Consider the following 115,343-nt stretch of genomic DNA (forward strand, 5'->3'; position numbering starts at 1 on the left):
CCGGCGGGAGCGGTACGGCGCCTAAGCCCGCAGGCGCCGGCGCTGCCCCGTCAACGGACTCGACGCCCGCGCCTTCGGCGGCTAAGCCAATCGCGCCCGACGGCGGCGGGACAGCGACCAAGCCGGTGGAAGCCGGCGACGCCGCAACAACGCCGGCAGCGACGCCTGCACCGGCAGCAACGGCTGCAGAGCCTATTAAGACGCCATAAAGTACGATACATAACAGCAAAGCAAAGCCCATCCGGACCTGCGCCGGATGGGCTTTCGTTTGTTCGAACCTATAGCTGCGAAGCCCGGGCGGGAGCCGGGAAGCTCGCTCCGGCCTCTTGCGCTTTCCCCACTCAAGGACTTCAGCGCCTCCTGGTTCCGTTAACCGCGAGTCTCCGCTTTGCGACTATAACCGCTTCAAAGCCTCGCGCTGCGCTTCGATCGTCGCTTCAATATCTTCCTCGCTGTGAGCGGTCGAAACGAACATGCCCTCGAACTGCGACGGCGGAAGACTGACGCCTAAATCGAGCATCGCGGCAAAGTAACGGTTGAACCGCTGCAAGTCGGACCGTTTGGCCGTCTCGTAGTCGGTCACCGGTTGGTCCGTGAAGAACGGACATACCATCGAGCCTACCCGGTTGATGGTCAGCGGCACGCCAAGCTCGCGCGCATTCGCGGCGAAGCCTTCCTCCAGCCGTGCGGAACGGCGCTCGAGCTGTTCGTACACGCCCGGCTCGCCCAGCAGCTTCAGCGTCGTATAACCCGCCGCCATCGCCAGCGGATTGCCCGACAGCGTGCCTGCCTGATAAATCGGCCCTGCCGGGGCGATCTGCTCCATAATCTCCCGCTTGCCCCCGTAAGCGCCAACCGGTAGTCCGCCGCCGATCACCTTGCCCAAACAGGTCAAATCCGGCGTTATGCCGAACAGCCCTTGAGCGCTGTTCAAGCCGACGCGGAAGCCCGTCATCACTTCATCGAAAATAAGCAGGCTGCCCTTCGCCTTTGTGACCTCACGCAGCCCTTCCAAGAAGCCCGGTGCAGGCGGCACGACCCCCATATTACCGGCAATCGGCTCAACGATCACCGCGGCGATCTCGTCCCCGAATCGCTCGAACGCCAACCGGACGGCCTCCAGGTTGTTGTACGGCAGCGTAATCGTATTCGCGGCAATGCTCTCCGGTACGCCCGGACTATCGGGTAAACCAAGCGTCGCAACGCCGGAGCCCGCCTTGATCAAGAGCGAATCGGCATGGCCGTGATAACAGCCTTCGAATTTCACGATCTTGCTGCGCCCGGTATAACCGCGCGCAAGCCGCAGCGCGCTCATCGTGGCTTCGGTACCGGAGCTGACCATGCGCACCAGGTCAATGGACGGGATACGCGCCGCCACCAGCTTGGCCATTTCCGTTTCCAGCTCGGTCGGCGCGCCGAAGCTCGTGCCGAGCTCCGCCGCCCGTTTAATCGCTTCGACGACTTCGGGCTTCGCATGACCGAGAATAAGCGGTCCCCAAGAGCCGATATAATCGATAAATTCGTTATCGTCGATATCGGTAACGCGGGAGCCGGCCCCTTTTTTCATGAAGAGGGGGGTCAATCCAACTGATTTAAATGCGCGGACGGGGCTGTTGACTCCGCCGGGGATAACTTGTTTCGCTTCCTCAAAAGCTGTCGCGGAGCGCGCTGCGAAGCGTTGTTGCGGTTCGTTCATTCCATCCACACCTTTACTAGAATATGCTTGAAAACGAAGAAAAACCGAGCCGGGATTTTCAAGAAAAGCAAATTCTCGCGCTCGCAGGGAACGATATCCTATTGGATTTGGCCAAACTTCGCGGATAAGCCCGGTACTCACACCGGGCTTTTTTCTTTAAGCAGCCGGGAAAGCTCCAGCGCCGATTCTTTGCCCTGCTTCACGCAATCGGGAAGACCGACGCCGTGGAACGCGGCTCCCGTAATCAGCACCTCCGGCATCCGCTTCGCTAATCCTTCGCGTATACGGCGAATCCGATCCAGATGGCCGACCGGGTATTGCGGCATCGAGTGCATCAGCGGCGTCAGCTCCGTGAATAACGGCTCGGCCGTAATGCCCATCGTCGCCTTCAGATCCTGGCGCACCGCCCGGACGACTTCGTCCTCGGACATGTGCAGCCAGCGGTCGTCGCCCGAGCGGCCGACATAACAGCGCAGCAGCGCTTTGCCGTCAGGAGCGGTGTGCAGCCATTTCTTCGAGGTCCAGGTGCAGGCCGTGATGAAGCGCCCTTCCCTGCGCGGCACGACGAAGCCGGATCCGTCCAGCTCCCGCTTCATATCCTTCTCATCATAAGCAAGGATGACGTTGCCGACCGATACATAGTCGACCTTCCGCAGCTCCTGCGCTTCCGGTTTCGAAGCCGCCAGCAGATCGGCGGCGGCGTAAGCCGGGAGCGTCAGGATGACGCCGTCGGCCTCCTCGATCTCGCCGTCCTCGCGGGTCAGCCGGTAACCGCGTCCGTCCGCCGCTTTCTCGAGTTTGGCAATGCCGCATTGTTTCACGAAACGCACGTTGTCCAGCGCATCCAACAAACCGTGTACGATCGTCTCCAATCCTTCTCTGAAGGTGAGGAACGTCGTATTCCGCGCCGATTCCGGCAGCGTCCGGCTTTCCTCGCCGCCTTCTTTCCGGTTTTTCATCATCCCGAGAATCAGGCTGCGGTGTTTTTGCTCGATGCTATGAAATTGAGGGAACGTCGCCTTCACGCTCAAATCATACGTGTTCCCGGCATAAATACCGGCCAGCAGCGGCTCGGCGATTTGCGAAAGCACCTCGGAGCCGAGCCTGCGTTCCAGGAAGTGGCCGAGCGATTCGTCTTCGTCCGCCGTCCGTTTGGGCAGCACCAGGTCAAGCGCCGCACGCGCTTTAGCTGCGGGCGAAAGCAGGCCGGTCCGCATAAACGGCATAATTTCAGTCGGAATGCCGAGCATTAAGCCCGGTGGCATCCGGTGCAGCTTGCCCCGCGATAAAATGTATGTCTTTTTCGCATTCGGATTCGTTCCCGTTAATTGATCCTCGAGTCCCAGCTCGCGCGCCAGCTCGACCAGCGCGGGCTTGCGGGCGAGAAAGGAATCCGGCCCCTTCTCGATGACGAAGCCGTCCCGCCGAAGCGTGCTGATCTTGCCGCCGAATCTGTCGCTCTTCTCCATGACGGTAATCCGGCAAGCCTGCCCGGTCTCTTCCATCTGCTTCTTTAAATAATAAGCGGCGCTTAGTCCGGTAATCCCGCCGCCGATGACGACCACATGCGGTTTGGTGTCCATGGTGTCAGTCCTTCCGGGCGAGGGCGTACACGACGTCGCTCAAGGTCTCCATATATAGCGGATCGGTATTGAGCGAACGCGTCCGCTCCAGCTGAATGCCGAGCTCCCGCGCTACTTTTTGCGCTTCGATGTCAAGGTCGTACAAGACCTCCAAATGGTCGGACACGAAGCCGACCGGACATACGAGCACATGCTGCGCGCGTTCTTCCTGCTTGATCGAACGCAAGACATCCAAAATGTCCGGTCCGAGCCACGGTACGCCGGTTTGGCCTGCGCTTTGCCAGCCGAATTGCCACTGCGTAATGCCGGTTCTGTCCGCAATCGCCCTCGACGTCTCGAGCAGCTGCTCCGGGTAAGGGTCCTTCATTTCCAGTATTTTCTCAGGCAAGCTGTGCGCGGTAAACAGCACCTGCACCCGCTCCTTCGGCACCTCAAAACGGGCCAACGCTTCCTCCACCCGCAGCGCCAGCGCTTCAATCAGCTTCGGATGCAGATGATAGCTGCGCACGAACGCGATGTTCAAGCCGAGCTCATCCGCTTTCTCCTGCGCCCGCTTGATGTAACCGCCGACGCTCATCGCGGAATAATGCGGCGCCAGTACGACGCCCACCGCTTCCGTAATGCCGTCTTGCACCATCCGCTCTACGCCGTCTTCGATGAAAGGCGACGCATGCTTGAGCCCTTGGTAACAGACGAACGTGATGTTCGGATATTTTTCGTTCAAACGCGCTTCCAGCGCCTTCACCTGATTGTCGGTGTTCTCGCGCAGAGGGAATACACCGCCGACGATCGCTTCGTAACGATCCTTCAAATCCTGCAGCTGTTCGGGCGTCGGCGCATGGCCCCGGCGAATATGCGTATAATACGCTTCGATCTGATCGATGCTCTCGGGCGTTCCGTAAGACATCACCAGCACGCCGATTCGTTGAATCCGGTTCTCGCTCATCTTATACACCGCTTTCCTGCTTCAATGTGCCGCGTTGTTGAATCGCTTGACTGGAATACGCATGAATAAAGTCGGTCAATTCCTTCAGTTTCTCGAGCGACGCCTCCGGGAACAAGCCGTGTCCCAGATTAAACACGTAGCCCGGCTCTTCAATGCCCGCATCGATAATGGCTTTCGTCTGCTCTTGAATGACGCTCATCGGCGCCGTCAGCACGTATGGATCGAGATTGCCCTGCACCGCATAACGGCTGCCTAACCGCCGCCGCCCTTCAGGAATCGAAACCCGCCAATCGAGTCCGATCACGTCGGCTTGGACACCCTGGAGCGTGGGCAGCAGTTCGCCCGAGCTGACGCCGGGGAAATAAATTTTCGGCTGATCGAGGTGGCTGAGTTCATCGAAAATACGCTTGATCGTCGGCAGCACGTACGTTTGAAAGTCGACCGGCGACAACGCGCCCACCCAGCTGTCGAACAACTGGAACGCTTTAGCCCCGGAGGCGACGTGCGCCTTCAAATACGTGATGACCATGTCCCCAAGCTTATCCATCAGCTGGAACCACACTTTCGGTTCACTGTACATCAGCGTTTTGGTGCGAATATAGCTTTTGGACGGCTTGCCTTCGATCAAATAACTGGCGATCGTAAACGGCGCCCCCGCGAACGTAATGAGCGGCACTTCCAGCTCCGCGACAAGCAGCTCGATCGTCCGCAAAATATGCGGCAGGTGCTCCTCCACTTGAATCGGACGAAGCCGCTCGACATCCGCCGCCGTACGGATCGGGTTATGGATGACCGGTCCGATATTTTTGACAATGTCAAAGTCGATGCCGATGGACGCGACCGGATTCATGATGTCCGAATACAAGATCGCCGCATCGACGCCAAGCTTTTTCACCGGCATCATCGTCACTTCCGCGGCCAATTCCGGCTGCGTGCAAATTTCGAGCAGGCTGTACTTCTCCTTAATTTTCCGGTAATCCGGGTCATAGCGGCCCGCTTGGCGCATGTACCATACCGGCAGCCTATCGACCGGCTGCTTTTTACATGCGCGAATAAACAAGTCGTTGTAACTCATTCCCGTACCTCTTTTCCGTATACTTCCATAGTCTAAGTATCATTATGCCCTATTTGGAACCGGGTAACAACGGAAATCATCCGGTTGTTTCCGACAAATCTTTGACATCAGGCGTAACCTGCCTGCAAAAAAAGTCCTGATTTCCCGGAAGGAATCAGGACGCAATGCCGTCGGAACGGCTCGGGTTTAAGCTTCTTGCCTTTATGCCTGCAGCCAACGGACGATATCTTTCGCAAAATAAGTAATAATCAGATCGGCGCCGGCCCGTTTGAAGCCGAGCATCGTCTCCAAGACGATCGCGCGCTCGTCAATCCAGCCTTGAGCGGCAGCTGCCTTCACCATCGAATACTCGGCGCTCACATTGTAGGCGACAAGCGGCAAATCGTAACGGTCGCGCAGCATCCGCAGCACATCCATGTAAGCCAGAGCCGGCTTGACCATCAGGAAATCAGCGCCTTCCGCCACATCGCTGTCCGCTTCGCGCAGCGCTTCCCGGGCGTTAGCGGGATCCATTTGATACGTTTTGCGGTCGCCGAATTGCGGAGCGGAATGAGCGGCGTCGCGGAACGGGCCGTAGAACGCAGAGGCGTACTTGACGGAGTAAGACATGATCGGCACGTTCTCATAACCGGCCTCGTCCAAGCCTTGGCGAATCGCATAGACGAAGGCGTCCATCATGTTCGACGGGGCAATGATGTCCGCGCCGGCCTCGGCCTGCGATACCGCTGTCTTGACGAGCAGTTCGAGCGACGGATCATTCAGCACGTCGGCCCGCCCTTTGGCCTCGTCGTAATGCACCACGCCGCAATGGCCGTGATCCGTAAATTGACATAAGCACGTATCCGCGACCACGAGCAGATCCGGCGCCCATGCCTTCACTTGGCGCGTCGCCTGCTGGACGATCCCGTTCGGATCGTAAGCCGAACTCCCGTGAGCGTCCTTCTCATGCGGAACGCCGAACAACAGCACGGCCTGGATGCCCAGCGAGACGACCTCGCGGATTTCTTCCTCCAGCCGATCCAGCGACAAGTGATATACGCCCGGCATCGAGGAGATTTCCTCTTTCACATTCGTGCCGTGCGTGACAAAAATCGGATAAATCAAGTCGTTCGCCGTAACGGCATGCTCGCGGACTAAATTCCGCATAGCCGCCGACGTGCGCAGACGACGGTTACGAACGATCGGAAAACCCATGATTGTTACCTCCTTGCGGATTTGGGCGGGCCGGCCTGAACAAGACCGGCCTTATGCCATTTTTTTAGGCGTACAAGCTTTGAACGAGCGCGTCAACGGTCGCTTCCTTAGCCAAATAATCGACCTTCAAGCCGGCTTTCTCGGCCGTTTGTGCGGTCATCGGCCCGATACAGGCGATTTTACAGCCTTGCAGCAGCTCAAGCGGCGACTCTACCCCAAGCCGTTTCAGCGCTTCCAGCAGGTTGGTGACCGTAGACGAGCTCGTAAACGTGACGATATGAAGCTGACCTTTCCGGAGGAAGTCGACGATCTCGTCGCCTCCCTCGGTTTCCAGCACGTTTTCATAGATATCGATTTTGGTAACGTCGAGGCCCATCTCCCGCATTTTATCGGGCAAGTAGGTTCTCGCAATATCCGCGGTCGCGAGCAGCACCCGCTCGCCCGCCTTCAGCTGCGGCGCTAACGACTCCAGCAGCGCATCTCCTTGGAACACCGGCGGAATCGCCTCGACCAGCAAGCCTCGCGCCTCCAGCGCGGCGGCCGTCTTCGGTCCGACGGCAACGAGACGCGCCCCGGCCATGGCCCGAATGTCCACACGCAATTCCTTCAACCGCTCAAAGAACGCATCCACCCCGTTAACGCTTGTGAACACGATCCAATCAAAGCTGCCCAGACGGTTCAACGCGGCGTCTCGCGCTTGCTGCGCCTCCGGGCGGCTGGAAGGCTGGGTGCGGATCACCGGAAACTCGACCGCTTCGCCGCCGAGCTCTTCGATCTGGACAACCAGCTCGCTCGCTTGACTGCGCGCCCGGGTCACAAGAATGCGCCGTCCGAATAGCGGCTTCGTTTCGAACCAGGCGAGCTTCTCGCGCAGCTTGACCACCTGGCCTACAATCGTAACGGCTGGCGATTGAAAGCCTGCGGCGCGCACCTTCTCGACGATGTCGGTTAATGTGCCCGTCAACGTCTCCTGTTCCATCCAGGTTCCCCAGCGAATAAGCGCGACCGGCGTATCCGCCGGCTTTCCGCCCTCAACCAGGCTCTTGCAAATCGTCTCGAGGTTGGCAACGCCCATTAAGAAGATGAGCGTACCCGACGCCTGCGCCAAATTGGGCCAGTTCACGTTGGAATACGTCTTGTTCTTGTACTCGTGCCCGGTTACGATGGAGAACGACGAAGTGAAGTCGCGATGTGTGACAGGAATGCCCGCATAAGCCGGAACCGCAATGGCCGACGTAATGCCCGGTACGATCTCGTACCGGATGCCGTGTTCCGCCAGCAACTCGGCCTCTTCGCCGACGCGGCCGAACACGCTCGGGTCTCCCCCTTTAAGACGCGTAACCGTCTTGCCCTGCAGGGCGAGATCCACGAGCAGCTGGTTAATCTCTTCCTGCTTGAGCATATGTTTATCGGGCAGCTTCCCGACGAAAATTTTCTCCGCACCCGGTTTCATATGCCTCAAGAGCCGCGGATTGGCCAACCGGTCGTACACGACAACGTCCGCGCGCTGGATCGCCTCCAGGCCGCGCAGCGTAATGAGTTTAGGGTCCCCGGGTCCAGCTCCAACCAAATACACGCTCGCCTTACTCATACCGCTTCTCCCCTTACTTCCGAATCCGAATCTCTCTATCCCATGGCATTCTTTGTCCTTGTACGAACGGGTTATTCCTGAACGGCAGCGAGCAGCTCCGCCGCCCCTTTGGCGAGCAACGATTCCGCCAGCCCTAAACCGAGCGCCTCCGGATCGGTTCCACGCTGCGTATCTTTAAGAATTTTCGCGCCGTCCGGCGAACCGACCATCCCGGTCAGCTCGATTTGAGGCCGCCCGTCGCGACCGGTCTCGCCGGTCAGCTTGGCGTACGCGCCGATCGGCACCTGGCAGCCGCCGTTGAGCTTCCCCAGGAAGCTGCGCTCGGCCGCAACGGCGACCGTCGTCGCCTCGTGCCGGTATTTCGCCAGTAAATCCAAAATGAATGGATCGTTGTCCCGGCATTCGATGCAGAGCGCCCCTTGGCCGACCGCCGGCAAGCAAAGCTCCGGATCGAGATAGGCCGATATCCGGTCGCTCCAGCCGATGCGGTGCAGCCCCGCGCCTGCCAGCAAAATAGCATCAAAGCCTTCCGTCTCCAGCTTGCGCAGACGCGAATCGATGTTGCCCCGCACCGGTTCAATTTTCAGATCCGGGCGGTAATGCTGGAGTTGGCTGGCCCGGCGCAAGCTGCTCGTTCCGACCTTCGCTCCCTTCGGCAAGTCGTCGATGCCGTACCCGTCGCGCATGATCAGGCAGTCGCGCGGATCTTCCCGCTCCGGCACTGCGCCGACCGTTAAGCCCGGAGGCAGCTCGAACGGCATGTCCTTCATGCTGTGAACGGCCAAGTCGATATCCCCGTCGAGCAGCGCTTGTTCAATTTCTTTGACGAACAGCCCTTTGCCTCCCACTTTGGAAAGCGTCACGTCGAGAATCCGGTCGCCTTTGGTCACGATTTTCTTCAATTCGAATTCCGCTTCGATGCCGTTATCTTCGCACAGCTTGCGCAAATGCTCAACCACCTGTCCGGTTTGAGTCAAAGCAAGCGCGCTCTGCCGTGTTCCCACTACAATTTTGCGCATATGGTTAACTCCCTAGCTTAGTGAATTCATTCGATTCTGTAACGTCACGTTCCCTCGTCCAGCCGCAGCAGCGACTCGCCGATTCGCCGGATGCCCGAGAGCGTCGGGTGCTGCCTGACCTCGTGCAGCAGCATCTGCCGCAGCCCGGCAGGCACCTCCGTTTCTCCGCGCAGGCGCGGAAGCAGCTCCCACTGCAGCATGGCGCGAAACATCGCCTGCCGCTCGCCGGAGTCCGCCACCAGCTCCTGCAGCGTGTGGCGCAGCTCGTGCAGCAGCTCTACGTACGGAGCATAGCCGTCCTGATCCAGCCGGCGCTCGATGTCCGTGCGCACGAGCCGGGACAAGCCGGGGCTGGCGCCTGCCGTCGAGACCGCGACCGTCAGCCGCCCGCGCCGCGCCGTCGCCGGCAAGATGAAATCGCCGTGATCCGTATCGCCCGCTCCGTTAACCCAAATGCCGAGCGAGCGGCCCTCCTCGCACACAAGGGCGTTGACCGCGGCGTCATTCGTAGCCGCGAACAGCAGCTGCGCGGACCGCACTTCCGCCATGCCGGGCGCGTACGGCCGGCGAATCGCATGAACGTCGCCTGCGGCCGCCAGTCGGTCCAGCTCCGGCGTGAAGGCCGGGCTAATCATCGTCACGGCCGCGCCCGCCTGCAGCAGACCTCTGGCTTTCCGCTCCGCCACCCGACCGCCGCCGACGACACAGCACGGCTTTCCTTCCAGATCAAGCATAATCGGGTAATACGTTTTCACCGCCGCATCCCTCCGTTACGACCATTGATGAAACGTCGAATAATAGTTGGTCAGCACGAAGTTCAACAGCGTAATGGCGAAGGCCGCCAAGTTCCATACCGCCAAACGGTTGCCCGGGGCTTTCAACAACAGCCGCTGAAACATATAAAATACATAGGCGAGCAGAACGAACCAGGAATTCAGCACCTTCGGATCGAAGAACAACCGGTAATCGCCCTGCAGCGCGATCCACACAATGCCCAGCGAGAGGGACAAGAGCAGCAGCGGGGCCCCGATCACTACCGAAACAAGCGCGTAATGATCCATCTTCTCCAGACTGGGAAGCCGCTGCATGCGCTGGGTCCACTTCTTCTCTTTGAGCTTGCGGTGCAGAAACAAGTACATGCCCGAGAACACGGCCGATACGACAAACGCGGCGTACCCGGTAACGGCGAGCGTAATATGTATGAATAGCAGCTCGTCCGTTACATTCCAACGGGACAACGTTGGCGCCAGGCCCGGCTTGCTGAAGATGTTCAGAGCCAGCATGGCGAATCCGAACACATTGACGAAAAACACGAACAGTTCGATTCGAAAAAACCGGCTCATCGCCAGCGACACGGTAACAAGGAGCCACCCGAATATGAACAGCGTCTCAAACATCGAGAACGCCGACAAGCTGAGATGTGAGGTCAGGCTGTACACCAAATAAATCGTCTGCAAAACCCATACAAAAAGAAGCAACCCTGTCCCCATCCGTTTCGCACTTCGGTTCGGATTGCTGAAATCCGCGAAGTAAAACAAGAGGCTCAGGGCATAAATATACAGTATCGCATCGTAAAACCAGGTTTGCGTGACCATGGTCTTCCTTTCCGGTTAAGCCTTGGCCAGAGCATCGCCGCCAGGCACCGCATGCCGCACCTTCGCAAGCAGTTCCTCTTTCGCCCGCTCCTGTGCCGCCTCGGCTTCCCGCTGCCGCAGTTCCTGCTCCGCCCGCTTTTGCCCTTCCAATTGCTCTTCCAAAGCAAAAATTTTCGTGAACATGTCCAGCGCGTCATCCCCGTGACGCTCGGCAGCCATTTCTTTGATGCGGACAATGGGATCGCGCAGCATTTGATTGACAATGCTCTTCGTTAGTTTACGTATAACCTTCAGCTCGTGTTCGTCGAGCTCCGGCAGCTTCTTCATTAAGCTGTCCATCGTTTCCTCATGGATCGCGGACGCTTTCGTTTGCAGCGCTTGGATAACGGGACTGATGCCCAGCGTTTTGGACCATTGCTCGAATGCGGCTATCTCGGCCTTGATCATCTCTTCGATTTTCACCGCCGCTTTATGGCGTTCTTCCATGTGCGAATTGACAAGCGACTGCAAGTTGTCGATATCGTACAGGAACACATTCGGCATATCCCCGAGACGCGGATCCAAATCGCGCGGCACGGCAATATCGATCATGAACAGCGGTCGCGATCTGCGCCGCTGCAAAATACAGGACACCTGCTCCGACTTCAATACGTAACCTGCGGAACCGGTGGAACTGATTACGATGTCGGCATCCTCCAGATGCGTAAGCAGCTTGTCCATCGTACTGGCTACGCCCCGGAACCGTTCCGCAAGCTCTTGAGCACGGGTTAACGTACGGTTGACGACCGTCACCTTATTGGCGCCGTTGCTGACGAGATGCTTGACGGTGAGCTCGCTCATTTTGCCTGCGCCGACGATCAGCACGTTCTTGTTCTCATAGCTGCCGAAAATTCGTTTGCCAAGCTCAACCGCGGCGTAGCTGACCGATACCGGATTCTCGCCGATGCCCGTTTCCGTATGCGCCCGCTTGGCCATCGTGATCGCCTGCTTAAACAGCGTGTTGAACAGAACGCCCGTCGTCTTCTCTTGCTGAGCGAGCAGGAAGGCATCCCGCACTTGCCCCAAGATTTGCGTCTCGCCAATAACCATGGAATCGAGACCGCTCGTCACCCGGAACAAATGCTGGATGGCCATCTCGTTCTCATAAATATATAAATGCTTGTTGAACTGCTCTTTGGGCACGTTGAACCATTTCTCGAGAAAGGCACGCAAATGGTGCCCGCATAAGTGCTGCGTATCCACCGCCACGTACAATTCCGTCCGGTTACAGGTGCCCACAACGACGCATTCCATCACGCTCTTGGTCGCTTTCAGCTCCTGCAGCGCTAACGGTAAATCTCCGTCGACGAATGCAAACTTTTCACGAATCGACACCGGTGCCGTACGATAATTCAAGCCCGCTACGACGATATGCATCTGGTTCACCTGCCTCCCCCTCTATAAATTTCAATTTATTATACCATACGATACTTGATACTTCGATCTTATTTATGAAGATTTTATTACAGCCACAGCCTGAAGGACAGTTCTGCCAATTTAGTTTCAACGGAAAATCGTTCCGTTATACTTCTGACGGTTAATTCTTATGTACCCGACCACCGCATATTACATCTCTAGGGCAGCAGCTTCCGGTCGAGCAGCTCCGCCAGCGCCTTGTCGGCTTCCGTGAGCTTGGTGTTCTGCGAACTGACGACCGCGTCGCCCGGCGACATCAGGCTGCCGTAAGCCGCGAACAACGCCGCGAAGCCGCGCGCCGCTTCGGCAAGTGTCTGCTGCTCATCGGCTTTCAAAGGGCGCGTTCCGGCAATTTGAAGCCGCACCAAATATTGAAGCAGCTTCGAGGGCGCCTCCAGCTTCGCCAGCTTGCCTTCCCCGTAGGCTAACACCAGATGCTCGTGCGCGTAAGCCGCGGAATACGCCGCCTGCCGCAATGAATTGAGCCCGTCGGTATCTTTCGCTTTCGCGCTTTCCGTCAAATGACTGCCGAGCAGCTCCATCTGAAACCGCGCGACTTGATACAGCATTTTATCCGCACGCTCCACTGGCGTCCCGCGGCCGGCCAGCTCGACGATTTGCAGCCCCGACCATAATACAAGGACGCCCACGACGGCGTACATAAACCATTTTTTTCGCTGCCGCTTCATTTACCGGTTCCACCTTTCCCGCACCGGACAACAGGCGCCGATGCCCATACAAGCCTTCTCTGAGATTGTATGGGCCAAGCGAAAAAGAAATAACCTCGGAATTTAACCTCCGAGGTTACCATATATGCATTGCCTTATTATTTAACCAATTGCGCTTGCTTCAGAACCGGTGTTTCAACTTGCAGCTCGCCCATCCCGCGAACCAGCTTCTTCGCATGAACCGTCTCAGGCTTCAAAACGGACAGCATATGCTCGATTGCGAGCTGTGGATCAACCGTTTCACCGCAGGTGTAACAGTCAAGGGCCGCGAATCCTTTCTCAGGATACGTATGAATGGAGAGATGGCTTTCCGAGAGCAATACGAGAACTGTTGCTCCTTGGGGTTCAAATTGTTTGGATTGTACCGACAATACAGTTGCTCCACATACCTCAGCAGCTTCTACCATTTGCGCCTGCAACCATTCTGCATTGTTGAGAAGATCAAAATCGACTCCCCAAGTGTCTACAGCTACGTGTCTTCCGAAAGTTGAGTATTCCATCTTTCGGTTCCCCCTTCCTAGGAATAAAATGTTTTGAAAATTTCATCCGCTAGGACCTACGTCATTCACTTCTCGAGGGAATAATCTCTCGCAACATTCAATGTCCTGAGTGAATCCTGGTTCCTATTTTGTTTTCAACGAGAATAAAAATAACATCTATTGAACAGAAATGCAATACTTTTTTTATGAAGATTATTTCCATGTCCCCGCTTCCTCTGCGCATGACACCCTGTATTCGATGCCCTGAGCGGTGTGATCGCCGCGGAATCCGCCAACTAGCCCGCTTATGCACGGTTGAGCTGAATAAAAAAAAGAACCCTGATCCCCTGCTGTGTGCGCCAGGGAATCGGGCTCTCGGCCAATCCTGTATATTAAGCTTCAAGTACGAACAGTCGGTGTGTGAGTTTGTGCAAACGGCCGTCGATATGTTCGCGGATGCCGTTCTCTGCGATCTCGTTTCTCAAATCGAGCAAGCTGTTGATTTGAGCCCGGATAGCGTCGATCTCGGCTTCCACTTCGTTTTTGTTATACAACCGCTCCAACTGGCCGGCCGTATCGCGGTATTCGTAAACGATTTTTTCGGACGTTTCGGTATTTTCCGTAATCTTTACCACGGCGCCTTGCTTGTACGTATAAACCATCGTGTAGCCCGTGTAAATCCGGTGAACGATAGCATCGCCTTTGAAGACAGACACTGCTTTTCGCATCAAATTGACGATGTTTTTGTTATGAATGCGGCAGGTTCCTTGGCACACGTACAAGTTCATTTTTCGTTCGAACGACAGGACGATTTCTTCGCCCGCGTCATCCTGCAATACCACCTCTTGATTTCCGTTTTCGAGTACTTTGACTTGCATAGAAGCTCCATGATCTTTGAACATCCGAATAAAGCTGTCCATTTCGGCTTCCGTTAACTGTAGGCAGGTTTTGACATATTCAGTCGCTAACCTATTTGCCATAAAAATCCCTCGATTCATTTTTTTCGAACCATTTCGAACCATGCTGCTTGTGATTATTTTCGTTGCTCTATATACATTATACTACATATTTATTTAATATTCCTGCTAGACGAATTGTGTTTTTCGCCAGAATTCAGAAAATAATCCATTCTCCCGTGAGGAAGACGACGGAATGTTCAAAAAACTCGAGTTCCCTATCGATGTTCCGCAGTTCGCTCCCTGATGTAAGGAACGGGCACGGCCAAAACTCTTGGCCCGGGATAGGCCAAAAAGCCCCCGGCCATGTAGCGGCAAGAGGCTTTGTTTATAACGGGTACGAGGATACGCTTCGTTCTACTCGCCGTCGATAGACGGTTCTTTGACTTCGTCCTTGTCAGCGGCGTTCCCGGCCTTATCCGCCTGCTCGCCGGACGCAGCATAACCGATTCGCTGCTCGATCACGCTCCACAGCTCTTCTTTGCCCATGCCGGTTTCCGAAGAAAACAGCACGAGCGGGTCGGACTTGTCCGCCTGCAGCGTTTCCTTGATGATCTTGATATGCTTTTGCCACTTGCCCTTCGGTATTTTGTCTGCCTTCGTCGCGACGATGCAGATCGGTACCCCGTGATGCTTCAGCCAAGCGTACATCGCCTGATCGTCTTTGGAAGGCGGATGGCGCAAGTCAATCATATGCAGCAGCAGCTTCATCGGCTCGCGGTGCATTAAATATTGTTCGATGAACTTGCCCCATTTCTCACGTTCGGTTTTGGACACTTGAGCGTACCCGTAACCCGGCAAATCAACGAAATACAAATCGGAATTAATGCGATAATAGTTCAATTGCTGGGTTTTTCCAGGCTTCGAGCTTGTTCTTGCCAAATTTTTGCGGTTGATCATCCGGTTAATCAGAGAGGACTTCCCTACATTAGAACGCCCTGCCAGAGCAATCTCCGGCAAGGCATCGACAGGGTACTGACTCGGACCAACCGCGCTGATAATAAACTCAGCTTGATTGACCTTCATGTTCGTTCACTCATTTCACAAAGTTATACGCGCGCGGGCTTCACAAGCGCATGCTCGAGCACCTCATCCATATGCGACACCGGAATGAACGTCAGCTCGCGGCGGACGCTTTCCGGTATTTCTTCAATATCCTTCGCGTTATCCTTCGGCAGGATGACCGTGCGAATGCCTGCGCGGTGCGCAGCCAAACATTTTTCCTTCAGACCGCCGATCGGCAGCACACGGCCTCGCAGCGTAATTTCTCCGGTCATCGCCACATTCTTGGAAACCGGTATGTTGGTAAGCGCCGATATTAACGCCGTTCCCATCGTAATCCCCGCGGAAGGACCATCCTTCGGAATCGCGCCTTCCGGAATGTGAATATGGATGTCGAACTTCTCGTGGAAGTCCGGTTGAATGCGAAACTGATCGGCGCGGGAGCGGGTGTAGCTGAACGCGGCTTGCGCGGACTCTTTCATGACGTCCCCGAGTTTCCCCGTCAGCGTCAGCTTGCCGTTGCCCGGCATAACCGTCACTTCGATCACGAGCGTATCGCCGCCCACCTCTGTCCAGGCCAGACCGGTAACGGCGCCGATTTGGTCACGTTCCTCCGCCATGCCGAAGCGGAATTTCGGAGGTCCGAGAAAGTCCTGCAAATTATCCGGCGTCACGTGTACGGAGGCGGTGCCGCCGACCACCTGTTTCGCCGACTTCCTGCAGACGGAAGAAATCTGCTGCTCCAAATTGCGCACGCCCGCTTCACGCGTGTACTCACGCACGATACGCATCAGCGCAGATTCTTCGACGTGCAGTTGGCCGTCCTGCAACCCGTGATCGCGCTGCTGCTTCGGCAGCAAGTAATTTTTCGCGATATGCAGCTTCTCGATTTCCGTGTACCCCGGAATATAAAGCACTTCCATCCGGTCGAGCAGCGGCCGGGGGATATTATGCACAGCGTTGGCTGTCGTCACGAACATGACGTTCGACAAATCAAACGGCACTTCGACGAAGTGGTCGCTGAACGTGCTGTTCTGTTCCGGATCGAGTACTTCGAGCAAAGCCGAAGCCGGATCGCCGCGGAAGTCCATCGCCATCTTATCGATCTCGTCCAATAGAAAGACGGGATTGTTTGTACCCGCCGTCTTCATCCCTTGGATAATCCGGCCCGGCATAGCTCCTACATAGGTGCGGCGGTGACCGCGGATCTCCGCTTCATCGCGCACGCCTCCAAGCGAGATGCGTACAAATTTACGGTTGAGCGAACGGGCGATCGAGCGGGCAATCGACGTTTTGCCGACGCCGGGAGGCCCGACGAGGCACAAAATCGGCCCTTTCAGCTTCTGGACCAGCTTCTGCACGGCCAAATACTCCAGCACCCGTTCCTTTGGCTTCTCCAAGCCGTAGTGGTCCTCGTTGAGGATCTCTTCCGCTTTGCGGATGTCGAGGTCCAGATCGTCATTCCCCGCCGGCGACCAAGGCAGGCCCAGCAGCCAATCGATGTAATTGCGGATGACCGAGCCTTCCGCGGATGTCGCCGGCATTTTCTCCAGCCGGTCAATCTCCTTCTCGATCTTCTCGCGCACCTTCTCAGGCACTTCGCTTTGCGCCAGCTGATTGCGCAGATCGTCAGCTTCTCCGGCCCGGCCTTCCTTGTCGCCAAGCTCCTTCTGGATCGCTTTCATCTGCTCGCGAAGGTAGTACTCCTTCTGCGTCTTCTCCATCTGCTTCTTGACGCGCTGGCTGATCTTCCGCTCCAGCTCAAGCACTTCCCGCTCGTTGTTGAGGATGCCCAGCAGCTTCTCCAAACGCTGCTTGACGTCGACCGTTTCCAATATTTCTTGTTTATCTTTAATTTTTAACGATAAATGACTGCAGATGACATCGGCCAGACGGCCGGGCTCATCAATGTCCGACACCGCGGCAAGCGTCTCGGGCGTTACTTTCTTGGACAGGTTGATATAGTGTTCGAACTGGTTCAATACCGTACGCATCAGCGCATCGATCTCCGGGTCGGACGTTTCCTGCTCCGCCAACTCCCGGATGTTCACTTCATAGTATTCGTCGTTCGTCAAAAACTCAACGATTTCTGCACGGATGACGCCTTCAACCAGCACGCGGATCGTACCATTCGGCAGTTTCAGCATTTGCCGTACTTTCGCAATGGTCCCGATGCGGTAAATATCTTCGGTCTTCGGTTCCTCGATGTTGACTTCGGACTGCGAGCACAGCAGTATCATGCTGTCGTCGACCATCGCCTTCTCGAGCGCACGAACCGACTTCTCTCTGCCGACGTCCAAGTGCAGCACCATACTCGGGTACACCAACAGACCCCGCAGCGGCAGCAGCGGCAAGCGGCGCATCTTATGTTTGCTCGGTCCCATCCGCGAGCACCTCCAGACTATACTAACTTGCGTGTGAATTACATTTTAACAAAATTAAAATCAAAACACCAATGAGGGGCGGTTCGATCACCCCTCATGGAAAGACGCTCTCTATTCGAGCGCATCAGCGTGCAAAATCGTAACGGAAGCCGGCGACATCGCATCCTGCTGCGGCAGCGCTTCAGGTTCGGACGTTACGGCGAACCGAAGCCCGAGCGAATGAAACAACGCTTCCTCCACACTATCGACAGGAACGACCTCAAGCCCGTTCAACCCCGCGAATATTTCCTGCCAATTTTCTTTCGGAATGATCACTTTCGTAGCCCCCGCTTGAAAAGCAGCCTCCACTTTAGCGACGACGCCGCCCACCGGCTTCACTTTACCGTGGATGCTCATTTCGCCTGTCATGGCAATATGGTTATCCACCGGAATTTGCTTAATCGCGGAAGCGATGGCAACGGCCATCGAGATTCCGGCCGACGGACCGTCAATAGGCACCCCGCCGGGAAAGTTGATGTGCAAATCATAATCGTTCGGCTTCAATCCCAGACGCCGCAGGACGGTCAGCACGTTCTCCACCGAGCCGCGGGCCATGCTTTTGCGCCGCAGTGTCCTGCTGCCGCCGCCCATCTCCTCTTCGTCGACAACCCCGGTAATGGTGAAGCGTCCGGCTCCAGGCGCGGCTGCAGGCATCGAGGTGACTTCGATGTCCAGCAGCATGCCAAGATTCGGACCGTATACGGCGAGTCCGTTCACTAAACCGATTTCCGGACGGCTGTGAATTTTTTTCTCGGGACGCGGCGCAATTTGCGAGCTGTTGACAACCCATTCCACATCGGCGGCCGATAACTCCCTCCGTTGGTCCGTTAGCGCCATCCCCGCAGCCAACTGGATGATATTAACCGCTTCGCGGCCGTTGGTCGCATACTTCTTCACGACTTCAACGGCGGCCTCATTGTCGGGGAAGCCGATTTTCTTTAGTGCCTTGGCCGCAATCAAACCAATTTCCTCCGGCAGCAGCGGGCGGAAATAAATTTCCAGGCAGCGCGACCGAATCGCCGGCGGCAGCTCCTGCGGATTGCGCGTCGTCGCCCCGACAAGGCGGAAGTCGGCGGGCAGACCGTTTTGAAATACATCGTGAATATAACTCGGCACATTCGTGTCCTCAGAGTTGTAGTAAGCACTCTCCAAAAACACCTTGCGATCCTCCAGCACCTTTAATAATTTATTCAGCTGATGCGGATGCAATTCACCAATCTCGTCAATAAACAATATGCCGCCGTGCGCCTTCGTCACCGCCCCCGGTTTCGGCTGCGGAATCCCCGCTACGCCCATCGCGCCGGCGCCTTGATAAATCGGATCGTGCACCGAGCCGATCAATGGATCCGCGATGCCTCTTTCGTCAAAGCGGGCCGTCGTCGCATCGATCTCGGTAAATTTGGCGTCCGGCCGAAACGGCGACTCCGGATTTTTCTTCGCTTCCTCCAGCACGACTCGTGCAGCGGCCGTCTTGCCGACACCCGGCGGCCCATAAATGATCACATGTTGGGGATTGGCTCCGCACAGCGCCGCTTTAAGCGCCCTCAGCCCTTCCTTCTGGCCGACAATGTCCTCCATCGCTTGCGGCCTTGTTTTTTCAGCCAGCGGTTTATTTAAGGAGATGTTCCGCAGCCTGCGAAGCTTCTCCAATTCTTTTTTCGACTCTTTATCCACCGCTGAACGGTTGGTTTGTTGGTTGCGCAGCAAATTCCAAAAATACAAGCCGATGACAATGGCAAAAAACAATTGAATCACCATCAAAACTACACTGATACTCATCCCACGGATCGACCTCCCGTTACTTAATATATTTGGTAGTATTGCCCTCCGTTGGTAGCATTAATCCCCCTATGCGCAATCTTTTTCGGGGAAGCTATGGACGATGCGATTTGCAAGCATCGTACACTCGGAAGAGGATGATGACTGATGATGAAACAACCCGTTAGGGCCTTGCTTTACGCCGTAATTTTAGCGATAGCCTCGGTTTGGCCTGCCTCGCCGACCGCAGCCGGTTCCGTTCTTCCGGATTCGTTCTTACTGCCTGAAATCAAAACGGATCACCCGGCTATCTCGGGAGTTGACATTGTCATAGACGTCGGTCACGGCGGTATCGACGGCGGGACGTCCCACGGCTCCATTCTGGAAAAAAACATCAATTTGGCCATCGCCCAAAAAACGTATGAGGCACTGCGCCGCAACGGTTATTTGGTATTGATGAACCGGATGAACGACTATGCGCTCAGCGGCGAGAATCTTTGGCTGCGCAGCCGCTCCCGGCATATTAAAGACTTGGCCCAGCGCAGCCATCTGGCTAATGAAGTAAACCCGAAGCTGCTGATCAGCCTTCACGTCAACTCGGCCCGCAACGCCAATACGCGCGGAGCGCTGCTGCTTCATCAAAAAAACGAGCAAAGCAAATCGCTCGCTGCCGCCTTGCAAAGCCGCTTAAACGAATTGTACGGAATCTCGAACGATGCGGTATACGGACGGACGTATTACCTTCTCAAGCATACGAACGCGCCCGCCGTTATCGTCGAGATGGGCTTTCTGACCAACGCGTCAGATCGCGCGTTCCTGACCAGTGCTGCCGGCCAACAAGCGATTGCCGACAAAATTGCCGAAGGCGTCGTGGCTTACTTGAAATCCGCTGAGCAGCCGAATTGAACGCGCAAAACACGCAAAAAGCGTTCCAAGGATTATCCATGGAACGCTTTGTTCACTTTACGCCAGCATGATGTTTTCTTCCGGGAATTTCCCCGGTTCGTTCGTAATGCTCTACGATGAGGTCGATTTCTTTCTTCAGCTCGGACAACAGCTCCGCTTCCGGCACTTTACGAATCATCTCGCCGTAGCGGAATAACATGCCCTCGCCCCGCGCGCCGGCGATGCCGATGTCGGCTTCGCGCGCTTCGCCGGGACCGTTAACCGCGCAGCCGAGCACCGACACTTTGATCGGCACCTTCAGCTTCGAGATGTAATCCTCCACCTCATTGGCGATCGAGAACAAGTCGATGTCCAGTCGGCCGCATGTCGGGCACGATATGAGGGTAGCGGCGTTGGTTATAAGGCCGAACGACTTTAACAGCTCGCGACAAACCTTCACTTCTTCAACCGGGTCGGCGCTGAGCGAAATGCGGATCGTCGATCCGATGCCCATGCTGAGCAGCGCTCCGAGTCCGGCCGCGCTTTTCACCGTACCCGAGAACAGCGTCCCCGCCTCCGTGATCCCGAGATGCAGCGGATATTTAAAGGTCGACGCCGCTTGCGTATAGGCGGCAATCGCCATAGGCACGTCCGATGCTTTCAGCGAAACGATAATATCCCGGAAATCGAGCTCCTCGAGAATTCGAATGTGGTATAAGGCGCTCTCCACCATCGCTTCAGGTGTCGGGTAACCGTACTTCTCCAGCAAATGGTTCTCGAGCGAACCAGCATTCACGCCAATACGGATAGGAATGCCGCGCTCCTTGCAGGCTTTCACGACCGCTTCGACCTTCTCCCGGCGGCCGATATTGCCCGGATTGATGCGCACTTTGTCGATGCCGTTCTCAATCGCCATCAAAGCCAGACGGTAATCGAAGTGAATATCGGCGACGAGCGGAATCGAAATTTGCTTCTTGATGTCTTTAATCGCTTCTGCCGCTTCCTTATTGTTTACCGTCACGCGCACAATTTGGCAGCCCGCATCTTCCAGACGGTGAATTTCCGCGACGGTCGCTTTTACATCGGCCGTCTTAGTCGTGCACATGCTCTGAATGATAACGTCATTGCTTCCCCCGATGGTCAAATTGCCGACTTTAACCGGTATCGTTTCCCTTCTGTGGAACATGCGTTTTCTTCTCTCCCATGATACCAAACATCCTCCGCTCCGCTGACGGATTTCGCCTGACAAGAAGACGATCCATCAACGGATTGGAGGTGTCCGGTTTTTTTAGTATACGTGCGCTTACGCGCTTTCTTCTTTTTTCTTGACCGGCGGCGCATCGGCAGCCGTTATCGGCGGCGCGATTTTCGCTTGAACGGCATCCTTCGTGACGAGGCATTTGGACGATTCGGTGCGCGAAGGCGCTTCATACATCACTTCCAGCATAATGCCTTCGATGATGGCCCGCAAACCGCGGGCTCCGGTATTCCGCTTGATCGCTTCCTTGGCAATTTCTTCAAGCGCCTCGGAATCGAATTCAAGCGTCACGTTGTCCATCTCCAGCAGTTTCTGGTATTGCTTCACCAGTGCGTTCTTAGGCTCTGTCAAGATACGCACAAGCGCAGCTTCATCAAGCGGCTCCAGGGTGGAGATGACTGGCAGACGACCGACGAACTCGGGAATCAAGCCGAATTTGAGCAAGTCTTCCGGCAGCACGAGCGACAAATATTCACCCGGTTTCAGGTCGGCTTTGTGGCCGTCCGTACCGAAGCCGATCACTTTCTTGCCGATACGGCGTTTGATGATCTGCTCCAGGCCGTCGAACGCCCCGCCGCAGATGAACAAGATGTTCGTCGTATCGATCTGGATAAACTCTTGATGCGGATGCTTACGGCCTCCTTGCGGAGGAACGGAGGCAACTGTGCCTTCCAAAATTTTCAGCAACGCCTGTTGGACGCCCTCGCCGGATACATCGCGCGTAATCGACGGATTCTCGGACTTGCGGGCCACTTTATCGATCTCATCGATATAGATAATGCCGCGTTCCGCTTTTTCCACGTCGTAATCCGCCGCTTGAATCAGCTTCAGCAAAATATTCTCGACGTCTTCGCCTACATAGCCGGCTTCCGTCAAAGACGTCGCATCGGCGATCGCAAACGGTACGTTCAAAATTTTGGCCAGCGTTTGGGCAAGCAGCGTCTTACCGCTGCCCGTAGGGCCGACAAGGACGATGTTGGACTTTTGCAATTCCACGTCCTCGCCTTTGCTTGCTTGAGAGTTAATCCGTTTATAGTGGTTGTATACCGCGACGGACATGGACTTCTTCGCTTGCTCCTGGCCGATGACGTAAGAATCCAGAATGGCGCGGATTTCTTTCGGTTTCGGCACGTCCTTCAAGTCGAGCTCTTCCTCGTGACCCAACTCTTCCTCCACGATTTCGGTACAAAGCTCGATGCATTCGTCGCATATATAAACGCCGGGTCCGGCGACCAGCTTACGCACTTGTTCCTGCGACTTGCCGCAGAAGGAGCATTTCAGCTGACCTTTCTCATCGTTAAATTTAAACATGGGATCACTCCTTTTCTAAGTCAAATCACTCCGAGTGATAACCGCATCAATAAGCCCGTAAGCTTTCGCTTCTTCCGCGCTCATGAAATTGTCGCGGTCCGTGTCGCGTTCGATTTTCTCGTAAGGTTGACCTGTACGGTTCACGTAGATTTGGTTGAGCTTTTGCTTCGTCTTAATGATCCAGTCAGCGTGGATTTTAATGTCCGACGCCTGTCCCCGAACCCCGCCGAGCGGCTGATGAATCATCACTTCGCTGTTCGGCAGCGCAAATCTCTTACCCGGCGCGCCTGCCGTGAGCAGCAAAGAGCCCATGCTGGCAGCCATGCCTACGCAAATCGTCGACACGTCCGGCTTGATAAACTGCATTGTATCATAAATACCCATTCCGGCGGTAACTGAACCGCCCGGCGAGTTAATGTACAAGCTGATATCCTTCTCGGAATCTGTAGCAGCCAAAAACAACAGCTGCGCAATAACCAGGTTGGCGACGTCATCGTCAATCGCGCTTCCCAGAAAAATAATGCGATCCTTCAGCAAACGGGAGTATATATCGTAAGATCGTTCTCCGCGTCCTTCCTGTTCCACTACCATAGGTACTAGAGTCAAATGTCCCAACCCCTTTACGCCAAAGTGCCTAACCTTTTACGCCTCAACCAACATTGTAACACGTTTGAAACCCAAAGTCATATTCCGCTGCCCCATGCTTGTTTTCCCGCGACGTTCCCGGGCTTCCTTGCCCGCCCTGCGGCTATTGTCACCAAGGTCTGCCCTATGTATGTATAGCGTTTGAAGGTAAAACAAAGGCACGCATGAAGGTACACGTGCCTTTGTTAACTATGTGCGCCGTTCGTGACGCTTAAGCCGTTTTGCTGTTGTCTACAAGGAATTTAACCGTTTTGCGGGCTACGATATCTTGCACCAGTGTACCAAGCGTACCGTTGGAAGCGAAAATGCTGCGAATCTCGTCCGCGGAACGGCCGTACATTTTGGACAAGTTTTCAAGCTCGGCTTCGATTTCTTCTTCCGAAGCCTCAATGTTCTCCGCTTTCGCTACCGCTTCAAGCACCAGGTTGTTGCGTACGCGTTTTTCCGCATCGCCTTTCATTTGGGCTTTCAAGTCGTCGGCGCTTTGGCCGGTGAACTGGTAGTACATTTGGATGTTCATGCCTTGCGTGCGCAAACGGTTTTCGAATTCTTTCACCATTTGCTCCGCTTCATCATCCAGCATAACTTGCGGGATTTCCACTTGGGCAGCGGCTGCCACTTTCTCGACAACTTCCGCTTCTTTTTTGCTGTTGAGCTCGTTTTGCTTGCGTTCCTTCAGCTTCTCGGCAAGATCCGCTTTGTACTCGTCAAGCGTTTCGAATTCGCTTACGTCTTTAGCGAATTCATCGTCGAGCGCCGGCAAGTTTTTACGTTTGATGTCGTGCAGCTTGATTTTGAATACAGCTTCTTTGCCTTGCAATTCCTCGGCCTGATAGTTCTCAGGGAACGTGACGGTGATCTCTTTCTCGCCGTCTTTGGCCAGTCCTACAACCTGCTCTTCGAAGCCAGGGATAAAGCTGCCGGATCCAAGTTCGAGCGAATAACGCTCGGCTTTACCGCCTTCGAACGGTTCGCCGTCGACGAAGCCTTCGAAATCGATCACGACCACGTCGCCATTCTCGGCTACGCCTTCTTCAACAGGCACAAGCTCGGCATGACGTTTTTGCAGTCTTTCCAGCTCTTCGTTGATTTCTTCTTCCGATACGGATGCATCGCCGGCTTCAACCTCAATGCCTTTGTACTCGCCAAGCTCCACTTCCGGCTTAACGACGACTTTCGCTTTGAATTTCAAAACCTGGCCTTTACCAAATTGCTCGACGTCCACTTCAGGACGGTCGACCGGAACAATGCCGGTTTCTTGTACAGCCGCCACATAAGCGTCCGGTACAATAATGTCAAGCGCGTCTTGATACAAGCTTTCCACACCGAATTTCGATTCGAAAATCGCGCGCGGCACTTTGCCTTTGCGGAAGCCCGGGACGTTCACTTTTGCTACAACTTTCTTAAATGCCTTGTCCAGAGCGGCGGCCACCTGTTCCGCATCCACTTCGATATCCAGAACGCCGACGTTCTTCTCTATTTTTTCCCAACTTGCTTTCATTTTATGCCTTCCCCTCCAAAAATGTTCCATCGCGTATTTTTTCACGTGCGGCTGCCAGCCTCCGATCATTCGGACAAGCCCGCCCATATAACCATTCTATTATAACCATAATGAATTTCGTTTTCAAGGTATGGATCAAACGGAATCGAGAGAGTTACAACCTCCGCGTAAATACGGCCGATGCGAAATGCTGCATAATCCGATACGACTGCTCCCACTGAAAAGAAAGCTCGGAGGTGATTCCGTAAAGTTCCATCAATTCGGCCTTATCTCCGCCCTCGAAAACATGCTCAAGCAGCGTCAGATGCAGGGCGGCCGCCCACACATCCACACATGCGGCGTCCTGCCTGAGCATTTGCCGGTAAGCGGACGTACCATAAATGTAAGCAAGAAATTCGTTCCACATCTCGCTGGCGAAATACGCCAGCGCCGGGTGGTTCATTTCGCTGATTTCCTGCACGCGGGCGATAATGTCCTGGATTTGCGAAGGAAATCTTTCGAAATTTTCAGGCGTGTCTTCGATGTCGCAAATGACGTCTTCGCCGTTTTTCCGGATCGAAACAGAGCCCGCAGCTCCCCGCTTCTTCAACGTCTGCAGCGTTTTGAACTGGATCAGGGGGTGAAGCTCCTCCTCCTCCAGCCATCCGGTCAACGTTTCGTCGATCCCGGGGTGCTCGAGAAACGCAAGCTGGTCGAGCGCCAGCATCAGCTTATCGGGCGCATGCTGACTGCGAATGCTCTCCAGCAGCCGCTGCGCGTAGGCTTCGCTCTGCTCGCCCTTCGCCAGCATTTGCTGCCGCAGCAAATCGGACTCGCTCTCATCCTCCTCATCCGGTTGGTCCTGATTCTTCAAGGCCATATCCGGAAACATCATCTGCAGCCATCCGAGCAAAGATTGCCATTCCTCCCGCGCGGTGACATCATCCGAACGGCAGCCCAGCAAAAAGCGAAGCATCTTCATCGCTTCGGCGTATCGTTCCGCTTCAAGCAGCCGAGTCAGCTCGTATTGGTAGTACTCGACGGTTTTCGGAAAAAGAATCACGTTTTCATGGGGCAGCGAATTCATCAAGTCACCGCCTTTCCTCGGTACTTTCGTCTTTGAAAGCCAGTGTACCGGAATTTGTTGGCGAAAGCAAAACTTCTATCCGCCATGCAAAAAAGCAGCCGGAGTGCGATCCCCGGCTGCCGTATGTAACAGGCCTATTCCATTTTCATGGCGGCTTGAATCAGCTGCGCTTTAATGTTCGGATTTTGATCGATGAATGCGTACATACGATCGACGGAATCTTTGTTTTTCAAATAGTCGCGCTCATTCTGAATCATTTCGTGCGACCATTCAAGCAGTGCCTTCTCCGCAGCCCCGAGCCGGTTTAAAGCGGTGTGCAGCCCCGTATCCTCGACCAAACGCTCCATCACTTCCTGAGTGACCTTCCCAAGTTTCTTGGTCGTAGCCAGCTTTTTCTCAAATTCGCTGTTTGCTTGTTGGAAAAGCTCCTTGGCTTCTTTATATTCCTTTTGCTGCTCAGACATTGTCCTTTTCAATGTGACGACCACCTTTCATGTTGATCCATTCCACCCTGCCCTCGTCCTAAGGATAGATTGGGACAAAACCAGCCTTTTCTATTCACGGAGAAGTTGGCGGGACCTACCAAGTAATTACTGTTCTATTAGTGTAGCTTGTCCGAAGCCTTTTGTCCAATCTGTACCTGTCAATTTCGGATTGTCGAAACGAAGCGGACAGACATGAACCGCCCCCCGCCCGCATAACCTTTATCATCTTGCTGTCGCCTGCGAAGGCCTAGAAAAGCCGCTCACTTATGAGACCAGAGAGGATGAGACGTATGTGTGGCATAACGGGATGGATTGATTGGAACCGAGATTTAACCCAGCATCCTTCCATTCTTGTCAATATGACGGATACGCTGTCGCTGCGCGGACCGGACGCATCCGGGACGTGGATCACTCCGCGATGCGCACTCGGACACCGGCGCCTTAGCGTTATGGATCCGGCGAACGGCTCCCAACCGATGACGCGCAAATACGGCGACAATACATTCACCGTGGTGTATAACGGAGAGCTTTACAACGCCCCCGAATTGAAGAGGGAGCTGGAAGCGAAAGGCCACCGTTTTACTACGACGTGCGATACGGAGGTGCTGCTCGTTTCGTTTATTGAATGGGGCCGCGCTTGCGTAGACCGTTTTAACGGCATTTTTGCATTCGCAATATGGGAAGACGAGGAACAAACGTTGTTTCTCGCCAGGGACCGGCTCGGCGTCAAGCCGCTGTTCTACTCGCATTCCCCGGGTCGGCTGCTGTTCGGCTCGGAGCCGAAGGCGATTTTGGCGCATCCCGATTTCCCTGCGCAGATCAACGGGGAAGGGCTCGCTGAAATATTCGCCGTCGGACCGGCGCGCACGCCCGGCCACGGGATCTATAAAAATATGCATGAGCTCAAACCCGGCCATCTGATGGTGATGGATGCGAACGGCATTCAAATACGCGCCTATTGGAAGCTGGAAAGCAAGCCGCATGAGGACGACGTGGACACGACGGCGGCCACCGTGCACGATTTGCTGAAAGACACGGTAATCCGCCAGCTGGCGTCCGACGTGCCGATCTGCACCCTGCTGTCGGGAGGTCTCGATTCCAGCGCGTTAACCTCGTTCGCCGCGGCCTATTACAATGAGCAGGACCTCGGTACGCTTCATACGTACTCCATCGATTATGTCGACAACGATAAACACTTCAAGGCGAACGTCTTCCAGCCGAATGCGGACGCCCCGTGGATCAAACGGATGACCGAATACCTGGGCACGGTTCATCATTATAAGGAATTCGATACCCCGGAGCTCGTTGAGTCGCTGAAAACGGTCGTAGCGGCCCGCGATATGCCGGGGATGGCCGACGTCGACGGCTCGCTGTACTTGTTCTGCCGGGAAATCAAGAAGGACGCTACGGTCGCGATATCCGGCGAGGCCGCCGACGAAATCTTCGGCGGGTATCCCTGGTTTCACCGGGAGCAATCGCTTAACGCGGATACGTTCCCTTGGGCGCTGGCCACCCCGGACCGCGTGTCGCTGCTGGCGCCGGACTTCGTGGACTGGGTGAAGCCGGAGCAGTACGTGCATGAGCGCTACCGTCAAGCCTTATCCGAAGTGCCCCGGCTCGCCGGGGAAAACCAGCAACAAAACCGGATGCGCGAGATGTCGTATCTGAACATCACCCGCTTCATGCCGACGCTGCTCGACCGCAAAGACCGGATGAGCATGGCTGTCGGCCTCGAGGTTCGGGTGCCGTTCTGCGACCATCGCCTCGTCGAATACGTCTGGAACATCCCCTGGGAGATCAAAACGTCCGGCGAACGGGAAAAAGGCATTCTGCGCAAGGCGCTTCGCGGCGTGCTGCCGGAAGACGTGCTCGGCCGCAAGAAAAGTCCGTACCCCAAAACGCACAACCCGAACTACTTGGCCGCCGTCCGCAGCTGGGTGCTTGAAATATTGAACGATTCCTCCTCGCCGCTGCTCCAATTCATCGACGTTGCCAAAATCCGCGCGCTCGCGGAGAACGACAACGGCGCCTTCAACCTGCCGTGGTTCGGCCAGTTGATGACGGGTCCGCAGTTGTTCGCCTATTTGGCGCAGGTGGATACGTGGCTGCGTCAGTATAAAGTCGCGATTCGTTGAGGAACACCGACCCGATTGGCGGAAAGCGATGCCGGTCGGCGGGGCGCTCGGGAGGGCCCGGCGCGATGCGCTGGGCGGCAGCCAGCCGCGCCTGTTACGGGCGCGTACTTTTCCAAAAAAGGCGAGTTTCCGCAGCCGCGGGAACTGGCGGAACCGCAACACAAATAGCGGAACCACCGTACCTTATTTCACCCGAAACCGTGCCGGAGCACGGATTTTCGAGAAATAGAGTACCAGAGTTCCGCTATTTGGTATACCCATAAATAAACGGCGAAATAAGGCATCGTAATGCGGCTCTAGCCCTGCTTGTCCATGGCCTGCCACAGCTTGCGCAGCGCTTGCCCCCGGTGGCTGAGCGCGTTCTTCTCTTCCATCGACAGCTCAGCCATCGTGCGGCCGAGCTGCGGGATGTAAAACAGCGGATCGTAGCCGAAGCCGTGTTCGCCTCTCGGCTCCGCCGCAATCGCGCCGTCGCATTCGCCCTCTACCGCCGCAAGGACTGTCCCGTCCGCGTCAACGAACGCCATCGCGCAGACGAACTTCGCGGCGCTGAGCAGCTTCACGCCGCCCGGATTCGCGGCAGCGCCGGCCGTCGCCCCAAGCTGCCCGAGCTCGGCGAGCAGCTTGCGGTTATTCGCCGCGTCGTCGGCCGGTTCACCCGCATAACGCGCCGAGTAGACGCCGGGGGCGCCGTTCAGCCGCTCCACGGCGAGACCCGAATCGTCGGCGACGGCAGGCGCGCCGATAGCCTTCGCTACCGCTCTCGCCTTGATGAGCGCGTTCGCTGCGAACGTTTCGCCGTCCTCCACGATATCCGGAATATCCGGATAATCCCGAAGGCTTCGGACGGCGATTCCTCGTTCACCGAACAGCGCTTGAAATTCCTTCACCTTACCGGCGTTCTTGGTGGCGATGACCACCTCAGGACCGGGAAGCGGCATGCGAATTCCCCCTTATCCGATCTGCGATCGGCCCCAGGGCTTGCTGCTGTTCCGCGATCATCGCCTGGATGCCCGCTTCGGCTAAAGCGAGCAGCTCGTCGAGCTCCTGGCGGGAGAACGGAGCTTCCTCGCCGGTTCCCTGCACTTCGACGAACTTTCCTTGACCGGTCATCACGACATTCATGTCGACCTTGGCTTTCGAATCCTCTTCGTAATTCAGATCGAGGCAGGCGGCGCCTTGAATGATGCCGACGCTGAGCGACCCGAGAAAATCGTTGATCGGAAAGCGACTCAAATTTTTCTCCCGCGATATTTTATCGATCGCGATCGCCATCGCGACGAATGCACCCGTAATCGACGTCGTTCGCGTGCCGCCGTCCGCTTGAATCACGTCGCAGTCAAGCGTAATCGAGCGTTCGCCGAGCGCTTCCAAATTAACGACAGAACGCAAGCTTCGGCCGATCAGACGCTGAATTTCCATCGTGCGGCCTCCCAGCTTGCCTTTGGCCGACTCCCGCTGATTGCGAACCGTCGTAGCCCGGGGCAGCATCGAATATTCCGCCGTCACCCAGCCTCGCCCTTGTCCTTTCATAAAAGGCGGCACCCGTTCCTCAACCGTCGCCGTGCAAATGACCTTGGTGTCTCCGACTTCGATTAATACGGACCCTTCCGCATGTTTATTATAGCCCGTCGTAATCCGGACCGGTCTTGCCTGATCGGCTCTTCTCCCGTCGCTTCTCATGAACTCGTCGAATCCTCCTTTTACTTTAACGTACCCATTGTACCAAACGCTTCCTGGAAAACCAAACGCCTGATGACCGGCCGCGTCAAAGAAAAGCGCCCGATCCCCGAGGCGTCGAAGCTTCCGGAGAGGGCGCGGCTTGCGGCGAAAGCCCTATAATTTATTCGGGTTGACCGTCGAAGGGCGGCTGACCGGCTTGGCATAACTTTGATTGTCGGTTCCGTTGACTTTGGCATCGCCGTTCACGAGAATTTGCACCTTCGTGCCGGTCCCGGCATTTTCGGTAATCGACAGAACGACCGCCTTCAACGCTTCAGCCGGCGCTTTGGCATCCGGTCCGAGCACTTTGTCAGAGAAGTTGACGGTGATCACGTCGGACGACTGACTGACGCCGAGCAGCTCGCTGCCCGCGTTCAAGACGGCTTCAAGCCCTTTGCTTTGATCCGGTCCCGCGATCAGCTGCTGTACGACCGCTTCGGAGATTTGGTCTGTACGTTTAATCAAACGGGTAACCGGCACATAATACGGATACTCTTCTTGGTTTTGGCTCAGGAAGTACAGCGTGACCGGCGTCGTCTGCCCGTACTCAACGCCGTCCGGCTTCTCAATGTTGATGCCCATTGTGCGGGACAGCGGCTCGTCGAGCGGCGTTCCGCCAACCGGCATCTCTTTGATCGCCGTGCCTTCGACCCGGATTTGCACCTTATCGACAGTCGGAAATCCGGTCACGGTCCACGTGACGGCTTCCAATATTTTACGCTCGTCCTGCAGGTTGTAGTCGTTAAAGGCTTTGGAAAAGTCGACAACCGCGAGCTTCTGATCTTTGATAATGTTGATGCCCTTGACCTCGGTGCCTTTGGGCAGCAGCGCGCTGAAGCCCGCAGGCAGACGTCCCTCGGAAGGACCGCCTTCGACCATATACTCGAGCGCTTTCTTCGCTGTGCCTTCGGTTTTCTCCACCTGCAGCGAAATCGGGGCTACGAACCCTCGCTCGTCTTTGGCGTACACGGTCAGCTGCATCGGATTGGCGATCTCCGCGGACGGCTGTACACTCGTCGTTTTCGCTTCTATACCGCTCGGAGGCTGGTCGATGGGCTGCGATTGTTCCTTCGTGTCCAATAACGAGCAGCCTGTCGTCACAACCATGACAAGGCCGGTAACGGCGGCCCACCGGATCCACTTATCCTGTTTCATTTACGTTTCCTCCTTGGTATTGGGGTGTTGTCCGTTTACCTCTATATATACGGGAGGAAGACAAGTTTATGCCTGTACTTTGTCCATTTTGAGCAGAAACTTATTTGCTTCCAAAGTCGCATATTATCTTGATTTAACTAGCCCCCGAAACCTATAATAAAGGAGAGTTTTTCCAAAAAGAGGTGATTCCGATGGAAAACCGTCTCCCCGATTCTTTCACCGACCGTCTATACCGGACAGCCGTTCAGCAATCGCCGGACTGGTTGTGGCTGTTTGATGCAGCCGGAACGCCGATCGGCGTCTCTCCTGCTCACAATGCGGGCGAGCCTTTATATGCCAAGGTATTCGACGGGGATTTACAGGGGCTTCAAAACGCCTGCCAGGTGTTGCTTCAGCAGTCCCAATCCTTTGTCATGATGTTCCGCATCTTCCTGCCCGACGGCAAGCTGCTTTGGCTGGAAGCCAAAGGCTACCCGCTGAACCACGACGGAGCCTGTGGACAAGCCGCTCTATCCGCGAAAGACATCAGCTCCTATAAGCAGCAGGAAGAACGGCTTACTCGTCTTGCCTATCATGATGCGTTAACGGGGCTTCCTAACCGCCGTCTATTTCACGATCGATTCACGCAAGCGCTGCATATTGCGAGGCGCTATCATCATAAACTAGCCCTGTTGTACTTGGATTTGGACGATTTTAAGCGCATCAACGACACCTACGGGCACGCCATCGGCGATGAGCTGCTCGCTACCGCCGCCTCCCGTCTCTCCCATTCCATACGCGAGCCGGATACGATATGCCGGATGGGCGGGGATGAATTCGTTGTGCTGCTGCAGCAGTTCGAACTGCGGGAGGATGTCGCCAAGATCGGAAGGCGCATTGCAGAGGTGCTCAGCCAGCCGTTCGAGCTGAGCGGCCAACAGATCGCGATTACAAGCAGCATCGGAGCTGCTTTCTACCCGGAGGACGCCCCTGACGCCGATTCGCTCCTCCAGTGCGCCGATATCGCCATGTACGCGTCGAAGCAGCAGGGCAAAAACGACTTTCAGTTTTACACGCAGCCCAAAGGAGGATCCGCATGACCTACAGCTTGAACAGTCAACAAGTAGCCGAGGCTTCCAAGCAATGGCTGCAGGAGCGCGGCGTTCGTATCGAAGATATCGCCGAACTTACGTTCTTACTTCAGCAAAATTATTACGACACCTTGACGATCGAAGAATGCCAAACAAGTGTCGAGCAGGTGTTGTCCAAACGCGAGGTGCAGAACGCCATCCTGACCGGCATTCAGCTCGATATTCTCACCGAAGAAGGAAAGCTGCGTTCCCCGTTGCAGGAAATGATCGAGAACGACGAAGGCCTGTACGGCTGCGATGAAATTTTGGCGCTGTCGATCGTCAACGTGTACGGCAGCATCGGATTAACGAACTTCGGGTACATCGACAAGCTGAAGCCCGGCATCGTCCAAACCTTGAACGATAAATCCGGCCCGCACAAGCATACGTTTCTGGACGACATCGTCGGCGCAATCGCCGCCTCGGCCAGCAGCCGCATCGCCCATCGCAAGCAGGAGGAAAAAGAAAAGAAGGGCTTGCTCCCTCCTTCCTGACGAATTGAAAACGGCGCTTTCTCTTTGCGAGAAAGCGCCGTCTTCTTATGCATTCACTTTAAACCCTCCGCCGCTGCCGTTCGAACGAACCCGGTCCACAGTCCCGGCGTTGCGGCATGCGTCCAGCGTAAGATCGTTGCTGTACTGGTACAGGTTGGCTTCATCGAGCGTACGTCCGCGGCTCCATGCATACGTCAACCATATATACGTCACGTCGTCGACCCGGTCCCGGATGTACGTCACCGCGTCGTACGTGCCGTAAATGCCGAGCGGCCAGCTCGCGCCGCCGTTGTCTTGCGCATACTGCCGCATCCGCTGCTGGACGCCTTCGAAATACCGCTCCACATTCGCCAGACGCGAATCTTGCGCCCTCACTTCGAAGTCGACGGCAAAATAAATCGGCGTGCCGGTCGGTTGACCGACGTCCGTTGCCCGTTGAATCGCCCTGCTGCAATCGCTGACCCCGCGCTCATACGTAAAATAGCCGGGGTTATTCGCCGCATCCTGATAAACCGTCACGATCCAAAGGCCGCGCGAAGAAATGAGCTGCGCTTCGCTGCGGGTCAAGTTTTTCCAATCGGAATTGCTGTAATATCTGCCGATAAACGTGATGCCGTTGCTGCGCAAACAGTCGAGCGGCGCCGCCGTCGTAAAAGGGGCCGCGCGGTCGATGCCTTCCGCCATGATGGATCCCTCCCGCAAGTATCGAATCGAACTGCTGCATTCATCCTATGCGCGCAAGGGACAATCGAGCTGAGAAGAACGCCCGTCTTCGCGGTCGGCAGGTACCCGTTACTTCATGGGCGCCAACGTTTCGGCGATGGCTTCAATTTCTTGCGGCGAGACGGATTTTGCCGAGCTTAGCGCCAAATACGTATCGCCGAGCTTCAAGTAGAGCGTAGGCTGCCCGGCGACGGTGACCCATTTGCCCGTGCCGATGTTGAGCTTGACCTCCCGTTCCGATTCGGGCTTGTCCGCCGGTTTGATTTCTTGAGCCGATTCGACAATTTGCATCTTCAAAAAGACAAGCGCGAACGCCTTCTCCATTCCCTGCACCTGGCTCAGTCTATCGTCGGGAGCGCCCTGCTGCGGCAAATAGACGGTTTTGACGCCGAGCTTATTTGCGGTTTCGCGAATAAACTTTTTCTCTTCTTCCAGATAGGAGAGCGGCGTTAATTTAACCGGCTCATTCGGCTGTGCAGCCGTTCCGCCGGGGGCCGTACCGGTCCCGCCCTGGCCGGCTGGAGGCGTTTGACCAGCCGATCCGGGCTGCTGCTCCCCACCGGTCGCCGGAGCCGGTGCGGTTTGAGCGTTATCCTCCGGCTTCTTTTCGCTTTTCTGGCATGCGGCGAGCAGTGTACCCGCAGTGAGCAGCGCCGCCGCGGCGAGCGCCGCTCTCCGCACCATCTTATTTGTTAGTCGATTCGTCATTGTGTGACACCTCCGCGAATGTGTACGTTCACGTCAAGCTGAATGCTTGCTTTAGCGAACGCCGATCTCCACCGATCCGCCGTCCAAAATCCGGGGTACTGCGAACGCATCGCTTCTCCCCAATTCAACGGATCGATCTCCAGCCTCTGCAGCTGCTCAATCAGCGCTTTCGCCTGCATGTACATCGACCGCTCGTAAGCGGATGCCTCGGCAGCAGTAACGGCGTCCGAAGCGTCAATGCCGTTCACATGCAGGGCGATGCGCAGGCGAGGCCGCTGCAAATCGCCGTTAGCGGCTACGCTTGTCCGGCAGGACACCGACGATACGGACAAGCCCCCGTTCCCGGCTTGCGGCTGTAACGCAGCTTGCGCCGCCCCCGCTCCGAGCGGCTCCTGAAGCGAGCTTCCTCCGCGCAAGCAGACCAGCAGCCGGCTTTGCTGCGGCGGGAGAATGGCGACAAGCTGTTGTTTTTTAAACAGCATCGCTTTCACTGAAACAAGGGGATTTCTTCCAATTTCATTTCCGTCCGTGCCAGTCCCCGTACCGGAAGGATCCAACGCAAAGAAGGGAAGCGCGAGATCGGATTCGTATTCCGGCTTCGCTTCGTACAGCGAGCTGCGAACGACCGCTTGCGGCTCCAGAGCCATTCGACCGAGCGAACCTGCGTCCGGGCGGCGGACGAAAGCTTCCGCCGTCCCTCCGACAACGGCGACGGCCGGCCTGCTGCCTTGTCGAATCCCCATGCGGCGGAACTCGGCCAGCCAAGACGCCGGAATCCCGTGACGGCGCACCCAGGCCTCGCCGATGACCACCACCTGCGGCGGATCTTTCTGCTTCCATCGCATCGCCCCCTCGGCCAGCGAAACGAACGACCGCGCCTCGACATTCGTCACTGCGTTCGCCTGCAGGCCGCTCCCCGCTTGCCCGGGAACCGCTTGCCGCGTGGTCATGCGAATACCGGCGGGGTCTTCGTCCACTCCCGCTAACGTTACGGCAGTGCCGGCGGCTTCCTGCAGCCGGTATGCGGCGTCCTCCGTCCCCCCGCAGCCCGCGCACCCCCATATCAGCAGCAGCGCCGCCGGCAGCAGCAGTCGTCCCGGACGACTGCTCATCCTCCCATCCATCCGGCCGTCCTCCTTCGTCTACATAAACCAGGTATTCCCGATCGTATTATCGGTCGAATACCTACTATTTCCTAGTTTCAGCCTTTTTATGCAGCAATCCCCATCCGCCGAAGGAACGCCGGACGTTCATGAGAAGCTTGGGCCCGGGACAAGGACCTCAAAGAAAATAAAAAAAGCTCCTGATCGGAGCCCTTCAAGGAAGATACCTATTCATGTTTGGGTGGCAGCTTTACTCGCGATACAGAACCTGTCAGCTCCGCTGAAAACTTTATACTTACTGAAATAACTTAAAAAAACACGCCGCTGACGGTTCGGTTTCCGTCCCGGCGTGCTTCCAGCGCGTTTACCTGCCTGTTCAATTGTGCCCGAAAAATACGATGCCGCCCTGCTCTTCAACGCCAGCCCGCTCCGTTTCCCGCAAATAAATCAGATGCGCGATCGTTTCCGATAGCGCGAACCGCAGCTGGTGCAAGCTGAGCGCTTCGCCGAACGTCGCCCGGCATACCGCATAAGCCGTTGCTGGCTCCGTCAAGCAAGCCTGCATCGCCTCCAGGCGCTCGGCGTGATGCGCGATCAGCTCGGTTGCCCGCGCAGCCAGCCGTCCGAACGGCTCGCGATGCCCCGGATACGCAAGGCGAACCTCAAAGCGGCTAATCGTGCGCAAGCTTTCCAAATAACTGGCGAGCGGGTTCTCGTCGATGCCGCCCGGCAAGTAGCTGACGTTCGGCGAAATTTGCGGCAGCACATGATCGCCGCAAAACATTTCTTTCGTCTCCGCCTGATAAAAGCAAAGGTGCCCGGCGGCATGCCCCGGCGTGAGTATCGACGTGTAAGTCCGCTCCCCTAGCCGCATCTCCTCGCCCCCGGACAACACGGTCACCTCGGGCTGTGGCGACACAGCCGGCATGAAGCCGTCCATATGCTCGCGCATCGGCGCCTCGAGCTCGGCCGGCAGCCCATGCCGCCGAAACAGCGCAAGCAGCCGCTCCGTCATCGGCGCGCCCTCGCCCCAAAGCAGGCGCACCTGCTCCAAGCCCGGTTGCGACAGGAACACCTGCGCGTTCGTGCGCTCCTGGAACCAGCCGGCAAGCCCGTAATGGTCCGGATGGTGATGCGTCAGCACGATGCGGTCGATGTGCCGAAAAGATACGCCCAGCTCCGCAAGCGCCGAGGTCCAGACCTCTTCGGCGGCCGTCGTTCGAAGGCCCGGATCGATCAAGGTCCAGCCTGAGGGGCCGGGCAGCAAATAAGCGTTCACCCAGCGCAAAGGAAACGGGAGCGGAACTTTCACCTGCACGACGTCGCCATGCTTCGTCAAGACAGCCGGTTGCCCCGGAACCGGAACGCGGCTACTCATCTCCTTCACCCCTCCTGCCTACAAAGATCATCCGTTTTGCCGATTCTGACTCGTAAGGCGAGGCGTCGTAACCGCCGTATACGGCGTCGACTTTCAAGCCCGCACGGCACAACAGATCCAGGAACGTGTCGAGGTCGATCAGCTTCACCCGTTCCTCGTAGACGCGCGCCTCGTCTGATGTCTGGGCGTTTTCTTCCACCAGCCTGATCGTCTTGCATACGTAACCGTTCTCGATTCGGCGCGTTTCTTCGATGCGAAGCCCGTCTTCCGTCCGCACGGAATGCGGCACCAAATGGGCCCTCACGTATTCCGGGTTGAGGAAATCGACGATAAACCGTCCGCCGGGACGAAGCAGCCTCCAAATTTCCTTCAACACGCGCTCATGTTCGGCATCGTTGTCGAAATAACCGAACGACGTGAACAAGTTCACGACCGCGTCGAAGGGGCCTTCGAGCGGAACTTGCCGCATATCGCCGTGGACCCAGCGCACTTCGCCCTTCTTGTCCAGCTTGCGGGCTTCCCCTAGCAGCACTTCCGACAAATCGACGCCTGTGACCTTGAAACCGAAACCGGTCAAGGCCATTGAATGACGACCCATACCGCAGCATAAATCGAGCACTTCCGATCCTTCCGGCAGCTCCAGCCATTCCATCATGCGCCGGACTTCCTCGTAAGCCCCTTTCATATCGCGGTGTTTGTATACGATTAAATAGTCGTCTCCGAAACTTTTTTTGTACCATTCCGACATAGGACTCTTCTACTCCTTCTTCGCTTACACAGACTACGCCCTATTTTACCAGAATCGTGTTTGTAAAAGCTATGGTTAACCGGAAGGGCCTGTAGTATAATGATTTTCTGTAAAACAGGTCTCCAACCCATGGAGGAATATACGTGAACCGTACACGAATCGAACAAATGATCAACGGGCGGAAATCGAAAGAAATTTATGAGCATATCCGCAAGCACGGCGTCGTCTCGAAAATCGAGCTGTTGGAAAAAAGCGGCCTGACCGGCAGCACGTTGACCCGTACGCTGGAAGAACTGACGAACCAAGGGTTTATTGCCGAAGCCGGCTTCGGCGAGTCGACCGGCGGGCGCAGGCCAATCTTGTATACGATTAATTCCGATTATGCCTATGTGTTCGGACTGGATATATCCCGCATCTACTCCAAGCTGATGCTCTTCGACATGCAAATGAACCGGCTCGAAGCGAAACGCTGGGTCATGACCGAACAGACGACGCCGCAGGTACTTCTGGAAGAAATTGCGGCGGAAGCGGAAGCGATGCTGCTTAAGCGCGGTCTGACCGGGGACCGGGTGCTCGGCATGGGGATCGGCGCGGTCGGACCGCTCGACCGGGAATCCGGCGTTCTGCTGGACCCGCTTCACTTCCCGGCCCCCGGCTGGACCCAAGTGCACGTGACCGAGTTTCTGGAGCAGCGGCTCGGCTTCCCCGTCATGCTGGACAACGGAGCGAACACCGCGCTCATCGGGGAATCATGGTCCGACCGCGGACGCGACTACCGCCACTTGCTCTACGTGCATGTCGGGGTCGGATTGCGCTCGGCAATGATGACCGGCGGTCATGTCGTCTACGGCGCCGTCGACATGGAGGGCTCGATCGGTCAGATGATCATCCAGACGGACGGTCCCCGGCTCTGGGGGCAAGGAAACTACGGCGCGCTGGAATCTTATGTTTCCATCCCCGCGCTCGAACAGCAGGCGCGCTCACGCCTGAAGCAAGGACGCGACAGCGCGCTGCAGCGAATGGAACGGGACCCCGATCTCATTCAATTCGCCCACCTGCAGCAGGCGCTGCAGGAGAACGATCCGCTAACGGTAGAGCTGTTTACCCAGGCAGCGACTTATTTCGGCATCGGCCTGTCCAATTTGCTGAACATTTTGCACCCGGAGAAGGTTATTCTGGGAGGCGCGGTCATTGGCAGCCACCCCGGATTTTTCCACATCGCGACACGCGCAGCGATTCAGCGCACCTATTATTATCCGAAATATCAAGTCGTCTTCAGCCAAGGCTCGCTCGGCGATGACGCGCTTGCCGCCGGAGCCGCCCTGATGGTCATCAACCGGCTGAGCGTTGTATAGGCAGGCGGCCCGAGCCTTTTACCTAAAGGCCCGGCACAGAGCGGCGGCGCTGCCCGGCTCTTATCCACAAAATGCGACCGATCCGCGCGTTTCATAAACCAAAAAGCTCTGCCCCTCGCGTTCGAGGAGCAGAGCTCATAACGTTCATGCCCGGATGCAGACGCACAGGCTGCATCCATATGCGGCATTATGCCGTTGCTTCGTCTTCCGATGACGGTTCGCCGTACAGCTCTTGGAACAGTTGAACCAATCGTCCGTGCTTGCGAAGCGATTTCTCGTGAATCAAATTCAGCTTGCCGTTATCGAGCAGACCGAATCGTTCGATCAAAAGTTCGTTCTCCTGCGTCCAATCGAAGCCTTCGAAGATGCGCAGACATGTCGTCCAATTTTTCGTATATTGACCGTCTGTGAATAAGTACCGGTGTGCAAACAAGGCGATGCTCTCCTGCATGGCGCGCGCCGACGAGCTGTATTGCGGCAAGCCCGGCTGCTCCGGCATAAGCGGAAGCAGCGTACTGTAGAACTGATGCAAAATTTCGATATACAGGGTCGGATCTTTTTTGATTTTGCGCGCCAGCTCGTAAGACGGCTGCATTTTGCCGGTAAACAGCATCGTCGCCGTCGAGTACAGCCAGCTGAACGACGTAAAGTTTTTGTTGTACGCCGTTAAGTTCGCCCGACGCTCCACCCCGGCCCCCTTCAGGAACATGTTGTGCTCGAGGACCTGCTGAATGACGAGGTTGAGCGGGTCGATCGAATCGAACGAATGACCGAGCTCCTTGCTTACGAGCTGCACCTTCGAGTTGATGTCGCCGAACAGCTGCTTCTCCTCTTCTTCACTCAGTCCGATGTAAATTTGCACCGCCAGCTCGCTCTCCATCAATTCCAGTCTGCGGCGTTCCAGCTGCTCGATCTGACCTTCCAGCAGTTCCAGCTCGGTCGCGGCTTCCGTGTCCTCCGGATTTCTGCGAACCTTGACCTTCAGACCGGACAATTTGCGTTCCAGCCGTCGAGACTCTTTCAGCATTTGCTCATTCACGTAACCGAGCGCCAAAATCCGGTGCTGACCGTCGAGAATGCTCAGCTTCGAACCCGGGCGCAAGCTTAATCCTTCTTCCGTCTTGGCTAAACTGGCCACATCGCGCAGCGACAGCGTCACCGGTCCGAAGAAGACGCGATCGAGCTCCCGCTCCTGCAAGTAATTGGCGATTTTCCGACGCTGGCCCCCGCTCAGCTTACGCTGCACCATCGGGTCGATCGTCGTGTAATTTAACAGATCCTGAACCTGGATCGGAACCGTCGCGAGACCGAAACGGTCGCAAAACGGATGAATTGTCATTTTCAAACGCAAGCCGTCCATTAACCGACATCCTCCTTAGCTTCCTTCTCGTCCTCCATCTCATCTGCCATGTCCGATTCGCGAATCAGGAACAAGTGGTGCTCCTCATAAAAACCTTTCACGTATTGGAAAGCTTTCATAATGCGCGAACGTCTAGGCAGCCGGTCTTTCTCGTCTCCGGAATAAATCGCGTTCCAATCCAAGTGCGGCAAAATGTGAAGCGCATAATCAAGCGCATATTTGTTAAACGTGCCGCTTTTCGTCGCTTCCCCGTGGAAGAACATCGCCAGTGCGATCTGCAGGTTCTCCGACCAGCACAGCTCGCCCTTCTCCGGCTCCGGCAAGTGTCGCAGCATGCCTTCGAAATAATGCTCCGCCACTTTCATCTGGCTTTCGATTTCATGATCCTCAAAGTAGTAGCCATTGCCCCGCGAAGCCGATTTCAGCCTGCCCTCGAACAATCCGATCAAGATTTCGATCAGCAAATGGTACGAGAACAAAAACTCCGGTCCCTTGCCCCGCTCCGTGAACATATCCACCGGAATACGCTTCATGATCGGCGATTCCTCCACCAGACGCGTGGCGAGGACGTGGTAGAAACGGCGCTGTTCGCGAAGCACAGCCAGATTGCCCCCGATTTTACGCGGAAGCTTGTTGATGTCGGAGAACAGCTGACGCTCCTGTCTGGCGTTGATGTCCAAATAAATCATCGTCGACATCGGGAAGGTGTACAGTTTGCTAAGCTTCTTGCCGATTTCTTCCATCCGGTCGTACTCCCGGCGGTCTTTGGCGCGCGCCATCGCGCTTTGCAGCGTTTCCATCAAACGGCGGAAAGCGGCCAACCGGTGCTGCCCATCCACGACATAGAGCTTCTCGATCGCTTGCAGGCGGTATACACCGGATGCCGGATCATATTCCCCGGCTCCTCGGGCAGACAGGATGATCCCCGGAAAATAAATGCCTTGGCCGTGGTCCAGATACAACATGATATAGTCCATCATCCGGGATAAATTAAGCGGAACGATGGAGCGCTGTACTTCGAGATCCACTTCGTAAATCGCGAACAGCTTGCTCATCGGCAGCGTAGTGGACAACGTCGTTTGACCGAACGTTCGGGAGAGCGTTCCCGGAATTTCGATGAACGACGACGTTTTTTGTACAGCCAACAATTCAGATAAAGATGAGATTTGATCCAAAGCTAAATTCCTCCTTTGCGGGTTCGTTATTAAGAAGCCGTCATGCCTTTCGAATCAAAATGGCAAAAATAGGTTGATATGACTCCATTATACACGTTTTAAGACCTAAACATTCAGCTTATCCCCGAATTGATTCGTTTTTTCACGAAAAAAGTGAATCTCTCCCTCTCGTTCCGCTAGAGTACCCCGGTCGATTCACTAGCTTCTTAGACAAAAAAGCGTCGAACGAGCGGCCGAACGCATACATCCAGACAGACAGCGAATTGCAGCTACTCCCATCATAAAATAAAAACTGTGGCCGATTCAAATATTAACGGCTGACTGTGGAAGTGTAATTTTTGTTATTTTCATATTTTCGACAAATCTGTAGAGCGACTCCCCGCGTATATGTTATATATTATTACATATATATGACTTTATAGCGGTCAGGATTTTCGGGGAGGGGTTGGCATGACCATCGGATTTCGCACGATCAAAACGGCGGTTGGCGTCAGCATCGCTATATTGATCGCACAATCGCTGCACTTGTCGTCTTATACGTCGGCCGGGATTTTGGCGCTGCTGTGCATTCAAAAAACAAGAAAACAGTCGTTCACAGCCGTCTGGGAACGGCTCCTCGCCTGCCTCGCAGGAATGGCGATGTCCGGCTTCATGTTTCACTTTTTCGGGCGTCATCCGTTAATTTTCATTCTGCTGTACATGCTGTTCATTCCGGTTTGCGTCAGGTTCAAAATTCAAGGCGGCATCGCCAGCAGCTCCGTCATCATCATGCACATCTATATGAACGGCGCGCTTAACACGTCCTTCGTGCTCAATGAGTTGGCCATCATCGCAATCGGCCTCGGCGTGGCGCTTATCGTCAATTTGTATATGCCGGGCATTGATAAACAAATTTCACAATACAAAGAAGAGATTCATGCCAACATGTCCGCCATCCTCGGCCAATTCGCTAAATATTTAGTCGAAGGTTACGGGCTGTGGGACGGCAAAGAGCTGCTCACGCTCGCCAAGCTGCTCGATAAAGGCAAAAATTTGGCCATTCTCGAAGTGGAAAACAACATGATGCGGAAGGATAATCCGTTTCTGTACTACTTCGAACAAAAGCAGCGGCAGTATCAAATACTCGAACGCATGCTGACGCTCGTCTCGATGCTGGACACCACCCTCGAGCAAGGCGTGCGCATCGGACGCTTGATCGACGAGCTCGGCCGTGACCTTCAAGCGGGGCAAGACCTCGCCTCGTACCATGAGAAGCTGAGAGCGATCCGCGAATACCACAAGCAGCTGCCTCTCCCGGTCACGCGCGCCGAGTTCGAGAACCGGGCAAACTTGTTCTCCTTAGCGAATGAGCTGGAGAAGTTCATTGAAACCATGTAATTCGCGCTCACAAAAGCCTTCTGCTTTGCACAGTCCGGACGGGATGCGCGAAGAGAAGGCTATTTGGCTGGGCTGAACGACTACTTCGCTGCAGAAGCAGCTGTCGCACTTTGTACCTAATCATAACAAATCTTATTGTCGAAAGATAGCTAAAAGTACCTGAGATTCGCCTTCATATCAAGGATTCCGGCTGTGCCCTAAATAAATAAACGCAGTGCGAACATGCTCAGAATGCCAATGAGGACCGTCCCCAGCAGGCTGCGTGTGATCATGGCTGCCGTAAAAGTAAGCAAGGCGGCTACTAACTCCGCTTTATTTATAAAAAACGAAGCCTCCCCTTGCGGTGCGAACAGTTCCTGTCCAATCAACGCAGCCATAATAGCAATCGGAACATGCTTCAACCACTGCAATGCCCAGCTTGGCAATTGAATACGGCTAAGCGCTACAAGGGGAAGAATTCTCGGAATGAAGGTTACAATAGCCGCTCCGATAATAATGAATACGATGTGCCATCTTATTTCCATTTATCCATCACCAATCCTATGGTTGAAGCTAGAACGGTAGCCACGATAACACCTAAGCTTCCGGATGAAATCATGCTCATTCCCACGATAATGAAGATCGCGCTGATTGCGACAACAACGTCTTTCATGATTTGACCGCGGCTTGCCATTTGCAGTACAAGAAGTCCTATAAACATCGCCGGCAAAGCAAAATCAAGACCATACCTCTCCGGATTTGTAATCCATTGTCCAAAATACGCGCCGGCCATATTCGCGACAAACCAGTTCAAGTATGCTGTCACGTTAAGACCGTGCATCCATCTTTCACTGATCCGCTCCTTGCCGGCTGCCCGGGTTAATGCCACTCCGAACGTCTCATCGGTTAGCAGGGAACCTATCCCAATATTTTTCATCGGAGAGAGATGTCGAAAATAAGGCGATAAGGCCGCGCTTAGCAAAATATGGCGGAGATTCACAAAAAAAATCGTAAAGATCATGGCGGTAACGGAATAACTGGCCGTGATCATCCCGGCAAAAATAAATTGTGCGGAACCCGCATAAAGCAGCAAGGACAGAAGAGCGATTTCCGCTAAGCTTAAGCCTGCGGTCTTCTCCACGACGCCTGCGGCGAACCCGATGCTTAAGTACCCGAGCAAAGTAGGAATACAATCCTTTACCCCCTGTATGAACGTATCGTCCTTGGGGGCAGCTGTCGTGTTTGTTTGCATGTGATCTGCTCCATCATCTCATCAGTTTTCAATGCCATATTCTATTAATTATATCATTTTCGCACTCGCCAACCAAAGAGTCCTCCTCATGCGCCCGCAAATTTTCTCCCGATTGACCAGACCTATGATGTTTTTCTCTATTTTTTTTGATATGATTATAGAATGTGTAATTTGTCAGACTAGAAAGCAGGTGTCTAGGAATATGCTTCTGAAGTATGACTCTAGCGGACATTACGTGCGTTCCCGGATGAAGACCGTGTGGTTAATCCTGGGGATATTGCTGGTCGCCGCAAATCTTCGGGCCGCCATCACAGGATTAGGCCCCTTGGTAGATGCGATTCGTTTAGAGACTCATTTATCGAATACGGTAACCGGCATGCTAACCGCTTTGCCGTTACTGGCCTTTGCCGCGCTCTCCCCGGTTGCCCCTAAAATTTCACGCAAAATCGGGATGGAAATGACGCTTTTCCTAAGCATGATCGTGCTAATTGTCGGGATTCTTCTAAGGTCCTATGCTTCGGTCGTCACGCTATTCATGGGTACAATCATCATCGGTCTTGCCATTGCGATCGGAAACGTGCTGCTGCCGGGCCTTGTTAAACGGGATTTTCCCGAGCATGTAGGATTCATGACCGGTGCGTACTCGGTTTCGATGAACGTCTTTGGCGCACTGGCTTCGGGTATCAGCGTCCCCCTTTCGGTGGGGGCAGGACTTGGCTGGCGGGGGTCTCTCGCAAGCTGGGCTGTCTTAGGCGGATTGGCCGCGCTCTTCTGGCTGCCGCAGCTTCGTTCCCGCCAGGCAGCGTCAACTGCGGGCGGCGGCGGCTCCATCTGGCGCTCCTCCCTGGCATGGCAGGTCACCTTGTTCATGGGCTTGCAGTCGTGGCTTTTTTACATTAATGCGGCATGGCTGCCCGAAATTCTGCATAGCCGGGGGATGAGCGTCTCAGCCGCCGGATGGATGCTATCCGCCATGCAGTTTGTAAGCCTGCCGGTTTCATTCATCGTTCCGATTCTCGCCGGGCGCAGTTCCAACCAAAGAGGCATTGTAATCGTAACGGTGCTCTTTCACCTTATTGGATACCTCGGATTGCTTAGCGGGAATACCTCGCTGATCTGGCTTTGGATTATTTGTATTGGGATTGCAGTAGGTTCAAGCATCAGTTTGGCGCTTGCTTTCTTCGGGCTTCGCACGCAGAATGCGCGTCAAGCCGCCGAGCTGTCGGGGATGGCGCAGTCCGTCGGATATTTGCTTGCCGCGTTCGGCCCCGTCCTGTTCGGGTTTCTTCATGACGTGACCAACACTTGGGCAATTCCGTTGTTAATCACTGTGGCGGCCAGTCTTCTGCTGCTGTCCGTGGGCCTCGGGGCCGGACGCAACGCGTATGTGACAGCCGGCAGCAAGAAAGAATCATCATGAGATCAAAGCTTTGTTGGAGCGGATTTACCCGATGATTTAACTGGAGCGTAATCTGAAGCAGGACCTTCGCAATTGCGGAGGTCCTGCTTCAGATTCGTGCGGGGCAGGGGGCCGCCGGCACAAAAATCTTCGCTTGATATTACGGATAAAAGGATTCGTTCTTCAACCAAGTTCCACCCTCATCGGTGCTCCGGTAAAACATCGTTGCCGACCGGAGCGCTCCCCGTGCCGCCTCTTCGACTGAAGCAAACCGATTGTCCGTTGAAACGTACGGGTTGGCATTATCCGCTCCTCTATAATAATGACTTAGTTCATAAAAGTAATGACCGGCTTCATTCTTCAGGATTTTAATTCCGACTTCTTTACCATCAATGCGAGCCTTTAAAGCCTGGACGACCTCGTGAACAGCTTCAATATCAGGATGAAGATTCGCCAGCTTAAATAAATTCAACATCAGGTGCCTCCATTCGTGGATTTTGGTCTGAACGCAGCAGCTCTAATTAATGCTTCAAATGAAAAGGTACAGTCGAAATCGTAACGTCTTTTCGATTTAATCAATAGGCACGAATTAATATACTGGATTGATTATGCAGAAAATTGTGCCACCAACTCCTTGTAATAAATTGCGGAATCATCACCGTTACATAATCCGTCTCGCTGGTTTTCCATTCAATTGTATCGATAAATTTAATTAAAGGTCTCAGTATGCTCCGATAACTGGATTTTAAAATAACAAGCCGAACGCCTGAATTCCACTCCTCCCATTTTTTCTCCATCTTCTGTGCATCATCGTCGTCAAAAGCAACATAAACGGCAATAATGTTCTCTGATATCGACTTGGCATACCCGATCGTATTTAAAACGACCCGATTAACCCCTGCCACCGGGACAACGATCACATTTCCTTTGGTCACTGGCGTCTCTGCTATCGGATCAATCCGCAGTTCATTAGCCATATTCAGGTAATGCTTGTGGATACGAATAAAGAAATAGATAACAACCGGAAGGAAAAGGAATATGATCCATACTTGTGAAAATTTTGTAATCAAAAAGATTAAGCAGATGGAGAACGTTGTGATCATTCCGATTGTATTGATTAAAAAGCTGATAGCCCAACCCTTCGGTTTCATTTTCCACCAGCGGCGCATCATTCCTGTTTGGGACAAGGTAAACGGAATAAACACGCCTAAAGCATACAAAGGAATCAGGCCTTCCGTATGTCCCTGAGCAATAACAATTAAAATAGCCGATAAAACACCGAGTACGATGATCCCGTTTGAAAACCCGAGTCGATCCCCTCTGGCGGTAAACATACGGGGCATAAATTTGTCTTTTGCCATCATGTAGGCAAGCAGCGGAAATGCGGCATAGGCTGTATTCGCAGCGAGAAATAAGATCAAAGCCGTAGAAGCTTGTATGGCATAATACATGGGCCCCCGGCCAAACGTGGAAGCGGCGATTTGGGAAACGACGGTTTCTTCAGGTCTCGGTGTAATGCCATAGGTATAGGCTAGAAAACTAATCCCCATAAATAAGCTGCCTAAAATAAGTCCCATCATCATCAGGGTTCTTGCCGCATTTTTCTCCGCCGGTGCCTTGAAGTTAGGTATTGCATTAGATACGGCCTCAACCCCGGTCAATGCGGAACAGCCGGAACTGAAAGCCTTAAGGAGTATAAATAAACTAATTCCCGAGATTGCCATATCATGAGTTTGGGGCGCTGCAGAAACACCGCCTGCAGCATATTTATATAACCCGCTCAGGATAAGAAGCACAATTAGAGTGACAAACAGGTAAACCGGATAAGCAAGGATAGAAGCCGATTCCGTGATTCCCCGTAAATTCATGATGGTCAAAAAAGCAATCATCACAATAGCAATGAGAACACGATGGTCGTGAAGGCCAGGGAAAGCGGATGTGATCGCATCGGTTCCAGCAGAAATACTAACAGCCACAGTTAAAATATAATCAACTAATAAGGATCCCCCTGCTAATAAACCGACAGGCACCCCCAGATTCTCCTTCGATACGATGTATGCCCCGCCCCCCGTCGGATAAGCATATATGGTTTGGCGATAGGAAAGAATTAAAATCGTTAATAACCCTAATACAGCAATGGAAATCGGAATGGAATACCATAATGCCACAAAACCTACTGTCATTAAAACCAGCAATATTTGTTCCGTGCCGTAAGCAACAGAAGACAGTGCATCCGATGATAATACGGCAAGAGCCTTAAATTTGCTCAACTTCTCTTCCGCGAGTTCTTCGGATTTCAAAGGACGACCGATTAAGAACCGTTTCAAAGCAGACATCATCTTGAATGCTTCCCCCTTTTGAAGCCGATTCTCTGCTTCATGATTTGGATATTTTACCCGATGTTGCTGTGTTTTTATCCACATTAAATATCAACTCCTAAAGTCACAAACGGTTGTACATCTTCAAATCCTAAAGAGACATAAAAAAAGAAGCCTGACAGAAGAGGACTCTTCTCGCGGCTTCCTGGGTACGGCAAAAAAACCGTATCTTTCGCACGACAAAATCGCCTCTCTTTTTACGCTTACGAGGTTAGCTGACGGATTCGGACGTAAGAGTCGCCCTATTCTAAGCAAATGTACAAATGTACGGGATTGCTTTAGAAATTCACCCCAAAGTAATAAGCGGTGTAACAACCTTGCCCATTACCGAATGGTTCCCCCGATCCCCTAAAGGACTCAGCGATAAAGACGCATTTCATTTTTGATATCCCGGTTTTTGGCAATAAAAAGCCACAGAGGCGCTTCCCCTGTGGTCACGTTAGACGATCACAGTTTCCCCATCTCCTCCACACAACGCTTACGAGGTTAGCTGACGGATTCGGGTGGTGAGAGTTGCACCCTACCTCGGACAAAAACACTACCGATGTTTGTGTCCAAGGATTCACCCCTTCAAACTTTGATTTTTGGCTCTCACACCAATAAGCAAAGCTCGAGTTTGGTTCCCCCGCTTTCCCAAAGGGAAATTAAGCGAATTAGAATTAGAAACGTTATTTTGTTTTCATGAGTTGTATCATACGCTTATTCAAAAAAGCTGTAAAACAGATGAAATCAAGATATTAGACATCGTTTTGATAAAACGACGCGTGATACCGCTTACATATCATGCGGTCTTTTATTTCATGCTTTTTACTCGATGAATCGCGTTTTTTCTTTTCCCCAACAACCAAAAAGCCTTCATCTCACGATCCCTCTTATAGAGGAAACGTAAAAAGAAGGCTTGATTAGGGGGGCGACAGCTAAGAAATCTGCACACCTTTTTTAAGTGATTTAAAGTCGATGTTCGAGTTTAAGAGCAACGGCAGTATCTTCATGCTGCTTACCATCGGAGCAAGACACTGTCGGCAAATCGGCTGACATTCAAAGGCAAAGTTGTCACGAATCCAACCCTTACAGTCTTCATTTTCACATGACCAAATCATCGTATTTTCCGTAGGGATATCCTCTAACAATTTTTTCCGAAAATACATGATGAACCCCTCCTTATGATCCAAAAGAAAAGCTGCCCTCCATATTTGTTAGGGCAGCTTGCTTTGGGTTTACAGCTTTACAACATTTTCGGCTTGCGGACCGCGATTTCCTTGTACGACATTGAATTCAACACGTTGACCTTCATCTAACGATTTGAAACCATCGCCTGTGATTGCACTGAAATGCACGAACACGTCGTTGCCGCCTTCCACTTCGATAAAACCAAAACCTTTTTCAGCATTAAACCATTTCACTGTACCTGTTTGCATAATATGACCTCCAAATTTTTATTTAACATGTACTTTTTATTTTTGGAAACAAATAAAAAATTCACACATTGAAAAAGGTACCATCGCACAAATGATAACCCTTTGCAATATGTGAATCAAGGTTTCAAATATATGATTAAAGTAATCATACCACACTCAAACGCAAAGGGCAAGTTTTTCTCTCCTCCACAAACCAAAAAGCCCTCGTCTTACGATTCTCCGCAAAGAAGAACCGTAAAAAGAAGACTTTGTTAGGTCCATTGGATTTCCTCAGATCTGCAGCTCCCCAAGCTTAATCAGCTCGACAACCGCTTGCGAACGCCCTTTTACATTTAATTTCTGCATGACGTTGGAGATATGGTTGCGTACGGTTTTCTCACTGATAAACAGCTGCTGCGCGATATCTTTCGTCGTTTTGTCCTGCACCAGCAGTTCAAATACTTCGCGTTCGCGATTGGTGAGTAAAAATTTACTTTTGTGATCGCTGCCCTTCAAATGTCACCCCTCCTTGCCCGGGTTTTTGTATCAATACAAGGTCTAGGGATACAGTCAGATTCAGTTTATGAAGGATCACGTATACTGGTGCGGCAACCGTCCAAAAATGGGCGAGACGATGAGGCATCGCAGCTATTGGCGGGGAATCCGCCAGGGTACGGTTTTCCGGCATACGGTTATGGTTACATCTTAAGATACCCAACATGGAATGGATCTACTGAAGTGCCGCTATGGATCAGGCTTGTCCGTTCGCTTGCGCTTTCACGATAGCCGAGCAATATTTGCAGCGAATCGCTTTCTTCGGGATCTCGGATAAACATTCCGGGCATTCCTGCAAGCCGGCTTTCGGATCGGGCTTTGCCTCCTCCTTCTTGCGCAGTCGGTTCAATTGCTTCACGGCAATGAAGATGACGAACGAAATGATCAGAAAATCAAGCATTGTGCTGATAAACAAGCCGTAGTTTAACGTCGGCGCCGACGCTTTCTTGGCATCTTCCAGCGTAGCGAAAGACCGGCCGTCCAGACTGATGAACAAGTCCTGGAATTTTACACGGCCCAGCAGCAGGCCGATCGGGGGCATAACCAAATCGTTGACGATGGACGTGACCACCTTGCCGAAGGCGCCGCCGACAATAACCCCGATCGCCAAATCAATCATATTGCCCTTCATGGCAAACTCTTTAAATTCTTTCCAGACCGTTGCTTTCATCTCGTTCAAACCTCCGTTTTTTTTATTAGTTTATAACAACAAACAAGCTCCCGCAAAGTTTGTGCTTTGCTGGAGCTTGCTCTGGTTTGGTTATTTAGAGATAAACATCTGTGTGAACATTTTGCCGCACGGACCGCCGTCGACGATGCCGACGCCGATGTGCGTGAAATCGTTACTCAATATGTTGGCGCGGTGTCCGGACGAATTCATCAGCGCTTGGTGTGCGGCCTCTACCCCTTTGTTGCAGGCGATATTCTCGGCGGCGTTGCGGTAGCTGATGCCGAACTGCTTCATCATATCGAAGGGCGAGCCATACGTCGGGGACTGGTGGGAAAAATAATTTTTATCCACCATATCCTGACTTTTCAACTTCGCCACATGGGACAACTGCGGATCGACAGTCAACGCCGGCAAGCCGGCCTGGGTACGCGCGCCATTGACCAAGTCGATCATCTGCTGCTCCTCCGCGCTAAGCTTGTTGTCGCTTGGCGGCTGCGGATTCGGAGCCGGAGCCGGGGTTGGCGTTGGCGTCGGAGCGGGCGCAGGCTTCTTCGGAATTTTCAAATTACCGTAAGCCCATAGGATCGATTGCAGCGTCTTATCGTCGACCGCCCCCGTTACCGGAAGGCCGTACGCCTTCTGGAACCTCTTGACCCCGTTCTCCGTGACGGGTCCGTAATAACCCGATATGGAGCCGGAGAAATAACCGAGCGACTTCAACATCCCTTGCACAGCGTAAACATCTGGTCCTTGGGCGCCTTTGCCGAAGGCGAACACCGTTCCTGAGACGGCAAAGCTAAGCAGCAGAGCGATCGTAAGCAGCAGTGTTGTTTTCTTCGTTCGTAATCGGTTAAACATGTGAATTTATTCCTCCTGAACAGAAGTGAGATGGGGCTGATCGATTGCCTACTTCCAGCATCCCCCGACGATTGCAATATTATGAACGGATATTCGGCCGGTTTCTCCACGCTTGCCGAAGCAGGCAGCAGGCGGAATCCGTGGAGCCGCGATCCGGTGAAGCGGAGCGGTATCGGCCGATCTGACGGACCGTATAAGAATGGGTTGTAGGGGAATGCGCGGATGCCGCAGGAGAAAGCGCCGCCGTTCTGCCGACAACGCAAAAAGCCTGCTTCTCCCGGAAGGAAGAAGCAGGCTTACCGCGAATCGGAAGTTGGCTTATTTCTTGCGCACCAGTGAAACAAGCAGAGACGCTGCGCTCAGCACAACGGCTGCGATCGATAAGTAAAGCGGCGTGTTCGATGCCCCGTCAGTCGAAGCTGCGGCTGGCGAATCGCCCGCTGACGGCGCTGCGGTATGTCCGTGGCTATCGGCTGCCGCACCTGCCGGCTTCGCATTCACCTTCGTCACGGAAGCCGGCTTGTCCGAACCTTCGGCGCCGACCCATTCGACTACGCTGCCGTCTTTATAAGTCTGATACGCCTTCCACGTAATCGCGGTAGCCGTATCGGCGACTTTGCCCTGCATGTAAAATTCGCCGAATTCCGTTGGTCCAAGGCCTTCTCCGGTTGCCGTCCAGATGACGCCGCTGATTTTATCGCCTTCTTTGGTCAGCTCGTACTTCCAGCCGGGCTTCGGCTCGAAGCGGGAAACGGTTACCGCGTCCAGCGGAAATTTCACTTCAACCTTTACGGTCGGTTCGTTTTTTTCCGACGGTACGCGGACAGTGAATTTCTCATAGCTTCCCTGTGTCGTTTCTTTCGGTTCCACGGTCACGTGAGCGCTTGCTAAGCCCGACAACAAGAGAGATAAAAGCAGGACGAGTCCAAACGTGAATGGCAGCTTTTTCATTTCCAAATTATCCCCTTCCCTGGTTACAACGATCAGTATTTCCATTCGTAATATATCGTAAACCGCTGCTTGGAAGAATGACTCAACCGGGCTATTTTTCGTTGTCTTTTTGGACGTTTTGTGACTGAGCGCATTCGGGCATGATCGCCTGCCGCTTCTCGCGCTACTCCGGCCAATCAGAGTTGACTTTCCTGGGCCAACCGCACCACCCGCTGCCCGCCTTCCGCCAGCATCGATCGGATGAACGGCAGCTGTTTGCGATAATGTTTACGCCAGCTTTGCGCCGGGCTCGAGGCATTGGCGGCATGGCACAAGAAGAACAAGCTGACTCTGGCTGCCGCGATGGGCATAATGGCTGCTTCCTCCTCGGTCAACTTCCCGTAGCCCCGGAGAAAACAACGATCAAACGTATCCGCATGCTCGGGAAGCAGCAAGTTAATGACCCACAGCGCATAGGCGATGTCTTGAACACGCTGTCCATGCTGCATAAAATCAAAATCCATCACGAGGCAAACGCGGTCTTCCGCATAACACTGATTCCAAAAATGCCAATCGCTGTGAAGCGTCGTGCAAGGCAAGCCGCTTGCGGCATCCCCCCACTGATCCAGCACCCGCCGGGTCAGCTTCTCGGCCTCGGCCCGTTCATCCGCCGGTATACCGGACAAGCTGCGCATCCGCTCAAGCGCTTCCGTATAATAGGCCGCATCGGCATAGAACGACCACGAAGGACGGGGGCCTGCCGGAACTTGGACAAGCGATTCGTGAAACGCTCTTAACATGCGGGCGCTCTCAAAAACCTGCGCTTCTCTGCATTGAAACGAATCCGCGCTTACGAACGGAGTCACCTGTACCAGTTTTTCCTTATATCGGATAAACGGATCGCCTCCCACCGCCGTCAACGGGCACGCAGCGGGAATGCCGTTCGCACGCAGAAGCGCAATTGCCTGCCGGACATGCCCCAAATGCTCCGGAGCGGCAGAGCGGTTCAGCACCCGGACCGCAAAGGTTCCGTCGGACGTTGTCATTTTCATGTTCACATTGAATGAACCGCCCAGCATACCGTCAAATCGGATGAATCTGCCCAATTGGAATCGCTCGCATACGAACTCCAGCAGCGCGTCGTCGAACGGTTTAGAAGGTTGGGAGCTTTCCATAGCGTTCACTCCTTGACTTGGAATAGGTGACCCCAAATGCTTCACCTCATAACCACTGCCAAACTTATTGGTACTACACTATATTCGCCTTCTGCAAAATTTTAATAGGATATATGCGTATTTAATAAAATTTTACAGCCTATCCACGAATGCACCTATCATTCCCAATCCATGAGACATATGCATGAGTATAGGTACGCCCCATCCTGATTGGAGGTGAAGTCTTGAAAAAAAGCAGACGCGCGTTACCTAAAAAATCCGTAATTCCGCTCAAAAAAAGAACGGCGTACAACGAAAGCACGAGTCCGAAGTCATATGCCGGAATCCGAAAACGGCGGGCTAAGGCGGGCCCGCTCCGTTTGATTCTTCCCAGATCCGGGCTGGAATTCCCCGCTCCCCCCCTTCAGGTTCTGATGGTACTCGATCAGTTGAATATCGGCGGGACGGAAACCTATACGCTGTCTCTAACGAGAGAACTGCTTCGAAAAGGAGCCTCCGTCTTGATCGCCGCCAAAAAAGGAAAGCTGCTGGAGCCATTCCTGGGGCTCGGCTGCCCGGTATACGAGATTGATTTCGTCGGGGACGACTACGAGCGGGATGAGGCCAATCGCAGCGCCCACATGGCCATGCTTCAATCGATTATTCGAACGGAGAAGATCGATCTCGTCCATGCCCATCAAGTTCCCTCCGGGATCGTAGCCCTGGAGGCGGCTCGAACGCTGCGGGTGCCGTTCCTGTTTACGGTCCACGGCACTTACTATGATCCCGCATTTTTAAGCGTTCTAAGAAGAAGCGCGACCGTAACCTGTGTCAGTCCCGCCGTCTTGCGCATGCTTCAGAACGCGGGGATCCAGGCCTTTGTCGTTCCGAACGGCGTCGACCCATCGGAGTACCATCCCCTGGACACCGCTTACCGCTCTTATCTCAGGCGTAAATTAGGGCTTCCGCAGCAAGCCCCGGTCGTCATGTATGCAAGCCGCCTGTCGTGGGAAAAAGCGGACATTTGCGAAGAAACCATTCATGCTTTGACTCTGATGAAGCAAACCGACTACCCCGACCTGCAGCTGCTTATCGTGGGCGGCGGTAAGAAACAAGACGAAATCCAACAGATCGTCGAAAGCAAAAACGAACAAACGCAATCCCCGTTCATTCACTATGCCGGCGAGATTTTGAATATGAACGCCTATTATTCCATTAGTGATTGTGTCATCGGAACGGGAAGAATCTCGCTGGAGGCCATGTCATGCGAGCGCCCGCTTATTGCCGTAGGCAGCAAAGGCTTTTGCGGTCTCGTGAAACCGCAGCGGTACGAACAGATATGGAACTGTTGGTTCGGCGATCATGACGCCGATCTCCCCTTAACGCAAACCTTATTGACGGAACACGTGAGAAAAGCGCTGCATGAAGATCGGACGGACATCGTCCGGAACGTGCGGTCCGGAAGGTCGTTCGTGATCGACCGTTTCCATATTTCACAAACTACGGATAAGCTGATCGACGTGTACGCGCACATGCTCAAATCGAGGAAAGATGCCCGAATTTCCGATTTGTCGTGAATACATGTCGAATCGCTGAACTTGATGATGGAGTGATGACGTTGGAAGAGTACAGAATCGGTCCATGGGACCATCTGGAAGGTACAGTTGACCCGGGGATTGTCTTGGAACAATATGTTCCGCCCGAGCTGGAAGCGATCGCTTGGAAAGTCGCCGAGCTTTACGAGATGAAGGTCTCGGATATGACGCTTGTCACTTCGAAGCCTGACAAAGGCGGCGCTATCTGGAAAATGAATACCGATCGTGGTCCGCGCAGTATTAAGGTGCTCCACCGCGAACCGAAACGGAGCCTGTTCAGCGTCGGCTCACAGGAGTACTTGGTGAATCAGGGGGCACGGGTTCCGTCCTTGATTCGGACGAAGGATGATCGGCTTTATGTAGAGGCCGGCGGTAAGCTGTGGATCGTCACGGAGTGGATCGAGTCGCTCGTTCAGGCGTCCAAAATCGATTTGGAAGGCGCAGCCCAGCTATGCACAGGGCTTGGCGAATTCCACAAACTGTCGCAGGGCTACATTCCGCCGTTCGGCGCTGCGCGTTCGACCCGGCTGCCGAGATGGCCGAAATATTACGAGAAAATTATTGCCAAAATCGGCTGGTTTCGAGATATCGCCCAAGCGTACCCGGAACTGTCCGCCAGCTCCCGGTTGTTGTCAATCGTTGACGATTACGACCGGCAGGCCCGGGAGATTTATGAGAAGTTTAAACTGTCGTCCTATCCCCGGATGGCAGCCATGGGCGATCCCCATTGGGGCTTGGCCCACCAGGATTACGGTTGGTCAAACGGGCAGATGGGTCCTGGCGGGATTTGGATTATCGACTTGGACGGCGTGGCGTATGACCTGCCGATCCGCGATTTGCGCAAGCTGATCACCAGCACGATGGATGATATGGGAGTGTGGGATTTAACCTGGATTCGCGGCATGATTGAAGCTTACCATCAAGCCAATCCGATCGACCGTGAAACCTTCGAGCTGCTGTGGCTTGATATGGCGTTTCCGAATGAATTTTATAAACATGTAAAAGAAATCGTTTATCAGCCGACCCTATTCATGGAGACGGAATTGAACGGCATTTTGGACCGGGTTCTGATTGCCGAGAGCACCAAATGGCAGGCGCTGGCCGAGCTGGAGCAGGACAAAGCGAATTACGTCCCTGGCCATTATCCGGAGCAGGAAGCGGCTGTGCTGCTGCCTGTCGAACGGACAGAGCGCGTGCTGGAAGGCCAAGAGCTTCCCATGCCGGAACTGCTCCCGCCCGCTGCCATGGTCGAACCGGTTACGACCCAGCCAAATATCATTCCTATCAGCCCGATGGAGCCGGTCGCCGTTTTGCCTCTTATCGAAACAGGTCAACCGGCTCGACGAATCGCAGCGTCGCGTCCTCGACGTACCGCGAAGGACAAATCGCAACGTCGAAACGCGAAGGCCCTGCCGCCAAAGCGAAATACGAAGACCCGACCGGCTCGTCAAGACGTGAAGGTCCTACCGTTTGCTCGGGACACGAAGGCCCAACCGGCTGCACAAGACGCAAAGGCTCTACCGGTTGCTCAAGACGCGAAGGCCCAACCGGCTGCGAAACGCAGAAGGAAGCCGGCCAGCTCCCAGAAAAGGTCTGCAGCGAAAAAAAGCGTACTGAAAAAGCAAGCTGCAAAGAAACGAAGCGTCCAAAAAAGCGCCTCCCTGCTTAAACCGGCCGTACGCGTAACACCGCCCAAACGCCGGACGAAACCTGACCGCTCGAAGCAGGCCCTGAAGCTCGCACCCAAACAGAAACAAAAAACAAGCCAAACGAAGAAGCCCGCCGGCGTCTTCAACCCGAATAAAAATAGGGCCGGGAAAACGACTCGCGTTCGGAAACCCGCCGCCGCCAATAATCGAAAGGCAGCTAGGCGGTAACGGACATTTTGAGACAGGATGGTGAGCTAAGAGTGAATGTATTGATGATTTGCACGGAAAAACTGCCTGTACCGAACATCCGAGGCGGAGCGATTCAAACGTACATCGTCGGAGTGGCCGGTTTATTGAATAAGCACCACAACCTTACGATTCTCGGACGAACGGACCCCGAATTACCGAATGACGAAGTGGTCAACGGAGTCCGTTATGTCCGTGTCCCTTCCGATGGCCTACTGGAGGTATACGCCGAAGGTGTGCTGGACTTCGTTTCAAGATTCGGCGGGAACTATGATCTGATTCATATATTTAATCGGCCGAAGCTTGTATTGCCCGTAAGGAAGGCAGCGCCCAGCGCCAGAATCGTATTAAGCATGCACAACGATATGTTTAACTCCGCCAAAATTCATCCCAGCGAAGGCGCCGCCGTCGTCGAAGTGACGGAGCGTATCATCACGATCAGCAACTATATCGGAAATGAGATTGCCGCTCTTTTTCCAAATGCGAGGGCTAAAGTGAAGACGGTTTATTCCGGAGTCGATTTAAACCGGTTTTCCCCTTGGTCGGAATCGGAATCGTCGCATCGCGATAGAGAGACGATCCGGTCCGAATACGGACTCGGATCTAAAAAAGTAATTTTGTTCGTTGGCCGGTTATCACGAAATAAAGGTCCGCATGTTTTGGTGAAGGCGATGTCCCAGCTCTCGCATAAGGATGCTGCGCTTGTCGTTGTCGGAGGTGCCTGGTACAGCGACAACTCGATCAGCGATTATATCGCTTACGTACGGGCGCTTGCCGAAAAATCACCGATACCCGTCATTACGACCGGTTATGTGGAAGCTCACGACGTACACCGCTGGTTTAATGCGGGAGATGTGTTTGTGTGCACCTCGCTGTGGCAGGAACCGCTGGCCAGAGTTCATTACGAAGCGATGGCAGCCGGGCTACCGTTTCTTACTACGGCAAGGGGGGGCAATCCCGAGATCGCAGCCGATCCGTTCGGCAAGCTTATTCAGAACCCGGAAGATCCGGCCGAATATGCCCAGAAGCTGAATGTGCTGTTATCGGATCTGCAATCGGCTCGTCGTCACGGACTCCAAGGCCGCCGTTTTGTCGAGAAGGGCTTTACTTGGGACCGGGTGGCCAGGGACATCTTAACCGTCTGGCAGCCGTAACCATGACGCTCTCCCTATCCGCCATGCAAGCTGAGCTTGCATGGCGGAGGACCGGAGGTTTGGCTGCAGCGCGCGTCCGAGCCACGAAACACTTATAGCCTCATTCATAAACGGTCTCTATGGACCGTAAATAAAAGAGGCCTGCAGGCAGGAGGCTTGTTCGATTTATTGGGCTGCGCGATTGGAGAGACGGGCGAGTGGCGCTGCTTGCCCGTCCCTCCAATCGCGCAGCAGCGGAAAAGAGTGGATCGTTTCAAGACGAAATTACAGCAGGTTAGTCAGTTTCGTCCTCATCTTCATCTTCATCTTCATCTTCGTCCCCGTCTTCTTCTTCGTCTTCATCTTCATCTTCATCTTCATCTTCGTCCCCGTCTTCATCTTCATCTTCGTCCCCGTCTTCATCTTCGTCCCCGTCTTCGTCTTCATCTTCGTCCCCGTCTTCATCTTCGTCCCCGTCTTCGTCTTCGTCTTCGTCTTCATCTTCATCTTCATCTTCGTCTTCGTCTTCGTCTACGTCTCCGTCTTCGTCTTCATCTTCGTCGTCATCTTCATCTTCATCTTCATCTTCGTCTTCGTCTTCGTCGTCTTCGTCGTCATCGTCGTCGTCGTCTTCGTCGTCATCGTCGTCGTCGTCTTCGTCGTCATCGTCGTCGTCGTCATCGTCGTCATCGTCGTCGTCCAATTCTAACTTTTCTGTTTCGCCGTCAGCCATCTCCACTTCTATTTCTTCAACTTCCTCCCAGTCCACTTTGCTCATCAAAGCAGATACCCCTTCGTCCAAGGAGTAATTGATCTTATCGCCGTTCGCAAACTCAATTTCAACTTCAGCAGCATCAGGGTAGGCAGCCAGCCACTGCTTCACTTTTTCGGTTTTAGACAAAACAACCATTCCTCTCCATGTTCGTCTCGAAACTTTTTTGGTTAGTTTCACTGTATACTATGATCTCGTAGATGCAATGTATAGGCTAGTTATAGAAGACGAAAGCGGATATTTACCAACTTATTGTTATTTACACAACAAATGCACATACACACATATTTAGGTGCTCATCCGCGAATACCCTTACGGGGTATAGATGCTTTACATAACATTTATAATAAAGCACCTAAGTCACAAGGAGTAAAACCATACGGAGCAAGAAAAAAAAGAATAAACCCGAGCAATTTGGGGATCACCAAATTGCTCGAAATTTGTATCATGCTGGAGGGACGGGCAAATGAACATTTTGATTGTAGGCATGGGTTATGTCGGCGTCACGACCGGACTCATCTTGGCTGAGCTCGGTTGGAAGGTAACCGGATTCGATACGAACGAGGCCAAGCTGAACCGTCTGGCCGTAGGAACCCTGCCCTTCTACGAGCCCGGCTTGGACGTTCTGCTTGAAGAACACAGCCGTGCAGGAAGCATCTCGTTTACCTCCGATTTTGAAACCGCCCTGCGGGAGCATCCGATCATTTTTTTATGCGTCGGCACTCCGTCCCGGCCTGATGGAAGCGCCGATCTGCAGTTTATACGGCAGGCTGCCGAACAGATCGGTTCCCTGATGACGGAATACAAGCTCGTAGTTATTAAAAGCACCGTTCCCGTAGGCACGAACGAACAGGTTGTCCGGTGGATCGGCGAGGCGCAGCGGGAGCCGGTTTCGTTCGATGTGATATCCAACCCGGAGTTTTTGCGAGAGGGCAGCGCTCTGCACGATGCGCTCCATCCCGACCGCGTCGTAATCGGCAGTACGAACAAGCAAGCGACCGCAATCATCACCGCTTTATACAAAGATATGACTTGTCCCCTGATTGTCACCAAGCCGCAAACCGCGGAGATGATCAAATATGCGGCAAACGCTTTTTTGGCGACGAAAATCTCCTTCATCAACGAGCTTTCAAGGCTCTGCGACCGGCTCGGGGTTTCCGTTACTGATGTGGCTCATGGGATGGGAACCGACCCTCGCATCGGACCGCACTTTCTAAGGGCAGGCATTGGCTTCGGCGGATCCTGTTTTCCCAAAGACATTCAAGCGCTGCTGTATACCGCAAAAGAGCATGGCAGCGAGATGACGCTGCTGAACAGCGTCGTCGCCGTGAACCAAACGCAAATCTCTTACGCCGTGCATAATTGGGAAAGAACCTTCGGATCCTTTCGCAATAAAACCGTAGCCCTGCTAGGTCTGTCCTTCAAGCCTGAAACAGACGATCAGCGTGAATCCCCGGCACTTTCCGTTCTGAAGCACCTGATGGAAGAGAAAGCCATCGTTCGCGTACATGACCCTGTCTCCAAGCTGCCGGCCGACATGGCATCCGACCGCGTCCGCCAGTTCGAGACGCTGGAAGATACGGTCGCCGCTTGTGACGCTGTCATCCTTTGCACGGAGTGGAAGCAGTATACGACGGCAGATTGGGGCCTGCTGAAAGAAAGCATGAGGCAGCATTACTTTCTTGACGGAAGAAATGCGCTGGACGGTAAGCGGATGAGCTCTCTGGGGTTTAGCTACCGATGCCTCGGAAATCCGTGAGGAGAGATGACGCTATGAAAATATTAGTGACCGGAGCGGCCGGATTTATCGGCTCCCATCTATGCGAGAGGCTGCTTCAAGATGAGCGTGTCGAGGTAATCGGCCTGGACGCTTTCGTTCCTTCGGCGTCCCCCATATGGATGAGGGAAAGAAATTTACACGCATTGCTCCGGCATCCGCGCTTTACTTTGGTCAAGATCGATTTGCGTACCGTCAGCTGGGATCAGCTTCTCCCTAACGTCGATATCGTCTTCCACCTGGCGGGAATGCCTGGCGTACGGTCAAGCTGGGGGGAAGATTTCAAAACCTACATTGCCCACAATATCGCAGCGACGCAGCGATTGCTGGAAGGGTGCAAACGGTATAGCATCCGCAAATTTATTTATGCTTCCACCTCGTCGGTTTATGGCCAGAAGACGGGACCGGTTGTGGAATCAGCCGTCGTGGAGCCGCTGTCTCCGTACGGCGTCAGCAAATTAACGGGGGAGCATCTGTGCAAGGTGTATGCTTATAATGAACAACTGCCCTTGGTCATTCTCAGATTTTTCACGGTATACGGACCCAGACAGCGTACAGACATGGCTTTCCATCGGTTTATTCGGCGCATGCTGGAGAACAAGCCGATCCCGCTATATGGAGACGGGCGCCAATCTCGCGATTTCACCTATATAGCCGATTGCGTGGATGCGGTAGCCAGGGCTGCTTACGCCGATGGATTAATCGGGGAAACGATTAATATCGGAGGGAAGGAAAGAGCCTCTGTTCTGGAATGCATTTCCATCATCGAAGAGCTGTTCGGACGTAAGGCGGACCTTCAGAAAGTCGGAGACATTTATGGAGAACCGAAGCAAACGTGGGCGGATATCGGAAAAGCGCAGTCGCTGCTCGGCTACCAGCCTCAAACCGACCTGCGCACCGGGCTGGAAGCGGAATACCGGTTCTTGCGCGATCTGTACAGGGTCCAGTAAGGCTGAATAAACCCGCTTTCCATAGGAGGAACCAGTTCCGCCGGGGAATGCGGGTTGATTTAGAGGAACCCGTTCTGCCGGGGAATGCGGGTTAATTAGCGGCCGTCGCCTTGAGACATATTCTGGGTTAGCCCATGACGAACGGCATAGGCGGTCAGCTGAACGCGATTGTCCAAGGCGAGCTTGCCCAAAATGTTCTTGATATGGTTCTTGACCGTATTTTCGGAGATGACGAGCGTTTCAGCGATTTGCCGATTGCTCTGGCCGGTCGCGACACAGCTCAAAATTTCTAGCTCCCGCTGCGACAGGACGCTTGGAGGAGCTTCGTCCGATGAAGTCCTGCCTTCGGAGCGAAACGACTGAAACAACCGGTCAGTAATGACCCTGGAAATTTCGCTGTTCTCGTCCAGCAGTCCTCGCAAATAGTGAACCCAGTCCTCGGGGTTCATGTTTTTGAGCAAGTAGCCTTGGGCGCCGTAGCGCACTGCGGTAAACAGATCGGCCACGTCATCGGATACCGTCAGCATAACGATGCGAATGTGCGGATACAACTGCTTAATCCGTTTGGTCGCCTCGAGTCCGCCGCCATCCGGCATGCGGATATCCATCAGCACAACGTCAGGCAGCAGCTCGCCGCACCGCACCACCGCCTCGCTTCCGCTCGCAGCCTCCCCGATCCATTCAAAGTCGGGCTCTCCCTCAATGAGCGCCCGTACCGCACGGCGGGCCAGCGGATGATCGTCGGCCACCAATACCCTATAGTTCATGACATTCTCCCTTCCCGCATCGGACCGGTCAAGATGAGCTCCGTCCCGGTACCCGGCGACGAGCGCAGGAGCAGCTCAGCCCCCAGGTCCATTGCGCGTTTGTTCAAAATGGACAGCCCGTAACGGTTTACGGCCACACCGTCCGACATGTCGAAGCCGAGGCCGTTATCGGCGATCCGCAGCCGCCACCGCTGGCCGTCCTCCGTCCGGGCAAGCTCGAGCCAAGCTTGGTCGGCGTTCGAATGCTTGCGAATATTCGTGAACGCTTCCCGGACGATGGAGAACAGCGCCACCTCGGCAGACGGCGGAACGTTCTCTTCCGCCGGTTCGACCAGCCAATCGACCGCAATGCCGGTCAAGCCGCTCCACTCCTCCAGCCAGGCTTGCAGCCTCATAGCAAAGCCGGCCCCTTCTTCCGGGACAGTCCGCAGGTTGAAGATCACTTGCCGCAAGTGGTGGTCAATCTCGGAAACCGCCTCCCGCGCTTCGGAGATTTGACCTTTCGTCAGCTGTACGTTCAAGAAGAACAGCACTTGCGCGATATTATCGTGCAGCTCTTCGGCGAGACGCTCCCGCTCCTCGTAGACCGCCCGTTTAGCCTGCTCCCTCGCCAGCGTATCGTTCATTCGAGCGATACGTTTGAACATCCAAGTGGCGAACACGAAGGACATCAGCAGCGTCAGCAGCGTGATATATAGATTGCCTGTTTCCATCGATAAAGAATCAAGCAGAAAGTCGTGCCGGACGTATTCGAATCCTCCGATCAGCAGCGTAGGCAGCAATATCGTCAACCATTTCAGCGTTCTCATGGACATGATGATTCCGTTCCCACACTTTCATTGAAAATTAAGGCGTTGCAGAGGGCCGCCTTCAAATTCGCGGACGCTGCCATAACGTTAGTTACATTATAATGGGTTTTCTCGAACAAGCCAGCTGAATCTGAAATTTTCCGCATACAGACACAATTCGCCCTCATGCGAGTCACTTGCCCGAAAGACGCTTCAGCAAGCCAAAGACGCCGGGAGACGAAGCTCCTGACGTGGTTGCGCAGACTTTACTTTACCATTCGAACGAAGCTTGTTTTGGATACTCTGAATGATCGTTTCAGAACGCCCCATATAAGGAGTAATCGCCGTCTCATCAACTGGATACTGAGCAAGGAAGGCCTTCACATTCACCCGTTCAAGGATAGATTTCCTTTTTCATTCCCGCACTGAAGTTTTGCATACGAGTCTCACAATCTAAAATATGAGAATTGCATGTTGGTTGCTTGGACGGATGACATTTATTAAAAAGTTAGGTGCCGAAAGCTGCCTTATCGCTTGTTAAGCTTCTTCATGGATAACCTTTCTTCCCTTTCAACTTCAGGATATGCGGCGCCGGAATCCATAGGATAGACATGACTAGCAACTTCATTTAAAGCATATTCATGTAAATCTGTTAAACCATTCACTTGCGTCCACATTGACAAACGAACGACATCCCGCTAAAATTTTAGTATCTGGTACTAATACTTGGTACTGGTATTAACCAACATATTCTTGCATACATGAACAGTGACCCCATTTTATTCGATCGAGGTGTTTAATCATGTTTACCGAACCTGTTCTCCCGATGTCCGGGCCGCGTTACCGTTCCCGGATGACCGCTATCGGCAGTTATGTGCCTGAGCGCATATTGACGAATGCCGAGCTTGAACGCATGATCGACACGAGCGACGAATGGATCGTACAGCGCACCGGTATCCGCGAACGCCGCATCGGCGAGCCTGACGAGTTCACGAGCCGTCTGGCCATTCGAGCCGTGCAAAATATGCAGGAGCGCTACGGCGTGGCGCTGCACGATGTCGATCTGCTGCTGGTTTGTACGAGCACGCCTGACTTCTCGTTTCCTTCCACCGCTTGCCTGGTGCAAGCGCACTTCGGCATCGAGCAGACGTTTGCGCTCGATTTGAGCGCGGCTTGCGCGGGCTTCGTCTACGGCCTGCATGTGGCGGACGGGATGATCGCTTCCGGCATGCACCGGAAGGCGCTCGTCATCGGCGCGGACGCGCTGTCCAAAATCGCCGACTATACCGACCGCACGACCTGCATCCTGTTCGGGGACGGGGCAGCTGCCGTGCTGCTCGAGCGGACGGACGATCCCCGCTCGGAGCCTGCGTTTTTCAGTTATACCGCAGGCAGCGACGGCAACGGGGCGGCGCATCTGTACCGCTCGAACACAGCGGCAAGCTTGAACGGCGCCCCCCTGCGCGGAGACGGAAAGCTCGTTCAGAACGGGCGCGAGGTGTACAAATTCGCCGTGCAAACCGTCCCAAAGGGCGTTGCCGAGCTGCTCGCCCAAGCCGGCTTGACAACTGCCGACATCGATTGGTTCCTCCCCCACAGCGCCAACCTGCGCATTATCGAATCCATCTGCGACAAAACCGGCATCCCGCTCGAACGAACGCTGCACACAATCGAGCTTTACGGCAACACATCGGCGGCCACCATCGGGCTGGCCATGGATGAAGCCGTTCGGATGGGACGGTTCCGGGACGGGGATCGGCTGCTGCTCTTCGGCTTCGGCGGCGGCTTCGTCCACGGCGGGCTATTGATGCGGTGGTGCGACCTGAGGGAAGGATAAACGCGGAACATCCGGACGAATGCCTACGACACCTGTCCATACCGCCCGACGATCCCCGACATATGCTGTATAAACGATCGTCACAGGTAAGGATCGATAACAGATCGAGGAGGGATCGTCGTGTATCCTCCCTACGTGGGCATTCTCGTGAATGATAACGAACTCCGTAAAATCCCGTTGGGAACTTGGAAATACGAAGCTATTGAACATTATGAAGAGGCGGGAAAAAAATACGGATTCACCCCCTGCTTCTTCAGGATTTGCGATCTTCGCGCCGGGCAAAAGACGGTGAAAGCCTACGTAAAGCAGCTCGAAGGTTATGTACGGCGGAAAATCCCCGCTCCGCTTGTCATACACAACCGGGCGATCTATCTGAGCAAATCCCAGGATCGCCGGTTGTCTTCCTGGGTTCGCGACGGCCGCCAGCTGTTCAACCGCTGGAACCGGTACGGCAAGCTGCGCATCCATCAATTGATGCTGGAAAACCCTTCGTTGCATCCGCACCTGCCGGCAACCCGACGAGCTACGCCGGACGGTATCGCACGATTGATGAAACGGTTCGACTCGTTGATCATCAAGCCGAACAACAGCAGCATCGGACGCGGCGTGATGAGAATGGACCGGACCCCAACAGGATGGAAGCTATCCTATCCGATTTCGTTCGGCCCGGTGAACCAAAAGTGGCGCACCGTCAGATGGAAAGGAACGCGGCTGCCGGCCGTCCTACGCAGCCGCCTCCGAAAAGAAACGTACATCGTACAGCAGCGATTGCCGCTGGCAACGTTTCAAGGAAGCCCGTTTGATCTGCGCGTCTCCGTGCAGCGGACGGCGGACGGAAGCTGGGATGTAACGGGAATCGTCGCCAAAGTCGCCTCCAAGCATACGTTCGTGACGAACGTCGCCCAAGGCGGCACGACTTACCAGCTGCCCCTCATCCTGCAAGAAGAATATGCTCACCTGGACCCCGAGGAAGTCGTACAGCGTATTTATAACTTCTCCATACTTGTCGCCTCCCATCTGTCCGATCGGCTTCCGCATCTGGCAGATTTGGGGCTGGACGTCGGAATCACGACGGACGGTTACCCGCTGTTTATCGAATGCAACGGTAAAGACCAGCGCTACAGCTTCCGCGAAGCCGGCATGCTGAGCGAATGGATCGCTACGTACGACAATCCGATGGCATACGCCAAATATTTGCTCGACGGCTGTTCCGGCCACGTTTGAACGTCCGAACATGAAGAAAGGACCGTTCACACCCAGGACGGTCCTTTCTTCATGTCTCGCCGCATATGGTGAACCAGGCGTCGCCTGATCGTTCGACCTTATGCCGGCACGGCGCTTCGAAGATGCCGCGGGGGGCCAGTGCCGCCTTATTCGCTCAGGGGGCCGATCGCAATCCAGTTTACGATCCCTTGAATATCGGCCGCCGATTTCAAACGAACGAGCTCGAGGATCGCGCAATCAGCCAGCTTTTCTTTCACAACGGCAAAGGCATACGACTGGCTTGACGTGGCTACGAGCACGTAGTTAGCGTCAGCGAACGGTTGATCGAACGTGACAAGCAGTTCGACTTTCTCCTCTTCCGTATACAGGTTGAACAGGCTTAATCCGAATTGCTGCACAACGGTTTGCCCCGCTATCGCTTGCACCGGACGCAGGTAGGACCGCGGGGAAGCTGCTTCGCTTTCGGTCACCATCCCGCTTTCCGGCGATAGCGCATGCAGCCGGAGCTTGTTCTCAGCCTCTTGCCGAGCGCTCTGGTCCTCTGCGACGGACTCGATCGTAAACGCTTCGGCCATCTCCGCAACCGGTTCGATGTACGAAGCATCGATGAACGTTTCCGCAGCCGAGTTCCCGGGAAGGATGACCGCTGCCTTCGTCTCCGTCTCGGCCGCTTCTAATTCGGCCTCCGGCGTTGCTTTAAGCTCCAGCTCGGCTTCAGCGGCCTCTTTAAGCTGCCTTGCCGCTTCGCTCGCCGAAAATCCGTTCAACAGCGTTTGGAGCGACGTGTCCAAATGAAGCATCGAAATCGTACCGGGGATCAAGTGGTACCCCGATAAGGTTTCCTGCATAATGTGCAGGCCGTCTATGGAATCGACGCTTACATGATCCGTCGATACCGCCCCGGCCGCCAGCTTTTCCGCCGTCACCGCACCCCTTTCAAGCGCCGAGCTGTTCACGGCGTTTGCGCTCAGCTTCTCCGACGTGACGCTGCCATCCGCCAGACGGTCGGTCGTGACGCTCCCGTCCGCCAGCTTTTGCGAGGTGACGCTGCCATCCGCCAGCCGATCCGTCGTCACCGATTCCGCGGCAAGCTGCTCCGTGCCGATCGCCCCCGGCGCCAGATGCGCGCCGCGCACCATCCCTTCCGCCAGGTTTACGCCGGTCACCGCACCCTCCGCCAGCTTTTCCGTCGTCACCGCGCCGTCATTCAGCTTCTCGCGCGTCACCGCACCGGTAACCAGCTGCTGGGTGCGAACGGAGGCTTTGCTCAAGTGCACGTGATGAATCGCGCCCGGGGAAACGTGTTCCGCTTGCACCGCTTCCCGGCTAAGCTTCTCCGACGTGACGCTCCCTTGCCCCAGCTTCGCCGAGGTGATCGCCAAATTCGTCAGCTTATCGGTCGACACCGCCTCGCTGGAAATTTTTGAAGTCGTGACGCTGTGGTTGCCGAGATGGCCGTTCAATACCGCGCCGTCATGCAGATGCTGCGAACGCACTGCGCCGATTCCCAGCTTGTCGGACGTGACCGCGCCGTCTTTCAGCTTCTCCGTCGTGAGCGAGCTCTCCTGCACATGCTCGGTACCGACCGCCTTCGGCGCAAGCTGTCCCGCCTGCACCGCCTGATCGGCCAAATGCTGCGTATCGACCGTACCGGCCGATACATGCTCGGCCTTGACGGCCCCTCTCCCCAGCTTCCGCGAGCTGACAGCTCCTTCCGCCAGCTTCGCCTCGGTCACGGCTCCTTCCGTCAACTGCGGCGTGCCGACGCTCGACGATGCCATCTTGTCGACGGTGATAGCGCGATCGGCCAAGTGACGGCTCACGATGACGCCCGGCTCCACGTGCCTCCCTTCGATAGAGCCGTCCTGTACGTGCAAGCCTTGCACCGCGCCTTTGACCAGCTTCGCGGAAGTGACCGTGCCGTCCTTCAGATGAGCGGTATGAACCGCTTCATCAACCAAGTGAATCGCTTCGATCTGTTTCGAAGCGACGTTGACGCCGCGAATAAGACCGGATGTCAAATGCTCGTTCAAGACGGCCCTCGGCTTCAATTGTTCCGCGCCGATACTCCAAGGCGCCATTTTCTCCTCCGTCACGGAACCGTCAGCCAGCTTATCGGTGCCTATCTCGCCGTCCACCAGCTTGGCCGCCGTCACGGACAAATCGCGCAGCTTCTCAGTGGTAACCGCGCCGTCCGAAAGCTTGGAAGTGTTGACGGCGCCGTTTGCCAAATTGCCCGAGAGAATCGCGCCGCTTTTGATTTTATCCGAGGTAATCGATTGATTTTGCAGCAGCTCTCCGGTAATGGCCTCATCCGCCAAATGATACGTATGGATCGATTGTTCGGCGATTTTGATCGCATCGATCGTTTTATCGGCCAGTTTCTCGGACGTGATGCTGTTATCGAGCAGCTTGCTGCCTGTGATCGCCCGGTCCTGAATTTTATCGGTCGTTATCGAATTCGTCGCCAAATGCTCCTGCGTCACCGCACCCCAAGCCAGCTTTTGCTGGTTTACGCTGCGGTCCGCCAGCTTGGAGGTATCAACGGCGTAGTCCGCCAACGTATCCTTGCCCAGGCTGCCTCGTTTAATTTTGCTTCCGTCAATCGCATAGCGCGCAATTTTCTCCGAGGTGACGGCTTCATCAGCCAAATCGTCCGTGTATACAGAAGCTTCCGCCTCAAGAGTCACATTCGAGGTCGATGCCCTCAACGAGCTCTCATCCGACGAGGAAATATTCGGTTCTTCCTTTGTAAGATTCGCGGCGGGCGTCCAGCTCATCGCATCTCCGTCGTTCCGCTTCTCCCGATCCTCATTCAACCAGCGTAATTCGTCATATAACGAATCGACCCGCTTTTGAGGGGGCTTTATTACATTGCCGGAATTCCGGCGGTTCACCTTTTTCATCCGGGATCCTCCTACTATGCCTTGTTCCTGCAGTACATCGCTGATGATGGTTAAGCAATCACTGCTAACATATGCATGCCCCTATACGGTGGTCATTCGCCCTGTGAAAAATAGGCGGTCGCGTACCAGCGCGGCGGTACGCCGGGATTCTACGCAGCGCCAGGTTCAAGCGATTCGCCTCATCCAGTTGTAATTCCGCGCTGAAATCCGCATAATGAGGGGGAACGACGGAACGTCACTTGCGGCCGTTAGCCGTCCCGTTCGAAGTTAACCAAGCGAAAGGATGATGGAAGGTGATTTCGCTGCAAACCGCCATCGAACGATATGCCGGGTTGGCTGTGCAGGTGGGCATTAACGTGCAGCCGGGCCAGACGCTGGTCGTTCACGCGCCGCTGTACAACGCCGATTTTGTTCGATTGATCGCGAAGAAAGCTTATGAGGCAGGCGCCAAACACGTGCATGTGGAATGGGACGACGACGAGCTGAAACGAATGAAATATTTGCTGGCGCCGGATGAGGCGTTTCATGAATATCCGCAGTGGAAGGCAAACGGGTACCTGGAAATGGCGGAGGCGGACGCCGCATTCTTAACGGTGTACTCGCCGACGCCCGACTTATTGAAGGACGTCAAGCCCGAGCGGCTGTCCGCTGCCAGCAAGGCGTACGGCTCGGCCATGCGCGAATACCGCGCTCTGATGCAAGCCGGTAAGATCAGCTGGGCGATTGTGTCGGCGCCTTCGCCGGGATGGGCGCAGAAAGTATTCCCGGGCTCCGGCGAGGAAGAGGCCATCCGCAAGCTGTGGGAATATCTCGTTCAGGCGGCGCGGGCCGACCGGGACGATCCGGTGCAAGCTTGGCACGACCATCTGCTGCAGTTGAAGGGGCATGCGGACCGCATGAACGCCAAGCGGTACGCGCGGTTGAAATACAAAGCTCCCGGAACCGAGTTGACGATCGATTTGCCCCCTGAGCATCAATGGGTGGCGGGAGGCATTCGCAATGCGAAAGGCACATTCTTCGTCCCTAACATTCCGACCGAAGAATTGTTCACCCTGCCGCACCGTGACCGTGTGAACGGCACCGTGGCGAGCACGAAGCCGCTGAACTGGAACGGCCAGTTGATCGACAAGTTCAGCATCACGTTCGAGAACGGCGTTGCCGTGGCCTGCACCGCGGAAACCGGGCTGGACACGCTGCAGCGTCTCATCGCGACGGATGCAGGCGCCGCACGGCTCGGCGAGGTGGCGCTCGTGCCGCAGCATTCGCCGATCGCAAGTATGAACGTGTTGTTCTACAACACGGGGCTCGACGAGAACGCTTCGTGCCACTTGGCGTTCGGCAACGCCTATCCGCTCTGCGTGCAGAACGGCACATCCATGAATCCCGAAGAGCTCGAGGGGCTCGGGGCAAACCTGAGCCTGCTGCATGTCGACTTCATGATCGGCTCGGACGAGCTCGACATCGACGGCATCACCGCAGACGGCGTGACCGAACCTGTTTTTCGCCGCGGCAATTGGGCGTAATATCCAAAAACCCTGACGACAGAAAGCTCCACCAGGGTCTTTGGCCAGATGTGCGGTAGGCTTGCTCAACCTTCCATCGATTCCTTATACCGGTAACAATCGGTCGTATGATCCATCACCATGCCGGTGGCCTGCATATACGCGTAACAGATCGTCGAGCCGACGAACGAAAAGCCGCGCTTCTTCAAATCTTTGCTCATCGCATCCGACTCCGGTGTGCTCGCCGGCACCTCGCGCAGCGACGCCCACCGGTTCCGTTTCGGCGCGCCGCCCACGAAGCGCCAGATGTACGCGTCGAAGCTGCCGAATTCCTGCTGTACCCGCAAGAACGCCTTGGCGTTCGTGACGGCGGAGCGGATTTTCAGCCGGTTCCGGATCAAGCCGGGATCGGCGAGCAGCTCCGACAGTTTCGCCTCGTCGTAATTTGCGACGACGGACGGCTCGAACCCGTCGAACGCTTCGACGTAACGGGCTCTTTTGCGCAGCACGGTGTACCAGCTTAAGCCCGCCTGCGCGCCTTCCAACACCAGCATCTCGAACAGCTTGCGATCGTCGTGAACGGGGACGCCCCATTCGTGGTCGTGATAGTTTATATATAACGGATCTTCATTCACCCATTCGCAGCGGTGTGTCATCTCTCCAACCTCCTGTATCCTCGCGGTTATTCCTACCTGTTATAGAACGTACGTTCCCGTATCATACCACAATTTCAGCCCGGAGCAAATATGCCTTTTGTTTCCGGTCCGCATACTTTTTCTTTGCCATGCGTATCAACTATGGAGAACCCAGTATACGATCCGGTAGGTGAAGATCATGATGAACGGCAAATATACCGTGTACGAGCAGCAAACCGCCAAAGCGCTGATCCGTTGGGAGAAGGAGCTGCTGAAGACGCCCGGCCTCTTCGAAAAAACGTCCAAAGCGGTGCAAACCCGGATTAACCAGGTGATTCCCGAGAAAGTGCATACGGCCATTACCGCCGCCGTCAAAGGCATCGTACGATCCGCCCTCTTCACGATGGACTATATCCCGAAGAACGAGCCGCTGGCCGCCGCTTCTCTTGCCGAACGGGATCACAAGGCGGCGGAACTGCTCGCTTTCTACAAAAAGCTGGCCGCGGCCGAGGGCGCCGGCACCGGAGCGGGCGGACTGCTGCTCGGTTTGGCCGATTTTCCGATCCTGATCGGCATTAAGATGAAGTTTCTGTTCGAGCTGGCCCACGTATACGGACATTCCACGCTCGACTACCGGGAGCGGTTGTACATCCTGCACATCTTTCAGCTCGCCTTCTCCAGCCAGGCGATCAAGCCGGCCCTGCTTCGCACGCTTGCCGAATGGCCCGAGACGTCGAAATCGCTGCCGCCGGCAGATTCCTTCGAATCGCACATCGACTGGAGGCAGCTGCAGCAAGAATACCGCGATACGATCGATTTCCGTAAAATGCTGCAGCTCGTCCCCGGCATCGGCGCCGTCGTCGGCGCCTGGGCCAATTACGGCCTGCTCGAGGAACTCGGCCAAACCGGCATGAACGTGTACCGGATGCGCTGGCTGGCTGCGCGGTCTTAGCCGGGACCGGACGCCCGGAGGAGCCGCCGCGGCGCGAATCGGAAGGCGGCGGCTCGCTTTCCCCGCCAAGCCTTCCAGCCGGGCGCTGCCTCGAGGGCAGGCAGGAAGGTTCGTTCGTGGCCGGACTGGCTGCAGCTTGACTTTTACATGCCATTGAATTATCTTAATATTAAGATTATTGCTTCCTTCAAATTGCAGAAAGGACGATACTTATGCCGAATGAACGCGATGAATCTTTACACTTATTTGTCGTCCTCTCCCGGGCTTGCGAATGGGTCACGGCGCACGCGCATCGGGACATCCGGCGGCATGGGCTGAATCCGACGGAATACGGCGTGCTTGAGCTGCTGTACCACAAGGGACCGCAGCCGCTGCAGCAGATCGGCGAGAAAATATTGATGACCAGCGGCAACATCACCTACGTCATCGATAAGCTGGAGCAGAAACAGCTTGTCGTCCGCAAGCCTTGTCCCGAAGACCGGCGGGTCAGTTTTGCCGAGATTACGGAACGAGGGGTTGCCTTCCTGAACGATGCCTTCCCTGCGCACCAGCAGGTCGTTGCGAATGCGGTGGCCGGACTCACATCGGAAGAGAAGCGGCAAGCGATCGCGCTGCTTAAGAAGCTGGGTATCAGCGCTAAAGAAAGTTTCAAGCTCCCCGCCGACTAACGCTCCGCGTGTCCGGCCGCACACTTATCTCAATATTAAGATATTAAGGAGACGATTGTTATGCAAATCATGGTATATCCCCCAAGCATGCAGGGTACCGGCGCTTTCGACGGAGGCAAAATCACCGAGCGGAAGCCGGTCGGATTTCCCGGCGAAGGCTCGGTCGTGAAAGGAGTCGGACCGCTTTTTTACTGGTCTTGGGCATTCTCCAAGCATGAAGGGTACATCGGGCTGCATCCGCATCAAGGGTTCGAGATCATGACGTACGTCATCCAGGGCAAAGCCGAGCATGGCGATACGCTCGGCACCCGCAGCGTCGTCGGCCCCGGCGGTGCGCAGGTGATGCAAACCGGCTCGGGCGTCTCGCACGAGGAACGGTTCATCGGCCCCGATATGGAGGGCTTCCAGATTTGGTTCGAGCCTGAGCTGCGCGCTGCCATGCAGCGGAAGCCGACGTACAAGCAGTTCGAGCATGAGGAGTTCCCGATCCGCCAAGCGAACGGCGCCGTGCTCAAAACGGTGATCGGCGAAGGCTCGCCCATCGAGCTCGTCGCCGACGTGCACGTCTGGGACATCGAGCTCGAGCCGGGCGCTTCCTATACGCATACCATCCCCGGCGGACGTACGCTGACGGCGCTGGCCATTCGCGGCCAAGGCGCGTGGACGCAAGCGAACGGCTCCGATACGGCGTTCAACCACCAAGACTTCATGACGATGCGAGCCGACCAACCAACCGAAGTGACATTGAAAGCGGGCGACAACGACAAGTTGCGCATGATCTGGATCGAGGTGCCGACCCAAGTGGCGTACCCGTTATATCCGAAACGTTGATAACCGCGTCCGGCTTGAGCAAAAGGGGCAGCCCTCAAGGTCAGGAATTGACCTTCTTGAGGGGCTGCCCCTTCGCCGCTTTCCGGAAGATCTGCTTGTTCAGCTCGACCCTCTGTACCCTATCAACGATTTAATCGATCGGCCACGCTTCCTTGTCGTAAGCCATTTCCCAGAACATGTACTCGTACCGGCTGCTGATCACGAAATGGCGCTTCATCCGTTCGCGATCGGCTTCGGACGCCTGCTCCGCGAGCTCGTCAAGCCTCGCAATCTGCTCCTCCACCAGCTCACGGAACCATTCACCGCCATAAGCTGCGATCCATTCGCGGTAAATCGGTTCGTCAGGCGTGCAGGACTGCAGCCGCTCACCGATTTCGTAGTACAGCCAATAACAAGGCAGGATGGCTGCCACGATGTCGCCGAGCGAGCCGGAATAAGCCGCGCGCAGCATATGCGAGGTGTAGGCGTAGGCCGTAGGCGCCGGCTCGAACGCCGCGTGTTCTTCCTCGGTGATGCCGAGCAGCTTGGCGAACTTCTCATGCAGGGAAAGCTCCGCGCCGTAGGTGCCTTGGGCGTGAACCGCCATCCGGTTGACCGTGTACAGATCGCCGGCCTTTGCGGCACCAAGCGCCTGCACGCGGGCGAATTGCGACAAATAGTAAGCGTCGTTCAACACGTAATGGCGGAAGCAATCGAGAGGCAGCGTACCGTCGCCGATGCCGCGAACGAATGGATGTTCGAAGCTTGCGTTCCAGCTTGTATCGACCGCAGCCCGAAGTTGCTCTGAAAATTTCATAAAAAGACCAGCCTCCTCCAAATTTTCCGATGAAATCGACTTCGCAAGACATGCGGTTAACGCACGTCTGTCATGCTAAAGTGCGGCAGCTGCGTGGCAAACACGAGCGCGGCACACCAGATGCACGCCATGAGCGCAACCAGCGCCGCATCGTTCCCCGACCAGCCGATGCGGTAATAAAACGTGCGCGCTCCGCTGCCGGAGAAGCGCTTCGCTTCCATGGCGACGGCAATTCGCTGGGCGCGGCGGATACTTTGCGCCAGCAGCGGAATCGCATACCGCTTGACCGAATCGAGCACGCCGCGCAAGCCCCGCGGCATTCGCACGCCGCGCACCAGGAAGGCCGAACGCAGCGTGCGGTATTCGGCTGCAGCAATCGGGATAAGCCGGATCGCGGCCATGAAGCTGTACGCATAGCGGGGCGGCAGCCGCAGTTGCTGCATCAAGGAATAAAACAGGAATACCGGATTCGTCGTCAACCCGAACAGCAGCCCGATCAGCGCCATGTCGATCGTTTTAAAGCCGATGTGCATGCCTCGGAAGAAGCTCTCTTCCGTAATATGCACGAGGCCATAGCGGAACCACGTCGTCTCGCCTTGACCGAAAAATACCATCGAGGTGGCGGACGAAACGAACATGATCCCGAACGGAAGCATAATCAGCATAAGCCTGCACACCGGCTGACCGGAAGCGAGAAACAGCAGCAGCACGTACATCCATGTGACATGAATCAGTACGTTAATGTTATGCGTTAACAGCACGATCACGAAAATCACGACGGACAGCAGCAGTTTAAAACTCGGATTCACCCGGTGCAGCCACGTTTCGCGGCCTGCCTTCATCAGTGGCATGGACGTTCAACTCCTCACCTTAACCGTTTGCTGCTCAGACCCAGTGCCGGACGCTCTGCCGGTCGCTTCGTACGCAGCCGGAAGCATGTCCGCAGCCAGCTTGCCGTCCCGCACTTCCCAGACGCGGGTGGCAAACGTGCGCACGATGCCCGGATCGTGCGTCACCATCACGATCGCGATGCCTTCCGCGCGCCACGCTTCCAGCTTCTCCAGGAGCGCGAACGTGCTGGCCGCATCCTGTCCGAACGTCGGTTCGTCCAGCAGCAGCAAGGCTTGCGCCTTAACCGTGGCGGCGGCTACCGAGAGCCGGCGCTTTTGGCCGAGCGACAGCTGATAAGGATGCTGGTTCCGCTGCGGCAGCAGTCCGAACTCGTCCAGCAGCGCCTCCGTTCTCGCGGCAACGCCGATTTCCGGTTCGCCATCCCTCCGGAAATTAAAAGCGACTTCGTCGAACACGCTGTTCGCGATGAACTGCAGCTCCGGATTTTGAAAGACGAATGCGGCCGTATCGACGACGTCAGTCAGCCCCTTCACCGCCGACCCGTTCATCCAATAACCGCCCTCTGTCGGAATGAGCTGCATCAGGGCGGACAGCAGCGTGCTTTTGCCCGCCCCGTTCTTGCCGACGACGGTCACCCATTCGCCCGGATGCAGCTCGGCCAAGTCCACCTCAATCTTCTTCGCCTTGCCGTGGTATCCGGCAAATTGACGGAGCCGGATCAAGGGCTCGCCTGTTCCGCCCGGCTTGCATGCAGCGCCGCGTTCGGCGGAAAGCTTACGCTTGCGGCTGTAGTCGTCCCATATGCCGGGGTACCAGATGCCGAAGGTCTGCAGCTCTTGTCGATGCTCGCGGAAAATACGCGAAGGCTCCCCATCCGCCAGCATCCGGCCGTCCGTGTCAAACAATACGACCCGATCGACGAAATCGACGATATCGTCAATCTTGTGCTCGACGATCAGTACGGTTTTGTTCGCCGTCACCCGTTTGACGGTTTCCCATACTTCGCGCGTGCCCTCCGGATCGAGCAGCGACGAAGGCTCGTCGAGAAACCAGACGGCCGGATCGAGCGCCAGCAGCGAGGCGATCGCCAGCCGCTGCTTCATACCGCCAGACAGCGAGGCGATCGGAAAGTGCGGATCTTCAAGCGCTAGCCCGACCTCTTCCAAATAAAAGCGGATCAGCTCCGGCATCCTCTCCCGAGGCACCTGCAAGTTTTCCAGAACAAACGCCAGCTCCTCATCCACATAGGGCATACAAAACTGGGCGTCCGGGTCTTGGAACAAATATCCCCAAGATGTCGGCCGGCTGATCCCGTCGAACTTCATCGGCACCTCGATCACGTCCGGTATCAAGCCGCTTAACACCTGCAGCAGCGTCGATTTGCCGCAGCCGCTCGGTCCGAGCAGCAGCACCTTCTCGCCGGGCCGGACATGCAGCGACAAGTCATCGAACAGCAGCGACGCGCTGCCGGGAAATTTCAAACGAAGCTGCGATACCCATAGACCCGGAGTTGTCGTTCCTGTATCGAATGCGCTCATCATGGCTTATTTACGTTCCAGGGCGTTATAATCGCTTTTGTTGACCGGACGCACCAACTGGGTCACGCCCGTCTTCTCCAGCGCGCTCACAAGCGCATAAGCGAGAGGACCGCAAATGACGAAAGCGCCGACGAAGCGGAATACGATATACAGCGTCAAGTTCCAGGTTGTCAGTTCCAGCAAATAGCCTTTGAAATAATCGAACACCACGGCGCCGAAGCCCGAAGCCATACCCGCCAGGCCGGCCGCTGCCCAAGAGAAGTTCCGGTACAGGAACGCAGCGAAAATCAGCTCTGCGCACAACCCTTGTGCAATGCCGTACGTCAAAGCTTCGACCCCGTACTGCGAACCGGCCAATAGCTCACCGGATGCAGCCGCAATTTCAGCGAGCAGCGCCACGCCGGGTTTCCGAATAATAAGGAACGCAACCGTGGCAGCGATAAACCACATTCCGTACGTGAGCTGTTCCAACTGCAAGCCTGGTACTTTAAGTACGTTGTATACGTCGCCCCACAAGCGATAAATAATAGCAAACACGACCGCAATCACGATAGTGACCAAAATATCGGTCAATTTCAAACCTTTTGACATGGACGATCCCTCTCTTCTTATAAATAATTGTCCTTACAAGACGTCCCAAGGCTCGCCTGTCTCCCCTGTGCGGATTACGCCAAAAAAGCCGCCCCCGATCGATTCGGAAGCGGCCTTGTGAGCACTATTGAACCAGCGTGCTTACGCTCTCCACTTCCCTACGCTGGTATCATCCAGATCAGGTTCAGAGGGTCTAGGATCTATTGATCCAATCTCAGCCGATGCGGCTCCCCTAGTGACATAAACATATTAACACGATTGAAATAAATGTCAATGGCTTTCCTTGCTTATCTTTTTAAAAAAATCTTTGCAGAAACGGCCTAGTCAATCGTTTTGAATTCTGTTAATATTACTTTGATTTGTCATATTCCATAATTTGGTCGATACGTTCTAAGGGGGTTTCTCGGTAGCTGGCAAAAGCGGTGGACAGAAGTCGATAAGAAAAGGCGTCAGATCATATTGGAAGCGCTATCTTTTTTTATTAACGGAAAGGAAGCGAGACCATGGAAAACATAATTCATCGTGAATTCGAAGCGGTTGAACCGGTGTTCGTCACCATCGAGATGGTGTCGCATTGTGGATATTGCACGCAGGTGCATGGCGATCCGTATTGCCGGACGCCAGTACATTGCACCAAATTTTCCGGTTCCTGCAGCCCGATTCATGTTAATTTGGCGACCTGCATGACTTGCGGTGAATACAAGAAAAGCACCTAGGCGTGAAAATCGACCGGACCGCGCAAGTAGAAGGCCCTTTCGGGGGCCTTCGTGCTTTTTTTACGGCTGTTTGCAGGTTGCTTTGTCTACGGTTCTGTGTCAAGATATCGATAGATTCAAACTACGTTAACGAAGGAAACAGGTGACGCATAAACCCCATGAAGATAACGTTTTTTCGGCTCTTAACGGAACTTTCATCGCGCAAGACCGTATCCCGCCTCACAGGAGCCTTCGCCAAATCGCGTGCCAGCCGCACGTTCATTGCGCAGTTCGCCAAGACGTACGGCATCCGCGTTGAAGATGCGGAGAAAGCGCTGCACGAATATGCGTCGTTAAACGACTTCTTCACGCGACGGTTGAAACCCGGCTTGCGTCCGGTTCACACCGCCGATAACAGCGTTGTCAGTCCGGTAGACGCTTTGATCACCGGGATGGGCGACATACGCGAAGGAACGATGCTGAGCGTCAAGGGGCAGGATTACACCGTCGAAGAGCTGCTGGCGCATAGCCCGCGGCGCATCAATTATACGAACGGCTATTTCTACGTGCTTTACTTAAGCCCGACCGACTATCATCGCATTCATGCGCCGATCTCGGGAACGATTATCGAGAAGGAGCACATCCCCGGCAAAGTGTACCCCGTCAACGATTTCGGGTTAAAGCATATGCGCCGCGTACTCAGCCGTAACGAGCGGCTTATTACGTACATGCAGCACGGTACCGGCGAAGTCGCCGTCGTCAAGGTCGGCGCGTTGAACGTCAGCTCCATCCAATACGTATCGCCGCTGCCGGAGAAATTGTCCGCCGGTGACGAGCTCGCGTATTTCGAGTTCGGCTCTACAGTCGTGCTGCTCATGGAAAGCGGCACGTACGAAGCCCGATCCGATCTCACAGTCGGCAGCAAAGTCAAAATGGGCGAGGCTCTCGGCACCTTAAAACCGGCCCAGTCCTCGCGTTAGAATGAGTCGGTACGTGCTTGCCAGCCTGCACGTACCGACTTTTATGTTCCCTCCGGGAAAGGAGCGCTTCACATGTCTTTACAAACCCGAACGGCCGCCGACGGTCCGGCTTTGCGTCAACCGCCGAAAGCCGACGTCAAGCCGACTGTCTTTCGCATTTTGCTTGCTATCAGTCTGGTTCATCTGTTTAACGACACGATTCAATCCGTCATTCCCGCCATCCTGCCGATATTGAAAGAAACGATGCAATTGAATTATACGCAATCCGGTATCATCGTCTTTGCGCTGAACATGACCGCTTCCGTCATGCAGCCCGTGGTCGGTCTGTATTCGGACCGCAAGCCGCGCCCTTATATGCTGCCGATCGGCATGGGATTTACGTTCCTCGGCGTGCTCGGTCTGGCGATCGCGCCGAACTACACGCTCGTGCTGTTGTCCGTGCTGCTGATCGGCGTCGGCTCGGCCATTTTCCATCCGGAAGGCTCGCGCGTCGCCTACATGGCCGGAGGCTCCCGGCGCGGACTCGCCCAGTCGATCTTCCAAGTGGGCGGCAACTCCGGCCAATCGCTGGCTTCCGTGATGACCGCCCTCGTGTTCGCCCCGCTGGGCCAGATTGGCGCTATCTGGTTTACGGCGGTCGCAGGCATCGGCATCGCCGTTCAGCTGTTCATTTCACGCTGGTATAGCGGTTATGTAGCCGCAAATCCGCCGGCCGCCCGGAGGAACGGCGTCCGTGTGATGGATCGAAAGCGGAAGAAGCACATTCAATTTGCTGTCGTTATGCTGATCTTCCTCGTCTTTGCCCGTTCGTGGTACCATGCCGGGGTTACGATTTACTACCCGTTTTATTTAATGGAAAAGTTTTCTATCAGCTTGGAGCAAGCCCAGCTGTATATCTTTTTGTTCGCCGCCGCGGGGGCGGTCGGGACGTTCATGGGCGGTCCGCTATCAGATAAATTCGGCCGGCGCAACGTCATCTTTTTCTCCATGTTCGGCGCCGCTCCGCTTGCACTAATTCTGCCTTACGCCGACGCCTTCTGGGCTTACGTGATTTTACTGATCAACGGCTTCATTATCTTATCCAGCTTCTCCGTCTCGGTCGTCTATGCCCAAGAACTGATTCCCGGCAAAATCGGCACGGTCTCCGGCCTGATCACAGGCCTGGCCTTCGGCCTTGGTGCGCTTGGCGCCGTTGCGCTGGGCGGTTTGATCGATAAGTATCACCTGCAAAGCGTCATGAGCTGGGTCAGCTTTTTGCCGATCATCGGGCTGCTTACGTTCTTCCTTCCGGGAGACCGGAAGCTTCAGGAATGGGCGAAGGAGGAAGCTTAAACGATCGAGCGGTCCATCCTTTGGCATGCGGATGTATGGTCCGGGCCAACAGGCCTGCTCTCTTTGCCTAGCAGGGCGGTGTGTGTCAGCGACGCTTTGAGCGGCTATCCCTTTCACTCAGGAACATGCGCGACGGGCCTACGCAATTGGTCTTTCCTTGTGTAAACCGCGTCGCAGCTTCCAAAAACAGGCGTAAACGGGTATGCTAGAGAAAAACCCGGAGCAACATCCGCCAAGGAGGCTTACAATGAAAACCGAGACCGAATGGGCCGAGTTATGCGGCTTGCTGCCGTCCTGGCTGGAAGCCAGCCGGCAGCAAGCCGCATACGGAAAGCCTGCCAGCTACATCCCCGAGCTTGCACACGCCCCGGCCGATGCGCTAGGCGTAACGATTATGGCCCCCGACGGGCAGAAAATCTCTGCAGGCGAGTGCGGGCATGCATTTACGCTGCAGAGCATTTCCAAAGTATTTACGCTGCTGCTCGCTCTGATGGATCAAGGCGAAGAAGGCGTGTTCCGCAAAGTCGGCATGGAGCCGACCGGGGACGACTTCAATTCCATGCTGAAGCTGGAGCTCGTGGAACCCGGCATCCCCTTCAACCCGTTGATTAATGCGGGGGCGATCGTCATTTCCTCGTTGATTCGCGGCAGGACGCCGGAGGAGAAGACGGAACGGATCCTGACGTTCTTTCGTACGATAGCCGGCGATGCGTCGCTGACGTACAATCAAGCGGTGTACGCTTCCGAATCGGCGACCGCGCACCGGAACCGCTCCCTCGCTTATTTTCTGAAGGACAACCGCGTACTGGAGGAAGATGTTGAGGAGGTGCTGGACGTCTACTTCAAGCACTGCTCCATTGAGGTCAACTGCCATCATATTGCCCGGATGGCGCTGGTGCTCGCCTTGAACGGCAAGGAGCCCGATACGGGGCGCGAGCTCATTCCGCGGCGCTACGTGCAGATCGCCAAGTCGTTCATGATTACGTGCGGGATGTACAACGCGTCCGGAGAGTTCGCCATCCGTGTCGGGCTGCCGGCCAAGAGCGGCGTCGCCGGCGGCATCCTCGCGCTGGTGCCGGGCAAATACGGCATCGGTGTCGTAGGCCCGGCGCTGAACGATAAGGGCAACAGCGTCGCCGGGGTTCATTTGCTGCAGACGATGTCCGAAGCGTGCGATTGGAGCATTTTTTAGCAGACCGCCGTCAACACGCCCGGGAAAAACCACCGTGACGCTCCCGCGTCAAAGTGGTATAATATTGGCTAATGTACGGAAGAAAGATTTAGGAAGGAATGAAATTCATGAATTCTCTTGCCCAGAAACTGAACGAGACGATCGCTCAGGAAAATGCGCACGTCTACGAAATGCTATCCGAGCTCGGCCGGCAAATTTACTTCCCGAAAGAAGGGATCTTGAGCCAATCCGCCGAGGCGAAGGCCAAAGCAAAGAAATTCAATGCTACCATCGGAACAGCGCTGGAGAACGGTCAGCCGATGCACCTCAAGGTGATCCAAGACACGCTGTCCGCCTATCAACCGAAGGACATTTACGAATATGCCCCTCCGGCCGGGAAGCCGGAGCTGCGTGCCGCCTGGCGCGCAAAGATGATCGAGGAGAATCCGTCCCTGCAAGGCAAAGGACTCGGCAATCCGATCGTCACCAATGCGCTTACGCACGGACTCAGCATCGTCGCCGACCTGTTCGCCGGTCCCGGCGACGCCGTCATCATTCCGGATAAGAACTGGGAAAACTACGAGCTGACCTTCGGCATCCGCCGCGGCGCCGAGCTTGTGTACTATCCGCTCTACAATGCGGACCGCCGCTTCAATGCGCAAGGACTGCGCGAAGCGCTGCTGGCGCAAAAAGATAAAGGAAAAGCGATCGTCGTGCTGAACTTCCCGAACAACCCGACGGGATATACGCCTGGCGCCGAAGAAGGCCAAGCGATCGTAGCCGCGATCCGCGAAGCCGCCGAAGCCGGCATCAATGTCGTAGCCGTCACGGACGACGCGTATTTCGGATTGTTCTTCGAAGATTCCCTGCAGGAATCGCTTGCCGGGCAACTTGCCGGCCTGCATCCTCGCGTGCTGTCCGTCAAAATCGACGGCGCAACGAAGGAAGAGTATGTGTGGGGCTTCCGTGTAGGCTTCATCACCTACGCCGGTCAGAGCGATGCCATGCTGGCCGCATTGGAGCAAAAAACGATGGGCATTATCCGCGCCACTATTTCCAGCGGGCCGCACCCGTCGCAGACGTTCGTGCTGCATGCGCTGCAGTCGCCCGAGTTCAAGGCGCAAAAGCAAGAGAAGTTCGACATCATGAAGGGCCGCGCCAACCGGGTCAAAGCGCTGCTCGACAGCGGCAAGTACGGCGATGTCTGGGAATACTACCCGTTCAACTCCGGGTATTTCATGTGCCTGAAGCTGAAAACGGTCGAAGCCGAAGCGCTGCGCACGCATTTGCTTGATAAATATGCCATCGGCACGATTGCCCTCGGCGAAACCGACCTGCGCGTCGCGTTCTCCTGCATCGAAGAAGCGAACCTCGACGAGTTGTTCGATTCGATTTATCAAGGTGTGCTCGACATCCAGGCCGTCACCGCCAAATAAACGTAAAAGCCAAGCTGCGACCGGCTCCGGTCCAAGCTTGGCTTTTTTTGTTCGGAGCGTGCGGATGTCTGGTAGTTGCCCACATCCGCAGTGCAGCCGGGAGCAGCCGGGAGATATGCGAAGGCCGCCCATACTCCGCTCTGACGCCCCTTCGCGCAGCGCGCTCATCCGCCTGTCCTCACGCCTTCTACGGCATTCGTCTACAGCCGCGTGCCGCGCCTTCTCCGTGCGAGCCCGTTGCGGTCGCGCGCGCCCGGCAAGGATCGGCCCGCAGGACACCAACGATCGTCCTCATCCATAAACTCCTCGTAGTCCTCCAAAAACGTGTCGGTCACCGTCTCTTGTTTTTCCTGCAATAGTCCTCACCCTCCGTCAAATCAACAAATTAAACAAGTACGGATCCTTATTGATCTCGCTGTACTGGAGACCGCGTTCGTTCATCCGTTCCAGCAGCGGACCGTAATCGTCCTTATGCTTCAATTCTATGCCGACGAGCGCCGGGCCGTTCTCCTTGCTCGTCTTCTTCGTATATTCGAAACGCGTAATATCGTCTGTCGGGCCGAGCACGAACTCGAGAAACTCCCGTAAAGCGCCTGCACGCTGCGGAAAATTAACCATGAAATAATGCTTCAGTCCTTCGTAAATAAGCGACCGTTCCTTAATTTCCTGCATCCGGTCGATGTCGTTGTTGCCGCCGCTGATGACGCAGACGACGTTGCGCCCCGCGATCTGTTCGCGGTACAAGTCCAAAGCGGCCACCGGCAGCGCGCCAGCCGGCTCCGCCACGATCGCATTCTCGTTGTACAGCTCGAGAATCGTCGTGCACACCTTGCCTTCCGGCACGACGACAATGTCGTCGACCACCTCGCGCACGATCGTGTAATTCAACTCGCCGACGCGCTTCACCGCCGTGCCGTCGACGAACTTGTCGATCTCGCCGAGCGTAACGATGCCCCCCGCATCGAGCGATTGCTTCATCGACGGCGCGCCGGTCGCTTCCACCCCGATGACGCGCGTGCCTGGGCTGATGCTCTTGACGTACGTGCCGATGCCCGCCATCAAGCCGCCGCCGCCGATGCCGCCGAAGACGAAATCGACCGGCTCGCGCATGTCCGCCATCAGCTCCATGCCGACGGTACCCTGCCCCGCCACTACCTTCGCATCGTCGAACGGATGGATGAACGCCGCCCCTTCCCGTTCCCCGTATGCGAGCGCCTCGCGCAGCGAATCATCGAAGGTGTCTCCGATCAGCAGCACCTCCACGAACTTGCCGCCGAACAGCTTCACCTGTGAAATCTTCTGGCGCGGGGTCGTCGTCGGCATGAAGATTTTGCCCGGAATCTCGAGCGCTCTGCACGAGTATGCGACCCCTTGGGCATGGTTGCCCGCGCTGGCGCAGACGACGCCTTTGGCGAGCTGCTCGTCCGACAAGCTGCGTATGAGATTATAAGCGCCGCGAATTTTGAACGAACGCACCACCTGCAAATCTTCCCGTTTCAGGAACACATTGCAGCCGTATCTTTCCGACAGGATATAATTCTTTTGCAGTGGCGTATGATGCACCACATCCTTCAGCACATGGCTGGCCACAAGGATATCTTCCAGCTTGATTCGATTTTCGCCCATGGTTTTCATTCCCCACCCGTTATACTTAATTTCTACTATTATACACGGCCCGGACCAAAAGAAAATAATAAAAACGAAAACAGCCCTCCCCCAAGCCCGCAGACTTAGGAGGAGGACCGTTCTTTCGTTGTAAGGCTAACCTTTTTCTACTCTCTAACAATCTTTATCTATTATCGAATAATGACGGTGTGTACGAGTTGTTGTTTGCCGCGCAGCTCAACCGAACGACCGCTTGTCAGCAAGCTGACGTCACCGGAGATATACACGTCAGGCGATACGCCGTATACGGCTGTTTGAACGCTGCCGTTGACATTTTGATTAATGGAAATCGTCGCGATCGACCCTTGGGAGTTCAGGGTGTATCCGTTCAGCGTACCCGTCACCGAAAAATCAACCGTTTGCTGCGGATTGCCTTCGGCTAATTTCAAGACTTCCACGTAAATCGCTTTGCCGCCGTACGTACGGATCAGCACCTGGTCGTTCGCACGCAGTTCGCTCCAAGCGACGCGCGCGCCGTTACGGAATACGAATGCGTTCGCATCAAGCTCAACACTTACCGTTTCGTTATTGGAAGCTTTCACCTGCAGGATGTTGTTCGCAACAGGAGCGACAACCGAGCCTTTGACGGATGTATGATCCGGCAGCTGGCTGCCCGTACGGTCAAGCAAGGCCGCAAGCTCTGCACGCGTTACCGGTTGGTTCGGACGGAACGTATTGTCTTCGTAACCGTCGATCAAGTTTTTCTCAAGCGCAACGGCGATGTAACCGACCGATCCCGCTGGAATTTTGTTCGAATCTTTAAACGGAAGCTTAGCATTCATCTTGGCCTTCGCTTCGTCCTGCAGCTTGAGCGCCTTCACAAGCAGCGTCGTCGCCCACAGACGGTCCGCTTCTTTCTCCGGCTGCACCATGGTGTCGGTTTCCGTGAACAGGTCGTTCTGCAGCGCCACAGACACGTAGCCGACGGCCCAAGGATATTTCTCCTGTACCTTCTTCGCATCGCTGAAGTTCAAGTTCGCCTGCTTCGCTTCCGGCGATTCCGCTTGGTCGCGGAGACCCATCAACCGGACGGCGGCGGTAATCGCCTCGATGCGGCTGATCGTTTTGCGAGGCTGGAATGTGCCGTCTTCATAGCCTTCGAATACTTTCTTGGATGCCAGGCTCGCTATGTATCTGGCCGCCCACTCCACGTCTTTTCCTCTTAGATCGTCAAAGGTAAGTTTGATTTCAAGGTTAGCGCTCTTCGGCGTATACTTCGTCTGGATCGAGCTGCGTTCGTTGCGGTCGTTATCTTTGCGGTCTTTGTCACGGTCTTTGTCGTTACCGTGTGCAAATGCAGCCGTCGAACTTCCCAGCACCATGGCCAGCGTCAATCCCGAAACAAGCGTTTTTTTGAATGTGTTGTTCATCATCAGATCTCCTTTAACCGGTAGAATGAATAAAAGGCTGTAAGACCTCAGAACCTTCGCGAAGTGTTCCTGGATTCACCCATAGCTTTCGCCGCTTGGAAAATGTTTGTGGGGGTGCCACTTACTGATCCGTCGCAAAAATGATAGACTTATCTCTATACCCCCCAAAGGAGCGATATGAAAACCGATGAAACGCAAAGGAACTACGCTGTCCGTCGTCCTGGCGACGGCGGCTCTCCTCATGGTCGCAGCCATTTATTTATTTACGAATACGTCTTCTCCTTCCCGGACGGAAACGCAGTCGCAGACACAGCCGACAAGCGATTCGAACAAGAACGCCGTCGTACATACGGAAAGCGCACAATCCCTGCAGACGAAAGATACGGCGCTCCCTGCGGACAAGGTTGACGTGCTCATCGTCGGCAGCGAGCTGGAGGGGCTGTACTTGGCCCGCGCTGCGGCGGACGAAGGGCTGAAAGTGAAAGTGATCGACCCGCGCGAGGCGTTCGGCGGCCAGGTGCTGCAGGGAGAGATGTTGTTTCTCGACGAAACGCGCGACGACAAGCACCGGCTGCTCGTGCAAGGACGGGCGAAAGAGCTGTTTGACGGCTTCCGGCAGGGCAAGATCCGTAAGCTGAAGGAATTCGAGCAATACTTCGAACAGCTGAGCAAAGACATTCCCGTCGAGCAGGGCGTCGTCATCGAAGGCATTGAGCTGCAGCCCGGCGAGTTTGGCCCGCAGGCGGTGAAGGCGGTCGTCTACAAATCGAAGGACGGCCAGAAGAAACGGATCGAGGCGTCCTACTGGGTAGACAACACCGACTTCGCGGCCTTGGTCGGCAAGCTGCAGGTGCCCCGGCTGCCGGGACTGGAAGCCTTTTACGGCCAGAACAACGTCGAGTATATGAGCGCCGGCCTGATGATGAAGTTCAAGAACGTCGACTGGGCGAAATTCCAGAAGCAGTTTAATGAATTAACGAAGGAAGAGCGTAATGCGAAGTACGGCTGGGGCTCGGTCGACGGCAGCTTCGCCATCAGCCTCTCGGGCATGACGAGCCGGTACAAGCCGACGAACGATCGCGTATTCTTGCGGGGATTGAACGCGGTTAACCAGCGGGACGGCGAAGTGTTGATCAACGCCTTCCTCATCTACACCGTCGATCCGTCGAACGACGCTTCCATCCGGGAGGCGATGGAGCTTGGCAAGAAAGAGATGCCGCTCATTCTCGAGCATTTCCGCAAAAATATCGTCGGCTGGGAACACGCGGAGCTGAACGGCTTCCCGAACTACCTATATATTAGAGAGTACAACCATTATGAAACGGATTACGTATTGAAGCCGTCGGACATGCTCGGCGCGAAGATGTTCTGGGACAACGTCAGCATCGCCGGATACCCGCTCGATCTGCAGGGCACCAGCGCCAATAAGTGGGGAATCGAGATGGGACGCCCGGATAAATACGGGATGCCGCTGCGCAGCTTTTTGTTGAAAGGGTTCGACAACGTCATTATGGCCGGTAAAAATGTCGGCGCTTCCGCTATCGCTTACGGCAGCGCGCGCATTCAGCCGAATACGAGCCTGGCTGCCGAATCGATCGGCGTCATCCTCGGGCAAATCCAGGGCCGTCAGAAGCTGCGCGCGGTGACAGAAGCCGATATGCCGGCGCTCCATGCCTACTTGGAAAGCAAGTACAAGATCAAGCTGACCGGCGTGACCGGCAACAACAAGCTGACCGGCTGGACGGCCGACGAGCTCGCTAAGCTCGATACCGGCGAAATCGTGTACCCCTCCTATATAAAAACAAGAAAAAAATAGCGCCGTCCGAGACGGCCTCAGCGAATCGCTCCCGAATGACTTCCGGATGAAGTCGGCCGGGAGCTTTTTTTTTCAATTGACACCCTCGAACAAAACAACTACAATAATTTAGTTAAAAGATTGAACTATTTATCCTTAAAATATTTATTGAAAGAAACGGGGTACCCTTTTTGGATCAATTACATGCATCCTCTCCAATTGAAAAATGGACTCGTTTAGTCATGCGCAAGTGGCACGCCGACATGTCCGTTCTGCTGAAACAAGGATTGCCTATCCAGCAATATTACATGCTCGAGGTGCTTCGCGACGGCCGTCAGATGAAGAGCTCCGCCATTGCCGAGTCCCTTCACGTTACGCTTCCGGCCATTACCAACCTGACACAGAAGCTCGTGTCCGGCGGTTATGTCGAACGGATATTGACGGAAGCGGACCGCCGCGTCGTATACGTACGCATTACGGAGAAAGGACTCGAAGCGCTGAAAGAGCTCGATGACGCAGCAGCCGGACTCGTCGAACGCTTCTGGTCGAGACTTGAGCCGGCGGAAGTGGACGAATTAACCCGGCTGCTCCGTAAAGCGATGCAGCCTAAAGAATAGGCCCGCCCCAACAGCCCCCATTAATTTCACCTCGAAGAAGGAGAATGAAAATGTCAACGACCGAACCGGCAACGAAGGAAACAACGAATGAGAGTCAAGGCGCGGCGGGGAATATCGCGTTTTGGCCGGTGATGATCGGCATCTTTTTCGGATCGTTCCTGGCCTTGCTCGGGATGAGTACGATCAATGTCGCCATTCCCGTCCTAATGAATGAATTTCAAACCGATCTCGGCATGGTGCAATGGACGCTAACCGGGTTCATGCTGTCGACCGGGATCATCTCGCCGATCACGGGATACTTAGGGGACCGCTTCAGCACCAAGTACTTATATGTGACCGCCCTGATCGGATTTACGTTAACGTCGGGCCTTTGCGCAACCGCCTGGAATGTCGAATCATTGATCGCTTTCCGGGTTATGCAGGGCGTGTTCAGCGGCATGGTCATGCCGGCGACGATGACCATTATTTATCAAGTCATCCCGCGCAGCAAACAGGCCTACGCCATCAGCATGTGGAGCTTGGCCGCGATGCTGGCCCCGGCGCTCGGGCCGACGCTCGCCGGCTGGCTGATTCAATCGTTCGACTGGCGCTGGTTGTTCTACATCAACCTGCCGTTCGGCGTCCTCGCTGTCGTCGTCGCTGTCAAAATGATACCTTATTACCGGCTTAATACGCCGAAATCGTTCGATTTGTACGGATTTATTACGGTGATCATCTCCAGCGCCTCGCTGCTCGTTGCCTTCAGCGAAGCGCATCGCTTCGGCTGGGCATCGTGGAAGACGCTCACGCTCATCACGGTCGGGCTGGTCAGCCTGTTCCTGTTCATCCGGCGCGAGCGCAGCACGCCGCAGCCGCTGCTGAATTTGAGCGTATTTAAGTATCCGCGTTACACGTTTACCTTGATCATCAGCTGTATCATGACCATCAGCCTATACTCCGGCACGTATTTGACGCCGGTGTTCCTGCAGAACATTCAGCACGTGTCGGCGTTCGATACCGGCCTTATCCTGCTGCCGTCTTCGCTTGCGATGGCGATTTTCATGCCGATTACGGGCAAGCTGTACACGAAAATCGGCCCGATGTGGCTGATCATCTCCGGTATCGTGCTGATGTCCGTCGGCACGGCCGCAATGGCGCAATTAAGCGTCGACATTCCGCACAGCTATATCGTGTTCTGGATGACTGTACGGAACATCGGAATCGCGCTGGCCATGATGCCTTCATCCAATGCGGGGATGGAAGTTATTCCGAGAGAATTGTCCGGACACGCTTCGTCGGCGAATAACTGGACTCGCCAAGGACTCGGTTCCTTCTCGATCGGTTTATTCACAACGATGCTCACCTCCCGGGTAACCGTGCACGGGGAGGAGCTTGCCGCTTCCGGTGCGGTCCAAGACAAGGCGCTGCTCGGCGCACAGGCGTTCACGAACAGCGTGAACGATGTATACTGGCTGGCCACATTCATCGTGCTCGTCGGCATACCGTTCGCTTTCGTGCTCCGCAATCGCAAGAAGCCGGATAACGACGTGAACAAAACGGCGAAGGAAGCCGCCCGGCCTGCAAGAGGCGTAAGCGGCTAGACGCCTCTGCGCCGCGAAACGAAAGCGGGATTTCATGAATGATTTTGCGCTTTCCGGGCGCATCAAAGAAAATAGCGGAACTGAGGTACCTTATTTGCTGGCAGACGGCTCACAAACTGCCGTTCACTGCAAAAAGCGCACTCAAGTTCCGCTATTTTTTCGGTTATAATTCCATTTACAGGTATTCATGCTTCGTGGGTAGTTTCGCTAAAACCGCAGTTTTAGCTGCAGCTTCATGTCCGAGCCGTCAAACGAGACGCTGCGGATGCCGATATGCCGGGGCATATACGAATCCAGCCGAATGTCGATCGGATTGAGCTGGAACCAATCGAGGGGAAGCGACGCCTGCCGGATGTTGGTGCCGACATGCCGGATCGTCAAGACCGGCTCCTGCCAGGCAAGCTCGAAGCGAAGCTTCGCGCTTGCCGGCCAGCGCTCCTTGACGAGCAAGTTCACGTCGGCCACGAGCGTACCGTCGCGCAGCGTAAAGCGCGCCCCCGTTACGGTTGCATCGGGATGGACGCGGGGCCGCGCGGCCAGCGATTTTTTGATCAGCGAGTCGACCTCGCTTTCGCTCAAGCTCACTTCGAACTTTCGCTCCAGCAGCAGAGCCGCCAGCTTGTCGTCTAATCGCAGCGGCGCATAACTTAAATCGAGCGCTTCCGCCGGCTTGACGTACCATAGCGCGGCAGCTCCGGCCAAAGCACCGATGATGAGCACGGCGATCAACGCTTTCACAGCTTTCATCGCAGCCCCTCCCTCCTTGCTGCACGCACATTCCCCCGGCGCCGCGCTTATCCCGGCCTGCACGGGGTCGGAGGCGGCTCACCGGCCGCATTCGCAAGCCGTTATCGGGCGCCGGAGACTCGAGCCGGTCTATGCCGGTTCTCCGCACCAGCCCTTCCGGAGCGCACCCGCTTCCCGCTACTTCCGCTTATGGCTGCGCTCCGCCTTCGGCATGTCGGTGCGTTCCGGCTTCGACTTCAGCCAGCGCGGCGCGCCTTTGTTCTTGCGTTCGCGTTCGCGCTCCCGCTCCGTCTGGCGCTTGTCCGGCACCGCCGGCGCGCCCTTCTTCACCGGCCCCGGGCCCGCCGGCCCTTTCGCCTTCGGCGCTTGACGCTGGACCGGGGCGCTGGCGGTTTCGGCCCGCAGCGCTTCGCTGCGGCTGCTCATCTGCGACGCTGCGGCGCGCCCCTCACCGGCTGCCCGCACGCTTCGCTTGTCTCCGGCGGCAGCGCGTCCCGCTCCCGCAAGCTTCCCGGCGCTTTCTCGCGGCATTGCCGGACGTCCGTCCTCCGGCTTCCTGCGCTCCGCCGGGTTCCTGCTGTCAGCACCGGGTTCCCCCGCGACGGCGCCCCGCCCCGGCTTCGGATCGAACACTTTGCCGTGCGACATGATTTTACGCTGCAGATCGATGCCCAGCGACTTGGCGAATTTGTCCATAATGAAATGTTCCCGCGGCGTAACGATCGAAACCGCCGTTCCTTTACGCCCCATCCGGCCGGTACGGCCGACACGGTGCACATAATGATCCGCATCCACCGGCGGATCGAGGTTGAAGACATGCGTTACCTGAGGCAGATCAAGCCCGCGCGCAGCGACATCGGTCGCCAGCAGCAGTTGAAACCGCCCGGCGCGGAACGCCTGCATCGCTCTGGCCCGTTCCTGCTTGAAGGAATCGCCGTACAGCCCTTCGACCGATAACCCGGCATACTTCAGCTTCGCTACCGCTTCACCGATATCGTCGGTCTCGTTAATGAATACGATGGCCTGCTTCGGATTATATAGCCTCACCAAGCGCCGCAGCGTGTCGATTTTGTCCCGCTCTTCGCTGACGAAATATAAATGCTCCAGCGTTTCCGATGTCCGTTGACTCGGATTGACCCGCACATAAACCGGGTCGCGCATCCAGCGCTCGATGACGGCCTGCAGCTGCGGCGGATACGTCGCCGAGAAGAACATCATCTGCCGGTCGCGCAGCATTCCTTTGAGCAGCGCTTCGACTTCACCCATCGAGCCGAGCTCAAACACCTGATCGACCTCGTCCACCACGACCATGCGGATGCCCGACAGCTTCAGCTTCCGCAGCTTCACCAGTTCCTGCACCCGTCCAGGCGTGCCGACAACGATCTGCGGCTTCAGCTTCAGCTTATCGATCTGTCGCTCGATCGACGCCCCGCCGATCAGCTGCTGCACGCGAATACCCGTATCCTTGGTCAGCTCTTCCAGCGTCTGCACGATCTGCATGCCAAGCTCCCGCGTCGGCACCAAGACCAGCGCCTGCACTTCACGCAGCGGCGCTTCGATTCGGTGCAGAACCGGCAGCGCATAGGCAAGCGTCTTGCCCGTACCCGTTTGCGATTGGGCCACGACATCTTTGCCTTGCAATGCCAGCGGAACCGCCTCCGCCTGAATCGGCGACGGATCGGTGATCCCAAGCTCCGCTAACCGCTTCACATACGGCGGATCGATCCGTAACGCCGAAAACCCCGTTAAACTCATGTCATCATCCCTTCAGTTGCATATCGTGATCCTAGTATACCAAATTGTTCCGCGAATTTCCCCTGCCCCGTCTTGACCGAGCGCTTGTTTTTATATACCTTAGTAAAAAGAATTCATTTTATAAAGAGAGGGTTCAACCCGCTATGCGTACAAAGATCGAGATCGTATCTGTAAACGTTGGCCGTCCCGCCCCCCTTGCTTACCAGAACAAGATCGTCCCCTCCGGCATCGGAAAAACGCCGGTGTCCGTACCTCTGCAACTCTCTCTACTCAATCTTGACGGAGATGAGCAGGCGGATCTGGTTCATCACGGCGGCCGGGAAAAAGCGGTATGCGTTTATTGCGTCGAGCATTACCCGTACTGGGAGTCCTTGACAGGCACGACCCTATCCTTCGGGGCGTTCGGAGAAAATGTGACGGTAGGCGGGCTTACGGAGCTTGAAGCTTATATCGGAGATACGTTTCAATGGGGAGACGCGATCGTACAAATCAGCCAGCCCCGCCAGCCTTGCTTTAAACTGGCAGCCAAGCACGGCTGGCCGGAACTTCCGAAGCAAGTCGAAAAAACCGGATATACCGGTTATTATTTCCGTGTACTGGAAGAAGGCCGGGTGTCCGCAGACAGCAGCCTGCAGCTGCTCGAGCGTGACCCGCAAGCCGTAACAATCGACTATGCCAATCGAATCATGTATCGGGACCAAACAAATGCCGCCGCTATGGAGCGTCTGCTCCAGCTCCCCGCGCTTTCGGCAAGCTGGCAGGCTACGTTCCGCAAACGCCTAGCGAAACTGAACTAACCCTATATTATTCGCTCATCTCCTGCCGCTTGCGGGTAATCCACGTAAACACGGCATCCAGGGCCCGTTCGTCCTCCTCCTTCGGAAAACGATGCCCGAGCCCTTCGTACAGCTCCATCGCATAGTCCTTGCCGGCCGCTTCGAGCGCCAACGCAAGCTTGCGTGCCTGCTCCACGCTCACCTGGTGATCCGCGGTGCCGTGCACGATCAGCACGGGAACGTCGATCCGGTCAATCCAATATACTGGCGACCGGGCTTCGTACGCGTCCGTTTGCTTCTTCGGATGTCCGACGACCCGCTTCAGCATCCGCCGCATGTCGACTCGCTCTTCATACGTATCGAGCAGGTCGCTGACCCCGCCCCATACGACAACCGGCCCCGCACCGGGGCATTCCTTCGCAGCGAGCATCGCCATCAGCGCCCCTCGCGAGAAGCCGATCAGCGGCACCGGACCGCTCTCGACCTCGGGCAGAGACTGTACCATGGCGAGGGCGTGGCATACGTCGAAGCGATCCTCACCGGCGAAGTCTTCACGGCCTTCGCCGCCCTCATTGCCGCGGTAGAAAGGCGCAAACACGGCATACCCCCGGCGGGCCATGGAGAAAATGCGGCGCTTTCGCACCATTCCTACCTTGCGAATGCCGCCGCGGCAGTAGATGACGGCAGGCATTGGCATCCGCCCTTCGGGTACTGCCAAATATCCTTTTACCTTCAGACCTTGACTGATATATGTCAGTACGTACAATAAAATCCCTTTTGCTGCGCTCCTGAGCGGTTGTCTCTCCACCAGTGTCCCGTCCTGCTCCGATTTTACGCAAGCTCTTGAGAACTCACCGATGCTGCTATCCGAACCTATCGTTTCCATTGCCATTCGAGTTCACGCTCCATTTTGACACATCCCGCTTCGGGAGTTACACTAAAACTTATTATGACCGGAAAGGTGGGCTTTCAATGAATGCACGTTTTACAACCGAATTCGACGCGCTGCTTGAGAAATTTGCCGAGCTTCTGACCGGGGACACTTCTCCCGAGATGGTAGAGAAAATAAAAGTATGGTCGATTTACAACCATATTCATAAGACGATGCCGGCGCTCGCCAGCCATTGGAACCAGAACCATCCGGAAAGTAAAGCGGACATCCGCGCGCTGTACGAAGAAGTCCGTAACCTGAACCAGAAGCTGAAAGAAGCCAACAAACAGACGGAGGGATGACCTCCGTTTATTTTTTGTTCAACAGCTTGTAGCCGATCCGGTCAAAAAGCCGTGGGAACAGCTGATACAGCTTGACCCCCGCCGCAGCTGTGAACGGCAAATTGACCTCCGGCGTCCGCCGTTCGATAGCCTGCAGCACTCGTTCAGCCACCTGCTCAGGCTTGAGCATAAACCATTTCACGTTCTTCACGTAGCTGCCCGACGGATCGGCGATATCGAAGAACGGCGTATCGATGGGTCCCGGATTCACAGCCGTCAATGACACGCCTGATCCGACCAGCTCCTGCCGCAAGCAGTTCGTTAGCCCCAGCACCGCATGCTTGGTAGCCGAATAACCGCTTGATTTGGCCGAACCGATCTTGCCGGCCATCGAAGCGATGTTGACGATATGGCCGCTTCCCCGCTTTAGCATAGAAGGCAGCACCGCTTTCGTGCATCGGACCGTCCCCATATAGTTAACGTCCATCATATTTTCGAACTCGCGAAGCGGCGCATTGACGAAAGAGTCGAACACCCCGTAACCCGCATTGTTGATCAGGATATCGATCCTTCCGTATTCGCGCAGAATACGCCCCATTACGTCCTCCACCTGTTCGGCGGACGTCACATCCAGCGCATAGGTCCCGTGAGGACCGCGAATACGGGCTGCAGCTTCGGCCAGCTTCGTTTCCGATCGGGCAGCCAGCACCGGCACCGCCCCACGCTCGGCAAACATGTGGGCCATCAAGGCCCCAATACCGCTGGACGCTCCCGTAATGATAACGATTTTATCTTGAAAAGACATGCTTCTATCCCCCTAGTCATAGGTTAAACCGACAAAAAAGCGAAAGCGCCGCTGTCCGGGTCGGATCAGAGTATCGCCTTCGCTTAAGCTTATACATATTGCGGGTGAGATAGCAACAAAATCTTCTTTGTCTTTTACGTGATCAAAACCTGAATATCCAGCTCACCAATTCCTTCCATAATCAACGGAATCGTCAACGCCTTCTTGGCGTCGAACCCTGCGGAAGAGGCGGAATGCAGAAGCTTCGGCGGTGTAATGTCTACGCGGACGCCCTGGTTAAACAACATCGTGCTTGCATTGCCGCTGATCATATTGCCCAGCTCGGAGATTGCGCTCTTGCTCATGTCATCCAATTCCGTGATCAAGAAACCGCCCATCATCGCCGAAACGACTTTGAGAGCGACGCTCTCATGCAGCCCGAATACGATGTCACCTTGCATTTGTCCCGTCATGCCGATTTGGATCCATATGTAATTCTCAACAAACTTTACGTCCTTGATGCCAAGCTGCCCGGTGGACGGTCGAATATTGGCGACCTGTTCAATAACGATTCTAGCTGATTCCAGAAACGGATTAATTAGCTCTGCTTTCATTCGAAGACCGGTCTCCTTTTCGACAAATCCTTTGTACTCGTAGGACTTATTATTACTTCATTATACCTAATATCAAGCTCGGCGTATAGGCATATTCCTGTGATATACTTCACAAGAATAACGAATTTCCTAAACTTCTCCTATAAAGCCATCGGCAAACATGGATCCTTCGTCCCCAAAACGCGATTTTTCGCCAACAATCGCCCCTCACCCCGCAGCAGTTCCATCCCGGCTACAACGACATCGATAAACCCGCTGATGCTGAAGTAACAGCCCTGAAGCTCATATGCCATCCAACGCGGGTTGCACATCGTTCCTGCTTGCCGTACCCTTATATATCCCAGCCGAAACTGTCATACACAACGCCTTCCCTGATCCTGGAAATCGCCTGACGAACGTGCGGAATCGTAGCGTCAGGAAGTATCTCAAGCGGAAACCATGCCATCTCCGAGCATTTCTCCGGCTCGTTGTTGAACGGTTCTCCTTCCCATGCGTTGACGCGTAGAAAAAAATCGACCCACTCCCCCGAGTCCGACATCCGGTGCATCACAAGCACAACCTCCAAATTGTCCGGATGAAGCCGAATACCGATTTCCTCCTCCGCTTCCCGGATCGCTGCCTGTTTCACTTCTTCACCGCCATCCAGTTTCCCCGCCACCAGACTGAACTTTCCGTCCTCATAGCCCGTATTGGTTCGCCGCAGCATCAGGAGCTTCCCTTCGCGTACAAACAGCAAATAAACGGCGCCGTATATATGAAACCATGGTTTATCCATTCATCCCACCTGCTTTGCTCATCATATTCCTGAAACACAGCTGCCATCGCTTTAGATCCCGTCCAGGTTCCAAGACAACAAGCCGCCCGTTTTCCCCATCGTGTTGGCTGCTCCTATCGCAAACATCGTCGCGCCATACGACGCCTACTGGAGTAACACTTCTCACCCTGGCCTCATCCTTCTTCCATTGTATGCATTCAACAAAATCCGCACACAGGAAGTTGAATTGGATAATAATAATAACATTAGTAGATCTGTTTACCGTTCATTGATTCCTGAACCTCTGCCTGGTTTACGTCCCGTTCTTTTGTCTCGTTACCCCATTTCACGGTCCGTATCCTCTTGCCTCGTTTGTCCCTCATTCATTAGTCGCACGGCCCCCTTCTTCACCCTGAGTTCTCCATCCTGACTTCTTCATACTCAACCTTCATACTCAACCTTCATACTCAATTCTTAGTCCAGACTTCCTCTCCCTTTCCCCCACCTGCTGGCCCTCTATCGTTGTTTTCCCCCACTTCTTCAACCTCCTGCTCCTCCATCTCGCTTGCCCCTGCATTTTTCAATCCCCTACTACTCCATCTCGCTCGACCCTGATTTTCTCAACCTCCTACTTCTCCACCTCGCTTGCCCCTGCATATGTTCTCAACCTCCTACTTCTCCACCTTGCTTGCCCCTGCATGTTCTCAACCTCCTACTTCTCCACCTTGCTTGCCCCTGCATGTTCTCAACCTCCAGCTCCTCCACCATGTCATTACCCCAACTAGTCTTCGGTTACTATCCCCTTTACTCAGGCAAACTATAGGACGACGTACTTAAAGAAGCTAGCCTAGAAGAGGCTACATGTTAATTAAAATAGAACTTGAAATAAGAACAAATGTTTGATATTATTAACAATAGGAACATTTGTTTCCTATTTTGTAAATAAGGAGCCTTGTTTATGGACCTTACCATGATGACGCCGCCTTTCAATTTTCCGACGGAAACAGCTTGCTTCGAAACTTTATTTCAGGCAAAATGGCCTAATGGCTTCATTTGTTCACGCTGCGGGCATCGTCACGCTTACCAGATTCATACTCGCAGACTTCCTCTATATGAATGTCACGCCTGTCGCTACCAAAACTCTCTTATTGCCGGTACTGTCATGGAAGGCAGCCGAACCGATATACGCAAATGGCTGCACGCCATATTTCTCATTTCTCGTACGGATTCCGGTATTAACGCAAAGCATCTCAGTAAAATCATCCGCGTTACCTACAAAACCGCTTGGCTTATGCTCCAAAAACTTCGTCATGCCATGAATCAAGCGATCGATAGCGATCTTCTCTCAGGAATTGTACGAGTGAATATCGCTCATTACGGACGCCCCCATTGTCCGATCATAGTGCCCCACCCTCAAAGACAACCTCTGTTTATCGCTGCAACCATGAAAGAAAGTGGAGAGCCTTGCCGCTTCAAGATAAAGCATCTTTCCAAAGAATACTTAAACGATGGACTGGTTCGTCGCACCGGCACGCAACTATTCACTGAGCAGCATGTGGATCAGACGGCTAATGTCGATATAGAATATATAACTGCGCGTTTTAGTCCTCGCCGATTTCATCGTTTACTCGCCGTGGCTGCAGATGCAGGCCGCTGGATTAACCTTACCTTCCATGGAATCGGGCCTAAGCACCTCCAAACTTATATGGACGAATACTGCTACCGCCTTAATCTTACACTGCGTGATACACCAATTTTCCACAATATGCTACGCCTTTCCGCCACTACCGCTGCTGTACCTTATTCTGTAATTATTCAAAAATTGGCCTGTTCTTACTACTAAGTATCGGCAGTTGTCATCATTCATCACAGTTGTTTTTGACGTGCTGTTTTGTCATGCCCTGCACCTGCTTCCCATTTCAAGCAGTACTCGTCATATCTGCTTCTACTGCGGCTTATTTCGGATTTACGTACTTCTTCTTTCCTTACTTTGGTTTTATTTCTTCTGTTCTTTGATTCAAGTCTGCTCTCATAAGCTTGCTTGCTTCTGACTTACTTACTTCAATTTTACTTACTTCAGTTTGATTACTTCTGTTTGCTCATTCTTGTTTGCTCATTCTTGTTTGCTCATTCTTGTTTGCTCATTCTTGTTTGCTTACTCTTTACTTCCTACTCCTGTTTACTTAATTTCTGTTACTTACTACTTCAACTTTGTATTCTTCAGTTCTTTCACGCAGCTCCGCTTTCTTCAATCTGCTTTCTTCAATCTGCTTTCTTCAGTCTGCTTTCTTCAGTCTGTTTTTTCTTCGGTCTTACTCTCTTCAGACCGTTTTCTTCAGCCTGTTTCCAGTCTGTTTTCTTCAGATTGCTTTCTTCGGTCTTACTCTCTTCAGTCCGTTTTCTTTAGGCTTGCTTACTTTAGTTGCGCGGTTGAATTGAATAAGGCTTCTTCAATTTTCCTGAGACAACGGGATAACATTCAAAAGGGTCGCTGAGTTATGACCCTGACCCTGACCCTGACCCTGACCCTGACTCTGGCTCTGGCTCTGGCTCTGACTTTGGCCCTGAACCCAACTCCATATTGGCGGCTCAATCCAGTTCTCCATGCCCCCTTCCCATCCCAATATAAGGAAAGAAAAAAACAAAAAAAATCGTTCCCTTCATCTTACAGGAACGGTATATTGGTTTTAAATAACGAAGTCAAGAGCGTCCTCGTAAGCATAGTACATGTGAGTGCCGGCGAGAGCCGGGGCATAGACGTGGAGGGAAACGGTTCTAAGGGGACCGTTATTTTTCATTTGATGAATTTGCCCTCGTGGTGCATGAAAATATTCATCAGCCGTAAGAGCCGTCTGCTTCTTAAGCTGCGGGAAGCCGTAAGCATCAAGCCCGTAAATACAATTGGACAGGGTCCCCTCCAGGACAAGCGCACAGCCGATCGACCTGCCGTGGTCGTGTATCCAAGTTTGCGCGCCCGGCGGCAGATGGACTAGTACAATTTCCGCGGCATTGCTGCGGAAGAGACAAGTTCGGCCGTAAGGAAGTCCTTTCGGCTCCGTCACATCATCTTTGAACACTTCGGCTGTCAGTCCCTGCTCTGCGATCCATTGCTGCAAAATGCGCGGGGACGGTTTCCTTATGGAATCGAGCGTTTGCTCGAGTGTTTCGATCCCTTTCATGCTCATTTCTCCTCCGTGATTCAATTTTATTTATGAATTTGATCAATTTTCCTTATACTTATGTATGCTGTCGCGCCCATTGGGGTGATGACTTATTAAGAATGTTTTAAGAATTCAGCTCTGCCTTTGTTAAGATTTTGCAGCTATACTGTATTCAGCAACAAGACGCCTACAAGATATGTCATCATGTGAAGGAGGTCGGCCGGTTATGACGCAGCCCACGATTCTATTGGTGGATGACGAAAAAGAAATTATCGACCTGCTCGAAATTTATTTAAAGAACGAAGGTTTCCATCTGCTTCGTGCAGGCAGCGGGACTGAGGCTCTCCAATTGCTCGAAAAAGAAGATGTCGATCTGATCGTGCTCGACATCATGATGCCGAAGATGGACGGAATCCAAACGTGCATGAAAATCCGCGAGCAAAGAAACATGCCGATCATCATGCTTTCCGCCAAAAGCCAGGACATGGACAAAATTTTGGGACTCAGCACAGGAGCCGATGATTATGTCACGAAACCGTTCAACCCGCTGGAGCTAATCGCCCGCATCAAGTCGCAGCTTCGCCGTTATACGCGGCTGAATGTCTCGCTTCCGAATAAGGAGTTTGAACTGGAAATCGACGATCTCACGATTAATACATCGACGCACGAGGTCAGGCTGGACGGTCGGGAAATTAAATTGACCCCTCGGGAGTTTGCGATTTTGGAGCTGCTTGCCCGTCATCGCGGAAAAGTGTGGAGCATCGAAAAAATTTACGAGGCTGTTTGGAGAGAAGCGTATTTGAATTCGGATAACACGGTAATGGTCCATATCCGCAAAATACGAGAGAAAATCGAGGATAATCCTCGGAAACCAAGGTTCATCAAAACGGTTTGGGGAGTTGGATATAAAGTTGAGTAAGTCATTGAAAGTTAAAAAACCTCGGAAGCCTATGCTTGAGCGCTTTCCCTTCACATGGTTTCCGTTTACGCTGCTGCGGGCATTTATCTACTTCATTATCGATATGTACCATCTGGCTCGCAATCATGTGGAACGAAGCGTTCGTCTTCAACTGGTCTTGACATTTTCCGCTTGCTTTGGGGCCGCTCTTCTGTTCTACGGAATAAGCTCGGCCTTATTCGGACAGATCAATAAAGGAACGGTCATCGATTATACGATGGGCATCGAACGCATTGATAACGAAGCCCGGAACCTGGTTCGAATTCTGGAACCGCCTTCTTATGAAGACGAAATAGAAGCTGAAGAACCGGTTGCTCCCTCGGAAGTGGCCGTTGAAAGGATACCGGAGCCGGGAATCGTTCAACACCATGCGACCGAACCGGGCAGCCCCGGTCATCCGCCCGATACGCAAATGGAAGACGATCCGAACAAGCGGCGGCAGGACGATTACGAAAACCGGCTGCGCTCGTTCACTTCCACCGTCAAACGACTGGCAGCTAATGAGAAGTTTAAAATTGTAGTTACCGATCTTTACGGGAAAGTCGTTTTCCGCAGTGAAAACGCCCCTGAGATGTATGTGGACGTACACAGCGTCATTCGCAATGCGATGGATACCCGAAACGATTTCCGGGATTCGCGTACGGAATTTTCCAGCTTCTATCCGGTTACGTATAACAATCAAAAATCTTACTTGGTCGTGACAGGCATCCCGCAGCCGCATATTAGCTATGTGAAAGGTCAAAGTCCGATTTCGATGCTTAGCGCGTTGGGCGTCTTTATCTTCCTGTTCTACTTTATGACGCAGCGCAAAATGCGTTATTTGGAAGAACTTGCCGGAGGCTTGCGGATCATCTCTACCGGAAATTTAGACCACAGGGTGGTCGAGCGTTCACGCGACGAGCTCGGCTCCTTAGCCCGGGATATGAATCAAATGGTCAGCGAGCTGCAGCTCAAGATGGAGGAAGAGCGCCGGGCCGAACGATTGAAGAACGAGCTTGTCACGAATGTATCCCACGACCTTCGTACGCCTTTAACGCTCATTATGGGGTATTTGCGGCTGCTGCATGACAAGAACTATGAATCGCCGGAGCAAGCGGCAGGTTACGTCTCGATCGCCTACAGCAAAGCGGAAAAGCTGAAGGGGCTGATCGACGATCTGTTCGAGTACACGAAGCTCTCGAATCAAGACGTGCCTCTCCATAAGCGCGGAGTCGTGCTTAATGAAGTGCTGGAACAACTGCTGGAAGAGTATGTGACGCTTAGCGAAGAAGAAAAGTTGACGCTAATCCGAAGCATCCCGCAAGACAAGCTCATCGTTCAAGTCGATGTGGATAAAATCATCCGTGTCTTCGATAATTTATTGAGCAACGCGATCAAATACAGCCCGAAACCGGGCGTCATTTCGGTGGGGCTCGCCCAAGACAAACAACATGCCGTCGTTCGCATCAGCAATAAGGCGGATGCTTTGACACGGGAGGAGCTGGAGCTGTTGTTCGACCGGTTCTATCGCATCGATCCCGCCCGCGGCTCAACCACAGGCGGCTCCGGACTCGGCCTTGCGATCGCCAAAAGCATCGTCGAATCGCATAACGGCCAAATTTGGGCCGAGTCGGACGACGGAGACATACATTTTTATGTTAAACTGAAGCTGGTATCCTAAGGATACCGGCTTTTTACATCATGGAGAGGATGATCGCCATCATGCCCGGGTTTTTACTCGATTTGGACGGAACGTTATATCACGGCAACCGGCCGATTCCTTACGCCGCCGAATTTGTAAATTATTTGAGGGAGCGACGCTATCCGTTTTTATTTCTAACGAATAATTCTTCACGTACGCCGGATGAGGTGGCGGCGCATTTGGAGAAGACCGGAATCTCGGCGAATCCCTCGGAGGTGCTGACCTCTTCGCAGGCGGCGGCTTTATATCTGCGCAGATTGCCGCTGGCTAACAACCGGGTGCTGTGCATCGGGGAGCAGGGCTTGAGACTTGCGCTGACAGATGCCGGTTACGAGCTGGCCGAGCCCCACGATGAGGCGGGCACCGTATCGGCTGTCGTCCAAGGCATTGACCGTGCCTTCGATTACAACAAATTAAGGGCGGCGACCTCTCAGCTGCGCCGCGGCGCCATTTCGGTGTTGACCAATCCCGACCATCTGCTGCCCTGGAACGGCGAGCTAACACCGGGCGCAGGCTCCATTGCCGCATCGATCGAGCGGGCTTCCGGCATCGCCCCCGTCGTGATCGGCAAGCCGTCAAGCATCGTCATGCAAATTGCGGTGGACAAGCTGCGGCTTCCCGCTTCGGATATTTGGACAGTCGGCGATAACTTGGCGACGGACATCAGCGGCGGCGCAGCCATCGGCAGCCGGACGGCGCTCGTTCTGACCGGGCTTGTGACGGCGGTAACGGCCGCGGATGATATGAGCCGCAGCGGTGTAACGCCGGACGTCATATGCAATCATTTAATGGAACTGGCCGAGGCGATCGGGTAAACGATCGCCTCTTTTTTTTGGTTTGACTTTTAGAAAAGTCGCTGTTATTATTTAAACTACTTAATTATTTTGTACTCAACTATTAAGTAATAAAAAATTAAATCAATGAATTAAAAGTGTCCATTTGAAGGAGGTGACATTGCGATGGAAACATCCCGCGAGGCTCAAATCGAACGGTTCCAGCGAGCGTTCTTTACCTTGTTCAAAAAGCTTGGTCCTGAACTTGGTTTACCTGACCATATTACGCTAACCGGACCGCAGACCATGATGCTTTACACGATCAGCCAAATGGGCCCCTGTCCCGCCGGCAAGCTCGCCGGCAAGATGGAGGTTACCCCCAGCGCGATTACTGTCATGATCGACCGGCTCGTCCAGAACGGATTCGTGGAACGGAAGCATGACGAACTGGACCGAAGAATTGTGCTGCTTCAAGCCACGGATAAAGGCAAGGAAGTACTGAAAGAGCTGAACAAGCTGCGAACCGCGGCTATCCACACCTACTTGTCTCATGTAGAGGCGGATGAATTGGAATTATTTTTGACCACATTCGAAAAAATTGTTAAAAAAATCGAAGAATAACGGGCGTTTTCATAATGAAATACTACCTAGAGGAGGAGCCAACTATGGAGGTAAAACTAAATGCGGAGGATACAACGACAAAACACCGCGGCCTGCTGATCTCAGGGCTTATTATCGCGATGCTGTTCGGCGCCTTGGAAGGGACGATCGTCGGCACAGCCATGCCGCGTATCGTCGGGGAGCTCGGCGGACTTAGCCTGATGACTTGGCTGACGACCGCTTATATGCTGACTTCTACGACGATCGTTCCGATCGCAGGGAAGCTCGCCGACTTGTTAGGACGGAAATCGGTGTACGTATCTGGCCTCATCATTTTTATGGTCGGTTCCGCGCTTTGCGGAATGTCGCAGACGATCGAGCAGCTGATCTTCTTCCGTGCGCTGCAAGGGCTGGGCGGCGGGATTATGATGCCGATGGCAATGATTATTATCGGGGACATTTTTACAGGTGAGCAACGGGCCAAATGGCAAGGGGTATTCGGCGCCATCTTCGGTCTTGCTTCCGTTATCGGGCCGCAGGTCGGCGGCTGGATCGTGGACTCGCTGAACTGGCATTGGGTGTTCTACATTAACTTGCCGGTCGGGATTATCGCGACGATTCTGATTTCACTAGGGTTAAAAGGTGTCAAAGCGGAAGGTCCTGTTCGGTTCGACGTTGCGGGTATGGCTACGATGATCATCGGGGTTGTTTCGCTGCTGCTTGCTTTGACGTTCGGAGGAACGGAGTTCGCATGGACATCCTGGCCTATTATCGGCATGTTCGTGCTATCGGCTATCTCTTTAACGGCCTTTGTATGGATTGAATCGAAAACAAGCGAGCCGATCCTGCCTGTACGTTTATTCAAAAATAGGACGTTCACGGTCGTCAACGGCATCGGTTTCTTTATGAGCATCGGGATGTTCGGCGCGATTATGTTCGTTCCGCTGTTCATGCAGGGCATCGTCGGCATTAGCGCTTCCGCTTCGGGAACCGTCATGACGCCTTTGATGGTTACGATGATCATCGCCAGCGTGATCGGCGGTCAAATCGTGTACAAAATCGGTCCGAAGCTGCAAATGAGCATCGGGATGATCATTATGGCCATCGGCTTTCTGCTGTTGACCACCATGAGCATCGATACGAGCAAGCTTGCCGCCAGCGGCATCATGATGGTGATCGGGCTCGGCATGGGACTGGTGATGCCGCTCTTGACGTTAATATTGCAAGAAAGCTTTCCGAAATCCGAGCTGGGCGTCGTGACGAGTTCCAGCCAGTTTTTCCGCCAGATCGGCGGTACGTTCGGGATGACCATTCTGGGCGTAGTAATGAACAATCGTTCGGATACGCTGCTGTCCGAAAACCTGGTGCCCGTGCTGAAACAGCTTCCTCAGCAGGGCGGCGCGATGGTCGAGAAAATTACGGCCTCCATTCATACGAATCCGCAGGCGTTGTACTCGGCGCTGTTAAGTCCGGAGACGCTGAGCCAATTTCCGCAAGAGCTTATTCATACGATTGTTCCGATCGTGAAATCAGCGCTTGTCGATTCGCTGCACGCCGTGTTTTGGTTCGGGCTGATGTTCGTGCTGCTGGGCGCTCTGCTGACGCCGATGCTCGGCAAAATCAAGCTGGTCAAACAGCCGCGCAAAAAACGCGGCAAGGCGGTTTCAAGCGATGTTGCAACCGAGTAACTGACAAAGGATATGAAAAACTCCCGCAATCACTGAATAAACAGTGCTTGCGGGAGTTTTATTTATGCGCGGGCGGCGGCTTTACCTGTTAATCCTCGATCGGCTTGCCGTATTCCTTGAGACGGTCGTTCAACGCGTCTTCGGCCAGACGCTCCAGCCAACGCAGCTCAATCTCCGCATGCTCCAAGCGCCCCTTCATCATATGCAGCACGGCGCGCGGCACTTGATCGATATGGCTGTCGTACAGCTCTCGCAAGGAAGCGGCGAGCTTCCGCTGTTCCTCGAGCTTACCCTGCAGCAAGTCGTGGATCCGCTTCGGGTCACCGTGCTTGGCAAAGGCCAACGCCGCATACATCGGATGATACACAGCTTTGTTCTCGGCGAACTGCTTGTCGAGCAGCTCTTGGAATAGCCGTCTCCCCGATTCCGTAATGCGGTACACGGTGCGGTCCGGCCGGCCCGCGCTATGCTTGATCGTCTCGATGGCCTTCACATAGTCCGCCTTAGCCAGCGTGTCAATCGCGTAATACAGCGAGCCTTCCTGCATTTTGATATAATGCAGCATTCCGCGCTCTTTCATCTTTTGTCGCATTTGATAGGGATGGCTGTCGTTTTCCATCAGCAGCCCCAAGATGACGAGCTTCATGGACATCGATGGTCCACCCGCCTTACAGATGACCGTGCTGTACGGTCGATTCTTCGCCTTCGCCCGCTCCGTCCGGCTTCTGCTGGCCGCGCTGCCCAAGCTCCATCTTGGCTTTGCCCATCAATAAGACGAACATCAGCCCTAACGCTGCGACCAAGATCGAGACCTGGAACACGAACGCAATCGAATCGGCAAGCCCGATAATCAATTTGTCCATGATTTCCTTCGGCACCGCTTGCCGAAACTGTTCACTGAGCAGCACTTGCGGATCGGCAGGCGTCTGTGCGGAAGCGTTGTCCGGCATGAGCTCGACGATCCGGTTCTTCAGCGCATACGACTGGATCGTACCAAGTACGGTCACGCCGACGGCCGAGCCGATCGAACGGAAGAACGACACCAGCGACGTAACGACGCCGCGGTATTGGAAGCTGACGCTTTGCACGGACGAAATCGAAATCACCGGGAACTGTGTTCCGATTCCGAGTCCGAGAACGATCATGTACATCGTCACCAGCCATCTCGGCGTATCGACCGCCACCGTGCCGAGCAGTACGGTGGCGACGAGCAGCAAACCGGCGGAGAACAGCATGATGCTGCGAAACGACGCGTTACCGAGAAAACGTCCGCTGAATGCGCTGCTGGCAACCACACCGAGCATCATCGGGGTTAACACGAGTCCTGCGCTTGTCGCCGAGCCTTGAAACACCCCTTGAACGAACAAAGGAATATACGTTGCAGCCGATATCATCAGCGCCCCGTAGAAAAAGCTGATCCCCATGCTCGCCGTAAACAATCGGGACCGGAACAGCGGAAACGGAATGATCGGCGCGGAAGCGGCACGTTCGATAAAATAGAATCCCACGAATAAAACGGCCGCCGCCACGAACAGGCCGATAATGACCGGCGAATTCCACGCGTAATCCTTGCCCCCGAGCTCGAGGCCGAGCATGAGAGCGATGATCGAAGCTGCGAAGACGAGCGTGCCGAGCCAGTCGACCTTGAGGTTCTTGTTTTTCGGCAATACCGGGTGATAGAACAGGGATATGAGGATCAATGAGACAACTCCGAGCGGCAGATTGATATAGAAAATCCACTGCCAATTGACATAATCGGTGAAATAGGCGCCCGCAAGCGGTCCCAGCACGCTGGAAATACCGAAGACAGCGCCGAACAGCCCCTGCGCCTTCCCGCGCTTCTCCGGAGGGAAAATATCGAAGACGATTGTGAACGTAAGCGGCATCAACGCACCGCCTCCGATCCCTTGAATCGCGCGGTAAATAATGAGCTGCAGCATCGATTCGGACGTGCCGCACAGCGCGGAACCGATCATAAAGACGATCAGCCCGAGCAGGAAAAACAGCTTGCGTCCGTACATATCGCCGAGCTTGCCGAATATCGGCATCGATACGACGTTGGCGATCAAGTACGCCGAGAATACCCAAACGAACTGATCCAATCCCCCAAGCTCGCCCAGGATGGTCGGCATGGCCGTAGATATGATTGTTTGGTCAAGCGCAGCCAGCAGCAGTGCCAGCATCAGGCCTGTCACTGTCCACGGAATGTTCGATTTTTTAGTTGCTTCCATCTCAACAGGTCACCTACTTCTTAAATATTTAACTCTAAAGCAATTATACTCAAATTTGAATATATGGCAACTTTCTTCATCGTTTGCCCTTCCCTCTCAAGTAGCATATAATGAAGTGTGACTCACACGTTCACACCTTGGAGAGGGGGTACAACGTGAACCTCAACCAATTGGAAACGTTAATTACGATTTCGAAAACGATGAGTTTCCGCAAGGCCGGTGAAATCTTAAACTTGACGCAGCCGGCCGTGTCCGCCCAAATCAAGAGTTTGGAGGACGAATTCAAAACGGTACTGATTGACCGGAACCAACCGGTCACGCTAACCGATAGCGGTCGCGTGTTTCTCGAGCATGCCATAATGATCCTGCAGACGGTTGAGGATCTGAAGCAGCGGCTCGAAGATTTGAACCAAACGCCGCAGGGCCATATTCATCTGGGCACGACAACTTCAATCGCGATGCAAATTTTGCCGCGGGTTCTCTCTTATTTTCAAGACCAATTTCCGCTGATCAAAACGACGATCCATTCCATGTCAACTTCGCAAATTATGCAAAGCGTCGAGAACGGAACGATCGATATCGGCATCACGTATTTGTTCGACAAGCATCCGTCCCTTGAAAGCTCGGTGCTTTATTATGACACCTTCGAGCTGACGGTAGCCCCGGATCACCCACTGGCCCGGTACGCCCATGTGCCGATCGAACGCATTCACGATTTGTCGCTCATCATGCTGTCCCCCGAAACGGCCGGCCGCCGATTCGTCGATCAAGTGTTCAAGGAACTGAACATCACGCCTCAGATCGTGATGGAGCTGTCCAGCAGCGAAGAAGTGAAACGGATGGTCGAGCTGAATCTCGGCGCGGCGATTATCTCGAAGCTATCGATTCAAAACGAGCTGCGGCTCGGTACGCTTAAAATGGTGAAAGTGAACGAACTGGAAATCAGTCATCCCGTCGGCGTCGTCTACAAGTCCGGGCGTTATTTAAGCTCGGCATTACATCAGTTTTTGCAGGACTTGAAAGGTATGCAGGAAACTCAATTCATCGGTTCGGAGTGAGACAAAAGATGAAATTCGATTTACATACCCACCACGAGCGCTGCGGCCATGCGACGGGCACGATACGCGATTACATCGAAGCGGGTATCGCCCACGGACTTCAGGTAATCGGCATCAGCGATCACTCTCCTTATTTCGCCAGCGACGAAGATCGGGCGCAGCCCGGCATTGCGATGGCCAAAAGCGAGTTCAAGCGTTACGTTGACGAAGTGTTGAAGCTGAAAGCGGAATATGCCGGGCGCATCGATGTGCTGCTCGGCGTGGAGTCGGACTTCTTCCCGGAGCACGCTGATGTGTACCGCGACGTTTATAAGCTGTACCCGTTCGATTACATCATTGGATCCGTCCATTTGTCGGGCGGGGTGAGCATCTTTAACAAGAAGCGCTGGAACGGCTTGTCCGATCGGCAAAAAGTCGAGCAAAAAGAGCTGTACTATGATCTGATCGAGCAATCGGCCCGCAGCGGGATGTTCCATATTCTCGGGCATATCGACGCGATGCGCGGGTTTTATCCGGCGTTCTCGGACATCAAGACGGAAGCGGTGGACCGGACGCTCAAGACGATCGGCGAATGCGGCATTGCGATCGAAATCAACACATCGGGCAAAACGAAGGCGTGCGGAGGCTGGTACCCGATCGACGCCATTCTCGAGCGGGCCCTGCACTATGGCGTGCAAGTCACCTTCGGTTCGGACGCGCACGTTCCGAGTCGCGTCGGGGACGACTGGAACGAAGTCGCCGCGCGGCTGAAGGAGATCGGCTACCGCGAATGGGTGTACTACAAGGAGCAGCGGCCGCAAGTCGTGCCCTTGTAAGAGAAGCTCCTGATCGGAGCCCTTCCGTGGAAGATACTTTCTGATATCTTAAGCAAACCTGCGCACAACTCAAATAGCGGGACTGTGACGAGCACAGTCCCGCTATTTTTCATGATGCCGCAATGCATACGCGAAATACCGCCCTCTGCTTCCCGCAAGGCGGCACGGCCGGCATGAGCCGGGCTACCCGCGAGCCGAACCGCCGGGCCGGCGGCCAGGCGGCGCAGACGACCGCTTCACGGAGGGCTTGCTTGCCGGAGGGCGGCGAAGCGACGCCGTTTTCACCGATCCCCCGCCCAGCCCGCCGAAGCCGCCAAAGCCGCCGATCAGCTTGAACACCGGGCCGATTTGCTTCATGATGGTGATCACCTTCTGCACCTTGCCCATCGTGGAAATGATGCCGTCCAGCCCGCCTACGCGGTTAAAGAGCGACATGAAGCCGAAACCCGACTCGCCGCCCGCAGCGGCACCCAGACCGCCTGTCGCCGCTCCGCCGGCAAACGGATTAAACAACCCTTGAACTTCTACCGTGTTAAGCTGCGGCTGCGGATTCGCGATCCGCGGCTTACGCACATTCCCTGGACGACCGCCCTTTCCCGTCGCTGCCGATGCGCTTGCCGCCTGCTTCCGGCGGCCTGAACCGGGGGCGGCCTTTGGCTTTTGGCTCCCTGAGCGGGGGGCAGCCTTTGGCTTCTGGCTCATACGATGTTCACCCTTCCTTCTCCTGATTTCTCGGACACTCCGATTCATCTATATACCCTAGCTTATGACCATTCCGTCGCACAGGTTTGTACCTTCACCCAATCCTATAAAATGGGTTATGATTAGATGAAGCCGTTGGATTAGATGGACTCATTCTGCGAGCGGGAGGCCTGACCGATGAGGTTGACGTTGGAAACGAAAATGATGGCGATCCTCTTCCTGGTGACAACCCTGACACTAGGCATTGTCGGATTCACCCATTACCAACTCTCCAAAAATAAGCTGTACCAGCAATTGGAGGAGCAAACGCTCGACACGCTGAGCAATGCCGCCGACAACTTGGACGCCTACCTGAAAGTGCGCACGGCCGAGGCCGAAATCATCAGCCGGACAACGGTGATCCGAAGCGGCACCCTGCCGGAGAAGCTCGCTTATTTGGCTAAAGAGCTGGAGCAAGGGCTGGAGCGCCATTACTTGTCCATCGGCATTGCCGATCTGCAGGGCAACCTGACGCTGTCGGACGGCGAACAGGGCAGCCTTGCCCACACAGCCGCTTTCGCAACCGCGCTGCAAGGAAAATCCGCTGTCTCCGACCCGTATATCGGGCAAATGACGAATACTTCCGTCATCTCTATTCTCGTTCCCGTCTTTAACGAGGAACGGCATGTGACCGGTGTGCTCAGCGTCGCGCTGGACGCCCGGAGCGTGTTCTCGTCGCAGCTGAATTTGGACGATCCGGCCAAACAGCGGCGCATCATCGTCGTCAACATGGAGTCGACCGTGCTCTACAATACGGACTCTTCCAAAAATTTCGTCTTGAATTACCGGCGCGATTTTCCCGCATTTACGGATCAGTACGATATCGTCTCGGAGCAAGACCGGGGCTCGATCCAGACGGTAATCAGCTTCGGTCCGTCCAAGTCTTTCTTTGTGAGAATGCCGCTGACGAACTGGATCGTCCTGCTCTCGGTCGGCTTATCCAACTTCGAAGCACCGCTTCGCTCGCTCTTGTATACAACGCTCCTGATTATCGCGGCGGCCGAGCTGTGTCTTTTCCTCATCATCCGTCTCACCGTCAACCGTTTCATTATCAGGCGGCTGAAGCCGATCCTGAAAGCGACCGAATCGGTAGCGGACGGCAACTTTTACACGAGCCCTCTGGATCATTCATCCAGCGACGAGCTCGGGGAATTGTCGCAGTCGGTCAACGGCATGATTCAAAATTTGCGCAGCTTGTTCGAGCCGTTCGAAGCGTTTATTCGTGAGAACAAATACGCCATGATCGTGACGGACGCCGCATATAAGATCACGTACTTTAACCGGCAAGCCGAACAATTGCTCGGGTACTCGGCCATCGACGTCATTCATAAGAAAACGCCGCACATTTGGCTGGACCCTCAACAGCTGGCAGAGCGGGCGGCCTTGTATGCGCAGGAGCTCCAGGAGCCTATTCCGGCGGACTGTACCGCCTTTTTCATAAAAGCAGCGCGCAAAATGACGATGGATACCGAGTGGTTATGGCTGCATCGGGTTGGAGCGCGCATTCCCGTTAACGTCAACGTCAGCACGATGATCGGTGCGAAAGGCAAGGTGAAAGGCTTCGTCCTCATTGCCCAAGATATTCGAGGATATAAGGAAACGCTCGAGTCGAGAAATCGGCTGCTTAACATTATGGAGAACGCCCACGATTTTATCGCTTCGTTCGATAAGCGCGGGGACATGTTCTACATCAATCAGGCGGGACTGCAATTACTCGGTATTGAGAAGCTGGATGAGGATACGTGCAATATCGGCAACTACTTGGTCGGCGAGATGGCGTTCCGCTTATCGAAAGGCGTGAGGAACGCCGAGGAACGCGGGTTCTGGGAGGAGGAGATCGAATTCCGGACCGCCCGCGGGGAGCGAATCGTGACCTCGCAAACGCTGGTCGCCCACACCTCGACCGACGGTCGGGAAACGTACTATTCGACGATCGTCCGCGACATCCGCGAGCAGAAGCGCATTCAGCGGGCCATACTCGAAGCCAAGGAAGAAGCGGACGAAGCGAACCGCTCCAAGAGCTTGTTCCTCGCGCGCATGAGCCATGAAATCCGCACCCCGCTGAACGGGATCATGGGGCTGTCGCATCTGATGCAGCGCTCGGAATTGTCGGACATTCAAGCCGATTACATGCACAAAATCGTCGCCTCCTCCCAGTCGCTGCTCGGCATCATCAACGACATTCTTGATTTTTCCAAAATCGAAGCGGACAAGCTCGACATCGAGCGCATCTCCTTCTCCCTGGGCGGCATCGTCAAGCGGTTAAACGGCACGCTTAGCGTGCTCATCGGCCATAAGCCGGTAGAGCTCGTAGCCGATATCGGGCACGAGGTGCCTGACGAGCTGGCAGGTGATCCGCTCCGGCTCGAGCAAGTGTTATTGAACCTGCTCAGCAATGCGGTGAAATTTACCTCGCAAGGCCAGATCGAATTCGGCATTAGCCTCCATCGCGCCAACGCCGCGTCCATCTGGCTCGACTTTAGCGTCAAGGATACGGGTGTCGGCATGAACGCAGCGCAGCTGGAGCACCTGTTCGAGCCGTTCGTCCAAGCGGACGGCTCGACGAGCCGCAAGTACGGCGGCACCGGTCTGGGCCTCGTCATCGCCAAAAGCCTGATCGAGCGCATGGGCGGCGAGCTTCGGGTCCGCAGCCTCGAAGGCCAGGGCAGCGAGTTCGGCTTCAGGCTGCCTTTCCCGGTCATCCCCGGGCAAGGGGCGGAAGCCGGGAAGTTCCCGTATCAGGCGCTGGTCGCGAAGGATCATCCGGCGACGTGCCGCTTATGGCAGGGGGCGCTCGCTTCAATCACCGGCGAAGCTTACGGCGTGCTTACATGGAAAGATGCGCTGCGCCGGATCGTCGAAGCCCCGCCGGATATCGCCTTTCTCGACATGGAATCGGCGGATATGTACGGGGAGGAAACGTGGTTCGAGCTGAAACGGGAGGCAGATCGCCAAGGTGTCCTGACGGTGGCGTGTACGACCCTGGCCGGTCGAGACGCCCTGCTTCTTGTCCCCGAACAACTGCGGCCCGATTGGATCATGGTCAAGCCGTTCAGTCGGTACGAGCTCGCCGACGTCCTGTCCGTCGTACGGGACAAGCGGCGGCAGACGGCACCCGAGGCCGCACAGCTCGAGCAAGTGTACGGCGAGACTCAAGCGGGGCACATTCTGCTGGTGGAGGACAACCGTATCAACCAGACGGTCGCCCGGGAAATTCTGGTCTCGCACGGGCTGCAGGTTACGGTAGCGGGCGACGGCTTTGAAGCGCTGCAGCGGTTGGAAGAGGCCCGCTTCGATCTCGTGCTGATGGATCTGCATATGCCAGGGCTCGACGGCATCGAAACGACGAAGCGCATTCGTACAGATGCCGCCTTCGCCCGCCTGCCGATCATCGCCTTGACGGCCGACGCTACGAAGGAACAGCGGGAAGCGTGCTTGAAGGCTGAGATGAATGAGGTGCTGACGAAGCCGGTTCAGCCCGAGAAGCTGATCCGCACCGTGGCGCAATGGCTGCCTTCGGCCCAACCGCTGACGGCGGCGTCCAAGGAAATCACGGACGCAGACTTATCCGATGCCGGCACGGGAGGATGGTCCTTCGAAGGGCCGCTCGACACGAAACGCGCACTCGCCTTTTTGGGAGGACGTGAACAGATGTATATCCAATTATTGGACGCTTTTTTGCTGGAATATGGCAGGATCGGGGACAAGCTATCGCTGACGGACCCTGCGGACCGCCACGATGCGCATCGGATCGTTCACTCGCTGCGCGGAGCCGCGGGCAATTTGGGGGCAAAGGACGTGTTCCTCACTGCGGGAGCACTTGAAGAAGCGCTACAAACAGGGATCGGCGCGCTGCCGGAATTGACCGTTCGTTTAAAAGATCAGCTCGAACAACTGACACAAGCAATTCGAGAGCTGCCTTTTCGACAAAAGGATACATAGACTAACGGCCTTCACCCCTATATAATTTATACGAATATGCCAAAAGTGTTTGGTAAGTGTTAGCGTCTCTAACATTTGATCGTTTAAAGGCGGGTGGCCGATAACGTGTACAAGGTACTTATCATAGAAGATGATAATATTATTGGAGAAATGCTCAGACTGTATTTGACCGAGGAGCGCTTCATCGTATTTCGCGCAGAAACCGGCAAGGACGGCATGATGGCGCTCGGCACCTTTAAACCGGATATCCTTCTTCTGGATTTAATGCTGCCGGACGCGGAAGGAGTCGGCCTATGCGCCACGTTCCGGGATTTGACGACGGCGCCGATTATCGTCGTCTCCATGAAGACGAACGTGACCGACCGCATACAGGCCCTTACGGCCGGCGCCGACGATTATCTCTGCAAGCCCTTCAGCATGCAGGAGCTGAAAGCCCGTATCGATGCGGTTTTGCGCCGCTCCCTGGTCGCGCCGGCATTGCCTGAAGCCGTCGAAACGGATCGCGATCCGGGCGACGAGATTCAACTGGATGCCGACCGGCGAATGCTCATCGTGCGCGGGAACTACGTAGAGATTACCTACTCCGAATACGAAATTATGAAGCTGTTCTGCCACAATCCCGGCAAAGTATTTTCCCG

At 54.8% G+C, this 115,343-nt stretch carries 103 protein-coding genes, 2 pseudogenes and 3 riboswitches (1 of these 108 running past the window's edge); of the genes and pseudogenes, 39 read left to right on the top strand and 66 right to left on the bottom strand.

The window, feature by feature from the left end:
- Nucleotides 1-209, top strand: a pseudogene (locus tag FKP33_RS27130) (hypothetical protein); the annotation flags it as partial.
- 185 nt (nucleotides 210-394) lie between these two features.
- Here FKP33_RS27130 and hemL read toward each other — a convergent pair.
- From hemL to lonB, 16 genes are all read right to left on the bottom strand, one after another.
- On the bottom strand, nucleotides 395-1,696 hold the full coding sequence (gene hemL / locus FKP33_RS11200) for a glutamate-1-semialdehyde 2,1-aminomutase (RefSeq protein ID WP_127607788.1): 1,302 nt from the start codon (nucleotides 1,694-1,696) through the stop codon (nucleotides 395-397).
- Nucleotides 1,697-1,833: 137 nt separating this feature from the next.
- Nucleotides 1,834-3,279, bottom strand: coding sequence for a protoporphyrinogen oxidase (gene hemG / locus FKP33_RS11205; RefSeq protein WP_127607786.1), 1,446 nt, complete (start codon nucleotides 3,277-3,279; stop codon nucleotides 1,834-1,836).
- 4 nt (nucleotides 3,280-3,283) lie between these two features.
- Nucleotides 3,284-4,225: a ferrochelatase gene (hemH, locus tag FKP33_RS11210; RefSeq protein WP_141335069.1), complete on the bottom strand. Its 942-nt coding sequence runs from the start codon at nucleotides 4,223-4,225 to the stop codon at nucleotides 3,284-3,286.
- 1 nt (nucleotide 4,226) lies between these two features.
- Entirely contained in the window at nucleotides 4,227-5,300 is a 1,074-nt protein-coding gene (hemE, locus tag FKP33_RS11215; protein ID WP_127607784.1) for a uroporphyrinogen decarboxylase, read from the bottom strand.
- A 201-nt stretch (nucleotides 5,301-5,501) separates the two neighbouring features.
- Nucleotides 5,502-6,494, bottom strand: a complete 993-nt coding sequence (gene hemB, locus FKP33_RS11220; protein WP_141335070.1) for a porphobilinogen synthase — start codon at nucleotides 6,492-6,494, stop codon at nucleotides 5,502-5,504.
- Nucleotides 6,495-6,558: 64 nt separating this feature from the next.
- Nucleotides 6,559-8,085 (bottom strand): uroporphyrinogen-III C-methyltransferase, encoded by a 1,527-nt coding sequence (gene cobA / locus FKP33_RS11225; protein ID WP_141335072.1) that lies wholly within the window; start codon nucleotides 8,083-8,085, stop codon nucleotides 6,559-6,561.
- A 71-nt stretch (nucleotides 8,086-8,156) separates the two neighbouring features.
- Nucleotides 8,157-9,104 carry a hydroxymethylbilane synthase gene (hemC, locus tag FKP33_RS11230; RefSeq protein ID WP_054798545.1) on the bottom strand — a complete coding sequence of 316 codons (948 nt, stop codon included), beginning with the start codon at nucleotides 9,102-9,104 and terminating at the stop codon, nucleotides 8,157-8,159.
- Nucleotides 9,105-9,148: 44 nt separating this feature from the next.
- Nucleotides 9,149-9,859 carry a precorrin-2 dehydrogenase/sirohydrochlorin ferrochelatase family protein gene (locus tag FKP33_RS11235; protein ID WP_127607780.1) on the bottom strand — a complete coding sequence of 237 codons (711 nt, stop codon included), beginning with the start codon at nucleotides 9,857-9,859 and terminating at the stop codon, nucleotides 9,149-9,151.
- A 15-nt stretch (nucleotides 9,860-9,874) separates the two neighbouring features.
- Entirely contained in the window at nucleotides 9,875-10,699 is an 825-nt protein-coding gene (gene ccsA / locus FKP33_RS11240; RefSeq protein ID WP_127607778.1) for a cytochrome c biogenesis protein CcsA, read from the bottom strand.
- Between the two features lie 15 nt (nucleotides 10,700-10,714).
- The gene (gene hemA / locus FKP33_RS11245; protein WP_054796938.1) at nucleotides 10,715-12,115 is read right to left on the bottom strand and encodes a glutamyl-tRNA reductase; all 1,401 of its coding nucleotides are present in this window, start codon (nucleotides 12,113-12,115) and stop codon (nucleotides 10,715-10,717) included.
- Nucleotides 12,116-12,312: 197 nt separating this feature from the next.
- A complete protein-coding gene (locus tag FKP33_RS11250) occupies nucleotides 12,313-12,843 on the bottom strand; it encodes an S-adenosylmethionine decarboxylase (RefSeq protein ID WP_127607776.1) in 531 nt (176 codons plus the stop codon).
- Nucleotides 12,844-12,980: 137 nt separating this feature from the next.
- The gene (gene speD / locus FKP33_RS11255; protein WP_054796898.1) at nucleotides 12,981-13,382 is read right to left on the bottom strand and encodes an adenosylmethionine decarboxylase; all 402 of its coding nucleotides are present in this window, start codon (nucleotides 13,380-13,382) and stop codon (nucleotides 12,981-12,983) included.
- 371 nt (nucleotides 13,383-13,753) lie between these two features.
- Nucleotides 13,754-14,341: a non-ribosomal peptide synthetase module gene (locus FKP33_RS11260; RefSeq protein WP_174817579.1), complete on the bottom strand. Its 588-nt coding sequence runs from the start codon at nucleotides 14,339-14,341 to the stop codon at nucleotides 13,754-13,756.
- Between the two features lie 333 nt (nucleotides 14,342-14,674).
- A complete protein-coding gene (gene yihA / locus FKP33_RS11265) occupies nucleotides 14,675-15,343 on the bottom strand; it encodes a ribosome biogenesis GTP-binding protein YihA/YsxC (RefSeq protein WP_127607775.1) in 669 nt (222 codons plus the stop codon).
- Between the two features lie 23 nt (nucleotides 15,344-15,366).
- Entirely contained in the window at nucleotides 15,367-17,703 is a 2,337-nt protein-coding gene (gene lon / locus FKP33_RS11270; RefSeq protein WP_127607773.1) for an endopeptidase La, read from the bottom strand.
- 111 nt (nucleotides 17,704-17,814) lie between these two features.
- Nucleotides 17,815-19,521 (bottom strand): ATP-dependent protease LonB, encoded by a 1,707-nt coding sequence (lonB, locus tag FKP33_RS11275; protein WP_127607771.1) that lies wholly within the window; start codon nucleotides 19,519-19,521, stop codon nucleotides 17,815-17,817.
- Between the two features lie 147 nt (nucleotides 19,522-19,668).
- Here lonB and FKP33_RS11280 point away from each other — a divergent pair, with 147 nt between their 5' ends.
- Nucleotides 19,669-20,406: an N-acetylmuramoyl-L-alanine amidase family protein gene (locus FKP33_RS11280; protein ID WP_230875893.1), complete on the top strand. Its 738-nt coding sequence runs from the start codon at nucleotides 19,669-19,671 to the stop codon at nucleotides 20,404-20,406.
- Between the two features lie 52 nt (nucleotides 20,407-20,458).
- Here FKP33_RS11280 and ispG read toward each other — a convergent pair whose 3' ends face one another.
- The 6 genes from ispG to FKP33_RS11310 form a co-directional block, all read right to left on the bottom strand.
- Nucleotides 20,459-21,571, bottom strand: a complete 1,113-nt coding sequence (gene ispG, locus FKP33_RS11285) for a flavodoxin-dependent (E)-4-hydroxy-3-methylbut-2-enyl-diphosphate synthase (RefSeq protein ID WP_054796901.1) — start codon at nucleotides 21,569-21,571, stop codon at nucleotides 20,459-20,461.
- Between the two features lie 117 nt (nucleotides 21,572-21,688).
- Nucleotides 21,689-22,954, bottom strand: a complete 1,266-nt coding sequence (gene clpX / locus FKP33_RS11290) for an ATP-dependent protease ATP-binding subunit ClpX (RefSeq protein ID WP_127607767.1) — start codon at nucleotides 22,952-22,954, stop codon at nucleotides 21,689-21,691.
- A gap of 15 nt (nucleotides 22,955-22,969) precedes the next feature.
- The gene (clpP, locus tag FKP33_RS11295; RefSeq protein WP_127607765.1) at nucleotides 22,970-23,560 is read right to left on the bottom strand and encodes an ATP-dependent Clp endopeptidase proteolytic subunit ClpP; all 591 of its coding nucleotides are present in this window, start codon (nucleotides 23,558-23,560) and stop codon (nucleotides 22,970-22,972) included.
- A gap of 250 nt (nucleotides 23,561-23,810) precedes the next feature.
- Complete coding sequence (tig, locus tag FKP33_RS11300; RefSeq protein ID WP_141335075.1) at nucleotides 23,811-25,100, bottom strand: trigger factor; 1,290 nt, start codon at nucleotides 25,098-25,100, stop codon at nucleotides 23,811-23,813.
- Between the two features lie 154 nt (nucleotides 25,101-25,254).
- Nucleotides 25,255-26,166 carry a hypothetical protein gene (locus tag FKP33_RS11305; protein WP_141335077.1) on the bottom strand — a complete coding sequence of 304 codons (912 nt, stop codon included), beginning with the start codon at nucleotides 26,164-26,166 and terminating at the stop codon, nucleotides 25,255-25,257.
- A 134-nt stretch (nucleotides 26,167-26,300) separates the two neighbouring features.
- Nucleotides 26,301-26,642 (bottom strand): hypothetical protein, encoded by a 342-nt coding sequence (locus tag FKP33_RS11310; protein ID WP_127607759.1) that lies wholly within the window; start codon nucleotides 26,640-26,642, stop codon nucleotides 26,301-26,303.
- A gap of 299 nt (nucleotides 26,643-26,941) precedes the next feature.
- Here FKP33_RS11310 and asnB point away from each other — a divergent pair, with 299 nt between their 5' ends.
- A complete protein-coding gene (asnB, locus tag FKP33_RS11315; protein WP_127607757.1) occupies nucleotides 26,942-28,786 on the top strand; it encodes an asparagine synthase (glutamine-hydrolyzing) in 1,845 nt (614 codons plus the stop codon).
- Between the two features lie 296 nt (nucleotides 28,787-29,082).
- Here asnB and FKP33_RS11320 read toward each other — a convergent pair whose 3' ends face one another.
- The 3 genes from FKP33_RS11320 to FKP33_RS11330 form a co-directional block, all read right to left on the bottom strand.
- Nucleotides 29,083-29,727 (bottom strand): XTP/dITP diphosphatase, encoded by a 645-nt coding sequence (locus FKP33_RS11320; RefSeq protein WP_054796904.1) that lies wholly within the window; start codon nucleotides 29,725-29,727, stop codon nucleotides 29,083-29,085.
- Complete coding sequence (rph, locus tag FKP33_RS11325) at nucleotides 29,708-30,469, bottom strand: ribonuclease PH (RefSeq protein ID WP_054800177.1); 762 nt, start codon at nucleotides 30,467-30,469, stop codon at nucleotides 29,708-29,710. The genes FKP33_RS11320 and rph overlap by 20 nt, the downstream gene beginning before the upstream one ends.
- A 153-nt stretch (nucleotides 30,470-30,622) precedes the next feature.
- Nucleotides 30,623-31,663, bottom strand: coding sequence for a GerMN domain-containing protein (locus FKP33_RS11330; RefSeq protein ID WP_054796905.1), 1,041 nt, complete (start codon nucleotides 31,661-31,663; stop codon nucleotides 30,623-30,625).
- 191 nt (nucleotides 31,664-31,854) lie between these two features.
- Here FKP33_RS11330 and FKP33_RS11335 point away from each other — a divergent pair, with 191 nt between their 5' ends.
- Both FKP33_RS11335 and FKP33_RS11340 read left to right on the top strand, forming a co-directional pair.
- The gene (locus tag FKP33_RS11335; protein WP_054796939.1) at nucleotides 31,855-32,742 is read left to right on the top strand and encodes a sensor domain-containing diguanylate cyclase; all 888 of its coding nucleotides are present in this window, start codon (nucleotides 31,855-31,857) and stop codon (nucleotides 32,740-32,742) included.
- Nucleotides 32,739-33,266: a phosphatidylglycerophosphatase A family protein gene (locus tag FKP33_RS11340; protein WP_054796906.1), complete on the top strand. Its 528-nt coding sequence runs from the start codon at nucleotides 32,739-32,741 to the stop codon at nucleotides 33,264-33,266. The genes FKP33_RS11335 and FKP33_RS11340 overlap by 4 nt, the downstream gene beginning before the upstream one ends.
- 45 nt (nucleotides 33,267-33,311) lie before the next feature.
- Here FKP33_RS11340 and FKP33_RS11345 read toward each other — a convergent pair whose 3' ends face one another.
- The 5 genes from FKP33_RS11345 to FKP33_RS11365 all read right to left on the bottom strand — a co-directional run bounded on the left by FKP33_RS11345 (nucleotide 33,312) and on the right by FKP33_RS11365 (nucleotide 37,926).
- Complete coding sequence (locus tag FKP33_RS11345) at nucleotides 33,312-33,950, bottom strand: DUF1906 domain-containing protein (RefSeq protein ID WP_141335079.1); 639 nt, start codon at nucleotides 33,948-33,950, stop codon at nucleotides 33,312-33,314.
- A gap of 108 nt (nucleotides 33,951-34,058) precedes the next feature.
- Nucleotides 34,059-34,697, bottom strand: coding sequence for a hypothetical protein (locus FKP33_RS11350; RefSeq protein WP_127607753.1), 639 nt, complete (start codon nucleotides 34,695-34,697; stop codon nucleotides 34,059-34,061).
- Nucleotides 34,694-35,821, bottom strand: coding sequence for a Ger(x)C family spore germination C-terminal domain-containing protein (locus FKP33_RS11355; RefSeq protein WP_127607751.1), 1,128 nt, complete (start codon nucleotides 35,819-35,821; stop codon nucleotides 34,694-34,696). The genes FKP33_RS11350 and FKP33_RS11355 overlap by 4 nt, the downstream gene beginning before the upstream one ends.
- Before the next feature lie 355 nt (nucleotides 35,822-36,176).
- On the bottom strand, nucleotides 36,177-37,178 hold the full coding sequence (locus tag FKP33_RS11360) for an MBL fold metallo-hydrolase (protein WP_141335081.1): 1,002 nt from the start codon (nucleotides 37,176-37,178) through the stop codon (nucleotides 36,177-36,179).
- Complete coding sequence (locus tag FKP33_RS11365) at nucleotides 37,171-37,926, bottom strand: class I SAM-dependent methyltransferase (RefSeq protein WP_127607747.1); 756 nt, start codon at nucleotides 37,924-37,926, stop codon at nucleotides 37,171-37,173. Before FKP33_RS11365 ends, FKP33_RS11360 begins: the two co-directional genes overlap by 8 nt.
- A 167-nt stretch (nucleotides 37,927-38,093) precedes the next feature.
- Here FKP33_RS11365 and FKP33_RS11370 point away from each other — a divergent pair, with 167 nt between their 5' ends.
- Nucleotides 38,094-39,281, top strand: a complete 1,188-nt coding sequence (locus FKP33_RS11370; protein ID WP_127607844.1) for an ROK family transcriptional regulator — start codon at nucleotides 38,094-38,096, stop codon at nucleotides 39,279-39,281.
- Nucleotides 39,282-39,468: 187 nt separating this feature from the next.
- Here the strand turns inward: FKP33_RS11370 and FKP33_RS11375 are convergent, their stop codons facing one another.
- Complete coding sequence (locus tag FKP33_RS11375; protein ID WP_127607745.1) at nucleotides 39,469-40,641, bottom strand: DNA sulfur modification protein DndB; 1,173 nt, start codon at nucleotides 40,639-40,641, stop codon at nucleotides 39,469-39,471.
- A complete protein-coding gene (locus tag FKP33_RS11380) occupies nucleotides 40,641-41,816 on the bottom strand; it encodes a DGQHR domain-containing protein (protein WP_141335083.1) in 1,176 nt (391 codons plus the stop codon). Before FKP33_RS11380 ends, FKP33_RS11375 begins: the two co-directional genes overlap by 1 nt.
- A gap of 450 nt (nucleotides 41,817-42,266) precedes the next feature.
- Here FKP33_RS11380 and FKP33_RS11385 point away from each other — a divergent pair, with 450 nt between their 5' ends.
- Nucleotides 42,267-43,193, top strand: a complete 927-nt coding sequence (locus tag FKP33_RS11385) for an aromatic acid exporter family protein (protein WP_127607742.1) — start codon at nucleotides 42,267-42,269, stop codon at nucleotides 43,191-43,193.
- Between the two features lie 197 nt (nucleotides 43,194-43,390).
- Here the strand turns inward: FKP33_RS11385 and FKP33_RS11390 are convergent, their stop codons facing one another.
- Both FKP33_RS11390 and FKP33_RS11395 read right to left on the bottom strand, forming a co-directional pair.
- Nucleotides 43,391-43,717, bottom strand: a complete 327-nt coding sequence (locus FKP33_RS11390) for an AzlD domain-containing protein (RefSeq protein WP_127607740.1) — start codon at nucleotides 43,715-43,717, stop codon at nucleotides 43,391-43,393.
- Nucleotides 43,708-44,424, bottom strand: a complete 717-nt coding sequence (locus FKP33_RS11395) for an AzlC family ABC transporter permease (protein ID WP_127607738.1) — start codon at nucleotides 44,422-44,424, stop codon at nucleotides 43,708-43,710. Before FKP33_RS11395 ends, FKP33_RS11390 begins: the two co-directional genes overlap by 10 nt.
- 202 nt (nucleotides 44,425-44,626) lie before the next feature.
- On the opposite strand from FKP33_RS11395, the gene FKP33_RS11400 reads away from it, so the two are divergent.
- On the top strand, nucleotides 44,627-45,844 hold the full coding sequence (locus FKP33_RS11400) for a CynX/NimT family MFS transporter (protein ID WP_127607736.1): 1,218 nt from the start codon (nucleotides 44,627-44,629) through the stop codon (nucleotides 45,842-45,844).
- A gap of 139 nt (nucleotides 45,845-45,983) precedes the next feature.
- Here FKP33_RS11400 and FKP33_RS11405 read toward each other — a convergent pair whose 3' ends face one another.
- The 9 genes from FKP33_RS11405 to FKP33_RS11445 all read right to left on the bottom strand — a co-directional run bounded on the left by FKP33_RS11405 (nucleotide 45,984) and on the right by FKP33_RS11445 (nucleotide 53,786).
- A complete protein-coding gene (locus tag FKP33_RS11405) occupies nucleotides 45,984-46,298 on the bottom strand; it encodes a hypothetical protein (RefSeq protein WP_141335085.1) in 315 nt (104 codons plus the stop codon).
- Between the two features lie 100 nt (nucleotides 46,299-46,398).
- Nucleotides 46,399-48,162, bottom strand: coding sequence for an APC family permease (locus FKP33_RS11410; RefSeq protein ID WP_141335126.1), 1,764 nt, complete (start codon nucleotides 48,160-48,162; stop codon nucleotides 46,399-46,401).
- A 223-nt stretch (nucleotides 48,163-48,385) separates the two neighbouring features.
- A riboswitch (cyclic di-AMP (ydaO/yuaA leader) is annotated at nucleotides 48,386-48,574 on the bottom strand.
- An 87-nt stretch (nucleotides 48,575-48,661) separates the two neighbouring features.
- Nucleotides 48,662-48,862: riboswitch (cyclic di-AMP (ydaO/yuaA leader) on the bottom strand.
- A gap of 256 nt (nucleotides 48,863-49,118) precedes the next feature.
- Nucleotides 49,119-49,349: a cold-shock protein gene (locus FKP33_RS11415; RefSeq protein WP_127607732.1), complete on the bottom strand. Its 231-nt coding sequence runs from the start codon at nucleotides 49,347-49,349 to the stop codon at nucleotides 49,119-49,121.
- Nucleotides 49,350-49,418: 69 nt separating this feature from the next.
- On the bottom strand, nucleotides 49,419-49,619 hold the full coding sequence (locus FKP33_RS11420) for a cold-shock protein (protein ID WP_054796919.1): 201 nt from the start codon (nucleotides 49,617-49,619) through the stop codon (nucleotides 49,419-49,421).
- 270 nt (nucleotides 49,620-49,889) lie between these two features.
- Nucleotides 49,890-50,114 (bottom strand): helix-turn-helix domain-containing protein, encoded by a 225-nt coding sequence (locus FKP33_RS11425; RefSeq protein WP_010493958.1) that lies wholly within the window; start codon nucleotides 50,112-50,114, stop codon nucleotides 49,890-49,892.
- Between the two features lie 235 nt (nucleotides 50,115-50,349).
- A complete protein-coding gene (gene mscL / locus FKP33_RS11430; protein WP_141335087.1) occupies nucleotides 50,350-50,823 on the bottom strand; it encodes a large-conductance mechanosensitive channel protein MscL in 474 nt (157 codons plus the stop codon).
- A gap of 90 nt (nucleotides 50,824-50,913) precedes the next feature.
- Complete coding sequence (locus tag FKP33_RS11435) at nucleotides 50,914-51,681, bottom strand: peptidoglycan-binding protein (RefSeq protein WP_054800184.1); 768 nt, start codon at nucleotides 51,679-51,681, stop codon at nucleotides 50,914-50,916.
- Nucleotides 51,682-51,999: 318 nt separating this feature from the next.
- Entirely contained in the window at nucleotides 52,000-52,632 is a 633-nt protein-coding gene (locus FKP33_RS11440; RefSeq protein WP_141335128.1) for a YcnI family copper-binding membrane protein, read from the bottom strand.
- Nucleotides 52,633-52,808: 176 nt separating this feature from the next.
- Nucleotides 52,809-53,786 (bottom strand): phosphotransferase, encoded by a 978-nt coding sequence (locus tag FKP33_RS11445; RefSeq protein WP_141335089.1) that lies wholly within the window; start codon nucleotides 53,784-53,786, stop codon nucleotides 52,809-52,811.
- Between the two features lie 224 nt (nucleotides 53,787-54,010).
- Here FKP33_RS11445 and FKP33_RS11450 point away from each other — a divergent pair, with 224 nt between their 5' ends.
- From FKP33_RS11450 to FKP33_RS11460, 3 genes are read left to right on the top strand one after another with little or no spacing between them, the layout of a single operon-like run.
- Nucleotides 54,011-55,342 (top strand): glycosyltransferase, encoded by a 1,332-nt coding sequence (locus FKP33_RS11450; RefSeq protein ID WP_141335091.1) that lies wholly within the window; start codon nucleotides 54,011-54,013, stop codon nucleotides 55,340-55,342.
- A gap of 41 nt (nucleotides 55,343-55,383) precedes the next feature.
- Complete coding sequence (locus FKP33_RS11455; RefSeq protein ID WP_141335093.1) at nucleotides 55,384-57,237, top strand: CotS family spore coat protein; 1,854 nt, start codon at nucleotides 55,384-55,386, stop codon at nucleotides 57,235-57,237.
- Nucleotides 57,238-57,269: 32 nt separating this feature from the next.
- Complete coding sequence (locus FKP33_RS11460) at nucleotides 57,270-58,409, top strand: glycosyltransferase family 4 protein (RefSeq protein ID WP_127607719.1); 1,140 nt, start codon at nucleotides 57,270-57,272, stop codon at nucleotides 58,407-58,409.
- A 274-nt stretch (nucleotides 58,410-58,683) separates the two neighbouring features.
- Here FKP33_RS11460 and FKP33_RS27135 read toward each other — a convergent pair whose 3' ends face one another.
- A complete protein-coding gene (locus FKP33_RS27135; RefSeq protein ID WP_181410121.1) occupies nucleotides 58,684-59,289 on the bottom strand; it encodes a hypothetical protein in 606 nt (201 codons plus the stop codon).
- A 337-nt stretch (nucleotides 59,290-59,626) separates the two neighbouring features.
- Between FKP33_RS27135 and FKP33_RS11470 the strand changes: the two genes are divergently transcribed.
- Both FKP33_RS11470 and FKP33_RS11475 read left to right on the top strand, forming a co-directional pair.
- The gene (locus tag FKP33_RS11470) at nucleotides 59,627-60,919 is read left to right on the top strand and encodes a UDP-glucose dehydrogenase family protein (RefSeq protein ID WP_127610750.1); all 1,293 of its coding nucleotides are present in this window, start codon (nucleotides 59,627-59,629) and stop codon (nucleotides 60,917-60,919) included.
- A gap of 14 nt (nucleotides 60,920-60,933) precedes the next feature.
- The gene (locus FKP33_RS11475; protein ID WP_127610748.1) at nucleotides 60,934-61,887 is read left to right on the top strand and encodes an NAD-dependent epimerase/dehydratase family protein; all 954 of its coding nucleotides are present in this window, start codon (nucleotides 60,934-60,936) and stop codon (nucleotides 61,885-61,887) included.
- Nucleotides 61,888-61,982: 95 nt separating this feature from the next.
- Here the strand turns inward: FKP33_RS11475 and FKP33_RS11480 are convergent, their stop codons facing one another.
- On the bottom strand, nucleotides 61,983-62,654 hold the full coding sequence (locus FKP33_RS11480; RefSeq protein ID WP_054796928.1) for a response regulator: 672 nt from the start codon (nucleotides 62,652-62,654) through the stop codon (nucleotides 61,983-61,985).
- The gene (locus tag FKP33_RS11485; protein WP_054796929.1) at nucleotides 62,651-63,469 is read right to left on the bottom strand and encodes a sensor histidine kinase; all 819 of its coding nucleotides are present in this window, start codon (nucleotides 63,467-63,469) and stop codon (nucleotides 62,651-62,653) included. Before FKP33_RS11485 ends, FKP33_RS11480 begins: the two co-directional genes overlap by 4 nt.
- A gap of 775 nt (nucleotides 63,470-64,244) precedes the next feature.
- Here FKP33_RS11485 and FKP33_RS11490 point away from each other — a divergent pair.
- Complete coding sequence (locus FKP33_RS11490) at nucleotides 64,245-65,279, top strand: ketoacyl-ACP synthase III (RefSeq protein WP_141335095.1); 1,035 nt, start codon at nucleotides 64,245-64,247, stop codon at nucleotides 65,277-65,279.
- A 120-nt stretch (nucleotides 65,280-65,399) separates the two neighbouring features.
- A complete protein-coding gene (locus tag FKP33_RS11495; RefSeq protein ID WP_141335097.1) occupies nucleotides 65,400-66,503 on the top strand; it encodes a YheC/YheD family endospore coat-associated protein in 1,104 nt (367 codons plus the stop codon).
- Nucleotides 66,504-66,649: 146 nt separating this feature from the next.
- On the opposite strand, the gene FKP33_RS11500 is transcribed toward FKP33_RS11495, so the two are convergent.
- Nucleotides 66,650-69,409, bottom strand: a complete 2,760-nt coding sequence (locus FKP33_RS11500) for a WIAG-tail domain (protein ID WP_141335099.1) — start codon at nucleotides 69,407-69,409, stop codon at nucleotides 66,650-66,652.
- A gap of 296 nt (nucleotides 69,410-69,705) precedes the next feature.
- On the opposite strand from FKP33_RS11500, the gene FKP33_RS11505 reads away from it, so the two are divergent.
- Nucleotides 69,706-70,932 carry an aminopeptidase gene (locus FKP33_RS11505; protein WP_054796941.1) on the top strand — a complete coding sequence of 409 codons (1,227 nt, stop codon included), beginning with the start codon at nucleotides 69,706-69,708 and terminating at the stop codon, nucleotides 70,930-70,932.
- Between the two features lie 65 nt (nucleotides 70,933-70,997).
- Here the strand turns inward: FKP33_RS11505 and FKP33_RS11510 are convergent, their stop codons facing one another.
- Nucleotides 70,998-71,567, bottom strand: a complete 570-nt coding sequence (locus FKP33_RS11510) for a DNA-3-methyladenine glycosylase I (protein WP_054796936.1) — start codon at nucleotides 71,565-71,567, stop codon at nucleotides 70,998-71,000.
- A 181-nt stretch (nucleotides 71,568-71,748) separates the two neighbouring features.
- Between FKP33_RS11510 and FKP33_RS11515 the strand changes: the two genes are divergently transcribed.
- The 3 genes from FKP33_RS11515 to FKP33_RS11525 all read left to right on the top strand — a co-directional run bounded on the left by FKP33_RS11515 (nucleotide 71,749) and on the right by FKP33_RS11525 (nucleotide 73,997).
- Nucleotides 71,749-72,498 carry an EcsC family protein gene (locus tag FKP33_RS11515; protein WP_127608873.1) on the top strand — a complete coding sequence of 250 codons (750 nt, stop codon included), beginning with the start codon at nucleotides 71,749-71,751 and terminating at the stop codon, nucleotides 72,496-72,498.
- Nucleotides 72,499-72,710: 212 nt separating this feature from the next.
- A complete protein-coding gene (locus FKP33_RS11520; protein ID WP_054796937.1) occupies nucleotides 72,711-73,166 on the top strand; it encodes a MarR family winged helix-turn-helix transcriptional regulator in 456 nt (151 codons plus the stop codon).
- A 60-nt stretch (nucleotides 73,167-73,226) separates the two neighbouring features.
- A complete protein-coding gene (locus FKP33_RS11525; RefSeq protein ID WP_127608835.1) occupies nucleotides 73,227-73,997 on the top strand; it encodes a pirin family protein in 771 nt (256 codons plus the stop codon).
- A 130-nt stretch (nucleotides 73,998-74,127) separates the two neighbouring features.
- Here the strand turns inward: FKP33_RS11525 and tenA are convergent, their stop codons facing one another.
- From tenA to FKP33_RS11545, 5 genes and pseudogenes are all read right to left on the bottom strand, one after another.
- Nucleotides 74,128-74,793 carry a thiaminase II gene (gene tenA, locus FKP33_RS11530; protein ID WP_054798334.1) on the bottom strand — a complete coding sequence of 222 codons (666 nt, stop codon included), beginning with the start codon at nucleotides 74,791-74,793 and terminating at the stop codon, nucleotides 74,128-74,130.
- Nucleotides 74,794-74,849: 56 nt separating this feature from the next.
- Nucleotides 74,850-75,644 (bottom strand): energy-coupling factor transporter transmembrane component T family protein, encoded by a 795-nt coding sequence (locus tag FKP33_RS11535; protein ID WP_054798335.1) that lies wholly within the window; start codon nucleotides 75,642-75,644, stop codon nucleotides 74,850-74,852.
- A 6-nt stretch (nucleotides 75,645-75,650) separates the two neighbouring features.
- Nucleotides 75,651-76,529 carry an ABC transporter ATP-binding protein gene (locus tag FKP33_RS29020; RefSeq protein ID WP_464621147.1) on the bottom strand — a complete coding sequence of 293 codons (879 nt, stop codon included), beginning with the start codon at nucleotides 76,527-76,529 and terminating at the stop codon, nucleotides 75,651-75,653.
- A 159-nt stretch (nucleotides 76,530-76,688) separates the two neighbouring features.
- A pseudogene (locus FKP33_RS29025) lies at nucleotides 76,689-77,084 on the bottom strand (ABC transporter ATP-binding protein); the annotation flags it as partial.
- Nucleotides 77,085-77,189: 105 nt separating this feature from the next.
- On the bottom strand, nucleotides 77,190-77,774 hold the full coding sequence (locus tag FKP33_RS11545; protein WP_054798336.1) for an ECF transporter S component: 585 nt from the start codon (nucleotides 77,772-77,774) through the stop codon (nucleotides 77,190-77,192).
- 138 nt (nucleotides 77,775-77,912) lie between these two features.
- A riboswitch (TPP riboswitch) is annotated at nucleotides 77,913-78,018 on the bottom strand.
- Between the two features lie 259 nt (nucleotides 78,019-78,277).
- Between FKP33_RS11545 and FKP33_RS11550 the strand changes: the two genes are divergently transcribed.
- From FKP33_RS11550 to FKP33_RS11570, 5 genes are all read left to right on the top strand, one after another.
- Complete coding sequence (locus FKP33_RS11550) at nucleotides 78,278-78,490, top strand: hypothetical protein (protein ID WP_054798337.1); 213 nt, start codon at nucleotides 78,278-78,280, stop codon at nucleotides 78,488-78,490.
- Between the two features lie 158 nt (nucleotides 78,491-78,648).
- Nucleotides 78,649-79,449 (top strand): archaetidylserine decarboxylase, encoded by an 801-nt coding sequence (gene asd, locus FKP33_RS11555; protein ID WP_141335103.1) that lies wholly within the window; start codon nucleotides 78,649-78,651, stop codon nucleotides 79,447-79,449.
- Between the two features lie 72 nt (nucleotides 79,450-79,521).
- On the top strand, nucleotides 79,522-80,781 hold the full coding sequence (locus FKP33_RS11560; protein WP_127608840.1) for an MFS transporter: 1,260 nt from the start codon (nucleotides 79,522-79,524) through the stop codon (nucleotides 80,779-80,781).
- Between the two features lie 247 nt (nucleotides 80,782-81,028).
- A complete protein-coding gene (glsA, locus tag FKP33_RS11565) occupies nucleotides 81,029-81,973 on the top strand; it encodes a glutaminase A (RefSeq protein WP_141335105.1) in 945 nt (314 codons plus the stop codon).
- A 107-nt stretch (nucleotides 81,974-82,080) separates the two neighbouring features.
- The gene (locus FKP33_RS11570; RefSeq protein ID WP_141335107.1) at nucleotides 82,081-83,388 is read left to right on the top strand and encodes an aminotransferase class I/II-fold pyridoxal phosphate-dependent enzyme; all 1,308 of its coding nucleotides are present in this window, start codon (nucleotides 82,081-82,083) and stop codon (nucleotides 83,386-83,388) included.
- Between the two features lie 200 nt (nucleotides 83,389-83,588).
- Here the strand turns inward: FKP33_RS11570 and FKP33_RS27140 are convergent, their stop codons facing one another.
- The 3 genes from FKP33_RS27140 to FKP33_RS11580 form a co-directional block, all read right to left on the bottom strand.
- Complete coding sequence (locus tag FKP33_RS27140; RefSeq protein ID WP_164751890.1) at nucleotides 83,589-83,744, bottom strand: hypothetical protein; 156 nt, start codon at nucleotides 83,742-83,744, stop codon at nucleotides 83,589-83,591.
- A 16-nt stretch (nucleotides 83,745-83,760) separates the two neighbouring features.
- Nucleotides 83,761-85,014, bottom strand: coding sequence for a threonine ammonia-lyase IlvA (gene ilvA, locus FKP33_RS11575; protein ID WP_372814393.1), 1,254 nt, complete (start codon nucleotides 85,012-85,014; stop codon nucleotides 83,761-83,763).
- A 170-nt stretch (nucleotides 85,015-85,184) separates the two neighbouring features.
- Nucleotides 85,185-86,423, bottom strand: coding sequence for an S-layer homology domain-containing protein (locus FKP33_RS11580; RefSeq protein ID WP_127608844.1), 1,239 nt, complete (start codon nucleotides 86,421-86,423; stop codon nucleotides 85,185-85,187).
- 187 nt (nucleotides 86,424-86,610) lie between these two features.
- Between FKP33_RS11580 and FKP33_RS11585 the strand changes: the two genes are divergently transcribed.
- The 3 genes from FKP33_RS11585 to FKP33_RS11595 all read left to right on the top strand — a co-directional run bounded on the left by FKP33_RS11585 (nucleotide 86,611) and on the right by FKP33_RS11595 (nucleotide 90,415).
- Nucleotides 86,611-88,239, top strand: a complete 1,629-nt coding sequence (locus tag FKP33_RS11585) for an FAD-dependent oxidoreductase (RefSeq protein ID WP_127608845.1) — start codon at nucleotides 86,611-86,613, stop codon at nucleotides 88,237-88,239.
- Between the two features lie 170 nt (nucleotides 88,240-88,409).
- Entirely contained in the window at nucleotides 88,410-88,835 is a 426-nt protein-coding gene (locus tag FKP33_RS11590; protein ID WP_127608848.1) for a MarR family winged helix-turn-helix transcriptional regulator, read from the top strand.
- A gap of 131 nt (nucleotides 88,836-88,966) precedes the next feature.
- On the top strand, nucleotides 88,967-90,415 hold the full coding sequence (locus tag FKP33_RS11595) for a DHA2 family efflux MFS transporter permease subunit (protein WP_181410124.1): 1,449 nt from the start codon (nucleotides 88,967-88,969) through the stop codon (nucleotides 90,413-90,415).
- A 207-nt stretch (nucleotides 90,416-90,622) separates the two neighbouring features.
- On the opposite strand, the gene FKP33_RS11600 is transcribed toward FKP33_RS11595, so the two are convergent.
- Together FKP33_RS11600 and FKP33_RS11605 are read right to left on the bottom strand one after the other, a co-directional pair.
- Nucleotides 90,623-91,162: a hypothetical protein gene (locus FKP33_RS11600; protein ID WP_141335111.1), complete on the bottom strand. Its 540-nt coding sequence runs from the start codon at nucleotides 91,160-91,162 to the stop codon at nucleotides 90,623-90,625.
- 177 nt (nucleotides 91,163-91,339) lie between these two features.
- A complete protein-coding gene (locus FKP33_RS11605; protein WP_141335113.1) occupies nucleotides 91,340-92,917 on the bottom strand; it encodes a DEAD/DEAH box helicase in 1,578 nt (525 codons plus the stop codon).
- A 143-nt stretch (nucleotides 92,918-93,060) separates the two neighbouring features.
- On the opposite strand from FKP33_RS11605, the gene FKP33_RS11610 reads away from it, so the two are divergent.
- Complete coding sequence (locus FKP33_RS11610; protein WP_127608852.1) at nucleotides 93,061-93,714, top strand: MOSC domain-containing protein; 654 nt, start codon at nucleotides 93,061-93,063, stop codon at nucleotides 93,712-93,714.
- 7 nt (nucleotides 93,715-93,721) lie between these two features.
- Here the strand turns inward: FKP33_RS11610 and FKP33_RS11615 are convergent, their stop codons facing one another.
- On the bottom strand, nucleotides 93,722-94,579 hold the full coding sequence (locus FKP33_RS11615; RefSeq protein ID WP_127608874.1) for an alpha/beta hydrolase family protein: 858 nt from the start codon (nucleotides 94,577-94,579) through the stop codon (nucleotides 93,722-93,724).
- An 86-nt stretch (nucleotides 94,580-94,665) separates the two neighbouring features.
- Here FKP33_RS11615 and FKP33_RS11620 point away from each other — a divergent pair, with 86 nt between their 5' ends.
- Nucleotides 94,666-94,926: a DUF2573 family protein gene (locus tag FKP33_RS11620; RefSeq protein ID WP_054798626.1), complete on the top strand. Its 261-nt coding sequence runs from the start codon at nucleotides 94,666-94,668 to the stop codon at nucleotides 94,924-94,926.
- Between the two features lie 7 nt (nucleotides 94,927-94,933).
- Here the strand turns inward: FKP33_RS11620 and FKP33_RS11625 are convergent, their stop codons facing one another.
- The 3 genes from FKP33_RS11625 to FKP33_RS11635 form a co-directional block, all read right to left on the bottom strand.
- Nucleotides 94,934-95,710: an SDR family NAD(P)-dependent oxidoreductase gene (locus FKP33_RS11625; protein ID WP_127608853.1), complete on the bottom strand. Its 777-nt coding sequence runs from the start codon at nucleotides 95,708-95,710 to the stop codon at nucleotides 94,934-94,936.
- Between the two features lie 134 nt (nucleotides 95,711-95,844).
- Entirely contained in the window at nucleotides 95,845-96,303 is a 459-nt protein-coding gene (locus FKP33_RS11630) for a chemotaxis protein CheX (protein WP_054798625.1), read from the bottom strand.
- A gap of 331 nt (nucleotides 96,304-96,634) precedes the next feature.
- The gene (locus tag FKP33_RS11635; RefSeq protein ID WP_127608854.1) at nucleotides 96,635-97,078 is read right to left on the bottom strand and encodes an NUDIX hydrolase; all 444 of its coding nucleotides are present in this window, start codon (nucleotides 97,076-97,078) and stop codon (nucleotides 96,635-96,637) included.
- A gap of 937 nt (nucleotides 97,079-98,015) precedes the next feature.
- On the opposite strand from FKP33_RS11635, the gene FKP33_RS11640 reads away from it, so the two are divergent.
- On the top strand, nucleotides 98,016-98,900 hold the full coding sequence (locus FKP33_RS11640; RefSeq protein ID WP_054798464.1) for a transposase: 885 nt from the start codon (nucleotides 98,016-98,018) through the stop codon (nucleotides 98,898-98,900).
- A gap of 844 nt (nucleotides 98,901-99,744) precedes the next feature.
- On the opposite strand, the gene FKP33_RS11645 is transcribed toward FKP33_RS11640, so the two are convergent.
- Nucleotides 99,745-100,236 carry a cysteine dioxygenase gene (locus FKP33_RS11645; RefSeq protein WP_181410122.1) on the bottom strand — a complete coding sequence of 164 codons (492 nt, stop codon included), beginning with the start codon at nucleotides 100,234-100,236 and terminating at the stop codon, nucleotides 99,745-99,747.
- A 208-nt stretch (nucleotides 100,237-100,444) separates the two neighbouring features.
- On the opposite strand from FKP33_RS11645, the gene FKP33_RS11650 reads away from it, so the two are divergent.
- From FKP33_RS11650 to FKP33_RS11670, 5 genes are all read left to right on the top strand, one after another.
- Nucleotides 100,445-101,137 (top strand): response regulator transcription factor, encoded by a 693-nt coding sequence (locus tag FKP33_RS11650; RefSeq protein ID WP_127608857.1) that lies wholly within the window; start codon nucleotides 100,445-100,447, stop codon nucleotides 101,135-101,137.
- Nucleotides 101,130-102,836 (top strand): sensor histidine kinase, encoded by a 1,707-nt coding sequence (locus FKP33_RS11655; protein WP_127608858.1) that lies wholly within the window; start codon nucleotides 101,130-101,132, stop codon nucleotides 102,834-102,836. Before FKP33_RS11650 ends, FKP33_RS11655 begins: the two co-directional genes overlap by 8 nt.
- 41 nt (nucleotides 102,837-102,877) lie before the next feature.
- Complete coding sequence (locus FKP33_RS11660) at nucleotides 102,878-103,672, top strand: HAD-IIA family hydrolase (RefSeq protein WP_127608859.1); 795 nt, start codon at nucleotides 102,878-102,880, stop codon at nucleotides 103,670-103,672.
- A gap of 144 nt (nucleotides 103,673-103,816) precedes the next feature.
- A complete protein-coding gene (locus tag FKP33_RS11665; protein ID WP_127608860.1) occupies nucleotides 103,817-104,251 on the top strand; it encodes a MarR family winged helix-turn-helix transcriptional regulator in 435 nt (144 codons plus the stop codon).
- A gap of 44 nt (nucleotides 104,252-104,295) precedes the next feature.
- On the top strand, nucleotides 104,296-105,918 hold the full coding sequence (locus tag FKP33_RS11670; RefSeq protein ID WP_174817599.1) for an MDR family MFS transporter: 1,623 nt from the start codon (nucleotides 104,296-104,298) through the stop codon (nucleotides 105,916-105,918).
- 88 nt (nucleotides 105,919-106,006) lie between these two features.
- On the opposite strand, the gene FKP33_RS11675 is transcribed toward FKP33_RS11670, so the two are convergent.
- A complete protein-coding gene (locus FKP33_RS11675; RefSeq protein WP_141335117.1) occupies nucleotides 106,007-106,570 on the bottom strand; it encodes a PadR family transcriptional regulator in 564 nt (187 codons plus the stop codon).
- Nucleotides 106,571-106,586: 16 nt separating this feature from the next.
- A complete protein-coding gene (locus tag FKP33_RS11680) occupies nucleotides 106,587-108,149 on the bottom strand; it encodes an MDR family MFS transporter (RefSeq protein ID WP_141335119.1) in 1,563 nt (520 codons plus the stop codon).
- Between the two features lie 155 nt (nucleotides 108,150-108,304).
- Between FKP33_RS11680 and FKP33_RS11685 the strand changes: the two genes are divergently transcribed.
- Together FKP33_RS11685 and FKP33_RS11690 are read left to right on the top strand one after the other, a co-directional pair.
- Nucleotides 108,305-109,207, top strand: a complete 903-nt coding sequence (locus tag FKP33_RS11685) for a LysR family transcriptional regulator (RefSeq protein ID WP_141335120.1) — start codon at nucleotides 108,305-108,307, stop codon at nucleotides 109,205-109,207.
- 8 nt (nucleotides 109,208-109,215) lie between these two features.
- Complete coding sequence (locus FKP33_RS11690) at nucleotides 109,216-110,022, top strand: histidinol-phosphatase (RefSeq protein WP_127608864.1); 807 nt, start codon at nucleotides 109,216-109,218, stop codon at nucleotides 110,020-110,022.
- 183 nt (nucleotides 110,023-110,205) lie between these two features.
- On the opposite strand, the gene FKP33_RS11695 is transcribed toward FKP33_RS11690, so the two are convergent.
- Nucleotides 110,206-110,724, bottom strand: coding sequence for a hypothetical protein (locus FKP33_RS11695; protein ID WP_141335122.1), 519 nt, complete (start codon nucleotides 110,722-110,724; stop codon nucleotides 110,206-110,208).
- Between the two features lie 177 nt (nucleotides 110,725-110,901).
- Here FKP33_RS11695 and FKP33_RS11700 point away from each other — a divergent pair, with 177 nt between their 5' ends.
- Entirely contained in the window at nucleotides 110,902-114,705 is a 3,804-nt protein-coding gene (locus FKP33_RS11700) for a response regulator (RefSeq protein ID WP_141335124.1), read from the top strand.
- Between the two features lie 105 nt (nucleotides 114,706-114,810).
- A protein-coding gene (locus FKP33_RS11705; protein WP_127608867.1) for a response regulator transcription factor crosses the window boundary here: on the top strand, nucleotides 114,811-115,343 show its 5' portion. 160 nt of this gene lie beyond the right edge of the window; 533 of the gene's 693 nt are visible here — the first part of the coding sequence; the start codon lies at nucleotides 114,811-114,813; its stop codon lies beyond the right edge, outside the window.

This window comes from Paenibacillus sp. tmac-D7, assembly GCF_006519665.1.
GTDB classification, from domain to species: domain Bacteria; phylum Bacillota; class Bacilli; order Paenibacillales; family NBRC-103111; genus Paenibacillus_G; species Paenibacillus_G validus.

Coding starts and splice junctions, on each gene's coding strand:
- hemL (WP_127607788.1), bottom strand. CDS start 1,696: ATGAACGAACCGCAACAACGCTTCGCAGCGCGCTCCGCGACAGCTTTT.
- hemG (WP_127607786.1), bottom strand. CDS start 3,279: ATGGACACCAAACCGCATGTGGTCGTCATCGGCGGCGGGATTACCGGA.
- hemH (WP_141335069.1), bottom strand. CDS start 4,225: ATGAGCGAGAACCGGATTCAACGAATCGGCGTGCTGGTGATGTCTTAC.
- hemE (WP_127607784.1), bottom strand. CDS start 5,300: ATGAGTTACAACGACTTGTTTATTCGCGCATGTAAAAAGCAGCCGGTC.
- hemB (WP_141335070.1), bottom strand. CDS start 6,494: ATGGGTTTTCCGATCGTTCGTAACCGTCGTCTGCGCACGTCGGCGGCT.
- cobA (WP_141335072.1), bottom strand. CDS start 8,085: ATGAGTAAGGCGAGCGTGTATTTGGTTGGAGCTGGACCCGGGGACCCT.
- hemC (WP_054798545.1), bottom strand. CDS start 9,104: ATGCGCAAAATTGTAGTGGGAACACGGCAGAGCGCGCTTGCTTTGACT.
- ccsA (WP_127607778.1), bottom strand. CDS start 10,699: ATGGTCACGCAAACCTGGTTTTACGATGCGATACTGTATATTTATGCC.
- hemA (WP_054796938.1), bottom strand. CDS start 12,115: ATGCATATCGTCGTAGCGGGCTTGAATTATCGTACGGCACCGGTGTCG.
- FKP33_RS11250 (WP_127607776.1), bottom strand. CDS start 12,843: ATGAAGCGGCAGCGAAAAAAATGGTTTATGTACGCCGTCGTGGGCGTC.
- speD (WP_054796898.1), bottom strand. CDS start 13,382: ATGGAATACTCAACTTTCGGAAGACACGTAGCTGTAGACACTTGGGGA.
- FKP33_RS11260 (WP_174817579.1), bottom strand. CDS start 14,341: ATGGCAAATAGGTTAGCGACTGAATATGTCAAAACCTGCCTACAGTTA.
- yihA (WP_127607775.1), bottom strand. CDS start 15,343: ATGAAGGTCAATCAAGCTGAGTTTATTATCAGCGCGGTTGGTCCGAGT.
- lon (WP_127607773.1), bottom strand. CDS start 17,703: ATGGGACCGAGCAAACATAAGATGCGCCGCTTGCCGCTGCTGCCGCTG.
- lonB (WP_127607771.1), bottom strand. CDS start 19,521: ATGAGTATCAGTGTAGTTTTGATGGTGATTCAATTGTTTTTTGCCATT.
- FKP33_RS11280 (WP_230875893.1), top strand. CDS start 19,669: ATGATGAAACAACCCGTTAGGGCCTTGCTTTACGCCGTAATTTTAGCG.
- ispG (WP_054796901.1), bottom strand. CDS start 21,571: ATGTTCCACAGAAGGGAAACGATACCGGTTAAAGTCGGCAATTTGACC.
- clpX (WP_127607767.1), bottom strand. CDS start 22,954: ATGTTTAAATTTAACGATGAGAAAGGTCAGCTGAAATGCTCCTTCTGC.
- tig (WP_141335075.1), bottom strand. CDS start 25,100: ATGAAAGCAAGTTGGGAAAAAATAGAGAAGAACGTCGGCGTTCTGGAT.
- FKP33_RS11305 (WP_141335077.1), bottom strand. CDS start 26,166: ATGAATTCGCTGCCCCATGAAAACGTGATTCTTTTTCCGAAAACCGTC.
- asnB (WP_127607757.1), top strand. CDS start 26,942: ATGTGTGGCATAACGGGATGGATTGATTGGAACCGAGATTTAACCCAG.
- FKP33_RS11320 (WP_054796904.1), bottom strand. CDS start 29,727: ATGCCGCTTCCCGGTCCTGAGGTGGTCATCGCCACCAAGAACGCCGGT.
- rph (WP_054800177.1), bottom strand. CDS start 30,469: ATGAGAAGCGACGGGAGAAGAGCCGATCAGGCAAGACCGGTCCGGATT.
- FKP33_RS11330 (WP_054796905.1), bottom strand. CDS start 31,663: ATGAAACAGGATAAGTGGATCCGGTGGGCCGCCGTTACCGGCCTTGTC.
- FKP33_RS11335 (WP_054796939.1), top strand. CDS start 31,855: ATGGAAAACCGTCTCCCCGATTCTTTCACCGACCGTCTATACCGGACA.
- FKP33_RS11340 (WP_054796906.1), top strand. CDS start 32,739: ATGACCTACAGCTTGAACAGTCAACAAGTAGCCGAGGCTTCCAAGCAA.
- FKP33_RS11345 (WP_141335079.1), bottom strand. CDS start 33,950: ATGGCGGAAGGCATCGACCGCGCGGCCCCTTTTACGACGGCGGCGCCG.
- FKP33_RS11350 (WP_127607753.1), bottom strand. CDS start 34,697: ATGACGAATCGACTAACAAATAAGATGGTGCGGAGAGCGGCGCTCGCC.
- FKP33_RS11355 (WP_127607751.1), bottom strand. CDS start 35,821: ATGGATGGGAGGATGAGCAGTCGTCCGGGACGACTGCTGCTGCCGGCG.
- FKP33_RS11360 (WP_141335081.1), bottom strand. CDS start 37,178: ATGAGTAGCCGCGTTCCGGTTCCGGGGCAACCGGCTGTCTTGACGAAG.
- FKP33_RS11365 (WP_127607747.1), bottom strand. CDS start 37,926: ATGTCGGAATGGTACAAAAAAAGTTTCGGAGACGACTATTTAATCGTA.
- FKP33_RS11370 (WP_127607844.1), top strand. CDS start 38,094: ATGATCAACGGGCGGAAATCGAAAGAAATTTATGAGCATATCCGCAAG.
- FKP33_RS11375 (WP_127607745.1), bottom strand. CDS start 40,641: ATGGACGGCTTGCGTTTGAAAATGACAATTCATCCGTTTTGCGACCGT.
- FKP33_RS11385 (WP_127607742.1), top strand. CDS start 42,267: ATGACCATCGGATTTCGCACGATCAAAACGGCGGTTGGCGTCAGCATC.
- FKP33_RS11390 (WP_127607740.1), bottom strand. CDS start 43,717: ATGGAAATAAGATGGCACATCGTATTCATTATTATCGGAGCGGCTATT.
- FKP33_RS11395 (WP_127607738.1), bottom strand. CDS start 44,424: ATGCAAACAAACACGACAGCTGCCCCCAAGGACGATACGTTCATACAG.
- FKP33_RS11400 (WP_127607736.1), top strand. CDS start 44,627: ATGCTTCTGAAGTATGACTCTAGCGGACATTACGTGCGTTCCCGGATG.
- FKP33_RS11405 (WP_141335085.1), bottom strand. CDS start 46,298: ATGTTGAATTTATTTAAGCTGGCGAATCTTCATCCTGATATTGAAGCT.
- FKP33_RS11410 (WP_141335126.1), bottom strand. CDS start 48,162: ATGATGTCTGCTTTGAAACGGTTCTTAATCGGTCGTCCTTTGAAATCC.
- FKP33_RS11415 (WP_127607732.1), bottom strand. CDS start 49,349: ATGTATTTTCGGAAAAAATTGTTAGAGGATATCCCTACGGAAAATACG.
- FKP33_RS11420 (WP_054796919.1), bottom strand. CDS start 49,619: ATGCAAACAGGTACAGTGAAATGGTTTAATGCTGAAAAAGGTTTTGGT.
- mscL (WP_141335087.1), bottom strand. CDS start 50,823: ATGAAAGCAACGGTCTGGAAAGAATTTAAAGAGTTTGCCATGAAGGGC.
- FKP33_RS11435 (WP_054800184.1), bottom strand. CDS start 51,681: ATGTTTAACCGATTACGAACGAAGAAAACAACACTGCTGCTTACGATC.
- FKP33_RS11440 (WP_141335128.1), bottom strand. CDS start 52,632: ATGAAAAAGCTGCCATTCACGTTTGGACTCGTCCTGCTTTTATCTCTC.
- FKP33_RS11445 (WP_141335089.1), bottom strand. CDS start 53,786: ATGGAAAGCTCCCAACCTTCTAAACCGTTCGACGACGCGCTGCTGGAG.
- FKP33_RS11470 (WP_127610750.1), top strand. CDS start 59,627: ATGAACATTTTGATTGTAGGCATGGGTTATGTCGGCGTCACGACCGGA.
- FKP33_RS11475 (WP_127610748.1), top strand. CDS start 60,934: ATGAAAATATTAGTGACCGGAGCGGCCGGATTTATCGGCTCCCATCTA.
- FKP33_RS11480 (WP_054796928.1), bottom strand. CDS start 62,654: ATGAACTATAGGGTATTGGTGGCCGACGATCATCCGCTGGCCCGCCGT.
- FKP33_RS11485 (WP_054796929.1), bottom strand. CDS start 63,469: ATGTCCATGAGAACGCTGAAATGGTTGACGATATTGCTGCCTACGCTG.
- FKP33_RS11490 (WP_141335095.1), top strand. CDS start 64,245: ATGTTTACCGAACCTGTTCTCCCGATGTCCGGGCCGCGTTACCGTTCC.
- FKP33_RS11500 (WP_141335099.1), bottom strand. CDS start 69,409: ATGAAAAAGGTGAACCGCCGGAATTCCGGCAATGTAATAAAGCCCCCT.
- FKP33_RS11510 (WP_054796936.1), bottom strand. CDS start 71,567: ATGACACACCGCTGCGAATGGGTGAATGAAGATCCGTTATATATAAAC.
- FKP33_RS11515 (WP_127608873.1), top strand. CDS start 71,749: ATGAACGGCAAATATACCGTGTACGAGCAGCAAACCGCCAAAGCGCTG.
- FKP33_RS11520 (WP_054796937.1), top strand. CDS start 72,711: ATGCCGAATGAACGCGATGAATCTTTACACTTATTTGTCGTCCTCTCC.
- FKP33_RS11525 (WP_127608835.1), top strand. CDS start 73,227: ATGCAAATCATGGTATATCCCCCAAGCATGCAGGGTACCGGCGCTTTC.
- tenA (WP_054798334.1), bottom strand. CDS start 74,793: ATGAAATTTTCAGAGCAACTTCGGGCTGCGGTCGATACAAGCTGGAAC.
- FKP33_RS11535 (WP_054798335.1), bottom strand. CDS start 75,644: ATGCCACTGATGAAGGCAGGCCGCGAAACGTGGCTGCACCGGGTGAAT.
- FKP33_RS29020 (WP_464621147.1), bottom strand. CDS start 76,529: ATGCTGGCGGATGGGGAGCCTTCGCGTATTTTCCGCGAGCATCGACAA.
- FKP33_RS11545 (WP_054798336.1), bottom strand. CDS start 77,774: ATGTCAAAAGGTTTGAAATTGACCGATATTTTGGTCACTATCGTGATT.
- FKP33_RS11550 (WP_054798337.1), top strand. CDS start 78,278: ATGGAAAACATAATTCATCGTGAATTCGAAGCGGTTGAACCGGTGTTC.
- asd (WP_141335103.1), top strand. CDS start 78,649: ATGAAGATAACGTTTTTTCGGCTCTTAACGGAACTTTCATCGCGCAAG.
- FKP33_RS11560 (WP_127608840.1), top strand. CDS start 79,522: ATGTCTTTACAAACCCGAACGGCCGCCGACGGTCCGGCTTTGCGTCAA.
- glsA (WP_141335105.1), top strand. CDS start 81,029: ATGAAAACCGAGACCGAATGGGCCGAGTTATGCGGCTTGCTGCCGTCC.
- FKP33_RS11570 (WP_141335107.1), top strand. CDS start 82,081: ATGAATTCTCTTGCCCAGAAACTGAACGAGACGATCGCTCAGGAAAAT.
- ilvA (WP_372814393.1), bottom strand. CDS start 85,014: ATGGGCGAAAATCGAATCAAGCTGGAAGATATCCTTGTGGCCAGCCAT.
- FKP33_RS11580 (WP_127608844.1), bottom strand. CDS start 86,423: ATGAACAACACATTCAAAAAAACGCTTGTTTCGGGATTGACGCTGGCC.
- FKP33_RS11585 (WP_127608845.1), top strand. CDS start 86,611: ATGAAACGCAAAGGAACTACGCTGTCCGTCGTCCTGGCGACGGCGGCT.
- FKP33_RS11595 (WP_181410124.1), top strand. CDS start 88,967: ATGATCGGCATCTTTTTCGGATCGTTCCTGGCCTTGCTCGGGATGAGT.
- FKP33_RS11600 (WP_141335111.1), bottom strand. CDS start 91,162: ATGAAAGCTGTGAAAGCGTTGATCGCCGTGCTCATCATCGGTGCTTTG.
- FKP33_RS11605 (WP_141335113.1), bottom strand. CDS start 92,917: ATGAGTTTAACGGGGTTTTCGGCGTTACGGATCGATCCGCCGTATGTG.
- FKP33_RS11610 (WP_127608852.1), top strand. CDS start 93,061: ATGCGTACAAAGATCGAGATCGTATCTGTAAACGTTGGCCGTCCCGCC.
- FKP33_RS11615 (WP_127608874.1), bottom strand. CDS start 94,579: ATGGAAACGATAGGTTCGGATAGCAGCATCGGTGAGTTCTCAAGAGCT.
- FKP33_RS11620 (WP_054798626.1), top strand. CDS start 94,666: ATGAATGCACGTTTTACAACCGAATTCGACGCGCTGCTTGAGAAATTT.
- FKP33_RS11625 (WP_127608853.1), bottom strand. CDS start 95,710: ATGTCTTTTCAAGATAAAATCGTTATCATTACGGGAGCGTCCAGCGGT.
- FKP33_RS11630 (WP_054798625.1), bottom strand. CDS start 96,303: ATGAAAGCAGAGCTAATTAATCCGTTTCTGGAATCAGCTAGAATCGTT.
- FKP33_RS11635 (WP_127608854.1), bottom strand. CDS start 97,078: ATGGATAAACCATGGTTTCATATATACGGCGCCGTTTATTTGCTGTTT.
- FKP33_RS11640 (WP_054798464.1), top strand. CDS start 98,016: ATGGACCTTACCATGATGACGCCGCCTTTCAATTTTCCGACGGAAACA.
- FKP33_RS11645 (WP_181410122.1), bottom strand. CDS start 100,236: ATGAAAGGGATCGAAACACTCGAGCAAACGCTCGATTCCATAAGGAAA.
- FKP33_RS11650 (WP_127608857.1), top strand. CDS start 100,445: ATGACGCAGCCCACGATTCTATTGGTGGATGACGAAAAAGAAATTATC.
- FKP33_RS11660 (WP_127608859.1), top strand. CDS start 102,878: ATGCCCGGGTTTTTACTCGATTTGGACGGAACGTTATATCACGGCAAC.
- FKP33_RS11665 (WP_127608860.1), top strand. CDS start 103,817: ATGGAAACATCCCGCGAGGCTCAAATCGAACGGTTCCAGCGAGCGTTC.
- FKP33_RS11670 (WP_174817599.1), top strand. CDS start 104,296: ATGGAGGTAAAACTAAATGCGGAGGATACAACGACAAAACACCGCGGC.
- FKP33_RS11675 (WP_141335117.1), bottom strand. CDS start 106,570: ATGTCCATGAAGCTCGTCATCTTGGGGCTGCTGATGGAAAACGACAGC.
- FKP33_RS11680 (WP_141335119.1), bottom strand. CDS start 108,149: ATGGAAGCAACTAAAAAATCGAACATTCCGTGGACAGTGACAGGCCTG.
- FKP33_RS11690 (WP_127608864.1), top strand. CDS start 109,216: ATGAAATTCGATTTACATACCCACCACGAGCGCTGCGGCCATGCGACG.
- FKP33_RS11695 (WP_141335122.1), bottom strand. CDS start 110,724: ATGAGCCAGAAGCCAAAGGCTGCCCCCCGCTCAGGGAGCCAAAAGCCA.
- FKP33_RS11700 (WP_141335124.1), top strand. CDS start 110,902: ATGAGGTTGACGTTGGAAACGAAAATGATGGCGATCCTCTTCCTGGTG.